Raw genomic sequence first — 114,014 nt, forward strand, 5'->3', positions numbered from 1 at the left:
CGGTGTTGGAGTAGATCCGCCGGGTGCCGGGGCGGGCCTGCACGGTGTCGCTGTCGAAGGCGAGCCCGGAGGTGTGCGAGATCAGGTGCCGGACGGTGCTGCCGGGCGGGCCGGCCGGCTGGTCCCACTCCAGCGCGCCCTCCTCGACGGCGATGAGTACGGCGTAGGCGCTCAGCAGCTTGGTCACCGAGGCCAGTCGGAACGGGTGGTCCTGGGGCCCGTGGGTGGCCAGCACCGTGCCGTCGGCCTTGATCAGCGCCACCGCGACGTGCTCGGCCGGCCACTCGGACACCAGACGCAGGCTCTCCACAATGTGAACGTACAAGACGCCCAGCCAGTAGCGTGAGGCCCGGGCTTCGGGGCCGGGTGGGCCGGCGTTCAGCGCGACGAGGGGGAGTGGGTCATCCATCCCAAGATCAGTGAGTTGCTCCAGCTGGAGCGGATCGAGGAGAACCTCTTCCGCGGTTGGTGCCACCAGACCGGATGGCAGCGGGCGTTCGGTGGCCAGGTCGCGGCGCAGGCACTGACCGCCGCCGGCGCGACGGTGCCCGAGGAGCGGGGCGTGCACTCGCTGCACGGGTACTTCATCCGCGGCGGCCGCACCGACCGGCCGATCGTGTTCGAGGTCGAGCGGACCCGGGACGGCGGCTCCTTCACCACGCGGCGGGTGGTGGCCATCCAGGACGGCGAGACCATTTTCAGCCTCTCCGCCTCTTTCCAGCGGGCCGAGGAGAGCAGCGAGCACCAGGCGCGCATGCCGGAGGTCACCGCACCGGAGGACGGCGACATCGAGCTGTTCGAGCCGCTGCCGATCCGGCAGTCGGCGATCGAGGCGCGCTACATCGGCGACCCGACGAAGGGTCTGCCCGACGTGGGCCGAGGCCCCCGGCAGCAGCTGTGGGTGCGGGCGAAGGACCGGCTCCCCGACGAGCCGCTCGCGCACGTGTGCGCGCTCACCTACATCTCCGACATCCGGTTGGCCGGCACGGCCGGGCTGCCGCACCAGGCCGAACCCGGTGAGCCGCAGCTGGCCTCGCTCGATCACGCCGTGTGGTTCCACCGGCCGTTCCGGGCCGACGAGTGGCTGCTGTTCGACATGGAGAGCCCGAGCTACGCCTCCCACCGCGGGCTGGCGCACGGCGAGTTCTTCACCGTGGACGGCCGGCTGGTCGCCTCGGTGACGCAGGAGGTGCTGATCCGGCGGCGGTGACCGGCGGTGGTGATCCGCGGCAGTGATCCGGGGCGGTGACCTGCCAGGCCGGCCCGCCTACGATGGGCCGATCGGAGACCAGGCTGACGGGGATGTGCGGATCGGCACGTCGGGGTGGGTGTACCCGCCGTGGCGCGGTGAGTTCTACCCGAAGGGCCTGGCGCACCGCCGCGAGCTGGAGTACCTGTCCGGCCAGCTGCGCAGCGTCGAGCTGAACGGGTCGTTCTACTCGCTGCAGCGCCCGACCAGCTACCAGTCGTGGTTCGCGCAGACCCCGGACGACTTCGTCTTCTCGGTCAAGGGGCCCCGCTTCATCACGCACATGAAGAAGCTGCGCGACGCCGACACCCTGCTGGCCAACTTCTTCGCCTCCGGAGTGCTCGCGCTGGGTGCCAAGCTCGGACCCGTGCTGTGGCAGCTGCCGCCGACCATGCGCTACGACCCGGCGGTGCTGGTCGAGTTCTTCGCCGCGCTGCCCCGCGACACCGAGACCGCCGCCGCGCTCGCCGCCAAGCACGACGAGCGCCTCGACGGCCGGGCCTGGACCAGCACCGACGCCCGCCGACCGGTGCGCTACGCGCTGGAGGTGCGGCACCCGAGCTTCCAGGTCGACGCGTTCCCCGAGCTGCTCGCCGAGCACGACATCGCCTGCGTGGTCGCCGACTCCGCCGGCACCTGGCCGTACTTCGAGCAGACCACGGCGAGCGACCTGGTGTACCTGCGGCTGCACGGCGACGCCGAGCTGTACACCAGCGGGTACACCGCCGAGGCGCTGCAGCGGTGGGCGGACAAGATCCGCGGCTGGCGACGGGGCCACGAGGTGTACGTCTACTTCGACAACGACGTGAAGGTGCGCGCACCGGCCGATGCGATGGCGCTGGCCGACCTACTGGGCGTCGGCCGTCAGCGGTCAGGAACGGGGTAGCGCCAGCGCCGCCCGGACCGAGGGGTGCGCCATCAGTCGCCACCGCCCGATCAGCATGGTGACCGCGGCAGCCACCATCGCGGCGGCGGCCACCAGCCAGGCCAGCGGGTAGGAGTGCGCGGCGAGCACGCCGAACAGCAGCGGGCCGAGGCAGCCGCCGACGTACACCCCGGACTGGGTGATCGAGGTCGCCGCCGCCGGGGCTCGCGGGTTCAGCTGCACCACCGCGAAGTTGAGCACCCCCGGCCAGGACCAGCCGAGCCCGAAGCCGACCACGGTACCGATCACCAGCGGCCACATCCCGGGCAGCGCGAGCAGCGCCAGGCCGCCGGCGCCGACGGTCAGCGTGGCCGCCACCACCAGCAGGTGGTTGGTGCCGCCGCGACGGTCGGCCAGCCAGCCGCCGCCGATCCGGGCAGCGGCGCCCACCACGCTGCCGACGGTCAACACGGTGCCGGCGGTCGCGGCGCCGATCTGCTGGGCCACCGCGGAGTCGACCAGGAAGATGCCCAGCGCGCTGGCCGAACCCGCCGAGAGCATCGCGCCGAACGCCACGACGACCAGCGCGACGGTGGCCCGCTCGGTGCTGGGGTCGGCGCCGCCGCGGGGCCGGGGCGTCGGGCGCGGGCCGTTCGGCGCGAGCGGCAGCACCAGCAACGCCAACACGGCGACCACGACGAACGCCCAGCGCCAACCGACGGTCAGCGCGACGGTCGGCACCGCGGCGCCGGCGAGCAGCGTGGCGATCGGGATGGCGGACTGCTTGACCCCGAACGAGAGCCCCTGGCGGTGCCGGGGGACCAGGCGGGCCAGCGAGAGGTTCGACGACAGCTGGCCGAGCGAGTTCGCCGCCGCCCCGATCATCATGATGATCACCAGGCTGAGGTACGAGTTCGCCAACAGTGCCACGGCCAGCATGGACACCGAGGAGAGCAGGACGCCCGCCCGACTGGTCAACCGGTCGCCGTAGCGCTCCACCAGCCATCCGGCCGGCAGCGAGCACACCGCGCCGGCGCCGAAGTACACGGCCACCACCACGCCCAGCCCCGCCGGGGAGAACCGCAGCTCGCCGCTGATCTGCACGGCCAGGCCGCCGATCAAAAACACCGGGATCACCGAGGCGGTCGTGGTCGCCACCGCACCGACCGCGGCACGCACCGCGGCGCGCGAGCTCAGCTGCCGGGAGTCGCCGATGACCACGGCCTCAGCCTGCGACGGGGCAGCCACCCCCCGCAAGACGTGTGGGTGAGGTGTGAGAAATCAGTCGTCGGAGATGGAGATGGCCGCCTTGGGACACATGTCCACCGCCTCCTGGATGTCGCCCCGCCGCACCTCCGGCGGGTTCTCGTCGAGGATGTAGAGGAAGTTGTCGTCCCGAACCTCGAAGATGTCCGGCGCGATACCCATGCACACCGCGTTGCTCTCACAGCGGTCGAAGTCCACCACGATCTTCATGGGGAACAATCGTGCCCCTGATCGGCTCGTCGCAACAGCCAGCGAAGGCTAACCTGACCTGCGAAAACACCTCTATCGGCTCGCACAGACCCAGCACCGCCCGCACAGACCACGCAGGGCCTGTGCCGCCAGCGGCCGGTCTGTGCGGGCCCGAAGAGCTCAGGAGCGGCGCAGGATCGGGCGTAGGGCGTCGAGAACCCCGGCATCGTCGATGGTGGACGGGACCGCCTCGTCCTGGTTGCCGTCCGCGATGCCGCGCATGGTCTTGCGCAGAATCTTGCCGGAGCGGGTCTTGGGCAGCGCCGGCACAACGGCCACGTCCTTGAACGAGGCGACCGCGCCGACCTGGTCGCGGACCATCGCGATCAGCTCCTTGCGCAGCTCCGCCTCGTCCTCCTCGGAGTTGACCTCGACGCCGGCCTTGAGCACCACGAACCCCCGCGGCACCTGGCCCTTCATCTGGTCCGCCACCCCGATCACCGCGCACTCCGCGACGTCCGGGTGCCCGGCCAGCACCTCCTCCATGGAGCCGGTGGACAGTCGGTGGCCGGCCACGTTGATCACGTCGTCGGTGCGGCCCATCACGAACACGTAGCCGTCGGCGTCGATGTGCCCGCCGTCGCCGGTCAGGTAGTAGCCCTCGAACGCGGACAAGTAGGAGGCCACGTACCGCTCGTCGTCCTGCCACAGCGTCGGTAGCGAGCCGGGCGGCAGCGGCAGCTTGATCACGATCGCGCCATCGGTGCCGGGCTCGGCCGGCGCACCGGACGGGTCGAGCACGGCGACGTCCCAGCCCGGAACCGGCACGGTCGGCGACCCGGGTTTGACGGGCATCGGGTCCAGCCCCATCAGGTTCGCCGCGATCGGCCAGCCGGTCTCGGTCTGCCACCAGTGGTCGATCACCGGCACCCGCAGCAGGTCCTGGGCCCAGCGCAGCGTCTCCGGGTCCAGCCGCTCGCCGGCTAGGAACAGATACTTCAGGCAGGCAAGGTCGTAGTCACCGAGCAGCGTGCCCTTCGGGTCCTCCTTCTTGATCGCCCGGAACGCGGTCGGCGCGGTGAACATCGCCTTCACCCCGTGCTCGGAGATCACCCGCCAGAACTGCCCGGCGTCGGGCGTCCCGACCGGTTTGCCCTCGTAGAGCACCGTGGTCGCGCCGGTCAGCAGCGGGGCGTAGACGATGTAGGAGTGGCCGACCACCCAGCCCACGTCGGACGCGGTGAACATGGTCTCGCCGGGGCCGACGTCGTAGAGGTTGGTCATCGACCAGCGCAGCGCCACCGCGTGCCCGCCGTTGTCGCGCACCACGCCCTTGGGCTTCCCGGTGGTGCCGGACGTGTACAGGATGTAGAGCGGGTCGGTGGCGGCGACCGGCACGCAGTCGACCGGCGTGGCGTCGGCGACCGCCTCGGCCCAGTCCACGTCCAGCTCACCCATTGCGGCCTCGGCCTGCGGGCGCTGCAGGATGACCATGTTCGACGGCTTGTGGGTGGCCAGCGCGATGGCCCGGTCCAGCAGCGGCTTGTACTCGATGACCCGGCTGACCTCGACGCCGCAGGACGCGGACACGATCACCTTCGGGGTGGCGTCGTCGATCCGGACCGCCAGCTCCTTGGCCGCGAAGCCGCCGAACACCACCGAGTGCATCGCGCCGATCCGCGCACAGGCGAGCATCGCGATCGCGGCCTCGGGGACCATCGGAAGGTAGATGACCACCCGGTCGCCCTTGCCCACCCCGAGCCCGGCCAGCACGCCGGCGAACGTGGCGACCTCGTCGCGCAGTTCGGTGTAGCTGTAACTGCGCTGCGTCCCGGTCACCGGGCTGTCGTAGATGAGTGCGGTCTGCTCGCCGCGGCCGTCGTCGACGTGCCGGTCCAGCGCGTTGTGGCAGGTGTTCAGCTCCCCGTCGGGGAACCACCGGTAGAAGGGCGGGTTGGCCGAGTCGAGCACCTGGGTGGGCGGCCGGTACCAGTCGATGGCGGTGGCCTGCTCGGCCCAGAACCGCTCGGGGTCGTCAATGCTGGTGCGGAACGTGTCCCGGTAGCCGCTCATCCTGTTGTCTCCCCAGTGCCGCGACGGTGAAGCTCCGTACTGGTAGCTGTACTGGTAGCTCTGTGCCGACTGACCCTAGTGTTGAGCGCGTGGAGCGGCCATGAGGAACGTCGACCGGCGCCCGGGAGGTGCACCGCCGCCCGATGAGCGCGACCTCGGTGGTGATCCGGTGTGCTGGCTGAACCGGGTGTGCCCGGAGTGCGGCCGGTTCGCCTCGGACGAGGATCTCGATTCGACGACCCGCTGCGCCGAGTGCGGTGCCGAGCTGCCCTCCTGACCGCTCAGAAGAACTTGCGCCGGGTCAGCAGGCTGGTGACCGGCTCGGGCGCGCGGTGCCGAGGTCCCCGGCGCTCCCGCGGATCGGGCAGTTCGGTGCCGGCGCGGAAGATCGGGGTGACCTGGTTCGGCTCGGCCCCGGTACTTGAGTCCGCCTTCGAATCCGACTCCGGCTCCCGGTCGTCCGTCGGGCCGGACTCCGCCTTCGGCTCGGGGATCGGTGCGGGGTCGAACGCCCTCGGGTCGAACGCCCTCGGGTCGAGAGCCGGGTCGGCCGACACCGCCGGGATCCGGGTCGCGGTGGCAGTCGGGCCCAGCGGCCCCGCGACCGGCAGACTCAGCGGGCCGACCGATGCGCGCGGCGGGATCATCGGGTTGACCGCTGTGCGCCCGCCCGTCGGGTTGAGCTGCTCGACCGGGTTCACCGGGGTGAGCGGGCCGGGCTGGTGCACCTGGGGCGCGATCGGCGCCCGGGGTACCGCCGAGGGGAAGCCCGGGTCCTCCTGGTCCAGCCGCTCGAGAACCCAGTCGACGACCAGCGAGTTGGGCGGCACACCCTGCGCTCCGGCCAGCCGGCGCAGCTGCTCGATACGCAGTGCGGGGAGCCGTACCTGGAATACCTGAGCCGAGCCGAAGCGGCCGGTCAGGTCGGACTGCGGGTTGTCGACCTCGGGCGAGATCGCCGCCAGGTACGACTCCAGCTCGTCGTCGGGCATGGGGTCGGCCGGGCGTGCGGGCACGGCGCGGTGTCGAGAAGGTCGACGTTCGCGAAACACCATGGGGAGGCACCTTAGGGGGCGGGGTTGCTCGTTTCGCGCCGCATCGCCGTGCCCAGCCGGGGTCCTGCGACGAGGTGACGACTCGGTGCGTCAGTCGGCCATGGAGTAACCCGCGGTGTCGACGGCGCTCGCAATTTCCGCGCCGCTCAGCTCCCGGTCACTCGAGATGGTGACCTTGCCGCTACTGACCGTCACTTCCACCGTGTGAACGCCATTCACCGCGCTGAGCTCCTCGGTGACCGAACGGGCGCAGTGCTCGCAAGTCATCCCGGTCACGGTGACGGTAGTGCGGAACGCGGCCTGCACGGCCATGGAGCAACCTCCAGCAACGTTGGGACATTTCAAACTTCGTCAGCGGCAATCGGGCCGCCCACGGGGCTCTCGGGCACGGTCAGGAGCGGACCAGGCGGGCGATGGCATCGGCGGCTTCACGCACCTTGGCGTCGGCCTCCTCGTCGCCCGCCCTGGCGGCGTCGACCACGCAGCCGGCCATGTGCTCGGTGAGCAGCTCCAGCGCGAACGACTGCAGCGCCCGGGTGGCGGCGGAGACCTGGGTCAGGACGTCGATGCAGTACACATCCTCGGTGACCATGCGTTGCAGGCCGCGAACCTGACCCTCCACCCGGCGCAGGCGCCGCAGGTGAGCGTCCTTTGAATCGGCGTAGCCCGGCATCGCCGTCCTCCTGCTCGTGTCAATGCTTCGAGCATACCTCTCGGGGGTAATTCGCGGCCCCCGGTCCCCTCGACTAATTCTTTCGTCTGAACCGAGTGCATCTTTCGTCACTGAGAGTGCATCAGCTCACCCGGGAAGGGGGGTGCAAGGTGCGCGTACGGTCGGTAACGTGCAGGTCACGGTGACGGGGGTGGCCGATTTGTGCGTCGGCGAGCGCCTCGCGCCGGATGTCGACGGGGAGGCGCTAATGAGTGGACCGGGCAGGGTGCCCACGCAAGTGGCGGATGAGCGTTACGCCAGGGAGGCATCGTCTACGGCGATTCCCACCCAGCGCAGTGCTGCCGACGCGTACCGGGTCTCTGAGGATCAGGTCCATCGCGCTCGGATCGTGGTGGCGCGCAACGCGGACGACTCGGACGACTGCCGGCGGCTGCTGGACATGCTCGGGCTGATCGCCTCGTCGCCGGATCAACTTCCCCCGGTGCGTCGCTGATCGGTGCTGGTCGGGGCCGGTGACGGAGTCTCCGGCGGCGCCGTCCGGGGGGCGAAGGGGGGGCCGGTTTGGAGCCGGGTGGGCCCCTGACATATGCTTCTCCTTGCTCCCAGCGGTAAGCCGTTGGAGGTCACGGTCCTACTCGGGCCTGGGTCCCCATCGTCTAGCGGCCTAGGACTCCGCCCTTTCAAGGCGGCAGCGCGGGTTCGAATCCCGTTGGGGGCACGCACTACAGCACGTCGCACGATGCATGGCCCAGTGGCGCAGTTGGTTAGCGCGTCGCCCTGTCACGGCGAAGGTCGCGGGTTCGAGTCCCGTCTGGGTCGCTTTGTTTTGCGTTCGGCCAACCGGCCGGACGTACCCGGCCAGGTAGCTCAGTTGGTACGAGCGACCGCCTGAAAAGCGGTAGGTCGGCGGTTCGACCCCGCCCCTGGCCACCACATCTCACCAGTGGTTGTCTTGCTCACAAGATCGAGTTGCTGTGCGTAGGCGCTCATTTTGGGGCTCATTTGTCCCTCCAGAGCAGCCCGCTGAGGCGCTCGGCGGTGTCCCGCCGAAGTGGTGCGGTGACGTGTTGGTAGCGCTTGGCCATGCTGGAGCTCGACCAGCCCATGAGTTCCATGGCAACTCGTTCCTTGACTCCGAGGAGCAGCAGCACGGTCGCTGCGGTGTGCCGAGCGTCGTGCAGCCGAGCCTGCCGGACGCCAGCGTCGTCGAGGAGCTGCAGCCACTCCTGGCGATCCTGCTCCGGGCGGATAGGTCGGCCGTTGGGCTGGGCGAACATCCAGTCGCCTTCCTGCCACTCGGTACCCGCGTGTTCGCGTTCGCGCTGCTGCACGGCCTCGTGCTGCTCGAGCAGTGCGTACAGCTCGTCGGGCAGCACGATGGTTCGTCGGCCGGCTCGTGACTTGACCTCGGCGTCGACCAGCCCACCGCTGTGCCGCTGCGGGCACCAGCGGGCGTGGCTCGTGCAGTGGGGCGGACAGGGCGGAGGACACGGCTTGCGGCTGTGCCGCCTGCAGTCCGGCTTACATGGTTCGGTCTTGTGATACTTCGCGCCGCACGCGTGCGCATCCTCGCAACCGTGCTCCCAGCGGCGCCGTTGCAGCCACCACCTGCGTCACCACGGCGCGCGCCGCCACCGGACGGGCCAAGGTGATGGTCGCGCACGGGGCGTACCACGGCGCGGTGCCCTGGTGCGCGCTGCGCGGCGCCGGGCTCGTCGAGCAGGACCAGGCGAACCTGGTGCACTACGAGTACAACGACCTGACCAGCGCGCGCTGGGCCGCCGACGAAGCCGGCTCCGACCTGGCCGCCATCCTGGTCTGCCCGATGCGCCATGACATCCGCCGCGAACAGGAACTGGTCGACCCCGAGTTCGCGCGAGGACTGCGCGCGCTGGCCGACCGCACCGGCGCGGTGCTGATCCTCGACGACGTGCGCTGCGGATTCCGGCTCGACCTCGGTGGCAGCTGGGAGCCCTTGGGTGTGCGGCCGGACCTGACCGCCTGGTCCAAGGCGATCGCCAACGGCCAGGCTCTCGGCGCGGTGACCGGCACCGATGCGCTGCGCGACGCGGCCCGCTCCATCTTGTCACCGGCTCGTTCTGGACGGCGGCCGTCCCGCTCGCCGCCGGCCTGGCGACCCTGACCGAGCTGCGCAAGGGCGAGGCGCTGCCCCGCATTGCCGCCGCCGGGGCACGGCTACGCGACGGACTGGCCAGCCAGGCCATCAGTCACGGCCTCGAGATCCGCCAAACCGGTCCGGCGCAGATGCCCCTGCTCTCCTTCGTCGGCGACGAGGATTTCCGCACTGCGGCCGCCTGGGCCGAGGCCGCCGCCACCCGAGGGGTCTACCTGCACCCCTGGCACAACTGGTTCCTCTCCGCCGCGCATACCGACGATGACATCGATGCAATCCTGCAGCGCACCGATGACGCCTTCACCACGGTGACCCCCGGCTGAGCGGCGCGAGGCGCGCCCGTGGCGCCACGGTGTGCCGCCGATCCGGCGAGTGCCGCCGACTCTGGAGCGAGACGTCGGCAATCTCCGTATAAGCAGCGGTTCCGCATCGTTGACCCCACCGTGACAGACCGGGGCACCCTAGTTGAGGAGGCCTCGGCGGAACCCCGTTGCGACGGCCTCGGCGCGGTCCTTGGCCCCGAGCTTGCGGAACAGTCTTCCACGTGATGTCGACGACCGTCCCGTCCAACCTGACCGGACTCCCGACCCTGTCCATGCGGTTCGGCACGACCCGAGACGGCATGCCGATCGGTGGGGCGACTGGCGGGGAGCTGGCACGCTGAGTCAACAATCCTGCACATTGCCTCGAACGAATTGGTGCCGTTCCTGGACTACGACATGGAGATCAGGAAGGTACTCTGTTCGACCAACGCGATCGAATCACTGACTCGTAGCCTGGCCCCACCGGCACAGGCCGCGCTCGATGGACGATGCGTTGGCAACCCGTGATCAACGCCTTCGCCATCACCTTCAGTGACCGCTGGCCGGCCGCTGAGACCTACTAGCCAAACCGCCGGAAACACCGATCATGGGATAGACCCGCGAGCGACCCGGTGGGAGCCGTACCTCGTCGGCAAGCCCAACCCGAAGATGTTGAACGGCGCCTCGACGAACCGCTCGAACTCGGTCAGTTCAGGTCGGGGCACGCATGATCTGCCAAGCACGGGCAGCGATGTGCAGATTGAGCCGGGTGTCGACAACGCCGAGGTCGTGGCCGGTCAACTCGCGGATCCTGCGCAGCCGGTAGCGCAGCGTGCTTCGGTGGATCAGCAGCGCATGCGCGGTCGCGTCATAGTTGCCCGCGCACTCGTAGTACTGCCAGAGAGTGTGCAACAGGTCGCAATGGTGGGTCTCGTCGTAGTCGATGAGGGCACCGAGCCATTCCCGGACGAACTCGTCCATGGCGCGATTGCTGTCCTCGCTCCCGAGCATGCGGTAGAACCCGAGGCTCTCGAAGGTGGTCACCCCGCGGTGCTGCGTCGACGTCTGTCGCACTCGCAGCGCCCGCGACGCCTCAGAGTGCGAGCGCGGCAGCCCGCTGGGGTCGGCGCACAGGCGACCCACCCCGATCGCTCCCGCGTTCGAGGGCAAGGCGGCGCTGATGAGGCGGTGCAACTCGGTCCAGTCGTACCCGGTCTCCCCACCCTCGCGCGCCGGCGCGACCAGCACGACCTTGCCGTCACGGTGGTTCAGTAGCGCCCGGGCCTGGGTGATTCTGACGACCGTCTGGTCGACGACCCGCGTGAGCCTGTCGATATTGTCGGCGCCCGGCCAGCTGATGACCAGGACCTGGTGGGGTTGGTGCAGGTCGTGGCCCAGTGCGGCGGAGCGTGCAAGCGCACTGACGTCGTCGGTGCCGGTCAGCAGGTCGGCGACGAGATCTCCCCGGACCCGCAGCTCCGTCTCGGCCAGGCTGCGCTGGTGGGCGAGCTCCACGGCCAGCACGACCGCCGCGCTCTCCAGGGCGAACATGTCGGACGGCCCGGCCCGATGGTGGGGGTCGATCAGGGCGAGGACCCCTAGTACCACGCCGCGGGCCTGCGCCAGCGCAAGCACCCGGTCACGGTGACGCAGCGGTCGGCCGTGTCGCTGGACCCGGTTGAGTAGTTCGGTCCGGCTGCACCCCGACGTGCGGGGGGACGTTCTGGGCTCGCGGTCACCGGCCCAGCCAAGACGGTTGCCGAAGGTGTCCTCGACCACGGTCGCCATGCCAGTGAGTTGGTTGAGCGTGGCCGCGATCTGCGCCTCCCCGCCTCCGGCGGCGGCCACGTTGATCAACGCCGTATGCGTCCGCGCCCGCTGGTCGAGGTCCGAGACCACGTTCGTGAGGTCTTGGTTGACCGAGTCGAGCTCGGCGGTCCGATGACTGAGATCCTCCGCCGCGGTCCGCTCGCCGCGGTAGAGCGCGGCGCTGTCCAAAGCAGCACCGGCCTGTTGGGCCAACGTTCTGACAAGGAACTGCTCGTCGGGCGACGGCCGGGCCGCCGCCGAAACGACGAGGTAGCCGCGGTGGCCACCCAGGCCCCGCAGCGGATAGGCCCACGCCCATCCGGTTGCCGGCACTCTGAGCGGCCCGTCCGACCCGGCGAGCGATTCCAGCTGCGATCGCAGTTCGGGATGCAGGTTCGCATCCGGTCGACCCCCACCGTGTCCCAGCCCGTCGCCGGCGACCTGGACACCTTCGGCGCGACACGGTCCGAGCGTGGGCACCGCACTGGTGACGAGCTTGAGGATCTCGTCCTGCTCGACTCGATCGAAGAGCATCATGGAGAGCGCAAGGACACCACAGAGTCTGGACATCCGGTCGCGCGGTGCAGGCATTGTGTCGGCGTCATCCATCGAGCGATCTCCTCGGCGAGAACAAGGGATCAGGTCAAGGTCGGTCCGCACCAGAGCCGGCTGACTGACCGGATCAATCGGGTGCCGCGGCTCAGCGGTCCCCGAAACTATGGCTCCCCAGCGCACCCCACCGGTTGGACCCACCGGGGTGAATCGTGGTGACCTCCCCCGGCCCGGCGGGGCGAGGTCCGTGCGAGGTCTGGGCGAGCGCCCGCCAGTGACCTCGCCTGTCTCGCTTCGGCGGAAGCGCACTTCGGGGTGTTACCCGGTCGTTCGACGCGGCGCCTTCAGCACGATGTCCATCTCCCGTGCCACGTCGTCGGTGATGCGGGCGGTCACCGCGCTCGGATCGAACGGCACGGGTGCCTCGGCGACGATGCTGGCGAAAGCGTCCAGCGCGTCGGACGCGAGCGGGCTCCACTTCTCGATCCAGGAGGCGACCAGCTCGGCGTTCCCGGGGGTGTCGTCGATGAGGTGTCGCAGTAGAGCCGCGGTCCACTCGCGGTGCCAGCGCGCATCCTCGTCGAGTGAGAAGTGGATGCTGGTCAGGATCGGGTCGCCGTTCTCGGTTGCGAGCGCGCCGGCGATCTCCTGGTTGACGAGGCGGTCGATGCGAGGCTTGATCACGGCGTTGGTCACCGTGAACGCCTCGCCCCAGTCGTAAGTGACCAGCGCACGTTCGACGAGCTCGCGCAGCGGCTGGAACGCCGCGGCGTCCTCCCAGGTCGCCTGCTGCCGCCGCGCCGTCTCGGCGTCGAGCGGCGCGCCGCTGAGCTGCACGGTGCGGTAGACGATCCGCTGGAGGCGCCGGATCTCGTCCGCTGATTGGAACGCGGCGCAGTTCGTGATCCGGGAGGCGGGCGCCATTTGCCCGACATAGGCGGCCAGCATCTGCAGAGCGTGCGCGGGAAAGCGCAGCGGGGCGTACCAGCGATCGAGGAACCTCACCCACTCGTCGTCGAGCTGCCGGTCGTAAGCCGTGTCGTCGATCTCCCGCAGGAGGCCGTCGACGACGTCCTCGCGACTGTCTTGCAGCTGGGTGTAGTTCGTGTACGTGGTGCGGCGGGGGTCGGCAAACTGTTCCCAGCCGCGCGCCTGGAGGGCGGAACCTTCGCGGTGGCGGTAGTACCAGTCGACGACCGGGTTACCGGCCGACAGCTCGAACCGCCCCGGCTGGTTGTAGTGGAGATCGGTGCTCACCAGCTCGTACTCGGACGGGATGCGCCGGCCCACCGCGAGCCGCGTGTACGTCTTGCGGCCCGGCGGCCGCGCCATCGGTGCGGTCATCAGCCGGCTGCCAGCGGAGCGGCCGGGCCCACCGTTGACTGACCCGAAAGCCGCCAGACGGCGCCATCCTCGGTCAGCTGCATGACACCCGTGAACGACGACAACACCACCTCGAGGTCACCGGGGAACCGGATCGCGGGACCCGTTGCGGCCTCGAGCCCGGCCCGGGACAGCCGGCAGATCCGCGGGGCCAGCACGCGCAGGTAGGCACCCTCGTCTTGGACGAGCACATGCTCGTTCTCATCCTCGATGACGGAGACGACCGACCGCGCGAACGGTGTTGCGTGCAGCACCGGGCCCACCCCGTGTCCGGCACCATCGGTGGCGCTCATTCGACCTGCCCTCCGCTCACGTAGATCCTGTCCCCGGCGAGCCGTACGGGGTAACGACGCAGGCACGCGCTTGCCGGGTTCACCCCGCGACCCGTCCGTGCGTCGAACACCCACTCGTGCGCGGCACAGGTGAGGAAGCCGTCCCGAAGGACACCCTGCGACAGTGGGTTCGCCAGATGGGGGCACCGGTCCTCGTAGGCGAACACCTCCCCGTCGGGGTTGCACAGCAGGACATCGACGGCCCCGACGTTCACGGTGCGCATCTCGCCCTCCCAGAGGTCGTCCAGCGTCCCGACGTACCGCCACGCCGCCACAGCGCTCTCAACCTCGCTCGACCGTGAAGATGTCGCCAGGTCCGAGCCCCGACTGGGCGATGGTCGAAGCGGGATCGAGGAGGTCGCCGACCTCGTTGCGTACCGTGAGGAAGCCGCCCCGCTCGGGCGCCAAACCCCAGGACACCAGCTGCTCGGCCAGGTGCGCCACGGTGCGCTCGTCCGGGGTGACGACCACGCGTCCCACGAAGTCGTCGCTGGCGTAACCGAAGAGGTAAATGCGCACCGCTGCAGCCTCACGCCGTCGGGATGGGGTCGAGGCGCCACGGGTCGAGGCCGCGGCGCAGGTCCTTGCCGGTCTCCACCGGCGCCTCCAGACCCATCCACTCGTGCAGGTCCGTCAGTTTGCCGGGCGCCTCTCCGGCGACGATGCGATCGACGACGCTCTTGTGCCCGGCGAACCGTGCGGGCTCGTTGCTGAAGATCCAGCGGCACGGCTCGGAGCAGAACAGATAGCGGCGACCGCCCATCTCCAGGGTGCACGCGGTGTTCATCCCGGGCTTGAGGAACAACGTCGGGAGCTGGCAGAGGTTGCACAGCGCGGGCAGCCCGTAGGACAGCGTGCCGCTCTCGCCGCCGGCCTGCCAGCGTCGCTCGAGCTGCTCCCAGAGCGGCCCGTAGGTCTCGTTCCAGTCCGGGTACTTGTCGTTGAGCCACTCTCGCTCGGCGCGGTCGGGACTGGCGACGTCGAACCACAGGGTGGTCCGGTACGTGTACAGCCCGAGCTGGAAGCTGTGGTGGGCGTAGTCAAGCTCTTCGATGAAGAGGTCCCAGAACCAGGGCCGAGCGAGGTCGAACTCGGCGAGGTTCTTCATGAACTGCTCGATCACCCACTCGCTCATGAACTCCTTGAACGAGCGCGCACGCGCGTCGAGCGGGGTGAGGTACTCCATGGCGGTTCCTGTCAGTGCGAGGAACAGCCGCCAGGATCGCCACCACATCTTGTCGACCAGGTACTGAGCCCGCTCGCGGGAGCCGTTCTCCAGCAGCGTCCGCAGGACCGGGTGGCCGATCTGGGCGTGACGGGCCTCGTCGGTCTGGATGCTCGCCAGCGTCTTCTCGAACAGATGGTGGTGGGCGCGGTCCGCCATGGCCGCCATGGCGATGAACTGAAGATTCGAGAAGCCCGTCTCGAACACGAAGTTGAGCTGGATCGCGAGGTCGACCGCGTCGGCGGCGAGGAACATGTCGTCGAACAGATGGCGCGCTGCGATGATCACCCACTGGTTGGTGTGGTAGGCCTTGTGGGTCCAGTCGAAGTTGCCGTCGTAGGCCAGCAAGTCGTGGCCGATCAGCAACGGGATCTGGGTGTGGCGGATCTCGTCGAGCGCTCCCAGGCTCGCCATCATCCGCCAGGCGCTGTCGCGCCCGAAACGAGCCATACGCAGTTCGGCGACCGCGCCCGCGTACTCCGCCAGGGCGATCGCGCCGTTGTGGAACTTGACCAGCTGCACCCAACCTGGGTCGAGTTCCTCGAAGAGGCGCGGTTTGCTGAGCGCGGCGCGCACGCCGAGTACCGCGGCGTCCTTGTCGCGCTGGTTTGCGACGTACTCGCGGTAGGTTGTGCGGTAAACCTCGTTCCAGCCGCGCCACGCGTCGTGCGTCAGCCACGGGTGGCCGCAGATCTCCTCAGGGAAAAGCTCCCGCTCGTCGACGTAGCGGGGGGTCCAGTCGACCTTGCGGGCTAGGTCGAGCCAGTCGTCTCGTCGAAGTACCATTGCGCCGCCTTCTGGATCTCAGAGTTCGCGGTGACACCCCCGCCGCCCTGCGCCGCCTCGGTTAGGAGCTCATCGGGTGCCTGGTAGTAAGGGTTCTCGAGGAGCACCTCGCCCACCAGCACCCGGGGGTGAGACTTGAGCAGATCGATGATGATCCCGCCCCCGAAGCGGTCGATGTCGTACAGGCACACGATGACCTGCGGGAAGAGCGGCAGGTACCGGTTCATCTCGGACTCGAGCACCAGGAGCTCTTTAGCGTCGGGCACGACGTCGCGCCGCGACCACGTCTCCACCGCGCGCACGGCGTCGAACCGCCCGTCGTACATCACGTCCGACATCGCGGCCTTCCACGCGCCGATCACCTCGTCGGCGGAGAATGCGCCCGACCGCAGGTATATGTCGGACGCGCGGATGACCTCGAGCTGCTTGCTGTCGACGACCGCCGAGGCGTCGAGGCGGGCCTCGAGAGTCCTGACGATCTTTGTCGGATCGGTCCCGTCGACGACGCAGAGGCACTTGTCGCCCGCCCTCAGGCCGGCCTCCAGGAACGGGATCAGGACCTGATCTCGTTGCGACTCGCCGCGGTACAGGCCGCAGATGTGATCACCGAGTTCGGCTTCGATGCCGCTGACTCCCAGGGTTATGCCATTGGACACGACACACCACCCGATCAGCAGAAGTTGATTGGAGGAGCATGAGAGGAATGCGGTTCCCGCGCCGATCCCCCTCGCTGACGCGGACACCGCCGATCTTCACAGGCCCACCGCGGGCCGGAGCCGGTTTCCGTGGCTGTCTCACTGATACCGGAAGCCACCCTGGCACAGCGCACAGCCAACTGACCAGCTACTGGGCGCGCGGGTCGTGAGTCTGGGCCCGATGGGCCGGACTAGGTAGCCCGGTTTCAACCCGGGGGGTCCATGCTTGCCCCCGCTGACCGTCGGCCATAGTTCAACTACCACGCGATCCGCGGCGCCAGGCGCCTCACGCTCGCGGGGCGGTCCTCGCATATGGAGCTCGCTCGATGGACGACAGGCAGGTAATCGCCAGATTGCGCGAGCAGCTGACCAACCTGTGTGGGCTCTTCGCCCTCTCGTTGTTACTGCAGGGCCGTGTCGAGGATGACGAGATCCTCGAACTTGTGGCCAGTGCCGTGCCTTCCCTCGGACCGTGCCGTGTCGAGGGCACCTACCTCGTCCGCGATGAAATCCGGCGAAACGGAAACCGGCCCAGCCGGGGCTCCGATCCCGGACTACGAACCCAGCTGGACGCGCTGGCAGGCGCGGACGGGCCGCTCACCCTACCTACAACGGGTTGGGCATGGGCATACCCGCTGCGCGGGCTAGGTCGGCACCGCGGCTACCTCGTCGTATCCGCACCGGCCGCGCCCTCGCCCAACGAGCGGTTCCTGATCGGGACACTGGCCCGACAGGCCGGCGCAGCGCTCAACAGTGCGGCCATCTATCGCACTGAGCGGAGCACGTCCCAGAAACTCAGACAGCAGGTCAGACAGGGCACCAAGCGCGTCCGTGGTGCTGGCCGTGGACCGTATCCACCGACACGGCAGTGAGCAACGCTTCCTTATTGGAGGCGAATAGCGGAAGAAGCTGCTCGGGTGGTTCTCGGCGGCGGTTCGTCCTCCGCTAGGCGATCATCGGCGTCGCGTAGGGGTTCTCGACGATTGCGCCACAGATCCAGACCTTGGGGTGCGAGGTCACCATGGTGGGGACCATCGCACCTCCGAAGGTGTTCAGGTCGTACATCGAGACACAGACCTGCGGTCGGCGCCGGGCCAATTCGGTGACGCCTCCCTCGAAGCGGGCCAGACCATCGATCGACGGTGTGGACGCGTCGGGCGCCGTCCAGGTCATGTCAGCAATCGCGCGAGCAGAGTCGCATCCGTTCTCGTCGAACGCCGTGGCCGACCACCTGTGCATGGCGTCGGTGGCGCTCTCGGGTTCGAAGGAACCGTCCGGTGGACATGCGTCCTCGGGCTCGACAACCTGGAGAAGGGCGCCGTCGAACTGGTGTCGAGACAGCACCGACGTCAGTTGCGAGATGTCGCGGCCGGATCCGATGCACAGGCATTGCTCGCTCTCGTCAAGCCCAGGGTTCATGACGTGCTCCAAGTGCCGGTGCTGAGTCGGTGCCGGCGTCTGCCTGCCCGCGCTGTCGCCGGGTGCTGGTGTCTGCCGGTCATCGCTGGTCGGCAGCCTGGTAGTCCTGGTAGGGCAGCGGTTCGAGCCAGGTGGTGGGGTCACCGCCGTCGGGCAGGTTCTCCAGCATGGCGAGGTGGCTCATGAAGGTGTCGGCGGCGGCGCCGTGCCAGTGTTCCTCGTCGGGTGGGCAGATGACGGTGTCACCGGCTCGCACTCGGACGACGTGGCCGTCTCGGGTGCCGACCAGGCCGACTCCTTCGGTGACGTGCAGGGTCTGGCCGACGCCGTGGCGGTGCCAGTTGGTGTGCGCCCCGGGGGTGAACCGGACCAGGGCGACGGTCATCCGTGACGGCTCGGTGCCGCTGTAGATGGAGGTGACGTAGACGTCGCCGGTGAACCTGTCGGCGGGTGCCTTGGCGGTGGGGTTGACGGTCTTGAGTTCCATGGTGTTCCTTCCGGTGGGAGTGCGGGGTGGGTCAGGGCTGCAGCAGGGTTTTGATGGCGCGGCGTTCGTCCATGGCCTGGTAGCCCTCGGCGGCCTGCTCCAGTGGCAGGGTGAGGTCGAAGACCTTGCCGGGGTCGATGGTGTGGTTGCAGATCAGCTCGATCAGCTCCGGTAGGAAGCGGCGGACCGGGGCCGGGCCACCGTGCAGGTGGATGCCGGAGAAGAACAGCTCGTCGCCGGGCAGCGTCACGTCGTGGGCGACTCCGACGTAGCCGACGTGCCCGCCGGGTCGGGTGGAGCGGATGGCCTGCATCAGCGACTCCTGGGTGCCGACCGCCTCGATCACCGAATGGGCGCCGAGGCCGCCGGTGAGTTCCTTGACCGCGTCGGCGCCCTGATCGCCGCGTTCGGTGACGATGTCGGTGGCCCCGAAATCGCGGGCCAGGTTCTGGCGGGACTCGTGCCGGCTCACCGCGATGATCCGCTCGGCGCCCAACTGGCGGGCGGCGAGCACTCCGAGCAACCCGACCGCGCCGTCGCCGACCACGGCGACGGTCTTACCCGGGCCGGCCTCGGCGGCCACCGCGCCGAACCATCCGGTGCCCAGGACGTCGGAGGCGGCGAGCAGGCTCGGGAGCAGGTCATCCCCAGGTAGGTCGGGGGTGGCGACGAGGGTGCCGTCGGCCAGGGGGATGCGCGCGTACTCGGCCTGGGTGCCGATGGTGCCCATCAGCTCGGCGTGCACACACCGCGATTGGTAGCCGGCCTGGCAGATCGGGCAGGTGTTGTCGGAGGCGAAGAACGACCCGACGACGAACTGGCCCGGTTTCACGGTGGTGACCTCAGCGCCGATCTCCTCGACGATGCCCACGTACTCGTGCCCCATCGGGGCGGGACCCTCGACTTGTTCGATGCCCCGATAGGGCCACAGGTCCGACCCGCACACACAGGTCGCGGTGACGCGGATGATGGCGTCGGTGGATGCGGCGATTGTGGGGTCGTCGCGTTGTTCGACCCGGATGTCGCCGGGGGCGTGCAGGACAGCTCCGCGCATGGTTCGTGTGCCTTCCGTTCTCAGTTGCTGGGACGTGGGTCTTCGCTGAGGACCTGTTTGGCGACGGCCATCGCGGACATGGCTTTGGGCCAGCCGGCGTAGAACGCCAGATGGGTGATGGCCTCGATCAGCTCTTCGGCGGTGGCGCCGTTGTCACGGGCCAGGCCGAGATGGAAGACGAGCTGTTCGGTGTTCCCGCCGGTGATCAGCGCCGCCACGGTGATCAGGCTGCGTTCCTTCGGGGTCAGCTGCGGGCGGGTCCAGGCTTCGCCGAACAGGACGTCGTCGGTGAAGTGCACCAGCGCCGGTGCGAAGTCACCGAACATCTTCTGTGCGCCTGAGGGTTCGGTACCAGCGGTCATGTCTTTCTCCCTGTCTGTTGAGGTTGCAGCGGCCGGGTCGGCTTGTTCGGTCATGTCGCCGCGACCTCGGCGAGTTCGTGGCCGGTCGGTGAGGGCTGAGTGTGAGCGGGTCGGGCGAGCAGCAGTGCGAACCCACCCCCGAGGGCGGCGACGGCGGCGGCGATCAGCAGGCTGGTGCGCATGCCGGTCAAGAACCCGGCGGGTTGGGCGAGCAGCGCACCGAACACCGCCACGGCCAGTGCGCCGCCGACCTGGCGGCTGGTGTTGAACACCCCACTCGCGGTGCCGGCCTGGTGGCCCGGGACGCTGTTGAGCAGTACCGCCATGGTGGGTGGCATGGTCAGCGGGCCGGCCAGCCCGACCAGCACCATCAGCGCGGCCAGCACCCAGAACGGGGTTGCCGGCGGCGCGAACGCCAGCGCCGCCAAGCCGGCGGTCATCGCGGTGAGTCCGCCGACGACCAGCACGCGGGCGCCGACCCGTTCGACGATCCGGGCGCTGAACGGGGTTAGCACCAGACCGGTGAGCATCATCGGCGCGAACACCAGCCCGGTCCCGGCCGGAGTCAGACCGCGTAGCTGCTGCAGGTACAGGCTCATCACGAACGGCAAACCGAAGTAACCGACGACGAACGCGAACCCGACCGCGTTCGAGATCGCCACGTTCCGACTCCGGAACAGCCCCAAAGGCACCATCGGATGCAGGATCCGGGCCTCGGCGAGGACGAACACGGTTAGCGCGACCACGGCGACCACGAACGCCGCGAGCACCCTCGGAGCGCCGATCCCGACCGCGCCCGCCTCGATCGCCCCGAAGGTCAACCCGCCCATGGCCGCCACGGCGGTGATCTGCCCGATCCAGTCGAACCGCGCCCGACGCCGCGGCGATGGCGCTCTGCGGGCCAGCAGCACCAGGGCCACCGCCCCCACCGGCACGTTGATCACGAAGATCAGCCGCCACGACACCAACGTCAGCAGCCCACCCAACAGAGGGCCCGAGGTCGAGGCCACCGCGCCGCCCATCGCCCAAACCGCGACCGCGCGGGCCCGCCGCACCGGATCGGGGTAGGCCTGCCCGATCAAGGCCATCGACGCCGGCGTCATCACCGCCGCCGCCGCGCCCTGCACGAACCGGGCCACCACCAGCGCCGCCAGACCGGGCGCCAACCCGCATGCGGCCGACGCGACCACAAAAACCACGATGCCGGCACCGAACGCCCGCCTCGCACCGATCCGATCCGACAGAGCCCCGCTGGACAGCAACAGGGCAGCGAACATCAACGTGTAGCCGTCGAGGACCCACTGCAACCCGGTCATCCCGCCACCAAGATCGGCCCGGATCGAGGGAAGCGCGACGTTGACCACGACCGCGTCCAACGTGATCACGAAGAACCCGAGCACCGCCGCCGACAGCGTCGCAACACTGTGCCGCGACCTCGCCTGTCGTGACCCCACCTGCTGTGACCGTGCGGGGGTGTGACTCTCGGACATTCGAAGGGCTCCCGGTGCTCATTGACCGGCCGTGCCGGCGGTGACACATCCACGAAACCACCGGTTCGCGTCGTGAGGGAGTGCCTGTTGATGGGTGTACTGGCAGGGCATCCCTACCCGCGCGCGGCGGCCGTAACCTCAGCAAGGTGCACAGCGGGGATGACATCCGGACGCAGATCCGCCAGTTCCTCACCACCCGCCGGGCCCGGATCACCCCGGACCAGGCGGGGCTGCCCAACTACGGCGGCAGACGACGGGTACCGGGGCTACGCCGCGAAGAGGTCGCGCTGTTGGCCGGGATCTCCATCGAGTACTACGCCCGGCTCGAACGCGGAGACGCCAGCGGCGCGTCGGTCGAGGTGCTCGACGGGATCACCCGCGCCCTGCATCTCGACGACGTCGAACGCGCCCACCTGGAGGACCTCGTGCGCACCGCCAACACCGGCAACACCCGTCGATCACCCAGGCGCCGCCCCACTCGGGCGCAGATGCGCCCCAGCGTGCAACGCCTGCTCGACACCATGACCGGCGCCGCCGCATTCGTCCGCAACGGACGCCTCGACATCCTCGCGACCAACCACCTCGGACAGGCCCTCTACGCACCAGCTTTCGAAGACCCCGCCCGGCCGGTCAACCTCGCCAGATTCGTTTTCCTCGACCGCCGCGCCAGCGGGTTCTACCGCGACTGGGACGGCATCGCGCACGCCGCCGTCGGCAGCCTGCGCGCCGAAGCCGGCCGCGACCCCTACGACCGGGCACTGACCGATCTCATCGGCGAGCTATGCACCCGCAGCCAGGAATTCCGCGAACGCTGGGCCGCCCACGACGTCAAGTACTACCAAAGCGGCGCACAACCGCTCACCCACCCACTCGTCGGCGACCTCGACCTCGACTACGAAGCCCTCGAAATCGCCGCCGACCCAGGACTCACGATCGTCGCCTATACCGCCGCACCCGACACACCCTCACAACAAGCACTGAATCTGCTCGCCAGCTGGACCGCGCACCCACAACCTCACGGGAAGGTGAACTAATGCCCGACCAGTTCATGACCTGGCGGTGTGGAGGCGAGGCGCCAGTGCCTTGATCTTTGCCGCATCTGATCAGTCTTCAGGGTTGTCGTCTACAGCCTGACTGGCGTCCAGGGAGAACCCGCCCGGGGGCTCGCTGCCCCGTCGAACCCCCGCGACGAGGTGACAGTCAGGGTGCCGAGTGGGGCGGAATTACCGGCGGCTGCGTCATTTCAGGCACCGCTGTCCGGCAGGCGACACCTGATCATTGCTGGTCAACAAGTCGGCGCGGGGCGAATCGCATGTTTCGGCCAGCGCCGCACCGGTAACGCTAGTGACGCAAACCACACGCCATCAAGTGGTCAGATTCGTACCGAAACCGTCTGGACGGAGGGAGACCGTGGCCGACGACGACACGTCGACGACGATCGACACACTGGCGAAGGACACCAAGCGTTACGAGGCTGACGGGGAATTCACCCGGCAGGCCAACGCACAGCCCGACATCTACGACGCGTCCCTGGAGGATTTCTGGGATGCGCAGGCCAAACAACGACTCGACTGGTTCACTCCGTACGAGCAGGTGCTCGAGTGGGAGCAGCCGTACGCGAAGTGGTTCCTCGGCGGCAAGCTCAACGCCGCCCACAACTGCGTGGACCGCTGGGTGGAGCACGGCCAGGGCGACAAGGTCGCCTACCACTTCGTGCCCGACAGTGGCCCGGACGACCCCGCGTGTCGCGACATCACCTACGCCGACCTGCAGCGCGATGTGGTCAAGTTCGCGAACGGGCTGAAGTCGTTGGGCGTGGGCAAGGGCACCCCGGTCGGGATCTACCTGCAGATGGTGCCGGAGATCGCTGTCGCGATGCTGGCGTGTGCCCGACTCGGGGCCCCGCACACCGTGATTTTCGGCGGTTACAGCGGCACAGCGGCGGCCGAGCGGGTCGGGGACATGGGCTGCACCGTTCTAGTGACCCAGGACGAAGCGATGCGGGCCGGAAAGACCGTCGAGCAGAAGGCCAACGCCGACGAGGGTCTGTCGAGCGTCCGGACCAAGATCGAGCACGTCGTGGTGCTGCAACGCACCGGCGGCGACGTCGCGATGCAGGATGGCCGCGACGTCTTCTGGCAGGACCTCGTGGCGGACCAGAGCGAGGATCCAGAGTCCTGCCCGTGCGAACCGATGGACTCCGAGGATCTGCTGTTCCTGCTCTACACCAGCGGCACCACCGGCAAGCCCAAGGGCGTCGTGCACACCACGGCCGGCTACCTGGCGGGCGTGGCCACTACCCACCACTACGTCTTCGACCTCAAACCCGATTCGGTCTACTGGTGCGCAGCCGACGTCGGCTGGATCACCGGGCACAGCTACATCGTCTACGGCCCACTGGCCAACGGGGCGACGAGTGTGCTCTTCGAGGGCACCCCGGGCCACCCAGACAAGGACGTCTGGTGGTCGATCATCGAGAAGTACGGGGTCGACATCCTGTACACCTCACCGACCGCGATCCGCTCGCACATGAAGTGGGGGCCCGAACATGCCGAGTCCCACGACCTGTCCTCGCTGCGGGTGCTGGGCAGTGTCGGCGAGCCGATCAACCCCGAGGCCTGGGAGTGGTATCGGCGCCATGTCGGAGGCGGCACCTGTCCGGTGGTCGACACGTGGTGGCAGACCGAGACCGGGCACATCCTCATCACGCCGCTACCGGGGATCACGCCGCTGAAACCGGGATCGGCGACGAAACCGTTCCCCGGGGTCGACGCCGCGATCTACGACGACGAGGGCAACACGGTCGGGCCGGGCGGTGGCGGCAATCTGGTGCTGCGCTCGCCGTGGCCGGGCATGATGCGCGGTCTGTTCAACGACGACGAGCGCTACCGCGACAGCTACTGGTCGAAGTACTCCGACGCCTATTTCGCCGGCGACGGCGCCCGCGTGGACGAGGACGGCGACTTCTGGTTGCTGGGCCGCATCGACGACGTCACCAACGTGTCCGGGCACCGCATCTCCACCACCGAGGTGGAGAGCGCGCTGGTCGATCACGACTCCGTCGCGGAAGCGGCGGCGACCGGCCGCAAGGACCCGGATACCGGGCACGCGATCGTGGCCTTCGTCTCGCTCAGGGGGGACCGCGAGGGCACGGACGAACTGGCCGCGGAGCTGCGCGAGCACGTCGCCAAGCAGATCGGCAAGCTCGCCCGCCCGGCCGAGGTGATCTTCACACCGGACATGCCGAAGACCAGGTCCGGCAAGATCATGCGCCGGCTGCTCAAGAACATCGCCGAGGGCGAGCCGTTGGGCGACACCTCCACCCTTCTCGACCCGACAGTGGTGGAGACGATGCAGGAGCAGGTCAAGGCGGGCAAGGGCTGAGCTATGACGGACATGACTGATCAGGTTGCCCTGGTCACCGGAGGCGGGCGCGGGATAGGGGCTGCGATCAGCCGACGCCTGGCCGGGCACGGCATGCGGGTGGCCATCGGCTACTCCAACAGCCCGGACGCGGCGAAGCAGATCGCCGACGAGTACCAGGGCTGCACCGTGCACCAGGGCGACATCGGATCCAAGGAGGACTGCCAACGGGTGGTCGACGAGGTGATGGAACAGCACGAGCGGATCGATGTGCTGGTGAACAACGCCGGCATCACCGCGGACAGGATGATGCACAAGATGGAGCCCGACGACTGGGACCGGGTGATCCAGGTCAACCTCTCGGGCGCCTTCTACCTGTCCAGGCTCGTCTACACGCACATGAGCGAGCGCGGGTCGGGACGCATCGTCAACATCAGCTCGGTGATCGGCGAGCAGGGCAACATGGGCCAGGCGAACTATGCCGCCGCGAAGTCGGGGCTGTTCGGACTGACCATGAGCCTGGCTCAGGAGGCGGCCACCAAGGGCGTCACGGTCAACTGCGTGGCGCCCGGCTACATCGAGACCGACATGGTTGCCGGAGTACCCGAGAAGGTTCTCGACAAGATCATCTCAGGAATACCGATGCGGCGGCTCGGTCAGCCCGATGAGGTCGCGCGGGTGGTGGAGTTCCTCGCCGACCCAGACTCCGCCTACATCACCGGCCAGGTGTATTCGATCAATGGCGGATTGGCCATGTGACCAGCCCTCGGTTGTCCCGGCACAACCTCACACCTGGAGGTACCTGAGGCGCCCGGGCAGCTGACTTGAACAGAAACAGGAGTCAATGTTGACTTCCACCCAAGAGTCGATCAACAGGTTGCAAGAGACAGCTGGCGATTTCGTCGCCGACCTTCGCGAACTGATGGACACGGATGCCGTCACCGCTCAGGTGGACCCGGTGGGCGTCTCCGGCGCGCTGCGCCGGGCGGTCGCATCCCTGGCGGGCCAGCCGCTCGGGGTCACCCAGACCGCGACAAGCTTTTCCGCACGCAGCGCCCAGGCTGCGCTGACAACCCTGTTGCGTGCCGTCGGGTTGGATGTGACAGGGCCCGCTGACCTGGACACGCGTGATCGTCGCTATGCGGATCCTGCCTATACCTCCAACGCCTGGTTCTATCTGGCGCGTCAGCAACACAAGTTGTTCTCCGACTGTGTCCGCGAGTTGGCCGAGCGAGCACGATTGGACCCCCCTAGCCGCGCGAAGCTGGACTTCGCCGTTGGGCAACTCATCGCCGGCACCGCGCCGACGAACTTTCCGCTGACCAACCCGGCTCCGTTGAAGCAGGCGATCGACACCGGCGGGCTCAGCCTGGTCCGCGGGATGCGCAATCTCGTGCGGGACGTGATCACCAACCGCGGCTGGCCGCGCCAGGTCACCCCCGGCCAGTTCCAGGTCGGTCGAGAACTGGCGATCACGCCGGGCAAGGTGGTGTATCGCAACCGGCTGATCGAGCTGATCCAGTACGAGGCGCAGAGCGAGTCCGTCCACGAGGTGCCGATGCTGTTCAGCCCGCCGTGGATCAACAAGTACTACATCATGGACCTGGCGCCAGGGAAGAGTCTCGTCGAATGGGCCGTGCAACACGGTCATACCTGCTTCATGATCAGCTATCGCAACCCCGACGAGAGTCTGAGCGACGTCACGATGAGTGACTACCTGCGGGAGGGCCCGCTGGCCGCACTCGACGTCGTCGAGGAGATCACCGGCGCACCGGAGGTCAACCTGGTGGGGCTGTGTCTGGGTGGCACCCTGGGCGCCGCGACCACGGCATGGCTGGCGGCCCGAGGCGAGAAGCGGATCTCCTCTCTGACGCTTCTGAACACGCTGTTGGACTTTCAGGCACCGGGGCAGCTCGGAGTCTTCACCGACGAGGAGACTGTTGCCCGGCTGGAGCAACGGATAAGTCGGTCCGGCTACCTGCCGGCCGACGACATGAAGACCACGTTCGACCTGCTCCGGGCGACCGATCTAGTCTGGAACTACGTGATCAACGACTGGATGCTGGGCAAGGATCCGGCGCCGTTCGACATGCTCACCTGGAACTCCGACTCGACCCGCATGCCAGCCAGCATGCACCTCGAGTACCTGCGGTCGTGTTACCTGGAGAATCAACTGGCGAAAGGCGAGATGAGTCTTGCCGATGAGCGACTGGATCTGGGCCAGATCCACCAGGACGGATATGTGGTCACCGCCGAGGATGACCACATCGCACCGTGGCCGGCTGTATTCAGTGGGGCCCGCCTACTCGGCGGCACCGTGCGCTTCGTGCTATCGAATTCGGGCCACATTGCCGGTGTGGTCAACCCGCCCAGCCCAAAGTCGAAGCACTGGTACAGCGAGTCCGACACTCTGCCCGAGGAGTCCGACGCATGGCGGTCCCAGGCCACTGAGCAGACCAAGAGCTGGTGGGAAGACTGGACGGAATGGATCGCTCAGCACGCCGGGGAGCGACGCGATCCTCGACCGCTCGGAAACGCGACCCACCCCCCGCGCGAGGACGCACCGGGCAGCTACGTCCGCGGCTAGCATGGTGCGAGGTGATGGCCGCCGCGACCGAGTCGCTGGATCTCACCGAGGTACACCGGACGTTGGAGGCGTGGCGTCGGGTCGCGTGGCTGACCTCCGCACGTGGGCATGACGGCTACCGGCGGCTGCTCGCACGCGGAGCGCCGCACTCGCACCGGTGAGCGAGCCCCTGGCGCGGTCTCCTGGGACGAGTTGCGCGCGCGGCTGCGGGTGTAGTCGCCGTTGAGCTACAGGCGGGATGTCGATCCGGTCGCACAGGCTCAGATCCGCGCGCTGCCCTCGGGCGCGCTCGTTGCGCTCGCGGAAGTGAAGTCCGACCCGCCTGGCCACCGTGTTGACCTGCTGCGATCGTACCGTACATGATCAACTAGCTTGCTGAGGGTCTCAGTTCAACTGAGACCCTTCATTGGTTCGTGCGCTCGCTCATGTTCGGTCTAGTTCGCTCGCGGCCAACCGTATGCGATCGACTGGTCCGCCTGTGGGCTGGGTAGATCCCCCATGGAGATCGCGACGATGTGTGCGTGTCATGCCAGCAGAGGTGACCTGCGCGTGACGCGCGGCCCCGACGCTGGAGGTGCGGATATAGTCAGATCGGCTGCCGCGTGTTCGGAGCTTCGAGTCCGAGAGGTTGACTTTGCTGAACGATGGCGCGAGGGATGACACCCAGTCGATCCGCTCGACCTCCGGTATCCACTCGGTGCAGCGTGCCTTCGAGTTGCTGGAGGCGATGGCGGATGCCGGCGGCAGAGTAGGGCTCTCGGAGCTGGCCGTTCGGGTGAACCTTCCGAAGCCGAGTGTGCATCGGATGATCCGCACGCTCGTGGCTCTGGGGTACGTCCGGCAGGAACCCTCCCGCGGCTACGCCCTCGGCCCCCGCCTCGCGCGGCTGGTAGGCGCCTCCAACAGGCTTCTCGGCCACTGGGCGGCACCTCACCTCCAGCAGATCGCGGACGAACTGGGTGAGAGCGCAAACCTGTCGATGCTCGAAGGCGATCGGATCGTCGATGTGTCGCAGGTGCCGGGCCGCCACGCCATGCGCATGGTGAGCGAGGTCGGCGGGCTGGCACTGCCGCACTGCACGGCGTCGGGGAAGGCGATGCTCGCGCAACTACCCCGTGAGCAGGCGCTGGCGATCGTCCGGCGAACGGGGATGCCTGCCTACACCCCTGCCACCATCACCGACCTTGCTGCCTACTCCGCTGAGCTCGACCAGGTCGTCCGGCAGGGATACGCGACTGACGACGAGGAACAGGAACTGGGCGTGCGCTGCGTCGCGGTGGCCGTGCCAGGCTCACCGGTGCGCGCGGCGGTCTCGCTGTCTGCCCCGTTGACTCGCATGTCCGACGAGTTGGTCCGGCACGCCGTACCCCTGCTTTCTCACGCGGCCGACAAGCTCGCCACTGAGCTGCACCTCGATCGGCCATCCGCGGGCTGAACCTCGCTCGTGCCTCTGGTGTCCGGCGACTCCTCGCCTGATGTGACACCCCATTCACTGCATTACAGCGTCGTAAACCCCTGCGCTCTTCGTTGACGCGGTCCCCTTCAGCCAGGTCTACTGGTCCACACAAGGAACCGAGAGTTTCGCACAGCGGAACTAGATTGCCCTCAGCGCGTTGAAGGGGTCCACCATGAGTAGTGGCACGGTTTCGAAGATCGCGTTCATCGGGCTGGGAATCATGGGCCGCCCGATGGCGGCGAATCTCGTGGGTGCCGGCTTCGACGTGGTCGGCTTCAACCGCGGAACGGAGGCGGTCGCGGCACTGATCGAGGCGGGAGGCCGGGGGGCCGCCAGCATCGCCGAGGCCGTCGACAACGCCGATGTCATTGCCACCATGGTCCCGGACTCGACGGACGTCGAACTCGTGCTTGCCGGTCCGGGCGGGGTGTTCGACAACGCCGCGAAGGGGAGTTTGATCATCGACTTCTCCTCGATCCTGCCCGAGGTTTCGAGGCGAATGGCCGTTCAGGGCGCGGATCGGGGTATGCGGGTGCTCGACGCCCCGGTCTCCGGTGGAGAGGGCGGTGCGATCGAGGGGACTCTGTCGATCATGGTCGGGGGAGCGGCCGAGGACTTCGACGCGGCTTCGGCAGTACTCGAAGCCGTCGGTGCAACCATCGTGCACGTGGGTCCGTCCGGTTCGGGTCAGACGGTTAAGGCGGCGAACCAACTCATCGTCGCCGGCAACATCGAGCTGCTCGCCGAGGCCATCGTCTTTCTCGAGGCGCACGGTGTCGACGCCGAGGCTGGCGTAAGAGTTCTCGGCGGCGGTCTGGCTGGCAGCACGGTCCTGCGGCGCAAAGCCGCGAACATGCTCAATCGCAATTTCGCGCCCGGATTCCGGGTCGCTCTGCACCACAAGGACATGGGCATCGTCACCAAGGCTGCGCGTGAGGCAGGCGTGGCCATCCCGCTCGGCGCCCAGGTCGCCGGGCTGATCGCCTCGTTGAACGCCCAGGGTCACGGCGGGCTCGACCACTCCGCCCTGTTGAGAACAGTCGAAGAACTCTCCGGTCGCGGTGCAGCGTCGAGCACGGTCTGACGAATTCTCTTCCGCACTGGTAGCTCCGGCACGACGTCCCACAGCTCAATCCGCGCGGACGGTTCCGCCGGCGTGCCGAGCCCTCGGTCGCGCCCTGTCTGTTCTGTCCGCGCTGTCTAAGGAGTCAGTAAGCATGCGTCCCCACGATCTGCTCGTCGGCAACGGCGACCTCACAACTGGCCGAATCGGCCACGGACCCAAGCGTCGACGTCATCTTTTCCGCGCGTTCAGCGGCGCTGCTGCCCTGCTGGCCGCGGTTGCTCTGTTGGCAGGGTGCTCCCAACCGGCCACTGACAACGGGGCACCGCAGTCAGCCGGCGGCGGCAAGGCTGCCCTGCAATTAGTGTTCATCAAGAACGTGCAGTTCGCGGGGAGTTTCTTCGCCGACTCGAAGGGCTACTGGCGGGATCGCAACCTGCAGGTCGACCTACTTTCCGGTGGGCCGAACCTGACGGTCGAACCGGTTGTGGAGTCCGGACGCGCGCTGGTCGGAATTACTCACACGGCACAGGCGGTCAAGGCAATCGACAACGGCGCCGATATCAAGATCATTGCTGCTGGCTTCCAGAAGAACCCCTTTGTTCTCATCTCTCGCGCGGCTGCTCCGATCAAGACTCCGCAGGAGCTTGCTGGGAAGAAGATCGGTGTGCAGGCGCTCGACATGCCTGTCTTCACCGCGTTCCTCGCTGCAAACAAGGTGGACCAGTCGACCTTCACCATCGTTCCACTGCAGTCCGACCCGACGCCACTGGTGACCGGTGAGCTCGATGGGATCATGGGCTTCTACAGCAACGAGCCGAATTTCTTGCGCATCAAAGGCGTGGAGCCTTACACGATGCGGCTCGACGACTTCGGCTACCCGCTGATGGAAGAGTCCTACATCGTCAAGCAGTCGAGCCTCGACGACCCTGTCAAACGCGCCCAGATCGTTGCGCTCATGCAGGGTGAGTCGCTGGGGTGGACCGACGCGCTCGCCAACCCCGACGCTGCCGCCGATCTCGCGGTCAACCGGTACGGCAAGGACCTCGGTCTGGACATGAACCAGCAGAAGATGGCGATCAGATCCGAGATCGATGTCGTGCAGACCGACGAGACGAAGGCGCACGGCCTGCTCTGGATGTCCGACGGTCTCATCGCCGGCACGGTCAACTCACTGAAGCTGGGCGGCGTCAACGCGGACCCGTCGATGTTCACGCGGCAGATCCTCGAGGAGGTTTACAAGGGCAGGGCGACGGTATGAGCGGCGGCGAGGTAGGCGTGTTCGTTCGAGGCGTCACCAAGGAATTCGTGCTTCACCGGGAGACTGTCGTCGCGTTGTCGAATGTCGACCTCGACGTGCCCCAGGGCGGTTTCCTGTCGCTGCTCGGGCCGAGCGGTTGTGGCAAGTCGACGATGCTGCGGATCCTCGCTGATCTCGAGCAACCCTCCAGCGGGACCGCGCTCGTGCACGGCGAGAGGCCCTCTGTCGCCAGGCTCAACCACCACCTCGGGATCGCGTTCCAGGACTCGGCGTTGCTTCCCTGGCGCAGCGTGGTGGACAACCTGAAGCTGCCACTGCAGGCCGCGGGCCTACCGGCATCAGAGGCCGCGCTGCACGAGCTGATCGAACTGGTCGGCCTGGCCGGGTTCGAGCGGGCAAAGCCGTCGCAACTGTCCGGCGGTATGCGCCAGCGGGTCGCGATCGCGCGCTCGCTGGTCCATGAGCCGAGGTTCCTACTGCTCGACGAGCCCTTCGGGGCACTCGACGAGATGACTCGCCAGCGCCTGAACCTGGAGCTGCTGCGAGTGTGGGCTGAGCGTCAGACGACGACTCTGATGGTCACCCACTCAGTCCCCGAAGCGGTGTTCCTCTCCGACGCGGTGGCAGTCATGGCCCCACGTCCAGGGCACGTCGTGGAGACCATTCCGATCGAGCTGCCCCGGCCCCGCACGCCGGACATGTTGCGCTCGCCGGAGTTCCACACCTACACCGACCGGCTCAGCGCCGTGCTGTTCGACGGTCGGAGCACGACGCCGAGCGCGGTCGTGTCATGAGCACGGCGGAGGTGTCGGCTCCGACGAGGAGCCTCCCCGGGTGGGGCTTGCGGCTGCGAACGGGAGGTTGGCTGCCACCGCTTGCCGGCGTCCTCGTCCTGCTCGCACTGTGGGAGGTCGTCGCGGTCACGGTGGCCGCGGGCAAGCACATCGTCCCGACGATCAGCCAGGTGGTGACCGCCCTCATCGAGGACGGTTTCTACCTGGTGCACGTCCGGACGACCTTGCTGGAGGCGGCGCAGGGTTATTTTTGGGGCAACCTGGCGGCGTTCGCGGTGGCGAGTGCGTGCCTGGCTGTGCCCGCCTTGGCGAGCATTCTGACCCGCATCGCGATGACTACCTACTCGACGCCGACGATCGCCGTCGCGCCGCTGCTCATCGTTCTGTTCGACCCGGACCAGACCAAGGTGGTGATGGCGGGGCTGTCGGTGTTCTTCCCGACGCTGCTGGGCACCCTCCTCGGATTCGCTAGCGCCCCCCGTGCCGCGGTCGAGTTTGCCCACGTGTGCGGGGCACCTCAGTGGTTCACGCTGCTTCGCGTCCGGTTGCGCGCGGCTGTGCCCTCGATAGCCGGCGCGCTGAGTCTCGCGGCACCGGCCGCGATGGTCGGCGCCATGATCGGGGAGTACCTCGGGGGTGACGCGGGACTGGGTGCCCAGTTGGTGCAGGCACAGCAGGCTCTGGAAGTGGAGCGGGCCTGGGCTGTTGCGATCCTGGCCACGCTGGTTTCGACGGTGGTGTACCTCGGCATCGGTGCGCTGGCGCGGCGCCTCGCATTCAGCGACACGACAACGGAACTGACCGGCGCATCTCCGGACAACGACGGTAAGGGTGGCTTGGGTGGCCTGTCGCGCACGGTCGCGTCGTTCGCCATGGTCATCGTCCTGTGGTACGGGCTGGTCAAAGGCCTCGGCCTGAGCTCCTACATAGCGAAGACGCCGGACCAGGTGTTCTCCTACCTGTTCACCGGACCAGGCGCCGGCGCCCACCTGGGCCACATGTTCGAGCAGCTGGCACAGACTCTGCGCGACGCGGCGATCGGGTACGCCGTCGGCACCGCTGTGGCCATCGCGGCGGCGGCCCTATTCCTGAGCTCGAAGCTGGTCGAGGGCATGTTCCTGCCCATCGTCATGACGCTGCGCGCTGTCCCGTTGGTCGCGATGACACCGCTCATCGCGCTGATCTTCGGCCGCGGCCTGGCCACCGTTGCGGTGCTGGCGGGCGCGGTGACCTTCGTCCCGACGTTGGTGATCGTCCTCGCGGCGCTGCGCGCGGTGCCGAAACCCGCGACTGAACTTGCCCACGTCTACGGGATGGGCCGGATGCGAGCTTTCGGCATCCAGATGGTCTATGCCTCGCCCGCGCTCGCGGCCAGTGCGCGAGTCGCGCTCCCCGGGTCGATCCTGGGAGCGGTCCTCGCCGAAATCCTTGCCACCGGCAACGGCATCGGCAACGTCGTCGCGATCAGTATCGGCAGCTCCGAGTACCTGACGCTCTGGTCGGCGCTCACGGTTCTCACCGCTGTCACGGCGCTTTTGTATGCGCTTTTGTCGCGGCTCGAGTCAGCGACATTTGCGCGGCTTACTCAGTGAACGGGGATGGCATGACAAGCGCACCCACGTGGTGGCGGACGAGTCCGGTCGAGGATGACCGAGCGAACAAATGGGTGCTGAAAGCCCACGAGCTCGCGGCACCGCTGGTAGCTCAGGCCGGCAGTGTCGCGGACCCTGCGCCGGTTGTCCCGCACCGAGTGGCATCGGCGGCCGACGGCGTGTTCGGCAACTTCATGCTCGCCTGGCTGGAGCCGGCGACCGTGCCACGCCAGGTCCGCCACCTGCCCGACGGCGCGTTCTTCCTCCAACTGCTGCGACGGGCCTACGCCCCGGCGCTGAGGCGCCGGCCCGAGCTTGCCGTGCTGCTCGAGGACGAGAGCAGGCTGGAGATGTCGTTGACCAACGATGTCCTGCAGATCCAGCTGCGCCCGCTCGTCGAGGGCTACAGCATGATCCGCCACCACTCGCTCATGCTGTTCTGCGCGGCGCTCTGGCTCGAAGAACCGCGGCGTGGCCAATGGCTCGATCTCTACGACGAGCTGGTCAACCAGGTTGACTCGCTTCCCGGCGGGCGGCCGAGCCTGGCCCGAGTCGCCGAGGTGGAGGCCGCTTGCTTCGCCGCGTTCGTCGACCTCGCGCCGCGCACCCTGGAGCCGGCGGATGCGGCGGCCCTACTCGACAGCCCAGACCGGCTCAACGACGTTCTCGACTACCAGGCATTCGCCGGCGCCGCGATCGGACTCCTCTGGCGGGAGTACCGCGACCTACCCCAATCGCGCCGGCCGGCCTGGCTGGCGCGGCAACTGTCCCACGGCTATGTACAACCCGACTATCTCGAAAAGAACTGGATGGACCAGCAGTGACATCACCCGATAATGGCCTGCAACTCGTCGTCACGAACGCGCGGCTGTCGAGCACGGACACCACCCTGCGCAACATCGCGGTTCGCGACGGGCACATTGTGGCGATCTCCGGCGACGGGGAAGACCTCGGTCCGGCGGCCACCACGCTGGACGCGGAGGGCCGCTGGGTCATCCCCGGCGCGATCGACACACATGCCCACATCAACCAGCGGGCGCCGGAGTTCAACCACGTCCCCGGGCTCGGCCCGGACGACAACTTCGCCGTCGAATCTCGAGGTGCGCTGGCCGGCGGGTGCACAACCGCGCTGAACTACGTCCAGTTCGGACCGCCATCACTGCTCGACTCCTACCGGATGAGTCTCGCCGCCGCCACGTCACAGTCCATGATCAACCTGCTCTTCCACGGTTGCCTCATGGACATGGGACAGGTCGCGGAGATCCCTGAAGCCGTCGCCGGGGGCATCCGAACCTTCAAGCTCTTCATGCCGTACCGAGGTGAGGAGGCCCGCAACCTCGGCGGAATCGGCAGCCTCAACCACGCAGAGATGCGCCTAGCCTTCGCCGAGATCGCGGCACACAACGCGCAAGCCCTCGTGCACGCTGAGGACGGCGACATTGTCGACCATTGCATGCGGCACGAGGCCGCCCTCGGTCTCGACTCGCTGTCAGGCTGGGAGCGCTCCCGACCGACAATCGCCGAGGGCGACGCGGCGTGGACCGCGATGTACCTCGCCGAGGAGGCGCGGTGCCCGGTCACGATCGTGCACGTGTCAAGCCTCGAGGCGATCCGCGCCCGTCAGGCGTCCGGATGGTCGGGGTCCGCCCTGGAGTCCTGCGCGCACTACATGCTGCTCACCACCGACTCCGCGATCGGGCCCGAGGGCAAGGTCGCGCCGCCGCTGCGCGACCCTCAGCTGGCTGAGGCGATCACCGCCGCGGTGCTCGCCGGTGACATCGACTTCTTCGGCTCCGACCACAACGTCTGGCCCAGCGCGGCCAAGAAGGACTGGGACAGCGCCAAACCCGGACTTCCCGGAATCGGCCTCATGCTGCCGCTGCTGCTCACCCACCTCGTCTACGAGCGCGGGATGAGCGTGGAACGGGTCGTCGAACTCACCTCACGCAACGCCGCCGACCGCTTCGGACTGCCAAGTAAGGGGCGCATCGAGATCGGCGCCGACGCCGACCTCGTTGTGCTCGACGAGGGACGCCGATTGATCAGGGCCGATGAACTGCACTCTGCCGTCGACTACTCGCCCTATGAAGGAATGACGCTGCGTGCTTGGCCTTATGCCACCGTGTGCGGCGGAACGCTGGCCTACCTCGACGGCAAGTTCCCGAACCCGGACTTCCGAGGCGAGATGCTGAACCAGCGCTTCACGGACACCAACCTGTCCGAGATCAATCGAGCGGCCGTCACCTCGGAGGTGGGCTGAGCCAATGCAGGACGCCATCTACATCGGCCCGCAACGGGCGAACGATCTCGTTGACGCCGTGCTCTCGGCGGGAGCCAAGATCTCCGACAAGCCCGAGGACGCCTCCGCGCTCGTGTGGTACGGCGGCGGTCCCGCGGAGTTCCCGGCCATCGTCCATCCCGGCGTCCGCTGGGTCCAGCTCCCGAACGCCGGGGTCGAGCCCTGGTTCGAGGCCGGCCTGATCGACGAAGATCGGATCTACACGTCGGCGGCGGGCTGCTACGCGCATGCCGTCGCGGAACACACCCTAGGCGCGCTGCTGAGCGCGGCACGACAGTTCCACCAACTGGCCCGCACGCGCACCTGGACCAGACCCACCCCGACAACACTTCGCGGTGCCAAGGTCGCCGTCATCGGGGCCGGGGGAATCGGCGCCGCACTCATCGCGATGCTCGAACCTCTCGGCGCCGAGATTCTGGCGATCACGCGATCAGGCAGGCAGGTCGCCGGCGCGCGACTCTCGGTCGGACCCGACCAGCTCGAACCGGTCCTCCGCGCGGCGGACTACGTGGTTCTGTCCGCGCCCACGACCCCGGCCACCCGCTCGCTCGTCGGGCGCCGCGAGCTCGCCATGATGAAGCGGACAGCATGGCTGGTGAACGTCGGGCGTGGGGCCCTCGTAGACACGGACGCGCTGGTCGAGGCGCTGCGGACCGAACAGATCGGTGGGGCGGCACTCGACGTCACCCAACCCGAACCACTACCGGACGGGCACCCCCTCTGGTCCGAGCCCAGAGCGTTCATCACTCCCCACTCGGCGAACAGTGAGAGCCTCCTCCTACCCGAGCTCGCCCGACGCGTTCACGACAACACCGAGCGATTTCTCGCAGGCCAACCCCTGAGAGGTGTCATCGACCCAACCACCGGTTACTAGGCGAGCAATGGGCACGATCCGCCCAAACCGAGGACGCGCGGTCGGTATAGATGAGGCGGCCGCGCGGCGTATGCCCACTTTTCGAGGACAGTAGGTCCGATACCCGTGCTGTTCAGAGACTGGTGGGGTCCCGAACCCACGACGCTACTGCTCGAGCGGGTGCAGGAGTGGCCGGCGGCACTCCCGGCATGATCCACCCTTGAGGCTTTGGCGTCACACGCAGTGCTGTGACCTGCGGGAACCCGCCCGGACGTCCGGGCCTACCGGGTCGGGAGCTTGGGGCGTGGCCCGACTCGTAACGAGTCACGTGCGGTATGCCTACGGGACGAACTGGGCGACCGCGGCCGGGCAGGGCGGTGTGCCTGTCGGTGTGGCTGCCACACCGAGTCCGTCAGGTCGAGTTCGTCATCGTCCTGCGGATACTGGGCGGGGGGAGGTGTCGTCGGCAGGTTGTCCGTGCAACGGCGAACAGTCGTACGCCGGCATGCCGACGGGCTACCCGGCGGCCGGGGGCAACGGAGCGGAAAGCCTCGGCGGCCGGAGTTGGTGGTCAGCTCGGGCTGCGCTTGACGATCTAATGCCGTGCATCGTACGGTGACCTTCCTAGTTATCACCGTGCAGCGCACGGTAATCGATGAGACTGAAAGTGCGGGCCCCTCCTATGGCGATCCCCCCACCGCGTCCGAACCATGCCGCACTCGTCACCGGCGCATCCTCGGGGATCGGCGCGGCGCTCGCGCGCAACCTCGCTGCTCGCGGGCATGACCTCGTCCTCGTCGCACGCCGCCGTGACCGCCTCGAGGACCTGGCCGCCGAGCTCACCCAGCGCCACCGGTGTCGCGTCGAGATAGTTCCGGCCGATCTGGCCGAGCCCTGCGATCGTGCACGCCTCCTGCGTGAGGTCTCGGCACTCGGCCTGACGATCGATGTCCTGGTGCTGTGCGCGGGGTTCGGCATGGTGGCCCCGTTCACCGCCTCCGAGCCCGACCGCCTCACTCTGATGATTCGAACCAATGTGGAGGCGACGATCGCACTCGCGCGGGAATTCGTCCCGACGATGGTCGAGCAACGATCCGGCGCGGTGCTGATGGTTTCGTCCATGGCCGGGAATCAGCCGATGCCGTACTTCGCCACCTACGCCGCAACGAAGGCCGCGGTGACCTCGATCGCGGAGTCGCTGCACTGTGAACTCAAGCCTCACGGCGTCACCGTGACGGCGCTGTGTCCCGGCTCGGTGTCGACGGAGTTCGCCGAGGTCGCCAACGCGTCCCGGATCGAGAACCGGCAGCCAGGGCATCTGACGGCGACACCCGAGCTGTGCGCGGAAGTGGGGTTGAAAGCGCTCGCCCGAGGGCGGCGAACCGCGGTCCCGTTGCTTTCGGTGCGCGTGTTCGTCTGGTTTGCCGCGCACCTTCCCCGATTCATCTGGCTACCCACGTGCCGTCGGATGTTCAGCTAAACCTGTTCCGGTTCGGGCATTGTCATGGTTGGTGTCCTCTCGCCGGTCGCCGAGCGCTACTGGATGTCGAGGTCTAGATGTGGGGAAACGGCGAGAGGAGAGCGCGGGTTACGGGAAGGCCGAGGCCCACGCCGGGCACACCACGAGTCGGGTGGTTGATCCAGTTCAGGATCGCGGTCGTGGCAAGCGGTGAGTTGAGTTCCAGCGCCATGTTGTGGCCGGCACCGGGCAGGACGTAGCCGCTCAATCTGGCTGTGTCGGTGAAGTACGGCTGTTCTCGAGCAGCCACCAGCCGACCGTTCGTGCACGGCAGGCTGAGCGTGCAGAAGTACGCGTCGGCGCTACCGACGGCGAACAGCACAGGGGCCGTCACGGTCAGGGCGTCGTATACCGGGCTCAGATAGGCGCCGAAGGTCGCGATCTCGCCTTCGGTTCCCGTCCCCTTGTGGGCCTCGTCGTAGGCGAGCACCCGGGGATCGGTGTCCTTAGGCGAATAGAACTGTGATCGGGTACCCGGCAGCGTGGTGATGTAACCGGGTGGAAGGTGTCGTGAGGAAAACTGTGGATCGAGCTGCGCGGGGTAGGCGCTGCCGATCAGGAGACCAGCGCCCGGCCCCGGTGTATGCAGAAAGGATGTGGCGACGACGGCATCGACGTCATGGAACCGTCCCGCCTCGGTCACGCTGATCGCCGAGCCGAACGAGTGGCCGACTAGAACTACGCGATTAACCGGTGATCCAGTGACCGAACCGTCTCGTACAGCACGAACAACATCGTGCACGGTCTGCACGTTCGAGTCGAGAGTCACCTCCACCGTGGCCGGGGTGCTGCTCCCGCCGACGCCGATCCGGTCGATCGCCAGAGTCGAGTAGCCCTGAGCGATGGCTGCTTTCACGTATGAGTAACGGTCATTGTCCACCGGGAAATCCCAGTAGGTGCGGGTGAGGGTGAACCCGTGGACGAGGATTTGGACAGGTCGACCGCCATCTCCGGGTGCACCGCAAAGCGTTCCTTGAATGCGTTGGTTATGCGGACCGCTTGCGGTCAGCGCTACGGTTACATTGATCGTTCGGCACGATACCCCTCGCGTCTGAGCGAACGCCACACCCTGTGATCCTGGGAATAGCATGACTGTCAGACACATTGCGGCTAATGTGACCGATAGCATTAATGACAAGCTTGATGTGTAGCGCAAGAGCCGCATCGCATGGCGCATGCAGACCTCCGGTGGCCGAAGTTGTCGGGGTAACCATTCACAGCTCCACGTGGCGGGACGTGCGGTCGCCGCTGGTGACTGTCGCCACGCAATACCCGCGCACCGGGCCGCGTGACCGGGCGATTGGCACTGTATGCTGATTAAGTGGCTGGGAATTCAAGTAAAGTTCGACGTCGGCCAGGTCCGCGTCCCAAATATTCACGGAGCGAGGTTCTGGATGCCGCTCTGCGTCTGGTCGATCGGGAGCCGCCGGACAAGTTCAGTATGCGACGGCTTGCCGACGATCTCGGTCTCGGCACGATGACTGTCTACGGCTATTTCCCGAGTCGAGAGGAACTGCTCGAAGCGGTCACCAGCCACGTGTTCAATCAGGGGGATCGGCCTCGCCATTCGGCCGAGGATGCGCCTTGGGACGTGCGGCTTCGTGGGGAGCTGCGGGATCTGCATCGACTGTGCCGCAGGCATCCGAATCTGGTCACGCTCATCCTCGGTCAGCTTTCTCCGGCGCCGGGAATCTTCCGTTTACGCGAGCAAATATTGGGCCTGCTGCTGGATGGTGGCCTCTCTGAGCAGGACGCGGTGCATGCGCTCGGCGTGTTGACGTATTACGTCTTGGGTTTTTCCGGCGCACAGGCCAGGCACGCACCGGTTGATTTACCAGAACGCATCGAAGAGTTGTCCGCTGAGGAATTTCCACGGCTGACGGCGGTCGCATCGATGTACGCATCTCATCTGTCCGATCCGGCATTCGAGTACGGCCTGGACTTGCTGGTTGGCGGGTTAGCGAACTCTGTGAATAAGTGAGCTACTGTGAATGGATCTGGTAGTCCGCGCGAGGTGGAGTGGATCGCTCGCCTGCGCTTTCCCGGGGCCTAGCCCAGAAGGTGGTCGGCCTCGGTCATGGTCACTAGGTCGGCCGCGCCGAGGAACATGCGCGTCCACATGTCGTCTCCACGTTCGGTGCGGGCGATCGTGACTGAGACGGCGATCGAGAGCAGGAACGGGTACAACGACGATGCCCGGTAGCTGCGCCAGCAGTCCTCAAGGTCGAACCCGCAGACCCCGGCCGCCACGAGCCTGGTGTGGTATTCGCGGAGCAGGTCGCGTTCCACCGCTCGTCGCTGCTCGGGGGGGAGGCAGGAGCTGAGGTAGATCGCGGCGTCCAGCAGGGGCGGCCCGATCCGGGCGCCTTGCCAGTCGATCACCGCGATCGGCGAGGCGGTGTCGTGTCTGCCGAACATCATGTTGTCCAGGCGGTAGTCCCCGTGGCAGACGACGAACGGGGACTGCCAGACGAGGCCGGTGACAGTGCCGGCCTTGGGCGCGAGGCGTTCAATGAGGCGGATGTGGTCATCCCCAATGCGCTCGCCGAAGCGCTGCAGGAACGGCTCGACTGACTGCTCGACGTGGTCGAACAGCATCTGGGTGCGGTCTACCCCGAGCCAGGCAGGCCTGGTGACGGCCGGTGCGTTCCACACCGGCGCCTGCAGCGGGACCAACTCGGCGATGGCCAGTGCCGCCTGGTCCGGGGTGCCGCCCCGGACCATGTCCCCGGCGTCCATGGTGCTGGATAGATCCTCCAGCAAGAGGGTGAACCGGCCGCTTGCCCTGTCGAGCCCGGCGGCGTACAGCGCGGGCACGCGAGCTCGGATGGAGGGCGCGATGTCCCGGTAGAACCGGACCTCGGCTTCGTAGACGCCCATGGCGGCGCCCATGGCGCGACTGCCGGGGTCGGTCGAGGGCAACTTCGCTATCACGGAGGATGGCCCGGTGCCTGCGCTGTAAGTGAGCATGGTGCGAGCGACGAAGCCCAGCTGGCCGGTGCCGACGACGGCGCTGTGCGCGGTGGCGACGGCGGCGTTTTCGTTGATGACGGCGTTGGCGCGCAGCGTCGCTGTGAGCCACTCGGGAGTCAGCTCGTCGGTGGAGTCGACGAGCCGGTCCGGGATGGTGGTCGGATCGGTTGCTTCGGCGGGCTCGGCGGGCTTCATGTGCCGCATGCTCCTTTGCACGGGTCGGGTGTCTCGAGATCGCTCAAGCGGCGGGGCTATCGGGCCGTTGCGGCGGCCTCGCCGGTGGTGTCCGGAGCTGTCAGGTTCCACAGGGGTGGCACGATTGCCGGGTCACAGGACTCGTCGACGATCCACTTGACCATGCGGCGCACGGGCTCGATCGCGTCTTGGGGGGTGGCCATGCTGGGGTCGGCGGCGTAGCCGAGCGAGACCAACCGTTGGGCTCCGTAGAGGGGCAGAACGTCACGGAGCCGCTGTTTGAGCGACTCTGGGTAGATCCCGACGGTTTGGGTGTAGCTGTTGATCGCACCGACGACCTCGTCGAGGTCCGAAACCGGTACCAGGTTGGCGACCCGTCCCGACAAGGCGGTGTGGAAGTCGACCGGCTCGTTCAGCTGAGAGACGATCACAGCTCCCTCGCCGTGGCGGCCGCCATAGACGCGATACCAATCCGGACTGGTGCGCAGGCCGTCGATGCGAGCCCGCAGTTCCGGGTCGAACCGTTTGGCCTTTGTGCTCACCGCTGCCGGCAGCCGCTGCAGGTGCCGGTAGATGGCCTCGCCGAGCCGGTTTACCTGCTCCAGCGCTTCCGCGCTGGTCGCGCCCAGGACGTAGATCACCCGCGCGTTCACACAGCCGAGCTGGTTGAGAGCGCCGATGTCCGTCGCGGCGCGCAGCGCGACCTGCTCTCGGGCCTCCGCGGAGTCCAGCGCCTCGGCGCCGATGATCGTCGCGCTGCGTTTCGGGTCGAGCGAGATGAGCTCCAGGCCCGGCTGGATGTAGCGCATAACGTGTGACACCGAGGCGAGCCCACCCCAGGCGATGATCTTCTCCAGGTGCGCGGGCCGGTAGAGCGCCTGCTCGAACTCGTCGTCCCCGCCCTTCCAGTAGGCGACCGACAGGTGCCGGGTGATCGGATGGTCCGGCGCGACGTCAACCATGGTGCGGGCGATCGCCAGTGCCGTGAGCGGGTCGTTCGACGGGGTCTTAATGATCGCGTCGGATCGTGTGATCGCGTTGCGGATGACGCTCAATGCGGCAATCAGCGGGCTGTTGCCCGCGATCACGTGCACCGCGCGTGCGCCGAACGCCCGCACCGCCGCCGTGCGGCCGTCGGTCATCCGGTGCGGAACCCACCCGGTCAGGTACGGGATGCCGACCGTGCCGTCGGCGACCTCGCGCACGGACTCGGCGCTGAACAGAGCCGGCATCTGCTCAAAGGACGAGCGCACCAGCGGCGCGGTCATGTCCGACCAGCCAGCCGAGTACTCCAGCGCCTGTTGCAGATGCTCGTTGCGGTCGAGGACCAGCGCGTCACCCAGGTGCTCGAGGTAGGCAACGATCTCCTCGAAGTCCAGCTGGTGCAGCTCCCCGAGCCCGGATCGCAACGGAAGCGCACGGAGCAGCGAGCGAGGCCGCGGCGCCCGGAATGTGACGCCGCCGCCGCGCCCGTCGAAGGTGACCAGGTCATCGGCGATGACCTTGCCCCGCACCACCGCCGGTGTACTCAGCATGTCGAGCTCTGTTGCTGTGGGCATGACCTCGTCAGTCCAGTCGTTGGGTCAGGAACTCGAGCGCGGCGCGGTGCGCGTCCTCCGCCGCCACGCAGGTGATCTTGTCGTCGCCGCCGCGTTTGTCGGAGTAGCGCTCGATCTGACGGGCCAGGTGAGCGGTGGTGCGCCCGCACGAACACGGGTCGTGGCTGATCGTCACCTCGTCCCCGGAGATGAACCCGCCCCAGTAGGTCTGCGCCATCAGATCAAAGAATGCCGCGCGCCCGGTGTGCTCGCCCCGCCTCGGAGTGGGACGCCCGTCATCGGGATCCAGGACGAAGGGGATCACCCACGGCTCGACGTGGTAGCGCTGGTGCTCGCACATCTTGTTCAGTCCGGTGATCTCGGACATCACGTACATGTGCTGCACGTGTTCGATCCCGGTGAACTCGCCGAGGGTCTGTTCCCAATCATCCGGCACGGACTGGCCCTTGGCTCCGCCGCCGGTCGTCACCAGGGAGTCCGGACCGAACATCTGCGTCATGCCGTTCTCGAGGCCCGCCTTGGCCATCGCATAGAGGACGTTCCAAGTGCCCAGCAGCCACACCCGTTGGCCCTTCAGCTGCCTGGCCACCTCGTCGATAAACCGGGGCAGCGTGCCGGCCATCTCACCCTGCTCGCGCACGAACTCCTCCCGGCGGTCTCGCAGTGCAGGGTTGATATCGAGCTGGTCGACCTCGCCGCGCGCCGCGGCGGCCCGGAGCCGGCCGGCGAGGAACATCGAGTCCGAGCTCATCCGACCCGGGCGCAACGCGTGCACCCGCTCCTCCGAGCCCATCAGGTGGGCCAGGCCCATCTGCGGCAGCCGCATGATGGTGCTGCGTCCGCTCCGGTAGAGCGGCCAGATCAGCTCGAAGTACTCGCCGTCGTGTCGTCCGCCAGCCCCGCTCGGATCCGAGAACTGAAACAGCCCGCACCGGAACGCCTCGAACATCGGGTCCCACTCGCGCATTGACCGGGGGATGAACGACATCGCGCCCGCGGTCCCGGAGCTGTGCGCGACCCGCAACTCGGTGTGCTCGTCCAGCACGTCCAGCCACGAGTCGATTCCCTCGCAGCCGCTGACGTCGACCCCGCTCAGGTCATGCGTGGTCAGCCGTCCCAGCCAGCTGGTCAGGGCGTCGAATCGGTTGTTGACCAGGAGCGAAAGCGGATAGGACTTGTAAACCGAGTGCTGAAACAGCAGCGGCACGACATCCTCGAAGGTGTCGATCGTGCCCACGCCGTACTCGTCTGCCATCGCGGTCAGCGTGGAAATTCGGCCACGCAGCTGTGCGAACCGCAGCCGTAACGCCTCGAGCTGCAGGCGAGTCAACTCCTGGGCCGGCAGGTGGTGCATGGCATGCCAGGAATGACCGAAGTAGTGGGCCGGCGAGGACGCGAACAGCTCAATGTCGGACGCCGTCATCCCCGTACTGCCTCGGGGCGCTCGCGCCAGGCCTCGATCAGCTTCGCGTTCTGCCGTGGGGTCGACCCGTAGGTGGTCACCTCGTCCGCGCCGGCGTCGATGAATCGCTGCAGGGAACGTACGCACTCGCTCGATGTCCCGATCGCGCTGCAGTCGAGCACCCACGACCACGGGATGACCGAACCGGGACCTTCGACCATCTGGTGCCGGTGGAATGTCAGGTCTCCCATCCTGGGCGCCGAGGTCAGCTGCGGATGCTCCCGCATCTTCTGCACCACATCGAGGTCCCACCCGTTGGCCTTGGCCAGCACGTCGCCGTAGTACGGGTACTGCAGATAGGTCACCAGTCGCCCGGTGGAAATCGAGCGGGCCTCGAACTCGTCCATGTCCGGGGCGGTGACCACCGGCTGCACGATCCGGATCGACGCCGGGTCCCGATCAATCCGCTCACAGGCCTGCCGGATCCTCCCGGCAGCCGCGGCGGTCGCGTCCGGTGTGATCATCGGAGGAAGGATCACCCCGTCGAACGCCTCCGCCACCGCGGCCGCGCCCTTGGCGTGACAGAAACCGGCGAACCAGATCGGCGGTTGCGGCCCGTGGTAGGCCTCGTGCGCCTGCAACGCATCGAACTCGCCGAGCTGTCCCGAGTAGGCGACACTCTCGCCTGCCCAGATACGACGGGTGATGCGCGCTGAGTCCACCATCGCCTTGAACTGCGTCATCTCGATGCCCATGCCGCGGAAGGCGCCGTTCTCTCCCCGGCCCAGTCCGAGCACGAAACGCGGGCCGAAACAGGACTGCATCGTGGCCCCCAGCGCCGCGACGTTCCACGGATGCCGGGTCGTCGGCACGATCACCCCGGTGACCAACTCCAGCCGGGTGGTGAGCGCGCCGATACCGGCCAGGATCACATCGGCTTGCTTGAGGTCCCAGCGTTCGGAGATGAAGACGCGGCGGAACCCGAGCCGTTCGGCGTCCACACCGTCGGCGATCCCCTGCGCGGGGGTGCGACCCTCGGTCTCCCGTTGGAACTTGTCCGGATCCGAGCTCACCGCGCCGGCGATGATGTAGGCGCTGAAGTCCGGCGTCACCGGCGCGAGCTCGTCGCGTCCGCTCCGTGCTTCGCCGGGTGCCAGCGTGTCGGTGTCCTGCATTAAGCCTCGATTCCTCAGACATGGGACGGCGGCGAAACCGTGGTCCAGGACGTGCCGCGACCGGTAATGCCGTCATGCGTACGGAGATGGCAGTTACCGTATGGTGCACGGTATTGACTGTCAAGCACTCCGCCGCGGACACGTTCCTCAGCGGCGGGGATCCGCTCGACCCGCTCGCCTTCCCGGTAGTCGGCGGCCGTAAATCGTCTCTGCTGTCGCCCGCAGCGCGTTGACCAGCACAGGAGCGACAGGGGAGAGGTCCTGAACTGTCGGGCTGGTATCTGAAAGCGGTAGGTCGGCGGTTCGACCCCGCCCCTGGCCACCGTGTTGACCTGCACAAACAGCCCCGGCCAGATCTGGTTGCTGCTTGCACCCTGGCTTGCACGGCTGAGTCTTGTGGTAGCGCGCGGCGGGTGTACACGGCTGCCCGGTAGGCGCGGTACGCCTAGTACCTGACGGCTGGCTGGGCGATGTTCTCAACCCAGTGAGTCAGCCACTCCTCGACGGTCCACGCACGGTCGGGCCTTCGCAGGCGCCCGGCGTCTCGTGCGTTCTCGAGGTCGCGGACGCCGGCGATGACGTCCTTCTCAAGCTTTCGCCGACCGGCGCGCAAGCCGTGCGACGGGCCGGTGACCTGCGACCTGACGTCGTGCTCCTGGATGTCCGACTCGGCGCGGAGGTTGGCTTCGATGTCGCGCGTGACCTTCACGCTGTTTGGCCAGGAACGGATCCGTCGCAAGATGATCCCAGGATTATCTTCATCTCGACATATTCCGAGGCGGATTTTGCGCGACTCATCGATGCGAGTCCATCGCTCGGATTTATCACCAAGGAATCCCTCTCGGCGCGCGCCATCCGAGAACTCCTCGAAGGCGGGTCTAGCGAGCCTTGAGCCAGGTGAGGACCGCTAAGACACGGCGGTGATCGTCGGGGCCAGCGGAAAGACTGAGCTTGGTGAGGATGTGTTGGATGTGCTTTTGGATTGTAGTCTCGGTGACCCACAACGCCCGTGCGATTCCGGCGTTGGACCGCCCCTCGGCCATCAAGGCAAGCACCTCACGCTCGCGGTTGCTCAGCGCCGCCAATGGGTCGTTCTTGCGTTGGGCGCCGAGGAGTTCCTTGACCAGCGACGCGTCGACTATTGAGCCACCCCCCATGATCCGCTCAAGGAATTGAATGAACTCATTAACGTCGGTGACCCGGGCCTTGAGTAGGTAGCCAACCCCCTCTCCGCTTGCCAATAGCTCAATCGCGTCCTTGAGCTGAACGTAGGCCGACAGCAGGACGATCCCGACTTTGGGGAACTCCCGTCGGATCCGGTAGGCGGCTGCGAGCCCTTCTGTGGCGTGCGTTGGCGGCATTCGGATGTCGACGATGGCCAGGTCCGGATGGTGGTCGCTGACCTGGTGAAGCAACTCCGTCGCATCGCCCGCCTGACCCACCACTTCGAAGCCGGACCGCTGCAGCAGGCTAGTAACCCCCTCGCGGACCAAAACGTCGTCGTCGGCAACGACGACCCGGCCGCGACCCCGGTGCGCTTGCTCGTCGGCGTCGCTGCCGTCGCGGGCTCGGGTTGTCATGCCCACCACCTCGGCTGGCGCGGGACCGGCGGGCCCGGCATCGGAGAGCTTACCGCCCAAAGCGGCGGCGGCAGCGAATTGCTCGTCTCACCCAGCTCGCGGCACGAGCGTTTCGGCAGGGCGGCAGTGCCCGTCGCAGAGCTAGAGGTCAAGCTCCTTCATTCCTGCCGTTGCTCCCGCGCAAATGCCCCGCCTCGGCGGTGACCGCGGCGAATGCCTCATCTGCCCTAGTGCGACTGCCGTACTAGTTGGTCGTACTAGTTGGTATTGAGCTTACCGGCCAACCGGCAGTGACAGATCCCTGGTCGCGGTGACGACACCGGTGCCTTCCTGCGAGAGCCTGTTAGCGGACCAGCAGATCCGTTGAGCTGCGTCGGGAAGTCGAGTCGCACGAGCGGCAGACATCGCCCAGACCAGACTCGGCCTTGACATCGCGCAGATCAGGGAGACACCCCCCAATGCCACCCGTGATCAGCAAGCGGCGGACACTCGCCCTACTGACCTCCGACACCAAGTCCGGCCGCCGGGCAACCGCCGAATTCGCCACACGCACCTGGCGCTCGCATTCCCACCTCGAGGGCTCGGCACGCTGCACTGTCTGCGGCCTTTGGGTACATACGGTGCGGCGACACGTCGAATACGAGCTGGAGAGCTGGAGCAACGCCCTGGTCGGCGCGATGGTCGAACACCTTGAGGACGAGTGCCCGGTTGCGACGCGTCGTTCCTCGGCTGTTGACGACCGACCGGCGGGAAATGACGAATCAATGTCCCTATGTGCTGACCAAGCTGTTTGGACTCCGATCGCCGCTGAAGACAGGAGCAACGATGCTCAGCGAACATGAGGAACGGCGGTTTAACGGCATCGCCCGCCAGCTCACCGAAAGCGACCCGGAGCTCGCCGCACGGATGAGAGCTCAGCTGGCGAGACGAGTGAGCGTCCCAGAGCGTCGGATGCGGCGGTGGCACACATTGGTGATCGTCCTGTCAGTGGTCTCGGCGCTGGTGTGCCTCACGTGTTCGCACGCCGGTGCGGCCCCATCCGCTGTGCCGGCGCTGACCCTTGCGGGGGCGACCTTCTTGATACGTCGCCGCCGCTTTCCAACTCAGCAATCTCGTCACGGCGTATAGCCCGCTGGGTCATGTAGCGGAATTCGATGCACGGACCCCGGTTCGTCGCACCGCGGTTCTCGCCGCGGTCACCCTCGTGCTTGTGCCGCAGATGGGCAGGTCGGCGCGTCTAGGTGGGGAACGTGGCCCCGCCGTTGGGGGCGGTGAGAGGCAGCTCTAGGCGCAGGGTGGTGCCCGATCCGGGTGGGCTGTGCAGGAGGATTCGCCCGCCGAGGGCCTCGGCGCGGTCTTTGAGGCCGAGCAGCCCGGTGCCCCGGGCCACCGCGGCGCCTCCACGTCCGTCGTCGCGGACCTCGACCCGCAGCAGGTCGGTGCCGTCGCGTTCGACGGTGTCGACCTGGACCTGGACCGCCGAGGCGGCGGCGTGTTTTGCGGCGTTGGTCAGGGCCTCGGATACCGCGTAGTAGGCGGCGATCTCGATCTGTTCGGGCAGTCGCTCCTCGATGGCCACGTTCAGCTCGACGGGGACGGCGCTGCGTAGTGCCAGTGTCTCCAGCGCGGCGGGCAGCCCGCCCTCCACCAGAACGACTGGGTGAATGCCGCGGGCGAGTTCGCGTAGCTCGTCGAGTGCGCTCGTGGCCTCGTTGACCAGCGAGTCCAGCTCGGCCACCAGCTCACCGGAATCGGGCGGTGTCACCGCCTGCGCCGCGCGCAGCCGCAGTGCGAGGGAGACCAGTCGCTGTTGGGCGCCGTCGTGCAGGTCGCGCTCGATTTGTTGCCGGGCGTGGTCGGCGGCGGTGACGATCCGGGTGCGTGAGGTGGTGAGCTGGGCATATAGCTGGGCGTTGTCCAGGGACACGGCGAGTTGGCCGGCGATGAGCGTGACGGCGTCGAGCCGGTCGGCGTTGAACGCGCCTCGGATGAGCCGGTTCTCCAGCAGCAGCATCGCCCGCGGGGTGCCACGGCTGAGGATGGGCAGCGCCAGCAGCGAGCAGCAGGCGACATCGGTGAAGTACGGGTCGCGGGCAAACCGGTCATCACCGGGCACATCGGGCACGATTAGCGGTTCACCGGTGCGCTGGACGTAGCGCAGCACCGATGTCGGCAGGTGGTGTTCGTGGCCGGTGCCGCTGATCGGGGTGGTGCCGCGGGCGGGTGTCGGCCGTAGCCAGTCGTGCCGGTCGTTGTCCCAGAGCAGCAGGTGGACGCCGGTGGCGCCGGTCATCGCGCCGAGTACGTCGACCACTCGGGTGTGTAGCCGGTCGATGCTGGTCTGCGCGCTGAGTGCCTGCGACGCGGCCACGATGCCGAGCAGGTCCAGGGTGCCGGTGCTGACCCCAGCGCGGTCACGCGAACCGTCGGTGGGCTCCTCGCCGCCGACGGTCACCTCGAGGGGGCGTAGGGCGGGGTAGGCCCAGTCGAGTTGGTCCACCTTCGCGCTCGCCCCCCAGGCCAGGTAGTGCTCGCGGGCCTGGGCCAGCAGCTCGAAGCCGGCGTGATCGTAGCTGCGGGCCAGGAGAAAGCGGGCCGCCCGTTCGGTGATCAGCGCTTGATGCCAGGGCCGGGGACGGCCGGCGACCTCGCGGCGCGCGATATCGAAACCCAGTGCGGCGGCGCGGAAGTCGCCGAGCGCCCAGGCGCGTTCGGCTTCGAGTAGCCGCAGCAGGTGTAAGAAGTTGTCCGGGGCGGCCGCGGCGCGGGCGGTCAGCCAGCCCGTCACCTCATCCAGCTCGGACAACATTGGCACGCGCTGGTCGCGGTCGCTGGCGCGGATTTCGCCGGTGAGGGCCAACCCGCGCAGCAGGCGGGCCACGGCGGTCGGGTAGAGGCCGAGGGCCGCCGGCAGCAGCGGCATCGCCGCCGCGGTGTGCCGCAACAGGCCGGCCGGATCGCCGAAGATGGTGGCCGCCAGCGCGCGAGTGTGGTGCGCGTGGAACAGCGCCAGCGGGTTGCCCACGTACCTGTCGGGTGCCACCTCAGAAACCGCAGCGGGGCTTTCACCACGCAGCACACCAGCCAGCCACCGGTAGCCGTCAATCAACTGGCCGGTGTGTTCCGCGCCGGTACGCCGCACGAAGGCCAGGCCGGCCTCCACCTCGGCGACGCAGGCGTCCAGCGATGGCGCGGCGTCCAGCAGGCCCGTGACGGCCGGGTAGTAGGTGTGTCCCGCGCTGGCCAGGTCACCCCCGGCGATCAGCCCTTCCCGGGCCCGCTGAGCATCGTGGACACCGTTTTCGATCGGCTCGACCCAGCAGCTCAGGAGAGAGAACAGCAAGCGCGCCTTCGAGGTGTCGGGCTCGTAGCCGCGGGCTTCGCTCAGCGCAAGGATCCGCCGCCTTCCCCGGTACCCGGCAGGGTAGTCGCCGCGCAGCACCACGGCGTGGAAGGCTGCCCAGCCCGCTGGGCCGACCAGGGCGGGGCCGGGGCCGTGCTCGATCACGATCCGCAACGCTTCTAGGCTCAGCCACCCGTGTAGGGAGAAGTCCAGGCCGTTGCGGGCCGGGGGCAGCGTTGCGTCGATCAGACCGGACGCCGCGAGCAGCGTCGGGTCGGTGATGTCCGGGCGGACCAGATCGTCGGCGGCGTCGGTGTGGTCCAGCCACCGGTACAGACGGTCGGACTGGCGGTCGAGCTCAGCGGGGAGACGGTCGGGCGCCGGCACGTCTATGCCGAGCTCACGCAGCGACTCAACACCCAGCGCGACCGCCTCCGCGAAACGGGTCCGGTGGGTCAGACTGCTCACCTGCACCGCCGTCGGGTCCGCGCGCTGCAGGGCGGTGGGGCACAACGCCTCGATCGCGCGGTACTCCTCGTCCGCCTCGTGTAGGCGCCCGATGCTGTACAGGGCGGCGTGCCGACCGGAGTGCACCTCCATCAGCGTGGCGGTCTGGCCCGGGTCGATCAGGCGCAGCGCACCCGACAGGAGTGTGTTCACCAGGGCGTACTCGCCGGTCAACGCCGCCTGGTCGGCGGCGCGGCGCAGCAGTCGCACCACTTGCGCCCGTTCTGCCGAGTCGTCGAGCGCGTCGGTCACCGGCAGGTACTGCTCGGCCGCGACGGCGAACAACTCCGGCACCTCGCTCAGCCGTCGCGCCATGGCCAGCTGCAGGGCCCGTCGCCGTGGCGAGTCCATCCCGGTCAGGATGGCCTCGCGGATGCGGTCGTGGCGGAACCGCACCGCCTCTGACACCGCGGGCTCGGCCACCAGCAGGGCCTCCGCGAGGGCGGGTGCCAGTGCCTGCTGCATCGCTGCGGTGGGCGTGGCGGTGGCGGTCTGCAGCAGGCTCAGCTCGGCGCGCCCGCCCAGACACGCCATAGCTTCCAGCACCTGCCGCGACGGTGGCGGTAGGGCGGCGAGGCGACCCGCGAGCAGCGCGGCCATTTCGGAGCCGCCGAGGTGCGTGCGCACGGCCGTGGTGTCCCACCGCCACCCGGCCGCGGTCGCCACCACAAGGCCGTCGCGGCGCAGTGCGTTGATCAGCTCCACTGTCTCGTAGGGATTGCCGGAGGTGCGGGGATGGATCAGTTCGGCGAGGCCCGCGGCCGTGGCCGGGTCCACGTGCAGCATCTCGGCCACCACGTCGACCAGCCCCGATAGCGGCAGGTTGTGCAGCGGCAGCTGCCGCACGTCGGCCTGGTCGCGCCATCGGGACAGCGGTACCGCCAGCGGGTGCGCGGCGTCCACGTCGCGGTCCCGGAAGGTGCCCACCAGCAACAGGCCCTCGACCGGCTCCTCGCTGAGCAGTAGGTCGACGAAGCCGAGCGGGGTGCGCCCGGCCCACTGTAGGTCGTCGAGGAACACCACCAAGGGTCGTTTCCGGGAGGCGACCGCGCGCACTACCGCCACACCCGCGCGCTGTATGCGCACCTGTGCGGTCAGCGGGTCCCCCGCATCCGGCGGCACGGCCAGCAGCGCGGCGAACTCCGGCAGCACCGCGACCAGCAGACCCGCGTTGGCGCCCACCGCCCGCAGGATGCGCTCGCGCAGCCGCGCCAGCTCGTCCTCGGGCTCGGCCAGCAGGAGCCGACCCAACGCCCGAAACGCCTGATGTCCCGCGCTGAACTCGCTATCCCGCCGGTACTGGTCGAACTTGCCGGCCACGAACCAGCCATCCCGGCCGGTCACCACCGTCCGCAGCTCATCGACCAGCGCCGTCTTACCCACCCCCGGCGCCCCGCTGATCAGCAGACCACGACATCGGCCGGCGAGCGACTCCTCGAACGCCTCCTTAAGGGTTGCCACCTGCGCCTCGCGGCCCACCAGCCGCGACGGCGGCACCAGCCGCACCGGAAAATCACGCTCGCCGACCCGAACCGCCGCCGCGGCCGGACCTGTCTGGCCGTGCCGGACCCGCTCCAGGTCATAGACCAGGCCGTCGGCGCTCTGGTAGCGGTGGTCCGGTTCCTTCTCCAGCAGGTGCAGGATGATCGTCGACAGCGGGGCCGGGACGGCCGGGTTCAGCTCCGCCGGCGGGGGCGGCACCCGGGCCAGGTGGGCATGGACCAGGCGCAGCGGGTCCCCGGAGCCGAACGGTGGCGCACCGGTCGCCAATTCGTACAGCGTGGCACCCAGCGCGTAGAGGTCGGCGCGATGATCCACCGGCCGGCCGGTCCGCCCGGTCTGCTCCGGTGCCAGGTACGCCAACGTCCCCACGATCTGGGTGTGGTGACTGAACTCCGGGCGCACCTCAGCCAACGGGCTCGCCAACCCGAAATCCACCACACACGGGCCGCCGTCGCCGGAATGTACGACGTTGGCCGGGGTGATGTCCCGATGCATCACGCCCCGCCGATGCATACCCGCCACCGCCCGGGCCAACAGTGTCGCCAGCCCAATCAACTCGTCGACGTTCAGTGGCGTGGGCACCCCCGCCAAGCTGATGCCCCCGACGTCCGCCAACACGATCGAGTCTGGATACGTCGGCGCATCCAGCAGTTGCGCGACCCCCCACACATCGTGCAACTGGCCCAGCATCCCCAGCTCGTGGCGCAGCCGCCGCGGCGCGTCCGCCCCGAGCGGCTGCTTCCGGATCACCGTGCCGCCGGGCAGGAACAGTCGAGTCACCCGCGTGCGTTGGCTCTCGTGCAGCACCTCGACCCCTACCGGGGGATCTGGCTCCGGCCCCACCCCGTGTGTCCCCATCCGACACCCCCAGACACCCCGGACCGCGGCTCACACCGTGCTTACACCCATGCCAGGGCCAAGGCGAGAGCTCAGCGACGCGTGGTGGGCTTCGACGGCGGTCCCGGTCACGGGCCGAGGTGCAGTTACCGGCCGGTGAAGGGTGGAGACGATCTCCTCGTGCTCATGGCCTTACACATAGCCCACAGCCACACTCTTCGCGGACGGAGAGTGGAGCGACCCGTGGAAGTGCCACGGGGGACCACTCCGGGTTACCGGGGGGAGACGCCCGCCCGGGCCAAGGCCATCGCCGAGGGCAAGGAACCGACACCCGGCGCCGGCGCATGGTCGCCCATCCCGAAGGACGCCAGCGAGGCGTACCCACTGCGCTGGACGGCCGGCGATGACGCGGCTGAGCGGATGTTCATCCCTTCGGCGGGCCCAAGGGGGAGGAGTTCGGTCACATGCAATCGCTCGTGGGCGACGTGCCACCGTTCGACGGGTCGCCTCTTGTCTCGCAAGATCGGCCCTTCACTGGTACGGGCAGCACGCCCGGGGGAGTTCCGGAATGGATGGCCACGGGTGCCAGGACGGGTGATGACCCCCAGATCTGGAAGCTTGGCCGGGACGGCAACGCTCAGATCTATGCTCAGTACGACCCGATCACCAAGACCTGGAAGCCAGCTAGATGATCCACCTCTGCCGCACGACGGCGACACGATGGCCCGGGGTGCCGCTGATTTCCCGGCCGGTCACCGAGGACGAGCGTTAAGAGGCCGGAGCTGTGGTCGTGTTCGGGGGTCTCAGTCAAGGTCTCAGCTCCAATCCGTTCAGAATGTCTCCGCAGTCGCTCCCGGTGCGTTGACCAGCACTGGAGCGACGCCGGACCATGTGAACGGTCGGGCGGGTAACTGAAAAGCGGTAGGCCGGCGGTTCGACCCCGCCCCTGGCCACCGTGTTGAACAGCGCAAACAGCCCCGGCCGTCATTGGACCGGGGCTGTTCCGTCTCGGTCATGCCTGGAAGAACTCCAGCAGATCGGCGTTGATCGTCTCCGCCTCCGTGGTGGGCATCCCGTGCGGAAAGCCCTCATAGGACTTCAAGGTCGCGTTCTGCAGGAGCTTCGCCGACAAGGGCCCGGCGTCGTCGTAGGGCACGATCTGGTCGTCCTTGCCGTGCATCACCAGAACCTGCACCGCAATCTTCTTCAGGTCCTCGGTGAAATCGGTCTGGGAGAAGGCGACGATGCCGTCGTAGTGCGCCTTCGCTCCGCCCATCATGCCCTGGCGCCACCAGTTCTGGATGATGGCCTCCGAGGGTTCCACCCCCGGCCGATTGAACCCGTAGAACGGGCCGGCGGGCAGATCGCGGTAGAACTGGGAACGGTTGGCCGCGAGTTGAGCCTGGAGTCCGTCGAAGACGTCCTTCGGCAGCCCACCCGGGTTGGCGTCGGTCTTGACCATGAGCGGCGGAACCGCGCTGATGATCGCCGCCTTGGCCACCCGACTGTCGCCGTGTCTGGCGAGGTAGTGGACCACTTCGCCGCCGCCGGTCGAGTGCCCAACATGAATGGCGTCGGTCAGTTCCAGATGTGCTGTCAACGCCGCGAGATCGTCGGCGTAGTGGTCCATGTCGTGACCGTCGCCGGTCTGGCTCGACCGTCCGTGGCCACGCCGGTCGTGCGCGATGACCCGATAACCGTGCTGCAGGAAGAACAACATCTGGGTGTCCCAGTCGTCGGCCGAGAGCGGCCACCCGTGGCTGAAGACGATCGGTTGCCCCGAACCCCAGTCCTTGTAGTAGATCTCCGTGCCGTCATTCGTGGTGATGGTTCCCATGCCGTGCCTTCCGTGGATCTGGTCACAACCGGATCTCCGGCTGCGATCGCACCCTCGTTCAGGTGCGTGGCGAAAGTCGGTGACGCCACATAGGGCCCAGAGCCTTCCCCTGCCCGCGGAGATCCGGCAGCGTGTGCCCTCCTTGGATGGGCGCCAATCGAGAGTCTGGCCCGGCAGGGCAGTGCGCGGGAGAGGGTTTCCCGAAATTTCATCGACGCCCGGGGCGGACGGCGCTGACTAGGTACGATCCTTGAGGTGTTTTCCGCCCGCTGCGGAAGATGGCGGCGTAGAGCGCCTGACGCCGACGCAGAGGCTGTTCACACCCCGTCGAAGAAGCTGAGCAGCAAGCTGGCGAGCTCTGCTGGCCTCTCTTCCGAGACATAGTGTCCGCAATCCGCGAGGACCTCCTGGCGCACGTCAGACGCACCGTGGCGCAGGTTCTCCGCAACCGCGGCCCCGAAGACCTGCTCGCCGCCGACCGCCATGACCGGCAGGTCGAGTAGCCGGGACAGGTGCCTTGTGTTGTGTTCGATCTCGCGGTCGCGGCCGCGATAGCGGGCGAAGGCCGAGGCCATGGCGCCGGGGCGGGTGTAGCACCGCACGTACTCGTCAACCGCCGCCGGCGTCGGCACCCCGGGATTCGCAGAGAATGCGCGGAAGAACCAGTCGAGGTAGGCGCGCTCCCGTCCGGTGACCATCCGCTCCGGAAGGTCCGGTACCTGATGAAAGCCGACGAACCAGGCACTGCCGCTGCCTGACCCAGTCTCGGTCCACGGGCCGGCGGGCATCGCCTCCAGCACGGCGAGACGACGTACCTCGTCTGGATAGGCCGCCGCGAACGCGAACGCCGTCGACCCGCCCCAGTCCTGTCCAGCGAGCATCACCGGGCCGAGACCGAGCTCGGCGACAAGCCCGTGCAGATCGCCTGCACCAGTGGTGACATCGTTGGGCTGGGTCCCCGGATCAGAGTCCCCGAGTCCGCGCAGGTCCACGGCGATGACGGTGTGGCGCTCGGCGAGCCTCGGCATGACATCTCGCCACGCATACCAGGTGTTCGGGAACCCGTGCAGCAGGACGATCGGCGTCCCGGAACCGCCGATCACGTAATGCATTCGCACGTCATTCACCAGCCGCCGCTCACTGGTGAAACCCGGTGGCGGAGCCGCCGGCGGCGCGAAACCGGGCGTGCCGGGCACGTACGCGGCCGGCAACTCCTCGCGCATCGGTCGCCAGCGGCCGGTCCGCATCGGCGTGGCGGGATCGACGACGAGCTCGCGGACTCGAGCCCTGAACTCCTGTGTATGCGCCTTGGCCTTGTGTTCATCGAGAGCATCCTGGGACGCCCAGATCTCGTACCCCAGCACCCGCGTGTCGTCGTCAGGATCAAGTCCCACCTCGAAGCGCACCACCCCGTTCTCCTGGCGCGTCGCGTCGACCAGCCGGTCGAGAGCCTCGCGCATCTCCCGCTGGGCGCCGGGCCTCGTGGTCAGCTCCACGACGAGCAGTACCTGCGGGGAAGAAGGTTCGATCATGGCGGTCCTTTCCCTGAGGCAATTACATTACGATATACACTCAGAATATAATGAACGATCCGCAGACGAAGCCCGGACGGCCGAGGAACCCGGCCCTGGACCTGGCGATCTTGTCAGCCGCGGCCCGCCAGCTCGGCGAGCTCGGTTACGCCCGCATGTCGCTGGAATCGGTGGCGGCCGCCGCGGGCACCACCGTGCCCAGCCTCCGGCGGCGGTACCGGAACAAGGCGGAGCTGGTCGCCGCGGTGATCGGCTCGCTACGGGTCGAGGACCCGCCCGCCGGCGCCCCGTCCCCGCGCGCCCACGCCCTGGCGATCCTGGAGAACTTCCACAGCAACCTGCGGGCCATCCCCGCGCTGGCCATCCTCGGCTCACTGCTCGCCGAGGAGGAACGCCACCCCGAACTGCTCCACCTCTTCAAGACCCGCATCGTCGAGCCGCGACGGGCGCTGCTCCGGCAAGCACTGGCGGCAGGCGACCTCCCGGACTCCACCGACCTCGACGCGCTCACCAGCATGCTCATCGGCTCCTTCTACGGCCGCTACGTCACCATCGCCGGCATCCCCGACGACTGGCCAGATCGCGTGCTGAGCGCCGTATGGCCACACGACACCGGCACCGCGTCACCGCGCCGTGATCAGCGCCATGAGCACAGCCCGTGACCGAGATAGGCAGGCCGGAACCAGAACCACATCGGGTGGCCACGGCCACCGGCCGGTTCACGCTTAGCGTCTGGCAAGACGGGAACTCCGCCGGCGCAGGGCAACCGAGGATTCGTGACTATGAAGGCAACGATCACCCCCGAAGCCGAAAACACCATCGCCGACATCGCACAACGCTACGAGCTCTCCGGCGAGTCGGTGCTGGCCATGCTTTTTGCCGTGAACGCCGGCGGCGGCACCATGGCCCAGTTCTCCATCCCCGAGCTCGGCGGGTCCGGGCAATGGATGCGGGGCGGGATGACGATGGTCGGCAACATGTTCGACAACGCGCTCAAGGCGCGTGTCGATGCGCTGTGCAGCGAGTTGGCCCAACTGCTAACGACCACCCCGGTGTTTCCCGCCTCGACCACGGACTACCAAGTCGGGTTCACCTCTGCCAACTGGTGGCCTGCCGACCTCGGCGTTCCCAGCGCATCCGGCGGGCAGAACGACGCGCGCTACGCGATCTTCCCGAGCACCCAGCGGCTGGCGATCCAGAACAACGGCGTCACAAAGGTTTTCGACACAGGCAAGCACCACATCGGTGGCGTGCAACAGCAGCAGGACGGCCGACACGGCTCGGCGAGTTTCACCAGCCAGTTCGGCACCTTCGACGTATCGAGCCTGTCCGAGCTCGGTGCGCAGCAGGTGGCCGAAACTCCTACCGCCGCACCCGCCCCGCAGTACCGGCCCGACCCACCGCAGTCCGCACCTCAGGCGCAGGCACCCGAGCCCGCGTCCGGCGCGTCCGGGGATTCCGCGACCATCGTCGCGGACATCGAGTCGCTAGCCGGGTTGCATCAGCGCGGCATCCTCTCCGACGAGGAGTTCGCCACTAAGAAGGCCGAACTGCTCGGCCGGCTCTGAGCCGCTACCGCGGTGCAGCGCGCGACGTGCGCGTGCGGCTACTCCGCGGCGGGGCGGGTGAGGGCGCGGGGGCCGATCCGGTGGGCCAGCTCCAGGGCGAGCTCCAGCGCGAGCCGGCGTTCGCCGGGTGGGCGGCCGAGCAGTTCGGTGGCGCGGGCGACCCGCTGCAGCACGGTGTTGCGGTGGGTGTGCAGGCGCTCGGCGGTGCGCGGCGCGTTGTCGGCCTCGTCCAGGAACACCCGCAGCGTTTCCCGGAGCCGGGCGGCGGAGGCCGTGTCCTCGGCGAGCGGGCCCAGCGTGGCGGCCACGAACTCGGCAGCCCTGGCCCGGTCGTGCGCGGCCAGCGCGGTGACCTCGAGGTCCTGGTGGAACGCCAGCCGCTCGCCACCCGACCGGCCGGCGAGCAGGCCCTGCACCGTCAGCGCGGCCTCGTGCGAGCGGCGGAACCCGGTGATCCCCGCTCGCGTCGGTCCCACCGCGACCCGGACCCGGGGGTGCGCGCTGGCCATCGCGGCGTGCAGCGCGGCCGGCTCGGGATCGGTGCGGGTGCCCAGCCACGCCCAGAGTGCCGTGGTAGCCGCGGGGAAGATCAGCGGCCGGTGCGCCCCGGCGGCGTGCGCCAGCAGTCCCGCAGCCGACTCGAGTGCGCCGTGCGTGCCCTCGTCGGCGCGTTCGCCGGTCTCGGTCCAGAGCACGAGCGCGGTGTGGCGGCGGTCGAGTTCGTAGCCGAGGCGCTCGCCGGCGCGGCGGCGGTCGATCGGGGCGCCGTCCAGGATCAGCCGGACCGTCTCGATCCGCCGGGCCAGCGCACCGCCGAGAACCTCCTCGCGCTCGCGCTGCGCCTCGTCGAGGACCCGCGCGATCACCTCGTCCACGTAGTCGAAGAGGAAGCCCGAGGAGATCTCCAGCACCTTCATCAGCTGGGGACCGGGCGGCACGACCTGGGCGGCCGCCGCCATCCAGCGCTTCCATGCGATGTTCTGTCCGCGCCGGTAGGCCTGGAACACCCCGTCCAGGTCCACCCCGCGCCGCACCACCGTGCGCACGACGTCCAGTGCCTCCGGCGGGACCTCGATCCGAGGGCGCCGGCCGTCGCGGCGGGCCAGGGCGGTGAGGATGCGCTCGGCGTTGGCCCGGTTGCTGGCCGACACCTCCTGCGCGATGGCGATGTCCGCGCCCAGCTCTGGGGTGAGCAGCAGCTCGGCGGTGTCCATCTCGGCGCCGAGGTCGTCCAGGTCGGCCAGCAGCAGGTCGGCCACGTCGGCTATCAGCTCGTCGACCGTGCGATCGGCCATCGGACCAGTGTGCACCCGCACATATGCGCAGGCCAACTATGGCTGCTCGAACATGGTGGTGAGCGCTGTCGGCTCGTAGCGTGAGCCCCATCAGAGCCAGGCCGATCCAACCGGGAGGCACGACGATGAGCAGCCCAACCACCACCACCCAGGTCGATGTCCTCATCGTGGGCGCCGGCATCTCCGGGATCGGCGCGGCCTACCACCTGAAGTCCCGCACGCCGGGTACGACGTTCGCCGTGCTGGAGGGCCGGGACGCGATCGGCGGCACCTGGGACCTGTTCCGCTACCCCGGCATCCGCTCGGACTCGGACATGCCCACCTTCGGCTTCGCGCACAAGCCGTGGACGCACCGCAACTCCATCTCCGAGGCCCGGTTCATCCTGGACTACTTGCACGACACAGTCCGGGAGAACGATCTCGAGCGGCACCTCCACTTCGGTCACCGGGTGCTCAGCGCGGACTTCTCCTCCGCGACCGGCCGCTGGACGGTCACCGCCCGCCGCGGTGACGAGGTGGTCGAGTTCAGCGCGAAGTTCCTGTTCTCGGGTACCGGCTACTACGACTACGCCGCCGGCCACACCCCGGACTTCGCCGGCATCGAGGACTTCACCGGCACCGTGGTGCACCCCCAGCACTGGCCCGAGGACCTCGACTACACCGGCAAGAAGGTCGTGGTGATCGGCAGCGGGGCCACCGCCGTCACCCTGATCCCCTCGATGGCCGGCCGCGCCGAGCACGTCACCATGCTGCAGCGCTCGCCGAGCTACGTGCTGTCGCTGCCGGCCGCCGACCCGATCGCCAACCTGCTCAACCGGGTGCTCGGCGCCGATCGCGCGTACCCGATCATCCGCCGCAAGAACATCCGCCAGCAGCGCGCGATCTACAAGTTCTGCCAGCGCTTCCCGAAGCTGGCGCGCCGGTTGCTGATGGCCGACGTCCGCCGCCGGCTGCCCGAGGGCTACGACGTGGACACGCACTTCGGCCCGCGCTACAACCCGTGGGACCAGCGGCTGTGCATGGTGCCGAACGGTGACCTGTTCACCGCGATCTCCAGCGGCGGCGCGTCCGTGGTGACCGACCGAATCGACCGGTTCACCCCGACCGGCATCCTGCTGGAGTCCGGCGCCGAGCTCGAGGCCGACATCGTGGTCACCGCCACCGGGCTGAACATCATGCCGCTCGGCGGCATCGGCCTCAGCGTCGACGAGGCACCGGTGGAGCTGTCCGAGACCGTGGTCTTCAAGTCGATGATGCTCAGCGGGGTGCCGAACTTCGCGTTCGCCGTCGGCTACACGAACAGCTCCTGGACGCTCAAGGTGGATCTCGTCTGCGAGCACTTCTGCCGGCTGCTCGAGCACATGGCGGCGACCGGGCAGGACACCGTGGTCCCGGTGCTGGACGACGCCGACCAGGCGCGCGGCCCGCTGCTGGACCTCAGCTCCGGCTACGTGCAGCGCCGGATCGCGGCCTTCCCCAAGGCCGGCACCCGCGGCCCGTGGACCGCGGAGCACGCCTACGAGCAGGACGTCGAGCGCCTGCGCCGGGGCCCGGTCGAGGATAACGCGCTGCGGTTCGCCAGCCGCCGTGCCGTCGCGGCGGTCGCCTCCCAGGGCTGAGTGCTCGTACCTCGTGAGTGGCGAGTGGTCCGATAGGACCACTCGCCACTCACGGGGTTGCTCGCGAAGCCAGCGCGCCGGGGCAGTGTCGGAGCTGACCTGCCCGTTCGTATCGACTGCGAGTCGGCGACAATGAGCAGTCATGGGCGATATGGGCGTGAACGGCGAGCAACTGGAAGTTGGGCCGGACGGCCAGGGCCACTTTCGGGTCGCGGTGGCTTCGCTCCCTGAGTTCAAGGCCATCGTCGCCAGGCTCTCCCCTCGCGCAGTGCTGTACGAGAAGGGCAAGCCCCACCAGCTCAGTCTGACCGACCCAAACCCGGCGCCGCCCGCTGCCTTCCCGGCGATGGTGGCGTTCGCCGTGCGCGAGACGCCGATGCCGGCGGGCTCGCCACGCGAGCTGATGATCTTGTCTAGTCCGTCGGTCGAGGGGCCAGCGCCCCGCATCGGCGTGGTCGAGCACACCCCGCCCGCCGAGGTCGGCGCACCTGGCTACCTAGTGGTGCTGTGCGACAGCCAGGACGAGTACCAGGCGATCACCGAGCGCCTGGCCGCGTCGGAAGGCGGCATCCTGATGTCTCAGAACGGCGGTGTCTGGGCTCTGCAGCACCGGTCCGACGACGGCTCCGCCAACGGTCCGTTCCCGCAAAACGGTGCGGTTCGAGGTTACTGGGCTCCCCCCGGGCTGACCCGCGAACCCTGGCCTCCGGCGTTCTCCAGTAGTGCCAGCCACTCGCGGCGGTCTTGAGCCGCACCTGTCTGATCTACGGCCGCTCGGGCGACGAGTTCGTCGTCGTCGCCTCCAAAGGTGGCGCCGACGATGACCGGCATGGTTCAAGAATCTCCTGGCAGACCCTAGCGTCGGGGTGCAGGCCGGCACCCACCGATTCACCGCCTACGCGCAGAAGACCGACCGCACGATCCCGATCGTCCTGCTCACTCCGCGGGCCGAACCTCGCTCGTAACGCCCCGGCGCCCAGTCATCGGCTCGCTCGGCGTACCCCCGTCAGGTATGCCACCGCCGCGCCGCGGCGAGCTGCAGCGCGGCGAGCCCGGTGACGGTCGCCGCCTCAGCCGCGAGCAGGACCGAGCCGAGCGTTGTCGGGTGGGCTAGGACTGTCCCCACCATGAGCAGGCAGTCGATCGCCCACACCAGGTTGACCGCGATCAGCGCGACCATCGCGGCCGGGCGCGGACGGGGGCGGGTCGCGGCAAACCACATCGCGGCTCCGTACACCAGATAGAACACACCGAATCCGACGAGCAGACTCGGCGACAGCCCGGTCGGCGCGTCGAAGGTGCCGGCCAGCGGCAGCAGCAGCGCGCCGCCAGCTACGTTCGCGATGCCGTTCACCGTGAGCAGGGTGCGCAGCTCCCGGGTGGGTCGGATCGTTCGGTGTGACAGCTCGGACGTCGTCATGGCGTGACCTCTCTTTCGAGCGTTGGACGCCTCCAAGCTGCGCCAACGCCCACTGCCAACGCCACGCATTCCGCTGCCAACCGCTGCCACCAACGTGATGACCGGGATTGGTTAGTGCACGGACTCGCCGATTCCCGAGCGCAGCTCACGAGCGATGATCCGGGCGGCAGTGGTCTGCCAGTTGTGCAGCGTCCGCTGCGGGACCTGGTCGGCGAACCAGGACAGCGCGCGCCGGCACACAGGGTCGAGATCGGCGCGTTTGGTCCGGACGCTGTAGGGGCGGATGCCGCGCACGTAGTAGAAGTACAGCGCGTTGTAGTAGCGCCACTCCTCGCTGGTACCGAACTCGTCGTCGGTGTTCGGCTTGAGCTGTGCGATGCACTCACCGAGCACGCTCTTCAGCTCGGTCGCCCGCTCCAGCGGCGCGTCCGTCGCCCGCCTGTCCGCCAGCCGGGTCGCGATCACCGGCAGGTCCACCAGTGGGTTGGACACCAGCTTGCCCAGATCGCCGTAATGACTGAGCGCGCGACGCGTCAGCCGCGCGAACTCCGCCTCGTCCAGCTCGGCCAGCCGGCTCGCGGAGTCTTTGCGGGCCAACGCGTCAGCCACCTCACGCAACTCGCCCCGGGCGCGCCGCAGTCGCCCCGAGCGCAACGCGACCCTGTCCACGCCGGCCTGCAGCGGGGTAGCCAGCACCTGCACCGCGATCGCGGCGGCGACCGTGCCGTAGAGCAACCCGAGGAGTGACTCCCCGCGCAGCGCCATGGCGATCCCGACCTGCCCACCGAACACCACCGCCGCGATCGCTGCCACCAGCGCGGACCGGAGCATGTCCGGCGCAAGCACCTCGCCCTCGTCGAAAGCATCGAAGGCCGCGATCACCCAACCCAACGCCGCGAGATCGGGCGCCATACAGGCCAGCAGCAGCCCGCTCGGGACCACCTCGAAGCCCAGCAACAACAGCCACCCGACGAGCATCACCATCAGCGACGCGACCAATACCAACCCCACCCGGTCACGCCGGCGCACCACCGGCCAGCGCCGGACCAGCGCGACCACCCCACCGGACAACGCCAGCCCGGCAAGCACAGCCAGCGCGATCACAGCCGGCTCGAACCCGGCGAGCACGCCAGCGGCGGACACTGCCCACAACGGCAGCAAACCGAACCGCCACCAGCGATCAACAGCGCCGGAGTCGTCGGCCAGCAGCACGAACACCCCGCTCCACGCCAGCGCCGGCAAGCACACCAGAACAACCTCGACGTGCGCCACGCCGCCCAACCCCAGCTGATCAACGACCACCGCGCCGGCGTAACCGAACAGTCCGAGCCCGGCCCGCCGCAACACCGGCTTACCCGGGTCCCGGGCCAGTAGATACAAACCAAGCCACCAGGCGATCCCAAACGCCGCCGCCGTCAGCCCGATCATGCATCCAGAGCCTAGCCACCGACGCCAGATAGTCCGGGACGTCGTGGGCGCCCTACAGCCGGCGGCGCCGTGGTTGATCACGGACACCTAGGCGAGTCGTTCGGAGCCGACATCTGCGCCAGCCTTGAGTGCCGATGATCAGGTCCGGGTGTGGGTTAGCCTGTTCGGGTGCCTGACGATGCCGACGTAGACGCTCTTCAGCAGTCGCTTGGTCAGGCTGTTCGTGACCGTCGGACGACCTTGGGTTTCACGATCACTGAGCTGGGCGCGCTGAGTGGCCTGAGCCGACCTTTCATCAGCCAGGTGGAGCGCGGGCTGGCGCGGCCGAGCATGCGCTCGTTGACGTCGTTGGCCACAGCTCTGGGCACGACCGCGCACATGCTGATGGCTTTGCCCGAGGACGCGGCGGTGGGCGTTGTGCGTCGGGAGGCGCCGGACAACGTCCGGGTCGCACATGGAGACGGCCTGGCGCGCGGGCTGGTTCGGGGTAGCCGGGCGATGCTGCCGGTGGAGTTCCGCGCCGGGCCGACCGAGTTCGAGGAGTACTACGTCCACGACGGCGAAGAGTTCATCTACGTCTTCCAGGGCGAGTTCGAGATGGACGTCGAGGACAGCGGAATCTACAAGCTCGGCGACGGCGACACCCTCTACTACGCGGGTGGTTTGCGACACCGCTGGCGAGTCACGAGCGAAGGCCCGATGTGCATGTTGTTGGTGCAGCACAATCCTTCTCGCTGACTCCGGTCCATTTACGTAGCAGTTACACACCAACACTTGCCGCGACATAAAAGTGCCTAACGTTGATGGGGTGAACGCTCTAGGGCGCCGGAGGCAGGTCCCAGGGACCGCTCCGCAGGCGTTTCCGGGGTGATCGCCGGGATGTGATCGATCCCGAGGTGCTGTCACCGCCGTGTTCCGCGACGGGATGGCGCAGGTAGCCCATCAGCCCGGTCGTCCCGCAGCCGAGCCGCCTCCCACAGCGGTGTATTTCTGCTGCCCTCGACCGGTCCGTCCGGACGGGGATCGCCATGCTGGAGCTGGTAGTACGCCGGGCCCGACTACCGGGTGCCGGCCCGGGACCGGTCGACATCGGTATCGAGGCCGGTCGGATTGTCGCCGTCGCCACCCGAATCGACGCCGACTGCCCGGAGCTCCACGCGCGGGATCGCCTGGTCCTGCCCGGGCTGGTCGATACCCACCTGCACCTGGACAAGTCGCGTACCGCGGACCGGTGCGTGCAGGTCGAGGGCACCCTTGCCGAGGCGATCCGGGAGACCGCGCGGATCAAGGCCGCGTTCACCGAGCAGGACGTGTACGAGCGGGCCCGGGAGACGCTGGAAGCCTGCGTCCTGCAGGGCACCACCCGGATCCGGACCCACGTGGAGGTCGATCCGGCGGTCGGCACTCGGGGTCTGGACGCGGTGCGGCGCCTCGCCGCCGACCTGGCCTGGGCCGTCGACGTGCAGGTCTGTGTCTTCGCCCAGGAGGGACTCACGAACTGCCCGGGTACCGATGCGCTGCTCGTCGATGCGCTCGAGCGGGGAGCCCCGGTTGTCGGCGGTGCGCCCTACGCGGATGTCGACCCGCCGGGTCAGCTGGACCGGGTGTTCGAGCTGGCCCGCCGCTTCGACGTCGACGTCGATCTGCACCTCGACCTGGCCGAGACCACTGACGCGATGCAGCTGGCGGACGTCTGCAAGAGGACCGTCGCGCAGGGTTGGGAGGGGCGGGTCACGGTCGGGCACGTCACGCAGCTGTCGTTGCTGCCGCCTGACGAGTACGACGCCCTGTGCGATCTCGTGGCCGGGTCCGGGGTGGCGATGACGGTATTGCCCGCGACCGACCTGTTCCTGATGGGCCGTGCGGTCCGCGCCGCCAAACCACGCGGTGTGGTGCCGCTCGCCCCGCTGCTGGCCCGCGGCGCGGCCTGCTCGGTGGCCACCAACAACGTCCTCAACGCGTTCACGCCCTACGGCGACGGCTCGCTCATCCGGATGGCGAACCTCTACGCCAACGTCACCCACGCCGGCAGCCGCACCGAACTCGACCAGTGCCTCGGCCTGGTCACCGCCAACGCTGCCCGGGTCATGCGGACGCCCGACTACGGCATCGCGCCGGGAGCCCCCGCCGACCTGGTCTGTCTGGACGCCGCGGACGGTGCGGACGCCGTCGCACGGATCGCGCCCGCCCGCTGGGGCCTCAAGCGAGGCCGCCTCACCTTCACCCGAGAACTACCCGTCCTTCACCAGCCAGGAGCCCTCGCATGACTCTGCTGTCCGTACCTGTGATCGATATCGGGCCGTTCCGGGAGGGCGGAGCGTCCGGCCGGGCCGAGGTAGCCGCCGCGGTCGACGCCGCGTGCCGCGACATCGGGTTCCTCGTCGTCTCCGGCCACGGCATCCCCGAGCGGATGCTGGCCGAGGTCGGCGACGTGACTCGCCGGTTCTTCGACCGTCCCCTCGAGGAGAAGGCGCGGGTGCAGCGCCCGGCACCCGACGTGTCCCGCGGCTACGTGGGCATCGAGGGCGAATCGGTCGGGCGATCCCGCGACGCCACGGCCACCGCCGGCGATCTCAACGAGAGCTTCATGATCGGCCCGGTCGACGCCCCGGACTCGGGGTACGCCTCCACCCCCGAAGCCGGCCGGCACTTCGCCCCCAACCTGTGGCCGGACGCCCCGGCGGGACTGCGGGAGACCTACTCCGCCTACTACCGGGCCATGGGTGATCTCGCGGCCCTGCTGATGAGGATCTTCGCCGCGGCTCTGGAGCTGCCGGAGGACTACTTCGCCGACAAGATCGACAAACACATCAGTCGGCTGCGGGTGCGCAACTATCCCGAGCCGGAGGTGGCGCCGCTCCCCGGGCAGCTGCGCGCGGGTGCCCACTCCGACTACGGCAGTCTCACGATCCTGGCCACCGAGGATCGCCCCGGCGGGCTGCAGGTGTGCAACGCGGCCGGCGAATGGGTCGACGTCCCGATCGTCGGCGGCGCTTTCATCATCAACATCGGCGACCTGCTGGCCCGCTGGACCAACGACCGGTGGGTCTCCACGCTGCACCGCGTCGTCAACCCCGACGCCGACCACGTCGCGGGGAGCAGGCGGCAGTCGCTGATCTTCTTCCACAACCCGAACTACGACGCGGAGATCCGCTGCATCCCGACCTGTCTCGAGCCTGGAGCCGAGCCGCGCTACGAGCCGATCACCTCCGGGGCGCATCTGCGCCGGCTGTTCGTCACGACCCAGAACGTCACCTGAGCCGCATCCACACCGACAGAAGGGATCCGCTATGACTCTCCTATCCGTCCCCGTCATCGACATCGCGCCGTTCCGATCCGGCACTCCGACCGAGCGTGCCGCTGTCGCCGCGGAGGTCGCCCAAGCGTGCACTGATATCGGCTTCCTGGTGATCTCAGGGCACGGCGTCCCCGAGGACCTGGTCGAGGAGATGTACCGCACGAGCACGACATTCTTCGAGTCGCCGCTGGAGACCAAGCTCGCCGTTGCCCGCCCGGAAGCCGGCCAGATCCGCGGCTACAGCGGAGTGGAGCAGGAAGGGCTCGGGCTCTTGGAGGACGAGCCGGTGCCAGCTGATCTCAAGGAGTCGTTCGACATCGGCCCGCTCGACGTCCCCACCGGGGACCCGTACTACACGTGCGACGCCGCCGGTGCGCATTTCGCGCCGAACCTGTGGCCAGCTGAGCACCCGGACTTCGAGCGGATCTACCGCCGCTACTACCGGGCCATGGAGGGGCTGACCCTGGAGATGTTCCAGATCTTCGCGACCGCTCTGGACCTGCCGCAGGACTTCTTCGTCGACAAGGTCGACCGCCACATCAGCCTGCTGCGCTCGAACCACTACCCGACCCAGCCGAACGAGCCCAAGCCGAACCAGCTGCGCGGCGGAGCCCACAGCGACTACACCGCGATGACCATCCTCTGGCAGGAGGACGTGCCCGGCGGAGGGCTCCAGGTGCAGAACAAGGCGGGTGATTGGGTCGACGTCCCCGCCGTGGCAGGCACATTCGTGGTCAACCTCGGTGACTCACTGGAGCGCTGGACCAACGACAAATGGGTCTCCACCATGCACCGGGTAGTGAACCCGCCCCGCGAGGTGGCCGCGACCCAGACCCGGGTTTCGATCCCCTACTTCGTCCAGCCCAACTACGACGCCGTCATCGAGTGCATCGACAGCTGCGTCGACGCCGAACACCCCGCCAAGTACGGACCCGTCCGCAACGGCGAATACCTCTACCTGAAGTTCACCCAGCAGAACACCCTGGCGAGCGTCGACTGATGCACCCCGCGACCCTCACCTACGTCAACCTGTTCGTCCGAGACCTCGACACCCTCCCGGACTTCTACGCGCGGCTGTTCGGATTCACCGAGATACCGGAGATGCGCAACCCCGTGTCCGCGGCTTCGACACCGGGGCCAGCTCCATCGGATTCATGGCACCGGAGGTCTACGGAGTGCTCGAACTACAGGAGCACCGGGCCGACTCCGGGGTCCGCGGGCTGCTCAACATCGACGTCACCGACACCGCCGAGGTCAACCGGCTCACCGACGTCGCCGTCGAGATGGGAGCCGAACTGGTCAAGAAGCCCGCCACAACCAGCTACGGCTGGTACCAGTCTGTTCTGCTGGATCCGGAACGCAACGTGTTCCGGATCAACACCGTTCTCGCACCCTGATCAGACGCGCGTCCCGGGCGATGGCTGGAGCCGACGCTCTTCGGTTCGGCGTCAGGACGCCTCGACGAGGGCCGCGAGTCGATCGAGCGAGATCTGAAGCTTGGCGGATGGGCGGAGCCGGCCGCCGCGCCCGCCCGGGTTCGGCTCGGGGCGGGCGTGGCGGTCCGGACCTCGGCGTCAGGCCGCGTTCGCCGCCTCGACCAGTTGTCTGACGATGTCCGCGAGCGCCTTGTGCAGGTCCGGGTCCGCCAGTCGGCCGTCATCGGCGAAGGCGTCGTGGGCTTGACCGACCGGCAGCTCGGCATCGACTACCGTGGCGCCGATTGTGCTGAGCACCTTGCGCAGATCGGCCTGCGCCCACACCGCGCCGAACAGCCCGGTCGATGCGCCGATCACCGCGACCGGCTTGTTGCTCAGCGAGTTGTCCGGAAACGGCCGTGATGCCCAGTCCAGTGCGTTCTTCAGCAGCCCGGGTATCGAGCCGTTGTACTCCGGCGTGGCCAGCAACACGGCGTCGGCGGCGTTCAGCGCATCCCGTAGCGCGCCGACGGACTCGGGTGTCGAGCCGCCTTCCTCCTCCTCGCGGTACGGGGGGATGTCGCCGAGCCCGGAGTAGATCTCGAAACTCACCTCAGGGGGCAGCTCCGTGGCGGCCACCTCGAGCAGCCGCCGGTTGTGCGACGCCTCGCGCAGGCTGCCGCTGACGCCCAGGATCTTCACCACGGCCCTCAGGCCTGCTTGACCAGCTCGGCGTGTGCGGTCAGGGTGACCTCCCAGCCGAGCGCGTCGCCGCCCTTGGGCAGCGGGGCCTGCCAGCCGAAGTTCCAGTCGCGCCGGTCCACGGTGGCCTCGAAGTCCACGCCGCTACGCAGGCCGCCGAAGGCGTCCTCGGTCACCGGCTGGTGGGTGCCGGTGGCGCTGAACGGCTTGGTGATGCCCTTGATCGTCAGCTCGCCGTCGACCTGGGCGGTGCCGTCGTCGTCCAGTACGACCTTGGTGGAGCGGAACGTCAGCTCGGGGTAGTTGGACCCGTCGAAGAAGTCGGCACCAGACACCACGTGGGCCCGCAAGTCCGGCTGCTTGATCGAGACGGAGTCCACGCGGACGCTGCCTGCCAGGCGGACGCCCTGGTCGTCGGCCACCACGGTGGCGTCGAAGTCGTCGAACGAGGCGCTGAACTTGCCGATGCCCATGTGTCGGACGGTGAACCGGAACGACGAGTGGACGGTGTCGGCGACGAACGTGCCGACCAGGGACTGCGTGCTGAGAGTCATCTCGGTACCTCCAAGTAGAAACAACCGGAATTTTCTCCGTTTTGCTAGACTAAGCGGAGAAAGTTCCGGATGCAACCCGGGTTTAGGGTGGATGGGTGATGGCGGCAAGGCGAGGCGCGGGGTCGGGCGGGACCGACCTGCCCGTCGTCGGGCAGCCGCCCGCCGAGCGAGCCGACGCGGCGCGCAGCCGGCGCAAGCTGCTCGCGGCGGCCCGCGCGCTGATGGCCGAGCACGGCGGGGTCGGTTGCCTGTCCATGGACGGGCTCGCGGCCAGGGCGGGCGTCGGGGTGGGCACCGTGTACCGCCGGTTCGGGGATCGCGGCGGGCTGGCCGAGGCGCTGCTGGACGACGACGAGCAGTTGTTCCAGGAGGCGTTCATCTTCGGCCCACCACCGCTGGGCCCTGGCGCGCCGCCCCTAGCGCGGGCTCGCGCGTTCCTGCACGGTGTTCTTGATCAGATGGAGCGGCACGCCGACCTGGCCGCGCTGTCGGAGACTCGGAGCCCCACCGCCCGCTACAACGTCCCCGCCTACCGGGTCTACCGGGTCCACCTGGGGCAGCTGCTGCGTGAAGCCGACCTCGAGATCGACCCGGAGTACCTGGTGGATGCGCTGATCGCCATGGTCGGGGCCAGCTTGTTCCTCTACCAGCGCCGTGAGCGGAGGCAGTCCCTGGCGCAGCTGAAAGCCGGAATCGACCAGGTCCTGAGCCGACTCGGCCCACGGTGTGCGCCCGGGAGTGACGAACCGGCAACCGAACAGGAGACATCATGACGACGGCTCGGGCTCGCGCTGTTCGTTTCGACCGCTACGGCGGCAGAGACGTTCTCTACGTCGCCGATGTGCCGATGCCCGTACCGGCGGCCGGTGAGGTGCTTGTCGAGGTCCGCGCGGCCGGGATCAACCCGGGCGAGGCCGCGATCCGGTCCGGGATGATGCACGAGCGCCTTCCGGCGACCTTTCCCTCGGGTCAGGGCAGCGACCTGGCCGGGGTGGTCACCGCGACCGGGGAGGGCGTGACCGACCTCGCGCTCGGCGACGAGGTGCTCGGCTACTCCTGGCAGCGCTCCAGCCACGCCACCCACGTGGCCGTGCCGACCACCCAGCTGGTGACCAAACCACCCGGGCTCGACTGGCCGGCGGCCGGTTCGCTCTACGTTGTCGGGTGTACCGGGTACGCCGCCGTGCGGGCGGTAGACCCGAAGCCGGGCGAGACGGTCGCCGTCTCCGCCGCTGCCGGTGGCGTCGGCACCGTCGTTGTGCAGTTGCTGGCGGCACGGGGCGTGCGGGTCCTGGGCATCGCATCCGCGGCCAACGCCGAGTGGCTCGCGGCGCACGGCGCGGAGCAGGTGGACTACGGCGACCGGCTCGGCGAGCGGCTGAGCCAAGCCGCGCCGGACGGGATCGATGCCTTCATCGACCTGTTCGGCCCCGACTACGTCCAACTGGCGCTCGACCTGGGGCTCCCGCCCGACCGCGTGGAGACCATCATCTCCTTCCAGAAGGCACAGGAACTGGGCACCAAGGCGGAAGGCAGCCAGGACGCCTCCACTCCGGAGGTCCTCACCGAGATGGCCGACCTCGTCGCAGCCGGAACGGTGGAGATCCCGATCGCCGCGACATACCCGCTCGATCGGGTCGCCGACGCGTTCGCCGAGCTGGAACGGCGGCACACCCGGGGCAAGATCGTGCTCATCCCGAGCTGACGCCGGCAGCAGTCCTGGCGTCGCTCCAGCCAAGCAATACCTCCCGCCGGACCCGGCCAACCACCCACGCGGCAGCCTCGTGGGGCTGATGCGCTACCGAGCGGCCTCAGGCTTGCGCTGGCCCGCGGGATGTGTGAGCGTTGCGCCCGGCACTGCGGCCTATGGCCATATCTGGGCGTCGCGGCGACGACCGGTATGACTACGATCCGTACGACGACGAGCGCTACTACGACCGGCGCGAGTGGCGCAGTGGTCGACCCCGGCACACTGGAACGAGAATCACCGGCGTGGAGGGGAACATCGCATGATCGTCCTGGGGCTCAGTGGCCTGCCCCGATCGCAGGCCCGTCACCTCGAGGACCACCCCGGCATCGGTCCGCTGGACGCGCGGATCTGCCAGGGGCTCGACAGCGCCGCGGCGCTGCTGGTCGACGGCGAGCTGGTCGCCGCGGCGTCCGAGGAACGCTTCACGGGGGAGAAGGGCACCGGCAAGCTGCCGCACCACGCGATCGCGTGGTGCCTGGACTCGGCCGGCATCGCCCCCGAGGCGGTCGACGTGGTCGCGCACGGCTTCGACTACGACCGGCACCGCCGGGCGTTCGTCCTGTCGCAGCAGCACTTCGACGACGTCCTCACCTCGCGGTCCGTCGCCGACGCCCTCACCGAGCACGGGTGGGACGTCCTCGCCGAGCGGCTGCGGCCGGTGGAGCACCACCGCGCCCACGCGCTGTCGGCCGTCGTCCCGAGCGGGTTCGACCAAGGCCTCGCGGTGGTCTCCGACGGCATGGGCGAGGTCGAGTCGCTCTCGGTCTGGCGCTTCCGCGGCACCGAGCTGGAGAAGCTGCACAGCCAGCCGATCGCGGCGTCGCTGGGAGTCCTGTACGGGATCGGCACCCGGTTCCTCGGGTTCCAGTTCAACTCCGACGAGTACAAGGTCATGGGGCTTGCCCCCTACGGCGACCCGGAGCGGTTCCGCTCGGTCTTCCGCAAGCTCGCCCGCTTCGACGCCGAACGCGGCTCGGTCGTCATCGACTGGCCGAAGGGCGCGCTCGCCGACGCCCCGCAGGGCTACCCGCACGCCCGCGCGCTGCTCGCGGAGCAGACCTTCACCCCGAACCCGCCCGACGGGTCGATCCAGCGCGACGAGGCCGACTTCGCCGCTGCGCTGCAGGACTGCCTGACCGAGCTGCTCGTCGCGCTCGTCGGGCACTGGCTGGAGCGCACGGGGGAGCGGTCGCTGTGTCTGGCCGGCGGCACCTTCCTCAACTGCAAGTCCAACCAGGCCCTCGCGGCGCTGGCGGGCGTAGACCGGATGTTCGTCCAGCCGGCCTCCGGCGACGACGGCACCGCCCCCGGCGCGGCCTGGGCGGCCGCCGTCGAGCAGGGCCCGCTGAACCCCGCGAAGGGCCCGTTCGACCCGTACCTGGGGCCGGGCTACTCGCGTGACGAGGTCCGCGCGGCCCTCGAGGCCCGGCCCGACCTGACGTGGCGCGAGATGGGCCTCGGCGAGGACTACGTGGCCGCCGCGGCGGAGGACATCGCCGCCGACCGGATCGTCGCCTGGTTCCAGGGCCGGATGGAGTTCGGCCCGCGCGCGTTGGGCAACCGCTCGATCCTCGCCCGCCCCGACGGCGACCGGATCAAGGACCGCATCAACAGCGCGGTGAAGTTCCGCGAGGCGTTCCGCCCGTTCGCCCCGGCCGTGCACGTCGACGACCGCGACCGGCTGTTCGTCACGCGTGGGTTCGCCCCCGACCTCTACATGCTGGCGACCGCGCAGGTGCGCCCGGAGGCCCGGGCGACGCTGTCGGGCATCGTCCACGAGGACGACTCGGCGCGGATCCAGACGGTGACGCCGGAGCTGAACCCGGCGTTCGCCGAGCTGCTGGCCGGGGTGCGCGAGCGCACCGGCACCGGCTGCGTCGTCAACACCTCGTTCAACGTCAAGGGCCAGCCACTGATCATGGATCCGGCGACGGCCATCGACACCTTCTCGCGCATCGCGCTCGACCGGCTCTACATCGAGGGCTTCGTCGTCGAGCCCACCACGATGATCGACCCGCCGGCCCCCGTCCCCGGGTCGGCAGGGTGAGGCACGGCCAGTCGAGCCGCCGTGCCCCGCGACGAGCCGCCCAGGACCAACCCAGAGGCAAACCATGAACGTGCTCAGGTGGATCGTCGACCGCTTCCCGCTAGGCGGGGAGGACGACGACGACCAGGCCAATGCGGCCCGCGAAGAAGACCGGTCCCGACACCCTCGCCGCGGCCGGGTCGGCAGGGTGAGGCACAGCCAGGGGGGACCGACCCGGTGACCTTGCAGATCTACTCGACCTGCCCGCAGTCCAAGGACGTGCCGGCCGAGCGCTACGCGGCGGCGGTGGCCGAGACGGCTCGCTGGAGCGAGGCGGCCGGCTGCACCGGCATGCTCGTCTACACCGACAACGGCATCGCCGACCCGTGGCTGGTCGCCCAGACCGTGCTGACCGCGACCGAGCGGCTCGCGCCGCTGGTGGCCGTGCAGCCGGTGTACATGCACCCGTACACCGCGGCGTCGATGGTGTCGTCGCTGGCCTACCTGCACGGCCGCGCGGTGCACCTGAACATGCTGGCCGGCGGCTTCCGCAACGACCTCATCGCGCTCGGCGACCAGACCGAGCACGACGACCGCTACGCCCGCACCGTCGAGTACACGCAGATTCTCCTGGGCCTGCTGCGCGGCGAGACGGTGACCCACGAGGGCCGGTGGCACCAGGTGCGCAACCTGCGCCTCGGGCCGGCGCTGCCGGCTGCGCTGATGCCCGAGGTGCTCATCTCCGGGTCGTCGCCGGCCGGGCGCGCGGCCGCGGCCGAGATCGGGGCGGTGCCGATCCGCTACCCCGAGCCGCTCGACCAGGACGTCCCCGACGCCGCGCCGGGCGGGGGCGTGCGGGTGGGCATCATCGCCCGCGAGGACGCCGCCGAGGCCTGGCGGGTGGCCGAGGAGCGCTTCCCCGGCGACCGGGCCGGCCAGGTCGCGCACGCGATGGCCATGCGGACCAGCGACTCGCACTGGCACCAGCAGCTGGCCCGGGCCAGTGCTGCCGCCGGCCCCGCGACCCCGTCGGGCTCCGGGGACGCCGCGGACTCCGGGGAGCCGGACCCCTACTGGCTGGGTCCGTTCAAGAACTACCAGACGTTCTGCCCGTATCTGGTCGGCTCGTACGATCGGGTCGGCGCGGCCGTCTCACACTACGTCGACCAGGGGACGCGCGTGTTCGTACTCGACATCCCGCCCTCGGCAGAGGAGCTGGAGCACACCGGGACGGTGCTCTCCCGCGTGGGGGCCCGGGCGTGAACGCTCCCGAGATCGACCGGCTGCAGGACTACCTCACCCGCTCCGCCGAGCGTTCGCCCGAGGCGACCGCCCTGGTGCTCGGCGACGAGGTGATGACGTACGGCGAGCTGGAGGCGGCCGCCAACCGGCTCGCGCACGCCCTCGTCGAGCAGGGCTGCAAGCCCGGCGACCGGGTGGGCGTGCTCGCGGCGAAGACCCCGTGGACGATCGCCGCGCTGATCGCCGTGCTGAGGGCGGGCGGCGCGTACGTCCCGGTGGACAGCGCCAGCCCGCCCGCCCGGGTTGCGCGCATCGTGCGGGCCGCCGAGCCCGCGCTGCTGCTCGCCGACGCGACCGCCACCGCCCTGGTCGACGGCCTGGTCGAGGAGGGGATCGGCGACCTGGCCGTCGGCGCCCTCGCGGAGCCGCTCGCCGGTCAGCGGTTCGCGTCGGTGTTCGCCCGCGACGACCTCGCGTCGTTGCCCGCCCAGGCGCCCACTGAGTCGATCCAGCGCGAGACGGACCTCGCCCACCTCCTGTTCACCTCGGGCTCCACCGGGGTGCCGAAGGGGGTGATGATCGAGCACTCCAACGTGGTGGCGTTCGTCGAGTGGGCGCTGCGCCACTTCGGGACCCGCGCCGGCGACCGCATCTCCGGGCACCCGCCGCTGCACTTCGACCTCTCGACGTTCGACATCTACGCGACCCTCGCCGCCGGCGCGGCGCTGCACCTCGTGCCGGCGTCGCTCGGGCTCGACCCGAAGGGCACGGCGCGCTTCATCCGCGACCGCGAGCTGACCCAGTGGTTCTCGGTGCCCAGCGTGCTGACCTACCTGGCGCGCTTCGACGCCGTGGCGCAGGACGAGTTCCCAGCGCTGGAGCGCCTGCTGTGGTGCGGCGAGGTGCTGCCGACCCCGGTGCTCGCGCACTGGATGCGGCGGCTCCCGCACGTGCGGTTCACCAACCTCTACGGCCCGACCGAGGCCACCATCGCGTCGAGCTTCTACGACGTGCAAGAGGTGCCGCCCGACGAGTCGGTGCCCGTGCCGATCGGCCTGCCCTGCGACGGCGAGCGCCTGGTGGTCCTCGACGGCGACACCCCGGCGCCGGTCGGCGGGATCGGCGAGCTGTACATCGGCGGCGTCGGCCTCTCGCCCGGCTACTGGCGCGACGAGGAGAAGACGGCGGCGGCGTTCCGCGCCGACCCGCAGGACCCGACCCAGCGGATCTATCGCACCGGCGACCTGGCCCGGGTCGACGAGGACGGCATCGTGCACTTCCTCGGCCGGACCGACTCGCAGATCAAGAGCCGCGGCTACCGCATCGAGCTCGGCGAGATCGAGGCCGCGGTCAACACCGTGGTCGGCGTGCGGGAGTGCGCCGTCGTCGGCGTCGACACCGGCGGGTTCGAGGGGATCACGATCTGCTGCGCGTACTCGGTGGCAGACGGTGCCGAGCTCCCGGTCGCCTACATGCGCAAGCACGTCACCGCGCTGATCCCGCGCTACATGCTCCCCGCGCGTTGGGAGGTCCTCGACGCGCTCCCCAAGAACATCAACGGCAAGATCGATCGTCCGGCACTGCGCGAGCGGTTCGCCGCGGCCGCGGCGACCAAGTCGACTCGGCCGACGACGAGACGATCACCCGGAGGTCGCCCCGATGCACGCTGACGTCCACGATGAACTGCGGGACCAGGTGGCCGCGGTCATGTCCGACCAGGCCGGCATCGACGTTCCCGACGCCGAGGCCGACCTCCTCGGCGCCGGCCTGATCGACTCGATGGCCCTCGTCACGCTCATCGTTGCGTTCGAGGACACTTTCGCGGTCCAGCTGCCGCTCGAGGAGTTCGACATCGACCGGTTCCGCAGCGTCGCCTCCATCGCCGACTTCCTCGCCTCGCTCGGCGCGGAACCGGTGCGATGAGCCGCATTCGGAGCCTGCGTCAAGATGATCTATCTCAGGTCGTCCCGCTGTACCGCTCCTATCTGGCAGTGCCCAATGTTGCTGCCGTCGACGAGTTGCGCATGGCCTTCGAGCAGGTGTTCCTCGGCCAGCCATTGTCGGACCCGTCCATTCCCTCGCTGGTGTTCGAAGGCTCCGATGGAGAGATCCTCGGCTTCATCGGGTCGCTGGTGCATCGGATGCGGTTCGAGCAGCGGTCCGTGCGTCTGGCGTGCAGCAGTTCGCTGGTTGTCTCACCGAAAGCGAGACAATTCGGAGCCGGCGGCCTGCTACTGCGAAAGTACCTGGCCGGACCGCAAGACCTCACCATGACCGATACCGCCGGGAGTGCCACCGAGCAAATGTGGAAACGCCTCGGCGGTTCCATGTACCACCTCGGTTCGGTGACCTGGCTACATCTCTTGCACCCGGTGCGGGCGGCGGTCGGCCTCAAGCTCTGGCACCTTGGCAGGCAGCAGCGGCTGCCACTGGCCCGGCCCTTGTGTCGGCCACTGGATGCCGTGTACTCCCGCTTCGACAAAACCGACGGGACCAGTGATCTAGAGAAGCACACCGAGGAGCAGCTGTCACCCCAACTCTTGATCGACAACCTCCGTCTCGGACCTCAGCAGTTCGACCTCTGGCCGGACTACGACGCCGAGTCGCTCGGTTGGCTTTTCGATCAGATCGGCCGGTCTCGGTCCAACGGCCAGCTCGTCAAGAGCTTCGTTCGAGACGCCCGAGGGCAGCCCTTGGGCTGGTACATCGCCTCTCTGCTGCCGAGCGACATCTATCGCGTCCTAGGTCTCGCGGCAACGCCTGGCAACGAGGAGCTGCTGTTCCGCCATGTGCTGCGTAGGGCGAAGGATGTTAATGCCGCGGCTGTGGTGGGCAGGCTTGAGCCATGGTTGTTCGAGGTTCTCCCACGGCGCGCGATGATGTTTTCGCGTGTGCGGTTTCTCGTCCATTCGCGCAATGAGGCCCTCTGTGATGCGGTCCGTTCGAGCAAGGCGCTGCTGACAGGGCTCGAGAGCGACGTCTGGCTGCCCAGGTAGCGCGCATTCGTGTCCGTCGCCGGCCTCGGCGGTGCCGGCGTGCACGATCACGGTCCATCCCGCCGCGGCCAGCTGTCCTGCAAGCGCTAGGCCAGCGCTAGGCCAACGCCTCCGCCGGCTCCAGTGACCAGAACGGCGCGGGACCGCAACGAGTCAACGAACATGGTCCATCCATGGGGGTTGCACGGGGCCGGGAGAGTGAGCGGACCGGGACCCGGGATCGCCCTCGGCCCACCCGTGGCGGTCAGCCAGGTACTGAATCGCGCGCACGACCAGAGCTAGACCCACGAACACCCCGATCATCATGATCGTGTAGCCGAGGCTGTCCATCCCGACCCTCCTCGTGACCGGCGGATTTCACGACCCAGCCAGCGTGGAACGAGGGTCACCACCTCGATCCGGGCCCTGGCGCAACCTTGACGCGACACACGCAATGATTGATGCGCACCAGCCTTGGCCCAGGGCCAGCCTTCTTGGTCGTTGAGTAGGTCTCGGATGCGGCGGCGCAGTGCTTCGCGGACGTCATCGGGGGACACGGTCAGGCCGGGAGCGTGTTGCCAGGGACGGGGTCGACGCCGTGGGCGGGTCGGCGGGCGCCGATGACGGCCGCGGCGAGGCATGCGAGTGCACCGAGTAGCAACGCGTACCGGGGCCCGACCCTGTCGGAGATCAACCCGACGATGGGGGAGCCGATCGGGGTACTGCCGACCAGCGCCGTCGACCACAGGGCGGTGACCCGGCCGCGGTAGCTGGGGTCGGCGGCGAGCTGGATGGTGGAGTTCCCGGTGGTGAGGAACGTGATGGTGGCCGCGCCGACCAGGACGCAGGCGGCAACCGCGGTGGGCAGTGTCGGGGCGACGGCGGCCAGGCCGACCGCGACCGCGAATGCGACGGCGGCTCTGGTGAGTCGGGTGACGCCGGTGCGGGCGCTGCGGGCGGCGTAGAGGCCGCCGGCGATCGCGCCGGCACCGAGCGCGCCGATCAGCCAGCTGTAGGTGGTGTCGGTGCCGTGGAAGGTGTCGCGGGCCAGCAGCGGCAGGCTGACCTCGAACTCGAAGGTGAATGTGCCGACCAGGGCCATCATCAGCAGCGGCCGGGCGATCGCCGGCACTCCGGCGGCGTAGCGTAGCCCGGCTCGTAACTGGCCGCGGGCACGTGCGATCGGTGCGACCGGATGCAGCTGCCTGACGTCCAGACCGAGCAGGGAGGCGATGACAAAGCCGAAGCTGACGGCGTTGCCGATGAAGCACCAGCCGATGCCGACCGTTGTGACGAGCACGGCGGCGACGGCCGGACCGATGACGCGGGCAACGTTGACAGTGGTGCTGTTGAGGGTGACTGCGTTGCGGACCAGCTCCCGGCCAACGACCTCGGCGACGAAGGCTTGCCGGGCCGGGTTGTCGACCGCGCTCAGCGTGCCGAACAGCAGGGCAAGGGCGACGACCTGCCACAGGGCGACGTGTCCGCTGAGCACGCTCACCCCGAGGGTCGCCGACACCAGCCCGAGCCCGATCTGGGTGGCCAGCAGCACGTGCCGTTTGGAGTAGCGGTCGACCAGGAGCCCCGCGTAGGGGGACAGCAGCAGGATGGGGGCGAACCGGGCCGCGGTGGTCAGACCGAGGATGGTGCCCGAGTGGGTCAGGTGCAGCACAAGAAGGGCTTGGGCAACGGTCTCGACCCAGGTGCCGATCAGGCTCAGCGCCTGCCCGAAGACGTAGCGGCGGAAGTTCGGCACCGCGAGCGCGGCGAACATCGAGGGGGTTGTGGTGGTCACGCGGTTCCCCGACGACTGCCTGACATTTTTCGGCCGACTGCACACCTCATCACCATCGCTGGTAGGTGGAGGCATGTCTGCGCGGCCAGCGCCCAAAATTCATTACCTGCCAGCGGGAAATGTCTGTATGAAGATCGGGTATAGGGCGGCGGGCTCAGCCCGGCAGCGTGGCTATGTCTGGCTTGTCATACCGTCGCTAGGTCATCCGGGGAGGGCATGGGGCCCGGGTGCAGCGGCAGCTCGGCGCGCAGGGTGGTGCCCGCGCCGGGGGCGGTCGTAACCGAGAGCCTGCCGCTGAGTGCCTCGACCCGGTCTTTGAGCCCGACGAGGCCGGTTCCGCCGGACAGGTCCGCGCCGCCGCGGCCGTCGTCGCGGACCAGGACTCGCAGCACGGTATCGCCCTCGCCGGTGTCGACCTCGACTCGGACCTTGGTGGCGTGGGCATGCTTGGCCGTGTTGGTGAGCGCCTCGGAGACCAGGTAGTAGGCGGCGATCTCGATCTGCTCGGGTAGTCGCCCGGCGATTGATACGTGGAGGTCGACCGGGATCGCGGAGCGGCGGGCGAGCGTGGTGAGCGCCGGGTGTAGCCCGCCGTTGGCCAGGACCGACGGGTGGATGCCGCGGGCGAGCTCGCGCAGCTCGTCGAGGGTGCTGACCACCTCGGCGGCCACCTCGTCCAGGTGTGCCTTGAGCTCGTGGGCCTCGGGTGGCACGGCCGCCTGCACGGTGCCGCGCAGGTGCAGCGCCAGGGTCACCAGCCGTTGCTGGGCTCCGTCGTGCAGATCGCGCTCGATGCGGCGGCGGGCGGTGTCGGCGGCGGCCACGATCCGGGCCCGTGATGCGGTGAGCGCGGCCTGGGCCTCGGCGTTGGCCAGTGCGGTGGCGACCAGTTCGGTGAACCCGGTCAGCCGCGCCTCGGTGTCGGCCGCCAGCGGTTCCTCGCTGGCGGAACCTACGCTGACGACGCCCCACAGCCGGTCCTCGACATTGATCGGCACACCCACGGCAGAGCGGAACCCCCACTTACGGGCAACGTCGGCGGCAGGCCCGGCGGCCTCGGCGTAGTCGATCCTGGCTGTCCGGCGGGTCTGGAACACCACGGTGTACAGGTTGTGGCCGCCGAGTTCCAGGCGCAGACCAATGGGCTGAGGCCGGCCCACATTCACCCTGCCCCAGGCGCCGACGACGGTCACCGCGCCGTCCGGCTCGTAGCGGCTCAGGACGGTGAAGTCGGCCTTCAGCAGCCGCCCGACCTCGGCGGTGACCGCGGCGAACACCTCGTGCGGCGGAGCCGCCCTGGCGACCAGGGTCGCCACCCGCCGCAGCGCGGCCTGCTCCTCGGCAAACCCACGCAGCTCCACCCGGGCCTGGGCATTGGCGATGGCGGTGGCGACCAACTCGGTGAACCCGGCCAGCCGGGCCTCGGTATCCGCCGGCAGCGGCTCATCGTGCGTGTTCGCCGCCGCCACCGCGCCCCAGAGTCGGCCGGCGACGCTGATCGGCACCGCGACCGCCGAACGCAGCCCCCAGCCGCGTGCGGCATCGGCGGCCGGGCCCGAGGCGAGGCTGTAGTCGTCGATCCGCGCCGGCCGGCCCGTCTTGAACACCGTCGACATCGCGTCCCGCCCGCCGAGCCCGGCCCGGGTGCCGACCGGGAACGGCTCGCCGACGCCGACGCCGCTCCACCACGTGCCGACCGATACCTGCTCGCCGTCCCCGAACCGCCTCAGGATCGTGAAGTCGACCTCGAGCAGCCGCCCGGCCTCCTCCGCGACCGCTGCGAACACTTCCTCCGGCGGCGCGGCCCTGGCGACCAGGGTGGCCACCCGCCGAAGCGCGGCCTGCTCCTCGGCGAAGCCGCGCAGCTCCAGGCGGGCCTGTGTGTTCGCGATGGCGGTGGCGACCAGCTCGGTGAACCCGGCCAACCGCTCCTCGCTGTCTGCCGGCAGCGGTTCCTCCTGCGTGTACGCCATGTTCACGACGCCCCAGAGCCGGCCCTCGACGCTGACCGGTGCTCCGACGCCCGAGCGGAGCCCCCACTCGCGCGCGAGCTCCCCGGCCGGGCCCGTGGTGTCGGCGTAGTCGTCGATCCGCGCCGGCAGACCGGTCTGCAACACCAGCGTGGCAATGTTCCGCCCGCCGAGTTCTACCCGGGTGCCGACGGAGAAGGGCCCGGTGGCACCGCTGCTCGCCCATGCCCCGACGACGGTCTGTACCCCGTCCGGGTCGTAGCGGCCCAGGATCGTGAGGTCGGCGTGCAGCACCTGCCCGACCTCCGCGGTGACCGCGGCGAACACTTCCTCCGGTGGCGCTGCCCGGGCGACCAGGGTGGCCACCCGTCGCAGCGCGGCCTGCTCCTCGGCGAAGCCGCTCCGCTCCGCCCGGGCCTGCGCGTTGGCGATCGCGGTCGCGACCAGCTCGGTGAACCCCGCGAGTCTGGCCTCGCTGCCCACCGGCAGCCGCTCCGGCGTGGTAGCGCCGGCCACCACCGCGCCCCACAACCGGCCCTCGACGCTGATCGGTGCCCCCACCCCCGCCCGGGCGCCGAACTGGGCGAACCAGCCGGAGGTGGACCCCGGAGGGCCCTCGGACCGCTCGCTGCGCGCCGGCTGGCCGGTTTCCAGCACCGTCACCGTGACGCCCACGCCGTCCACGTGCAGTCGCGCACCGTCCTGGAACAGCGTGTCGGACACGCTCCATCGGCCGGCGACGGTGGCGGTGCGCTCTGGCTCGAAGCGGAACACCGCCGCGGCGTCGGCGCCGAACAGCCCGCCCACCTCGGCGGCCACCGAGGCGAACACCTCTGCCGATGCCGCACCGCGGGCCACCAGTGTCGCGACCCGACGCAGGGCCGCCTGCTCCTCGGCGATCCGCCGAACTTCCCGAGCGAGCGACTCCGCCTCCCTCGCGCGCCGCCGCATCCGCCCAGCCAGCTCGCTGACCACCACCGCGGTCACCGCCGAGATCACCAGGATCGCGGCGATGTGGGGGTCGGCGGGGGTGAGCGCGAACAGCGGGGGGAAGAAGAACAGGTCGAACGCCAACGCCGAGAAGACCGCGGCGATCAGGGCCGGCGACACCCCCCAGAAGACCGCGACCGGCAGTACCGCCAGCACGTACAGACCGGCCAGCGCGGACACCGGAACAACCGGCTGCAGCGCCCAGATCGCTACGGTCACCGCCGCGACGCCGACGGTTCCCACGAGCATGCCGCGCAGCGGGCGTTGCCAACCGAATCCGCAAATCGTCACCGCCCCCCTCCGCCCCCTTCGGCCCCACCGCCCGGGCTCGCATCAATCATTGTCTGCGTCCACTGGTACCGGTGGAAAACATGTGCTGGACCGTTCAGTTGGGCATTCCTAATCTCGGTCGACGACCCGCTCCAGAAGGAGAATCATGATCGAGCCGGCACCCGACAACAACGCACCAGCTCACGCCGCGGGCATCGCGTCCGACGTGGTCGCGCTGCTCTCGGAGCTGGTCGCGGTCGATTCGGTGAACCCCTCGCTGGTCCTGGGCGGTGCCGGCGAGTCCCGGATCGCCGACGTGATCACCAGCTGGGCGCGTAACGCGGGCCTGGACGTCGAACGTCTGGAGGCCACCGCTGGCCGCCCGAGCCTCGTGATCCGTAGTACCGGCAGCGGCGGACGATCCCTTCTGCTGTGTGGGCACCTCGACACGGTCGGTGCCGGTGGAATGACGGCGCCGTTCGTCCCGGTCGTCGACGGTGACCGCTTGTACGGTCGCGGCGCCTACGACATGAAGGCCGGTCTTGCCGCCGCGCTCGTCGCCGCCCGAGAGGCGAACCGGCTTCGACTGCCGGGCCAGGTGATCGTCGCCGCTGTCGCCGATGAGGAGTACTCGAGCCTAGGCGCGTCGGAGATCCTCGATCGGGTCCATGTTGACGCCGCGGTCGTCACCGAACCGACCGAGCTCGAGGTCGCCACCGCGCACCGTGGCTTCGTCTGGACCGAGATCGAGGTCATCGGATTGGCCGCGCACGGGTCCCGGCCCCACCTCGGCCGCGACGCGATCCTCAAAACCGGGCCGCTGCTCGTCGCGGTGTCCGAGCTCAACGACCGGCTCCGCGGCCGCGTACATCCCACGCTGGGCAACGGGTTCGTCCACGCCTCTCTGATCCACGGCGGCCGCGAGGAGTCCTCGATCCCGGACCGCTGCACGCTCACCCTCGAACGGCGGACGCTGCCCGGCGAGACAGTCACCGACGTCGAACGCGACGTCGCCGAGCTGCTCGCGCGATGCCGCGCCACGGATCCCGAGTTCGAGGCGACCGCCCGGACCACGTTCGCCCGCTCGGCGATGGAGGTTTCAGACGACTCACTCATCGCGCGCACGATGTCGCGGGCGGTCGAAGCCGGACTCGACCGGCCCGCTGCCGCGGTGGGACTGAGCTTTTGGGCCGACTCGGCACTGCTCACCGACGCCGGCATCCCGACCGTGCTGTTCGGGCCGCCGGGCGAAGGTGCACACGCCGACGTCGAATGGGTGAGCCTGCGTGGGACCGTGGACTGCACGAGAACCCTGATCCACGCCGCGCGGGACTTCTGCCGATGAGCAAGCGAAGCCGTCGAGAAGTTGGCGAGCAGGCGAGGATTCAGTCGCCTACGTAGGGGTCCGTCGCACCGGCCGCGCGTCTCAATGCGTGCCGTACCGCTCGGATCGCGGGGTGCGCCTCGCTACCGAGTCGGACCACCGTCGACAGCGACCGGGCCTGCCCCGGCAACTGCTGAAACCCCTCCGGGCGCGGGCGTCCCCGCCAGGCGAGCGCCGGGACGAAGGCAGTGGCGTGCCCACCTTGGACCAGCTCCAGATGAACCGACATATCACTGGCCTGGAACCGCACATCCGGCTCGAACCCGGCCTCCCGACACTGCGCCACAGCCCAGTCGCGAGCGACGGTGCCGCACGGCTCCATGACCCAGACGTCGTCCCGGGCATCAGCCAGCGTTGTCCCCCCGTTCGAAACAGGCCGGGCCAGTCCGATCGGATCAGCGCAGAGTGGCTCCCGATCGGTATCGGACAATATCGGACCGCGAAACCCTGGGTACTCCTCGCAGATGACCAGGTCAAAATCGCGCGCGAGAAGCGCCGGCAGCGCCACTTCGGGTTCTGACTGTGCGACCTCCACCCGCAGCCCGCTGTGCACCCGCAGGGCGGCCAACGCGGCGGGGGCGATCGCGACCGTCGCTGTCTGGAACGAGGCGATGCGCACGGTCCCTCGTGGCCGGTCGGTGAACGCAGCGAGCTCGGATTCGGCCCGTTCGAGTTGCGTCAGCACCGCCTTGGCATGGACGACAAGTGCTTTGGCCGCCTCGGTCAGGCGCACGTTCCGGCCGGTGCGCTCGAGCAGCGGCAGGCCTGTCTCCACTTCCAGTTGGGCCAGTTGCTGCGACACCCCCGATGGTGCGAAATGCAGTGCGGCTGCCACAGCCGCGATCGTGCCTCGGCGATCAAGCTCGTAGAGCAGTCGAAGGCGACGCACGTCAAGCATCACTCAAGCTTACGGGTCTGGTCGAAATCAGACAGCAGTACCGAGCAATCCCCGTATATGGCTCACTGTGACTGATGCTCAAAGCTCAGATACGGTACCTTTACCGACTGATTCTTTCCGGTCACGCTGAGGACATGGCGATCTCGACGTCCCTACGGAACGCGCACCAGTGGTACGCACGAGGTGAGGCACAGCGGTGGCGCTGTCCGCCCGCGCCGCAAGAGGTGCAGGCCTTTCACCAAAGTCTGCCCGGCTATGCCCCGACGCCACTGGTTGAGGCGCCGACGCTAGCGAGGGAGCTCGGCGTCGCACGAGTCTTTGTGAAAGACGAGTCCGCACGGCTGGCGCTGCCGTCCTTCAAAGTCCTCGGCGCCTCCTGGGCGATCTTCCGAGCGCTCAGCTCGCTGGCCGAGAACGACACCAGCTCGAACAGGGACGGCACCGGTCCGGTGACGTTCGCCCGACTGCGAACATTGGCGCACTCGCTCGGCCGGATCCAACTCGTCACCGCGACCGAGGGGAACCACGGCCACGCCGTGGCGCGCATCGCCAGCCTGCTCGGCCTTCCCGCCGACATCTGGGTGCCAGATGTAGTCCCACCTGATGCGATCGCCCGCATACGGAGCGAAGGAGCGAAGGTGACGGTCACGGCCGCGTCGTATGACAAGACCGTCATCGAGGCGGCCGCCTACGCGGGGGACACCGGGAGCGTCCTCGTGCAGGACACGTCCTGGTCCGGCTACGAACAGATTCCGGAGTGGATCGTCGAAGGCTATTCCACCCTGTTCCGGGAGATTGATACCCAACTTCACGCCGCACGCGCTTTTCCCGCCGGCCTGGTGGCGATCCCGATCGGAGTCGGGTCCTTGGCCCAGGCAGCGATCACGCACTACCGATCGGCGCTTCGGCCGGCTGAGGTGACCGTGCTAGGAGTGGAACCAGACGCCGCGCCGTGTGTCCTGCGAAGCCTGGTCCTCGGTACTCCCGCATCGGTGCCAGCCGCCACAACGAACATGACGGGACTGAACTGCGGCACGCCTTCCAAGATCGCGTGGCCCTATCTGGAGAAAGGCCTGGATGCGGCGGTCACGGTCACCGATCACGAAGCCGCGCGCGCGGTAGACGACCTCGCGGCGATAGGGCTCGCCTCAGGACCTAGCGGTGCCGCGTCTCTTGCGGGCGTCCGCGCGACTCTGCTGGGCGCCGCCGACCGTCGCACGCTCCTCAACGTAACGGCCGGCACGTCATTGGTGCTGCTCAGCACGGAGGGACGGAGCGGGTCGCCGGGTGACGCTCAGTCGAGTCCGAGCTGGCTGACGTCCTCCTAGGAACTCGGCTCCGCGCCCGACAGTTTTGTCAACGTGCGTCAAGCCGGCGTTAATTCAGCCGACCCCAGCGTCAAGGACGCGCAACGTCCCGTCCGAGCGCGGGTTTGAGGCAGGACTGTTGACAGCTGTGCTGACGGCACCGCTCGGCGGCTCCCTGTCCCTGGCGTGACGATCAGGACCCAGTGGGCCCAGGTTGTGTGGCCAGCTCCGATCCCTCCGACTGTGAGACGGACATGGATGTCACCCGCGAACAGCGTCACGGCTACCGGGTCCTGCGCGTGACCAGGCGGATCCTGCGCGAAGCCAACCCCCGATTCCGCCGACCCATCATCGGTGTCCGATGAACAGGGGTGGGGGCTGGTGGGTGTGGGTTGAGTCGCAGCTGCAGGCTCACCGGGCGCTCGTCGTCGGCGTTGCCGCGCTGCTCCCGCTCCTGGCCTGTGCGGTGCTCACTCTGTTCCGCGACAGCATCGCGAATACCAATGCCGCCCTCGGTCTGGTCCTCCTCATTGTCGCGGCGGCCTCCACCGGCATCCGATCCGCTGGCCTCGTCGCCGCGTTGTCGAGTGCGGCTTGGTTCGACTTCTTCCTCACCGAGCCCTACACGCGGTTCGACATCACCGGCCGCGCCGATATCGAGACCGCGGTGCTGCTCATGCTCGTCGGCGCCGCCGTCACCGAGGTCGCACTCTGGGGCCGGCGCCAACAAGCCCGCGCCAGCCGCCAGCAGGGCTACCTGGACGGCGTGTTGCGGACCGCCGCGTCCGTGGGCGCCGGCCGATCCTCCACTGATTCGCTGCTTGACCACGTGTGCGAACAGATCGTCGAAGTCCTTCAGATTGACCGCTGCCGCTTCGATCCCGGCGCCGGTTCCACACTTGCGACCATCGACAACGACGGGACCGTCACCTACAACGCCCGCCCCTACAACCTCAGTCGTCTGGGCCTGCCCACCGACACGGAGATCGCGCTGGTGGTCCAGAGTCTCGGCGTCGTTCATGGCCGATTCCTTCTGACCTCCACCAGCGGCGTCGTCAGACCAGCACAGGAGCAGCTGCGCGTGGCGGTCGCGCTTGCCAACCAGGTGGGCGCCGCGCTGGCCGACCAACACCGGTGAGGGCCATGAGCCGATCGGGCACGGCTTCGTCAGCGGTCGACCGGCAAACGTTTCGCCCCTGGCGGAAAGAGAGCCGCGGCCCGTTCGAGCTGTCTACGGTGGCTTGGCAGGCCAGGAAACCGTGGGGGACGTGTGGGAACGATCACCGGTACCGCGGCGGGCGTACCGTTCACGGCGCTCCCGCCGACCGGTTCCGCCGAGGGCCCCGCGCCGTTGATCGTGACCTGGCACATGCTGGACGCGCCCCGCACGGACGCGGCCTTCGCGGCCGCGCTGCCCATGACCGGGGTGCCTGCCTGGCGGGTGCACCTCGGCATGCCGATGTGTGGCGCACGGATGGTCGGCGGCCGAGTCGACGCCATCATCGAGCTCGCCCGCAAGGACGCGTTGATGGCTTTCCTGGCCCCGTTCGTCCACCAAGCCGCTGAGGAGTTCCCGGCCGCGCTGGTCGCGCTGCGCGATCAGCTTCCGGTCGACGACGGGCCGATCGGCGTCCTGGGCGGTTCGCTCGGCGGTGCCGTGGCGCTGGAGGTGCTGACCATGCGGCGGGCTCCGATCAAGGCGGTCGCACTGGTCAACCCGGCTGTGCGGATACGGTCCGTCGTCGGGCTCGTCGTGACCGGCATGACTGGCTCCGGAGAGCCGTACCCGTGGACCGCCGAATCCCGCAAGACAGCCGACGAACTGGACTTCGTCGCCCGCGCCGAGGACGTCACGGCACAACCGCCGCTGCTGCTGGTCAGCGGCGAACTGGACCACCCGGCACTACGGACGGACGCGGCTGCCCTCATCGACGCGCTACGCCGGCGGTACGCGCACCCGGACGAGGTCGAACTGAGGACCGTGCCGGACCTGTCGCACCCGCTGGCCGACGAGCCCGGACTGGAACCGGCCCCGCAACGTCCCGCCGCCAAGGTGGTCGACGGGATCCTGACGCAGTGGTTCCTCCGGCAGCTCACAGCGAAGTGAGCGACGGCGCCGGCCTCGGCGACGGGGTATAGACCAGGCACAACCACACCGGCCCAGGGCCGCGTCAGCGTCGGCGCGCCGTGGGATCACGTCGCTTCCTGCCAGCGCGCACTCTGTTGATACCCCTGCGACCTGTCGGGTCGCGCCGAGCAGCTCGGCCTGTCGCCAGCGCTCGGCGCGCACCGGAGATCCAGGCGCTGCCGCTCCCTGGCCCTGAGATAGCGGATATTGAACATCCGGTCGCACGATGTCGTTGACATCGAACATCTTAGATGTGAAACTGCACATCGCAAATGTTTGCTTGTTCGGCGCAGTTCATCTGCTCGCTCGCCCACACCAGCCTCTCGTCCTGGAGGAACCCCGTGGCCGTCGCCGATCCGGCATCGCCGCTACCAGCGGCTTCGCCCCAACCCGACAAGATCGTCCATTCCGACCTGCGCAAGGGTTCGATCGGTCTGGCCGGTGTCCTGATGCAGTCGGTCGCCCAGATCTCGCCGACGCTCGGGATCTTCTACACAATCGCCTTCACCACCGGCCAAGCTGGGCGGGCCGCGCCGCTGACGTACCTGGCGGCATTCGTGGTGTGTCTGATCATTGCGGTCCCGATGACCGGGCTGGCCCGGCATCTGCCGTCGGCCGGTGGCTTCTACACCTACGTGTCACACGGCATCGGGCCGCGCTGGGGTTTCCTCACCGGCTGGCTCTACGCGATCATGGTGACGATCGTGCCGGCGGCTCTGGCCGCATTCACCGGCGCCGTCCTGCAGGACGAACTCAGCGCGAAGATCGGTTTCGGTCTGCCGTGGTGGGTGTATGCGCTGGCGATTCTCGTGGTGTGCTTCGCAAGCGCTTACCGGGGCATCGTCATTTCCATCAGGTTCCTGGTGGTGATGTCGTTGTTCGAGATCGCGGTCGGGCTTGGTCTGGCGCTGACCGGTCTGCTGCACCCCGGCCCCGGCGGGGTGAACCTCACCGGATTCAACCCCGCCAGCATCGGTTCCTCGTCCGGCTTCTTCCTTGCGATCGTGCTCTCGATCTTCGCTTTCACCGGTTTCGAGTCCGCGGCCGCGGTCGGAGAGGAGTCCCGCGATCCCAAACGCCTCGTTCCGAAGGCCCTCTCCGGCTCGCTGGCGCTCATCGGGCTGTTCTACGTGGTCTGTGCCTGGGGTCTGCAGATCGGGTGGGGTACCGACAATCTCGACGCGCTGGCGAACTCCTCGACCGCGCCGGCGTTCGTGCTCGCCGACCGGTTGTGGAGCGGAGGCTCCGTCGTCGTGCTGATCGCGCTGGTCAACTCCGGACTCGGCGTGTGCATCGCCTGCACCACGAGCTCCACCCGCACGATCTTCGGCATGGCGCGGACCGGCTCGCTACCCTCGCCACTGGCCAGGGTCAGCACAACCTTCGCAACTCCGATCACGGCTGTGTACCTGCAGACCGCTGTCGCTATTGCCATCTGCCTCGCGGTCGGCATCCCGCTGGGCCCGTACAACCTGTTCAACCTGCTCGGAACCACCGGCACGTTCGTCTACATCCCGATCTTTATTCTGATGAACATCGCGGCATTCAGGTACTTCCGCACGACCCATCCCGACGAGTTCCGCGTCCTGCCGTTCGTCGTGTGCCCGATCATCTCCACGGTCGCGCTGCTGACCATCGGCTACAACAGCATCGTCCCGTTGCCCGCGGCGCCGGTCGTGTTCGCGCCGGTCATCGCTGCCGCCTACCTCCTTCTCGGTGCCCTGGTCCTGTTCCGCCGTAACCTGCGGCCTGGGCGACGCGGTTGGATGGCAGACGCCGGCGAGCTGCCGGACGTGGCCTGAGCCGTTCGTCGAGGAGAGGAGAACCGGGTGCAAGCCGAGGAACGCCAGCAGACGATCCTGCAGCTGCTCGACGCCCGCGGTCAGATCACGATCGCTGATCTCAGCGACCGGTTCTCCGTCTCGGAGATGACGATCCGTCGGGATCTGGCCCAACTCGAGGGCGAGGGCCTGCTCCGGCGCACGCACGGTGGGGCGGCCCGCACGCGCAGCGGCAGCTTCGAACCGCCGTTCGCGCTGCGCTCCCGGCTCAACCTCGCGGCCAAGAGGGTGATCGCCGGCAGCGTCGCACGTCAGCTGCAGGACGGCCAGACGCTGATCCTCGACGGTGGGAGCACCGGTACCGCCATCGCCGAGGCCCTCGTCGGGCGCAACCTCACCGTCTGCGCCCTCAACATGCGCGTTGCCGACATCCTGGCCTCCTCACCGGAGACCCGGGTCATGATCCCCGGCGGCCTCGTCCGCCACGGCGAGCAGTCTCTCGTCGGTCCCGCCGCCGAACGCACGCTGCAGGACCACCGGTTCGACACGTTCGTCATGACCGTCTCGGCGATCGACGTCAGCGCCGGACTCACCGAATGGAACGTCGACGACGCCGCTGTCAAACGAGCCGCGCTCGCCTCGTCGTCCCGGTGCATCGTGGCGTGCGACTCCTCCAAGTTCGGCCAGACCGCCTTCGCGCGGATCGCCGGTCTCGACGCCGCCGATCTGATCGTGACCGACACCGAGCTCGGCAGCGCCCAGCGAGACGCGCTGTCAGTCCTGGGCACCACCCTCCACATCGCCTGACCAGCCCCGGGCGACGACGCTTCCACGCGAGAAGAGCACAGCCATGCCCTCATCACCCCTGCCCGCCGAGGTCGACACGATCGTTGTCGGCGCGGGCACCGGCGGCTCGGCCTTCGCCGGGATGCTGGCCAACCACAGCTCCGACCCGATCCTGCTGCTCGAGGCAGGGCCCGACTACGGCCCTTACCTCAGCGGCGCCTGGCCGGACGACGTCCTCGACGCGAAGGCGATCCCGCTGTCCCACGACTGGGACCTCACCACCACGAACGCGAACGAAACCCAGCTGGACCTGCCGAGGGCGAAGATCGTGGGCGGGTGCTCGTCGCACAACGGCTGCACGATCTCCCGCGGCGCCCGGGAGGACTACGACGACTGGGCGCGCCGCGGCAACCCCGGGTGGGAGGCCGCCACGGTCGAACCCCTGCTGGACTGGGCCCACGACCGGTTCCGGGTCCGCCGATACCAGATGGCTGAGCTCACCACAGCCCAAGCGGCGTTCGTCGCGGCGGGAGTGCACACCGGGCTGCCCTTCGCCGACGACCTCGACGACATCGACGCCTCGATCGGTATCGGCCCGATGCCGGTCAACATCGTCGACGGCACACGCTGGAACGCCGCGTTCGCGTTCCTGGATCCGGTACGAGCCGCGGCGCACCTCACCATCGCCGGTGACGCGCTCGTGCGCCGGGTCCTGCTCGACGGCGCTCGGGTGGTCGGCGTCGAGGTGGCGTGCGCCGACGGCACCACCACAACTGTGCGTGCGCGCCGGGTCGTCATCGCCGGCGGTGCGTACCACTCGCCGACGCTGCTGCAGCGATCAGGCATCGGCCCGGCCGACCAGCTCGCCGCGGTCGGCACCGACCCGGTCATCGACCTGCCCGGTGTGGGGGAGAACCTGCTCGACCACGCCTGCGTGCAGCTCGACTTCCACGGAAAGGACGGCCTGCTCGACGAACTCGCGCGGACTCCGTGGAACCCCGACGAGCAGACCGTGGGCCGCGCCCGCTCCTCCCGCTGCGACGGCGGACCCTACGACATCCACGTCTTCATGGTCGCCGGGGCGAACAGTGGCCATCCGGGGCTGCCGCCGATCAGCCTCTACGGCGGGGCGATGCGGGCCCGCTCGGCGGGCCGGGTGATGATCCGCGACAGTGGCCCCGGTACCGCACCACTGGTCGAGCACCGCTACGGCACCGATCCGGACGGGCACGACCGGGCCGTGCTCACGGAGGCGCTCGACCTGCTGCGCACGATGACCTCGGAGCCCGACCTCGCCTCGATCATCGGCCGGCCGGCGCACGACGACCGCGACCCGCTCGCCCACATCGCCAGCTACTGCCACCCAGTCGGAACGTGCAGGATGGGCACCGCATCGGACAGCGGAGCCGTCGTCGACGCATCGGGAGCTGTGCACGGTATCGAGGGGCTCTACGTCGCCGACGCGTCGGTCATGCCCTCGATCAGCCGAGGCAACATCAACCTCCCGACGGCGATGATCGGTGCCCGGATCGCGGCCGGCCTACTCGACCTCGCCCCAGTCACCGCCGCGAACGCCGCGGCCGCCACACCATGACCGCCTGTCCCGACGAGCGAAATGAGTACCGCACAGTGAGTCCGACGACCCCCTTCGAGGACGACATCGCCGAGCAGCCGGGAGCGCTGCGTGCCTTCGCGCAGTCGACGACCCCGACCGACCTCGCCGCTCTGCTGGGCGGCCGCTACGACCGGATCGTCCTCAGCGGCATGGGCTCGTCGCACTTCGCGGCACTGCCGACCTGGAGACAGCTCGTCGCGGCGGGACTACCGGCGTGGTGGGTCGACACCGGGCAACTCCTCGACTCACCTCACCTGATCACACCAGCCACACTCGCCATCATCACGTCGCAATCAGGAGCCAGCGGTGAGGTGGCCGCATTGATCGACCGGGATCGCCGAACCCAGACGTCGACGCTGATCAGCGTCACGAATGACCCGAGCAGCCCACTCGGTCGCGGCGGCGACGCGCTGCTGCGGCTGCACAGTGGCGACGAGGCGACCGTCAGCACCAAGAGCTACCTCAACTCCCTCGCCGCCCACCAGCGGATCGTGCAACTGCTCACGGGCGTGCCCGGCCAGGACCCGTGGCACACGGCGAAGGTCCTCGAAGCGCTCAGCCCCGCCGCGGTCCTGGCCGAGATCGCGACGACGTTCGCCACCACCCCCGACGCTCGGATGGTCTTCGTCGGCTTCGGCGACCACGCCGCGACCGCGCTATACGCCGGCCTGATCACCAAGGAAGCATCGAAGATCCCCGCCGAGGGCTACATCGGCGGACAGTTCAGGCACGGACCCCTCGAGCTCGCCGGACCCGGCCTGACCGCCGTTCTGTTCAGCGGCGGCGGCAGCGATCCCGCACGGCCCTCGCTCCAGCAACTGGGCACCGACCTGCTGCGATCCGGTTCGACCGTGCTGGCCGTCGGCGACCTCGGACTCAGCGGGGCGCACGAGATCTCCACCCCTTCGCCCGGTCTGCTCGACCAGCTCGCCCATGGTGCCGTCGTCGCACAGCACCTCACCGTCGAGCTGGCCAGAGCCAGGAACATCACCCCGGGCTCCTTCCTGTTCGGGAGCAAAATCACCAGCGCGCTATGAATGCCCCGCCCCGCCCGCACGAGGCCGGGCCGGTGACCGTGGGAGTCGACCTCGGCGGCACTGGAACACGCATCGTCGTCCTGGACGCCGACGGCACCGTCCGCCGCGAGACGAGCAGCCCGACCGCCGCGGGGATCTCGCCCACCCGGGCCGCAGCCGAGCTCGCCGACAGCATCGCCGCGGCCGCGGCCGGTTTCGCGCTGCGTGCGGTCGGTATCGGCGCCAGCGGCCCGGTCGACCGGCTCGGAGTCATCCGCAACCCCGACACACTGCCTGCCTACTCCGACATCCCCATCACCGACATCATCAGCGACCGACTCGGCATCGGCTGCGTCATCGACAACGACGCCGTCACCGCCGCTATCGGTGAACACAACAACGGGGCCGGCCGCGGGAGCGACACGCTGCTCGTCGTCACGCTGGGGACCGGCATCGGTGTGGCGCTGTTCTGCCACGGCCATGCCGCCCGAGCCGCCGACGGCAGTCACCCCGAAGCCGGACACCTCGCCGTCAACGGCCCATCGGCACCCTGCTACTGCGGGCTCCCGACGTGCTGGGAGCAACTTGCCTCCCGTACCGCGCTCGACCGGCTCACCGGCAACAGATCGGCCGAACTGGCCATCAAGGCGCGCACCGGAGATCCAGACGCTGCCGCCGTGTTCGATGTCTACGGCCGACGAGTCGGGGCCGGACTCGGAACCCTGCTCACTCTGCTCAAGCCGGATCGTGTCGTCATCGGCGGCGGCGCGGCGCGGTATCTCGACCTGGCCGAGACGGGCATGCGGCGCAGCCTCCGCCGGGCCCCCGGTTTCACCGCGGTGCTCGAACTGCGAGCCGCTGAACTCGGCAACCTCGCCGGCGCGATCGGCGCCGCGATCCTGGCGAGAAGGACAGCTTAGGCGAAGGAGATCGTCGCGGTGGCGGTCCTGTCCGAGGTCTCCAGCGACCTCAACTAAGGGACCTCGACCCGTCGGTCGTCGAGGCTGAGTTGCAACGATGACCATGGATCCACATAGGCGGAGACGTCCATTCTGGCGTCGACCGTGGCTGAGAAGTTGAGCGCACCAGAAGTCATCGGCCAGCACCGAACGGTCAGCGTGTGCGGCCCGGCCTCAATCGGCGTCCGGACCTCGCCCCCATTGCCAAGGTCATCGAGCCGATAGCCGTCGAGGAAGAGCCGGAATCTACGCCCGTTGCCCGGAGACGGGAGAACCGGTCGATGAATGATCAACCGCGCCATCGTGGATTTCCCCTCAACCCGCGGTGCTGAGCGCACGACCGCGCCCTCTCAGAACTCACCGCTCGCCCCTCCCCGCCCGCAAACCGCGGTACCTCTCGCCTTCGCATACTCCGTCCTCGCGGTACGGCGGCAGCGGCGCTTTTGCGGAGCCTTGATGGCAATTGGGCAAAGATGGATACGGCCTGAACGGGCGTCCGATATGTCCCCCGCCAGCACGGATGTGACCAGGAAGAACTTGGTACGTTGCGGTTAATTTGGTTCGGAGATTGATCCGTGAGAGGGCTGCGACAGTGCCGATGGTGAACAACGCCATCTACATCGATGGCAAGCGCGCGATCCAGCCCGCCTCGCTGGATCAAACCTACGACGAGCTGCGGCGCTGCCCCGACACCGGACACAGCTTCTGCTGGATCGGGCTGCTGCGGCCCTCCGAAGCGGAGATCCAATCGGTCGCCGAGGAGTTCAACCTGCATCCCCTCGCGGTCGAGGACGCCATCGACGCCCACCAACGGCCGAAGCTGGAACGCTACGGCGAGACGCTGTTCGTCGTACTGCGCCCGGCCTGGTACGTCGACCCGGTCGAAGTCGTCGAGATCGGCGAGCTGCACCTGTTCCTCGGCCCCGATTTCGTCGTGGCGTTGCGCCACGCCGAGAAGCCCGACCTCGCCGAGGTGCGGCGCCGCCTCGAGGAGACCTCCGACCTGCTCCGGCACGGCCCCTACGCGGTGCTCTACGCGGTGCTCTACGCGGTGCTGGACAAGGTCGTGGACGACTACGCACCAGTGCTGGACGGGCTGCGCGGGGACATCGACGAGATCGAGATACAGGTGTTCGACGGCGACCCCGAGGCCTCTCGACGGATCTATCAGCTCAGCCGTGAGGTGATCGAGTTCCAGCGCGCCGTCGAGCCCCTGACCGACGTGCTGATCCAGCTCCGCGAGATGCTCAAGGACCGCGCCGGCGGAGCGGAGGTCGAGCTGCGACGACTGCTGCGCAACGTCGCCGATCACGTGACGCGGGTGATCGAGCGCCTCGACGGATTTCGCCAGCTGCTCACCGACATCCTCTCGGTGCACGCCACGCTGGTCGCGCAGCGACAGAACGCGGAGATGACCAGGCTGACCGAAGCGAGCTATCAGCAGAACGAGCAGGTCAAGCGCATCTCATCGATCGCGGCGATCCTCTTCGCGCCCACCCTCATCGCCGGCGTCTACGGGATGAATTTCACCCACATGCCAGAACTGCACTGGGTGCTCGGCTACCCCATGGCGATCGCGCTCATGCTGGCGCTCCCGCTCGTGCTCTACCTGGTGTTCCGGCGCCGAGGATGGCTCTAGCTACTCTAATGAGACCGTTCGGTGCAAAAAGCCGAGGATCGCGGTCGCCGTCAGGTGGCTCTCACCCAAAAAACGGCGTGTCACGTACCGGTTAAATCCGGGAACCCGCTCTGCGCGTCGACCGGGAGGCACTTGGGGTCGCTCAGGGTAATGCGGTGGGGCGTGCACCTCTGAGGTCTGGGAGGTGAAGGTGCCGGCGCGTAGTCGAGCGGCCGAGCGTTGAGTCTCGAGCGAGCGACGGTCCTATAGTCGCAGTTCACGGCTGCTAGAGACACCTGTGTTCGCTGCCGGGGCGACTCGTGACGAGCGCTGCGGCGTGCCCGTCCGAGCCGGATCGCTGTCGGTCGACGGGCCTCGATGCGAGCGATCTCACAGGTCGCGCAGGGCGGCCGAGAGGTGAATAAAACATCCGGCAATGAGCGCGCAACTTCCAAAATACGCCATTGTAATGCCGGTTCGGGATGGTTTGCCGCGATCGCCGGCCGGCCATCGACCATCCGTCGGTCCTGCAAGTTCCTCGTCAGCACCCTCACATCGGAGCAGCCATGACCATCAACTTCACGATGTCCGACGAGCAGAAGAAGTTGCAGTACGACGTACGGGCGTTCGCGGAGAACGTGCTCAAGCCCGTCGTAGCGGAGGCGGACGCCGAGCCGGATCCACTCAAGGGTTTCCAGATGACCAAGCCGGCGTACATCGAGGCCTACAAAGCCGGGATCGCGATGTGCATGCTGCCCAAGGAGTACGGCGGCGGCGGGGTCTCCTGCGTGGACCTGGTCATCGCGGCCGAGGAGATCTGCGTGGTGGACCCGGGGTTCGCCTGCACCGTGCTGTGTAACGGGCTGGGGCTGATGCCGGTCGCCTGGTACGGCTCCGAGGAGCAGAAGTCGAGGTTCCTCGGCGCCGCCACGTCGGACCCGAGCGGCGAGTACCTGGGTGGCTGGACCGCCAGCGAGCCCCCCGGTAACCCGTCGGGTACGGCGAACTTCGACATCCCGCTGCCCCGGCCGGCCGGCGTCGGCCTGACCGCCACTCTCGACGGTGACGCCTACGTCGTCAACGGTCGCAAGTACTGGCCCTCCTCGGCCGGCTGGGACGAGCGCGGTGTCAACTCAGGCACCCTCATCGTCCGAACCGACTCGGAGAAGGGCGGCACCGAGGGCCTCTCCGCACTGATCCTGGAGCGCGACACCCCGGGCGTCACCTACAAGCACCTCGACAAGACCGGCCACCGGCTCGCGTCCAACGCCGAGATCACCTTCGACAACGCCCGGATCCCCGTGGAGAACCTGATGCCCGGCGCGGTGGGCAACGGCGACCTCGTGATCAACCGGAACTTCGCCTGGTCCGGCCCGGTGGCCGCGATCGCCGCGGTGGGGATGGCCCGGGCGGCCTACGAGATGGCGCTGGACTTCGCCAAGGGCAACACGGCGGGAGCGCTCAAGCCGATCATCGGCTTCCAGAACGTCGGCTACGTGCTTGGCGACGTTGCGTCCAAGATCGAGATGGGTCGGTACTTCTCCTGGCGGGCGGCCGACTACCTGGACAAGCACGACCACCACGCTGAGCTCGTCGGCGCGATGAACAAGATCCAGGTGACCGAGCTGATGTTCGACTGCGTGTTCAAGTGCATGCAGATCGTCGGGGTGAACAGCCTGGAGGTGAAGAACGGGTTCGGCAAGATCCTGCGTGAGGCCTCCGTGCTGCCGATCTACGACGGCGGGAACATGGGCATGCAGCGCCGCCGGGTGCACGGCATTCTGGCCGACCCGATGTTCAACCCGCGCGCGATCATGGAGGACGACTACGTGAAGTTCGAGAAGCACCACGAGTCGATCGACACCATCGCCGGCTGATCCGCCGGGATCCCCGGCCCGATCCGCGCAGCGAGGTCGGGCCGGGGTCTTCCATGTCTGCCCTGGCGTCGCCGCCAGTTCCGGTCGCACGGCCGGCTCGCCGACAGGTACGGTTCGTGCCGGTCCCGATCGAGACGAGCCGAGCATGAAACACACGAGCCACGCGGATTTCGCTCTGCGTGTCCTGATGTATCTACGCGTGGCGCCCGGGCGACGCGGATCCGTCGGTGACATCGCCGTGGCGCACCGGGTATCCCGGCACCACCTGGACAAGGTGGTCCAGCGGTTGGCGGCCGCGGATCTCGTAGAGACCACCCGAGGTCGCGGCGGCGGTGTCGCGCTCGTCCGGGATCCCGCCACGATCACGGTGGGGGAGGTCATGCGGGTGATGGAGACCGACTTCGCCGTCGTGGAGTGTCTGGGACCTGCTCGGTACTGTCGCATCGCCGGCGTCTGTGGCGCCCGCAACGTCTTCTCGCGGGCGTTGGACGCCTACTTCGCGGTTCTCGACGAGGCCACCCTCGAGGAGATCGCGAGCAACGACCAGGGGCTGCGCGGCGCGCTCGGGATGATCCGCGGCGTCGCCGGGCACTAGACACGCTCTGAACCCACCGAATTCGGCCATAACGGTGTGGCCTCGGAACAGCCGGCGAATGACGTCGGTCGAACGCAAAGCCATGCGTGCGGTCGCACCGCGCTCGGGTAGGAGGCTCCACCGTGGGTGTCGATTTCGAACTGACCGCCGAGCAGAAGAAGCTCAAGTACCAGACCCGCGAGTTTGCCCGTGAGGTTCTGCGACCGGCCGCCGAGATGGCAGATGCGCAGCCCGATCCGCAGGAGGCGTTCCGGGCCATGAAGCCGGTCTACGAGCAGGCCGCGGCCATGGGCATGCACACGATGTTCCTGCCGAAGGAATACGGTGGCGGCGGCGCCACGAACGTCAACTTCCTGATCGCGATCGAGGAACTGTGCGCGATCGACCCCGGCTTTCCCACGATTCTGCTCGTGAACGGGCTCGCGCTCATGCCGTTGCTCTGGTTCGGCACGGACCAACAGCGGGAGAAATGGATCGGCCGGGCGACCGCTGACACCCGGGGTGATTTCCTCGCGGGCTGGGCCGTGAGTGAACGCGGCGGAACCGCCAACTTCGATCATCCGAGTCCGCGGGCCGGCATTCAGCTCACCGCCGATCACGACAGGTCACGTGGGCAGTATGTGCTGAACGGGGAGAAGCACTGGCCGTGCAACTCCGGCGGGTGGGATCTCCGCGGCGCCGACGTCAACCTCTGCATCGTCCGGACAGACCGGGCCCAGGGTGGGAAAACGGGTCTGAGTGCGATCCTCGTCGAGCGCGACACCCCCGGGATCGAGTACGAGGTGATCGACAAAATGGCGCACCGCGCCTGTCAGAACGTGACGATGACATTCCACGGGGCACGTGTCCCGGAGGAGAACCTGCTGGCCGAGGGTGACGGTGACCTGGTCATCAACCGCAACTTCACCTGGTCTGCCCCGATCGCCAGCATCGCTGCTGTCGGCGTGGCGCGCGGTGCCTACGAGTTTGCGCTCAAGTGGTCGAAGACCTACACAGGTGGCGGATCGAGCCCGATCATCAACCACCAGGCGGTTGGGAACCTGCTCACCGAGATTGCCGCGAAGATCGAGGCCGGCCGCTACTTCTGCTGGAAAGCTGCTCATTACATGGACAAGTTCGGCGACCAGGGGCACGCGCTCGGAGGGATGAACAAGACGTTCTGCGGCGATCTCATGCAGAGTGTTGTGTTCGATTGCATGCGCGTTGTCGGCGTCAATGCTCTCGATCGCAAGTTCCCCATGGACAAGTTCTATCGAGAGGCCGCGGTCTTCTCGTTGTACGACGCGGGCAATCTCGCGATGCAGCGGCGCAGGGCGTGGGGCGTCATGGCTGATCGGTCCTTCTCGCCAGACACGTTCGTGGACTCGGAGCCACTTGAATTCACCAAGTCGATGGAGGGCTACGGGGTGATCACGGAGATCGGCTAGTTGAGGCGGAACTGGCGACCGGTGGTTCCTTCGTCGTAGGCGGTACCCGGAGAGCCAGGCGCTTGAGGCCTTGGGTCCTGGCGTTTCGCCGCTATCCGCAAATCGGTACGCAGATCTTGTGACCGATGGTCGCTATCTGCGATAGTGGCTCGATGCGACACCGGACGGTCGTCATCACGGAGCTGGACAAGGAGACGGTGCAGGTCGTCTGCGACTGCGGTTGGCAGAGCGGGGTGTTCAGCGCCGACTGCGCCGGCGGCCGGCTGGGCGCGCGTCAGCAGGCCGCCGCGGCCGAGGATCTGCACCGGTGGGACATCGAGCTGACGGACTCCGGGCCAGTGCGGAACCGCTACCCCCGGTCGGTCCAAGGGCGGCGTTGAACGCACGTCTGCATCAGAGCCTGGTGGCGGTGCACTCGATCTCGGTCTGCCCGGCCGAGGCAAGGGTGGCGATGAAGTCCTCGGGGTCGGAGTACACGCGGTCGGCCACGAGGCTGGCCGTGACGGGCATGTCGACGGTGTCGGTGGCGAACGGGTAGGGGTCCAGCGCCAGGGTGAACCGGCCACGGGCCCGGCAACGCAGTTCGCCGCGCCCGTTCGGGGCGGGGAGCGGGGCGATGACTCCGTCCGCGCCGTGGCGGAGCGCGAACTGCAGGGAGATCCGGTCCCAGACCTGCAGGAGAAGGTAGGCCGACATCACCTCGGGCACCTCGTGCGGTGCACCGGGTGCGCGGTGTCCCACAGCCTCGCTGTACAGGTTCGACTGCAGTGCGGCCATGTCGGCGAGGAACTCGTTCACCAGAGCGCGCTCGACGTCGGTGAGCGCCTGCTCGCCGACCTCCTCGAGGCGGTACGAGCCGTAGCGGTCGTTGTAGAGGCCCGCACCGTGCATGCTGACCAGCAGGCCCGTCCACGGGTCGAGTTGGGCGGCGCGTTCGATGCCAGCTCGGTAGGCCGGGATGTGCTCGCGGGGTTTGACCTGGTGAAACTGTATGGGCTGACCGCTTGCCGGGTCGATGTCGGGATGGCGTTCCCAGATCGCCCAGCCGTCGTCGTGATGGGCCGCGGCCAGGCGCTCGGCCGCACGATGTTCCGTCGGCGGGGGCACTTCGTCGTTGCCCCAGGCTTCAGCGATCAGTCCGGTCTGCAGACCGTGGTCGGGTTGCCGGACGACAAGCAACCGCCCGTCGTACCTACTCAGAATCATTCGCCGTCCTGATGCCGGTTGCTGACCACGCTGTGCGAATCATGCCATCGCGGCGCCGTTCACCGGGCGTCATCGTGGTCGAGCGCCCACGGGCCGAGTCGTGACGCGAGGTGCAGCGCCAGCTCGAGGGCGAGGCGCCGGTCGGCCGGCGGACGGGCGAGCACCTGCTCGGCGCGCTCCAGGCGGTAGCGCACGGTGTTGTGGTGGACGCCGAGCCGGGCGGCGGTCGCACGGAAGTTGCTGTTCGCCGCGAAGAACTCCTCGAGTGTCGCGCGGAGCTGGCGCGCCGCGTCGTCGTCGGCCGCGAGCGCGCCGAGCTCCGTGCGGACGAACGTCCGGCACCATTCGGGGTCGACCGAGCAGACCGCGGCGACGGCGACGTTGTCGTAGCGGGTGAGGGTCCCGGGACCGCACTGGGCGAGTTCAGCGACCCGCAACGCCGCGAGCGCTTCGCGGTGACTCTCGCGGAACCCGGCCAAGCCGCGTCGTGGCCGACCCTGTGCCGCGACCAGCGACGCGTCCGGCGCCGGAGCGACCGATGGCGCGGCGGCGTACGGCACCCAGCACCAGGTCGTCTCGAGGTCAACACGGACGATCAGCGGTCGGCCGTTGCTGATCGCGGCGGTGAGCTGCCGCACCGCCGCACCGGCGTCGCCGGCCAAGTGCCGCAGGACGAGCGCGACGTGTCGCCCGGCGAGGTCGTAGCCGAGGCGCGCGCTGGTGGCCGCGATGTCGAGGTCGGGGTCGGTCAGCGCCCTCCGCACGTCCTCGACCTGGGCCAGTGATCGCTCCCGCGCGAGGCGCTCGGCCTCCTCGCGATACTCCTCGGCCAGGCGTTCGCTGACCTCGTCGAGCCACCCGAGTACGAAGCTCGTGCCGGCCTGCGCGACCGCGACGGCGTCCGTGCCTGCCCCGGCGTGCACGGCGACAGCCTCGGCCCACTGCTCGGTCCAGTGCTGGGCGCCGATGCGGTAGGCGCGCATCACCGCCGGGAGAGCCAGCCCGCGCTGGACGAGCGCGCGGGTGAGCTGCCGAACCTCGACGGTGGGCGCTACCGCGTGCATCGGCACGTTGCGGATCAGCCCGTCGAGCAGCGCATTGCTGTTGGCCTGACAGCTGGCGACGACCAGCGCGCTCGCGTTCATCCGCGCGAACTCCGGCAGCCGGGAGTTGATCCGGTCGGCCAACTCCGCCCCGAGTTGGGGCGACTCGGGGAGCAGAGCGGCCGCGACCGTGCGGACGCGGGCGAGGGTCTCCGGGCTGGTCGCCACGCTGGTCACGACAGCGGAGCTTCGCCCAACCGCGCCAAATGGTCAATTCGGGCCGTCGGGCCTGACCGGTTGACCGTAGCCGGGAGCGTCTTCTGGATCTTAGAGTTCATCAACATCCTCAATGTCGGAGGTGCGCGTCATGCGGGCGGACAACGATGTCGTCGTCATCGGTGCGGGGTTCGGCGGCCTGTACGCGGTGCACAAGCTGCGCGACGAGCTCGGGTTGACCGTTCAAGGCTTCGACCTCGCCGGCGGCCCCGGCGGCACCTGGTGGTGGAACCGCTACCCGGGTGCACGGTGCGACATCGAGTCGGTGCACTACTCGTACTCGTTCTCCGACGAGATCCAGCGCGAATGGCAGTGGACCGAACGCTTCCCGGCGCAACCGGAGATCCTGTCCTACCTCGAGTTCGTCGCGGACAAGCTGGACGTCCGCAAGGAGTTCGAGTTCGCCACGAGGGTGACGTCCGTCGTGTGGGACGACGAGGACAAGACGTGGACGGTCACCACCGACTCCGGTGCGAGCACTACCGCCCGGTTCGTCATCGCCGCCACCGGCAACCTCTCCATCCCCAAGGCGCGGTCGGAGTTCCCGGGCCTGGAGGGCTTCGCTGGCGAGGTGTACGCGACCAGCAGCTGGCCGCACGAGGGGGTCGACCTCGCCGGCAAGCGCGTCGGTGTGATCGGAACCGGGTCGACCGGGATCCAGGTCATCCCGGAGATCGCGCGCCAGGCCGACCACCTGACGGTGTTCCAGCGCACCGCCAACTACGCGGTGCCGCTGCGCAACGAGCCGGTCGAGCCGCCGCGGCGTCGCTGGCTGGCCGAGAACTGGCGGCAGGTCCGCGCGAAGTCCCGCGACCGCTTCCTCGGGGCGCCCTACGAACTGCCCGAGCCGAGCGCGCTGGCGGTCACCGAGGAGCAGCGCCGCGCGCGCTACGACCGACTCTGGGCCGAGGGCGGATTCCGGATGGTGACGTCCAGCTACGGCGATGTGCTCTTCGACGAGAAGGCGAACGACACCGTCGCCGAGTACGTCCGGGAGCAGATCCGCGAGCGCGTGCACGACCCGAAGACCGCCGAGCTGCTGTGCCCGACCGACCACCCCTACGGGACCAAGCGCCCGGCACTCGAGACCGACTACTTCCTCACCTTCAACCGGGACAACGTCGACCTGGTGGACGTGCGCACCTCGCCGATCGAGGAGGTGACCGCCACCGGCGTCCGGACCGGCGAGCGGGAGTACGAGCTCGACGTGATCGTCCTGGCCACCGGCTTCGACGCGATCACCGGCCCGCTGCTGAACCTCGGGTTCGTCGGCCGCGACGGGGTCACCCTCGCGCGGCGCTGGGCCGACGGGCCGCGGACCTACCTCGGGATCGCGGTGAGCGGCTTCCCGAACCTGTTCACCATCACCGGGCCGCAGAGCGCCGTCGCGCTCTACAACAACCCCCTGGCGATCGAGGACCACGTCGAGTTCGCCGCGGCGGCGATCAAGCACGTGCTCGACTCGGGAGCGGTGACGATCGAGACGAACGAGGCCGCGGAACGTGCCTGGCAGGCCGAGGTGGAGGGCATCCTCAACCTGACGCTGCTGCCCAGGGCGAACTCCTGGTACATGGGCGCCAACGTGCCCGGCAAGCCCAGGGCGACGTTCGTGTTCGCCGGCGGGGCGCCGCTCTACCGGGCAATCTGCGCCGACGTGGTGAACAACGGCTACGCCGGCTTCGCCATCGGTGCGGAGCCCGCTTCCGCGATTCCGCCGATGGTCCAGCTCGACCCGGGCGTCGCGACGGTCGTCGGGGCGATGCTGATGCAGGACATGAAGCCACTCGAGGAGTGCACGCTCGAGGAGACGCGGGCGGCGATCGAGGGCTTCGCGATGATGCAGACGCCACCCCCGGCCAGCGTGCGCGTCGTGCGGACGACCTACCCCGGGCCCTCCGGCGACCTGCCGGCGCGGATCTACCTACCTGACGCCGAGGGCCCGCTGCCGGTGATCGTCTACTTCCACGGCGGCGGGTTCGTCGCCGGCAGCATCGACGCGTGCGCCAAGCCGTGCGCCACCCTGGCGGACGAGCTGGGCGCGATCGTCGTCACGCCCAGCTACCGGCTCGCCCCCGAGGCGCCGTTCCCGGCCGCGACGGACGACACGTACGCGGCCCTGTGCTGGACCGCCGACACGATCGCTGAGCACGGTGGGGACCCGGAGCACATCGTCGTGATGGGGGAGAGCGCCGGTGGCCAACTCGCCGCGGTGGCCGCACAGCGGGCGCGCGATGAGCACGGGCCGCGCCTGCTGGCGCAGGTGCTGCTCTACCCGACCATCGACGCCGAAGCCGACACCGCCTCACGGATCGAGTACGCCGCCGGGCCGGTACTGAGCGCCGTGGCTGCACAGGGCATGTGGGCGGGTTACCTGGGCGATATGTCCAACGCGACGTCACCCCTCGCCTCCCCGGCCCGCGCCGACTCGCTGGCCGGGCTGCCGCCGGCGCTGATCCTGAGCGCCGAGTGCGACCCGCTGCGCGACGAGGGCGAGGACTACGGGCGTGCGCTCGACGCCGCAGGAGTCCCCACCCGGGTGCGGCGCCTCAGCGGGCTGGTCCACGGCGCGTACAACATGTCCGCGTTCGTCCCGAGGGTCGCGGAGTTCAATGCGGCGGTGGCCGACTTCCTCCAGCCGTTGACGAGCCGCCCCCGGGCCGGCGTCTGACGGCGCCGAGGGGTCAGTCGCGTCGCGCCTCGATCAGCCAGGCCGCCGAGTCGTAGAACACGCCGCGGTCGGTCTGGTGATCGACCATGCTGGCCCGCAGGGTGTCCAGCGCACCGGCCCTGGTGTCGGCGTCGAGGTCGTTCAGCAACCCGGCGAGTTGGCCGGAGATGAACTGGTGGGCGTCGTCGGGGTCACTGCCGACGCACATGGGCTCGTTCAGGCCGCGCAGCTCCACGCCGGCGAACCCGGCCGAGGTCAGCAGTCCCCGCACCCGGTCGGGATCGCTGAGCGAGAACGGGCCGGGCGCGTCCGGCGGTGGGACGGGCAGCTCCCGGCCGGCGGCCAGGATGGTGCGGAAGACCCGCTGCCACTCGTTGACCCGCAGCGGCTGCCAGGTCAACAGGACGAGGCGCCCCCCGGGGCGGACGGCCCGGGCGATGTTCGTGAACGCGGCGAGCGGATCGCCGAAGAACATCGAGCCGTTCCGACTGATCGCGAGGTCGAATCGCCGATCGGGAAAGGGGTGGACCTGGGCGTCGGCCTGCTCGAACGTCGCGTTCGTCACCTGCTCCTCGTCCGCCAACCGGCGCGCGAGCTCGATCATGCGTGAGGACAGGTCCACACCGAGTGCGGACCCTGCGCTGGCCCGCCGCGCGGCGTCCCGGGTTGTCTGTCCGCTGCCGCACCCGATGTCGAGCACGTTCGCGGTCGCGCCGATCGCCGCCGCGTCGAGGAACTGGCCGTGGTAGCGGGCGACGCCGGTATCGAAGCGATCGGCGTTGGCCGCCCAGAACGCACCACCGTCGCCGTCCCAGGAGCCCAGCTGCTCCACATTGGAGGGGTCAACCCCCACCGCGTTGCTGTCCGACATCCAGCACCCTCCCGGCGCGGTCCCGGTTGGGGACAGTAGGAGTCGGCCGGAGGGCGGGCCAACGATTTGGATGCTGTGCGAGCTCCTCAGCCCGGGTAGTTCCTGGACGCGGCCTCGCGCCGGACATGGCAGTGCCCCGGTGACCAGTTGACCTGGTCGCCGGGGCACCGCATGCCCGACCGTTCACTCAGATGGAGAGGAAGCCCAGGAAGTGGCCGGTGTCGATGTTGTGGCTGGCACCGTTGTCGGCGCTGAAGTCCGTGGAGTGGCTGTCGTTGTCGTCGGCGTACGCAACGCCCGCTGCGCCGAGGACGGCGATCGCGGCGGCCACGCCGGCGATGATGGCCTTCTTGAACATGTGCGGTGTCCCTCCGATTGCTCATGGTCCGCGGCTGGTTACCCAGGGTTGCGAAGTCCTGTACTCCTAACGCAACGAGGCAGTGGCCGTCGCGTCACGACCTCGTTCGGGACTTGCCGCGTACAGGTGACGGAGCTTCCACTCGACGGCCGCACGCGGTCGCCGTGCTCGGGCGCGCCCCCGGCGGTTCCCTGGGACTATGGGGCCGACCGCTGGGGGTCACGCACGGACTAACGGGGCAGGGAGGCGGGCTGGCGATGGCCGGGGAGGGTGAGTCGCCGCTGGATCCCCGGGCGGTGGCCGACGGGCTGACGATCTGGGCATCCCCCGGCGTGGTCGCCGACCCCGCGCGCCCGGACCTCGGGCTGGTGGCGGCGTTGACCTGCCTGCCCTCGCGCACCGCGTACACCGGTGACGAGCGTGAGGGCGCCGAACCGGTCGACGTGGTTGCCTCGAGCCTGCTCGGGCAGGGGTTTGCGCTGCTCACCGCATTCGATGCGGCCAGTATGGTCGCGTTGCCGATCCCGAGCGGCTGGGTGGGGGCGCTCACCCCGGATGTGCGGCACCTGACCGTCGTCGCGCCCGGTGGGGTGTTCTACGACGGTGACCTCGCCGCCGAGGTGCCGCCGCGGTGGAGCGAGGCCATCGATCGGCGAGGCCTACTGGTGCTGCTCGTCTCCACCGGCACGGCGCTGCCCCGGCCAGGGCAGGTCACGTCCATGGAGGCCGCCCGCCGCGCAGGCAACATCGTCGCCGCCCAGATCCGGGTCCAGCGCCACCGCTGACGTTCTGCTCCGCTCAGCGAAGTCCGATCAGCGAGGTCCGATCAGCGAAGGTCGCGGGAGTCGTGGCTGTCCCGGTATCTGCTGGTGTTGTGTGAATTGGTGTTGTCGTGGCTGTCGGTGCGTGAGTTGTTCTCGGTGCGGCTGTGTGTGCTGGTGTCGGACCTGGACTGGTTGGCGTACTGATCGGCCGCGGCGTCGCCGGCCGCGTTCACCGAGGTGCCCCCGGGTCCCGAGCTGTGCGCCACGGTCCTGCTGTCGCGGTCGGAGCTCTGTCCGTTCGCGTCACCGCCGACGGAGATGGCGCCGCCGTCACCGGCGTGCGCGGATCTCATCTGTGCGTGCGTCGCGGCATCGGTGGCGCCCTCGGCCGCGCCCGCCGTGCCCATGGTGAAGACCAAGCTGGTGACTGTCAGCGCAGCCAGGGCTGTCGTACGAGCCAGCTGCCCTGCGATGCCGTTCATGTGCATCCTCCACGGTGGGGTCAATGGGACCACTGTGGCAGTTGATGCGGAAGTGTCAATTTTTACGGCCCTTCCGGGTGCATGACGGGTGCGCCATAGCGTGATGCGCAGGTGGGCCGCGTTGTGGGCCACGGGCATCGGCGGGCCGGCGAGGCCGTGCGGCGGGTAGCCCGGCGGGCCTTGATCAGTGCCTGTACGCGGCTCGCGGTCTTGTCGACATATTGTCGTCAGGTGGCAGCGGCATGGTTCCCGGTGGCAGCGAGGGTTGCGATACCCGTCGCGCCGATCCCGGGCAGCGCGACATGAAGATCAAGTTCTGGTCCCGCGCCGACGCCGACAACGACGCGGAGTCGTTCAGCGAGGTGTCGGAGAGCTCGTTGGTGCGGTTCTCCCGGACCGAGGCGGCCAGTGCCTCGGCGCTGCTGTCGGCCGCGGTCGCGGCGGTGCTCTGGGCGAGCCTCGACCCGGCCGGCTACGCCCGCGTCTGGGACACCCGGCTGGCCATCGAGCTGGGTGGCACCGGCGTGGCGATGAGCCTGTCGTCCTGGATCAACAGCGGGCTGATGAGCCTGTTCTTCTTCGTGGTCGGCCTCGAGGCCCGCCAGGAGTTCGACGTCGGCGAGCTGCGCGAGCGGCAGCGGGTGATCCTGCCGATGCTGGCCGGCGTGGGCGCCATGGCCACCGCGGTCGGCGGCTACCTGATCTTCAACGCCGGTGGTCCCGGCGCGGGTGGCTGGGGGGTGGCGATGTCCACCGACACCGCCTTCGCACTCGGCACTCTGGCCCTGGTCGGCCCGCGGTTCCCGCAGCGGCTGCGGGTGTTCCTGCTGACCGTCCTGGTGGTGGACGACATCGTCGCCCTGATCGTCATTGCCACCGCGTACACCCGGGAGCTGTCGCTGGCGCCCTTGCTCGCGGCGGTGCTGCTGTTCGCCGTGGTGGTGCTCGCGCGGCGGATCGGGGTGCCCTACGGCTGGCCGTACTTCGTGCTCGCGGCGGCGGCCTGGGTCGCGCTGTCCCGGTCCGGTGTCGACCCGCTGGTGATCGGGCTGGCGATGGGGCTCTACGCCTACGCCGCGCCGGCCGCCCGGGGTGACCTGGAGCGGGCCACCGACCTGTTCCGGGTCTTCCGCGAGCAGCCGACGCCACAGCTCGCCAGGGCGGCCACCGTCGGTCTGCAGGCGGCCGTCTCGCCGAACGAACGGCTGCAGGAGTTGTTCCACCGGTGGACCAGCTTCGTGATCGTGCCGTTGTTCGCGCTGTCCAACGCCGGCATCCCGATCAGCGGCGAGTTCCTGTCCGCCGCCTTCACCTCTCCGATCACGCTGGGCATCGTGTTCGGCTACGTGGTCGGCAAACCGGTCGGCGTGCTGGCGGTCTCCGCACTGGCCACCTGGCTGAGCCGGGGTCGACTGCGGCCGCCGGTCGGTTGGCTGGCGGTCACCGGCGCCGGCACCCTGGCCGGCATCGGGTTCACCGTGTCCCTGCTGGTGGCGACGCTGGCCTTCAGTGGCGAGCAACTGGAGCAGGCCAAGGTCGGCGTGCTCACCGCCGCGCTGCTGTCCGCGCTGTTGACCTGGGCGGTCTTCCGGGCGGCCCGGCTGCTGCCCGGTCCCATGCGCGGGCGGCTGCTGCTCGGTACCGCCGAGTCCATCTCCGACCTCGTCGTCCCGGTGGACCCGGAGCGCGATCACGTGCGCGGGCCGGAGTCCGCGCTGGTCACCATGGTCGAGTACGGCGACTTCGAGTGCCCGTACTGCGGCCAGGCCGAGCCGGTGGTCCGCGAGCTGCTCGACGAGGGTGACCTGCGGTACGTGTGGCGGCACCTGCCACTGTCCGACGTCCACCCCAACGCCCAGCTCGCGGCGGAGGCTGCCGAGGTGGCGGGGTTGCAGGGTGAGTTCTGGTCCATGCACGACCTGCTGTTCGCGCACCAGGGCGAGCTGCGGCCGCGTGACCTGCACCGCTACGCCGAGCAACTGGGGCTGGACGTGGAGCGGTTCGCCGCCGAGATGCGCGCGCACGTCGGCGCCGCGCACGTGGCCGAGGACCTGGACGGTGCCGACCTCAGCGGCGCGGCCGGCACGCCGTCCTTCTTCATCAACGGCGCCCGTCACCACGGTGCCTACGACCTGGCGACCCTCACCCACCAGATCGAGCTGGCCAGGGTGCGCGCCCTGCTGGATGCCTGACCCGGGTGGCGGCAGCGCGTTCCGTGGCGGCGCGTTCGGCGGCGGCACGGGGCGGCGAGCCTGGACCCAAGGCGGCGTGCGCGGGTTGCCTGCGGTTCGAATTTGAACAATGCGAGGTACCGTCGACGGTATGAACGATCCCCGTTGGCTCGACCAGCGTGAGCTGACCGCCTGGCGTGCCTTCCTGGAGTCCAGTGCCATCCTCAACCGACAGGTCGAGCAGCAGCTCAAGGACGAGGCCGGCCTGTCCCACCCGCAGTACGAGGTGCTGGCCAGGCTGTCCGGCGCGCCGGGCGGCGAGTTGCGGATGACCGAGCTCGCCGGCGCCGCGCTGACCTCCAAGAGTGGGCTGACCTACCAGGTGGGGCAGCTGGAGAAGGCCGGCCTCGTGCGCCGCCGGTCCTGTGACACCGACGTGCGCGGGGTCATCGCCGGCCTCACCGAAGCCGGCTGGGCGAAACTGCGCGCCACGTCCCCCGGGCACGCCGCGCTGGTGCGTGAGCTGTTCGTGGACGGGCTCGACCGCGCCCGGTTCGGCACCCTCGCGGACGGTCTCGAGGCGCTGGCCGCGCATCTGCGGGAGACCGCCGGCCGGCGGGACTGACGCTGGTCTCAGGGTCGGCTTGTCCCGCTGTGGTGGCAGGCGGGGCCGGACAGGTGGGACCGAACCTGGCGCAGTGCGAGCTCGCGGGCGGATACCGCGGCGCACAGCCGCGCGCACGCGCGTTGTGCGGGTTGCGCGGCGGGTTGCCGACAGTGCAGCACCTCGCGGATGAGGCTCAGCGGGATGCCGGCCTGGCGCGCGGACCGGATGAACCCGACGACCGCGACGGCACTGGCCGGGTATCGGCGCTGGTTGCCGCCGGTCCGCTGCGGCGCGAGCAATCCCTGCCGCTCGTAGAAGTGGAGCGCCGATACCGTCGAGGCGGTGCGGGCGGCCAACTCGCCGATCGTGAGGTCGCGGCCCGGCTGTCCGCCGCGGAGCGGCTTGTCCACCTTGTTCCCCCGGCTACCGGGGCCGGTGCGTAGCACGGCATCCACTCCTGGTCTTGAGGGCCGCCGACGTGGTGGCGGCCCTGGCGCCAACCGTGAACTCTGAACTGGACTTGAGGTCAAGCGGGTGTGGCGTGGTTCATCGCCGGGCCTTGACGGCCACCGGGACAGGCGGAGTACATTTCACCGTCAGGCCTGACTGTGAAAGCGGGGAGACGCGGTGACCCGTCGGGACGAACAGCGTGCGGCCACCGCAAGCCGGATCGTCGAGGCCGCCGTCGAGTGCCTGGTGGCGAATGGTTTCGCGGCCACCTCGACGGTCGAGGTGCAGAACCGGGCCGGGGTCAGTCGGGGCGCCCTGCTCCATCACTTCCCCACCCGGGAGCAGCTCTTCGCGGCGGCCGTGCACCGGCTGGTCGAGCTGAACCTCGAGGCCATGCGGGAGGAGCTGGCCGGCGCGCCGCCGGGTCTCGACCCCGTCGCCCGTGGCATCTGGGTCATGCGCCGCGCCAGCACCAGGCCCACCTTCGGCACCGAGCTGGAGCTGTGGGGGGCGTCGCGGGCGGACCCGAACCTGCACGCCGCACTGCGGGTCGCGGAACAGGCCGTCCGCAAGGATCTCTATCAGATGATCGACGAGATCTTCGGCACGGAGATCAGTCAGGCCGCGAACTACCAGGTATTGGTCGAGCTGTCCGTCCAACTCGTGCGCGGCCTTTCCATCACCAGCCTGCTCTACCGGGGCGACCCCGGCCGGGAGCCGTTGATCGAGGAGTGGACGCGCGTCGCACGTCTGCTGTTGGCCCAGGAACCGATGTCCGACCAGCCCGAACGGCCGAGGAGCGCGTCATGAGTGCGACCCACGAAGTGCGGAACCAGGTTCCCGAACTGGTCGGCCACAACCCGGCGGACGACCAGGCACTGCTCGAAGGGCTGCACCGGGAGGGCGCCGGCTGGGCGGAGGGGTCGGTGCGCGCGCTCGGCGAGGCGGTCGGCGATGCCCGGGTGCAGCACTGGGCGCGCCAGGCGAACGACAACCCGCCGGTGCTGCACACCCACGACCGGTATGGACACCGTCTCGACGAGGTCGAGTTCCACCCGGCCTGGCACAACCTGATGCGGCTGTCGGTCGGTGCGGGCCTGACCGGCGAGCCGTGGCGGACCGATCAGCTCGACGGCGCCGTCGCACAGCCCGTCGCGCGGCCGGGCGCGCACGTCGCGCGGGCCGCCAAGCACTACCTGGTGACCCAGGTCGAAGCGGGTCACACCTGCCCGGTCGACATGACCTACTCCGTGGTTCCGGTGCTGCGCAAGGCGCCGGACCTGGCCGAGCTGTACGAGCCGCTGCTCGGTTCCACGCAGTACGACCCCGACCACGCGCCGGCGCTGAGCAAGAAGGGCATCCTCGCCGGGATGTCGCTCACCGAGAAGCAGGGCGGCTCGGACCTGCGCGAGGTGTCCAGCCACGCGCTCCCGTCCGGCGACGGAAACTACCTGCTCACCGGGCACAAGTGGTTCACCTCGGCGCCGATGAACGACATCTTCCTGGTGCTCGCCCAGTCACCCGACGGGCCGACCTGCTTCCTGATGCCGCGCATCCTGCCCGACGGCAGCCGCAACAACGTCCAGCTGATCCGGCTGAAGAACAAGCTGGGCAACCGGTCCAACGCGTCCGCCGAGCTCGAGTACGACCAGGCGGTCGTCCGGCCGATCGGCGAGCCCGGCCACGGCATCGGCGCGATGATGGAGATGGTCGCGGTCACCCGGCTGATCCTGATCAACAGCAGCGCCGCGTCCATGCGCGCCGGGCTGACCCAGGCGATCCACCACGCGAGCCACCGGAGCGCCTTCGGCCGGAGCCTGATCGAGCAGCCGCTGATGCGCAACGTGCTGGCCGACCTGGCCGTGGAGAGTGAGGCGGCGCTGGCCCTGTCACTGCGGATGGCCGCCGCCGAGGACCGCGCCCAGGCCGGTGACCAGCGGGAGGCGGCGCTGCGGCGGATCGGCGTCGCGGTCGGCAAGTACTGGGTCTGCAAGCGCGCCCCGATGCACGCGGCGGAGGCGCTGGAGTGCCTCGGCGGCAACGGTTACGTCGAGGACTCCGGTCTGCCCCGGCTCTACCGGGAGGCGCCGTTGAACTCGGTGTGGGAGGGATCGGGCAACGTCGCCGCGCTCGATGTGCTGCGGGTGCTGCAGCGCGAACCCGAGGCCGTCGAGGTCCTGCTGGCCGAGGTCGATGCGGCCCATGGCGCCGACCACCAGCTGGACAACTTCGTGAAACGGTTGCGCGCGGACCTCGCCGACGGCGCCGAGCTGGAGAGCCGTGCCCGGCACCTCGCGGAGAACCTGGCGCTGGCGCTGCAGGGCGCGCTGCTGGTCCGGCACAGTCATCCCTCGGTCGCTGACGCGTTCTGCGCGTCCCGGCTGGACCACCGGCACGGCCACTCCCTCGGCACCCTGCCGACCGGGTTGGCGCTGTCGGCCGTCGTCGAGCGGGCCCGGATCAAGACGGCCTAGGCGCGGGCCGTCGCGGGCACGATGGCCGGCGCGGGCCGTCGCAGGCACGATGGGCCGAACCCCCTCAGGCGATGGCCCGCCCGGCGTACTCCGGTACCGGCCCGAGGTACTCGCCGAGCCGCGCCGCGACCGTCTCCGGGAACGGGCTGACCCGACCGTCGGTGACGTGCAGGGTGAGCAGCTCCTCGGTGGCCACCAGCGTCCCGTCGACCCGCATCTCGTGGCAGAGTCGCAGCTTCTTGGCACCCAGCGACAGCACGGAGGTGGTCACCACCAGCTTCGCGTCCACCGCGACCTCACGCAGGT

103 protein-coding genes, 3 tRNA genes and 2 pseudogenes (2 of these 108 cut by a window edge) are annotated in these 114,014 nt (G+C 68.8%); 63 read left to right on the forward strand and 45 right to left on the reverse strand.

Annotation, left to right across the window (positions count from 1 at the left end; all coding sequences use genetic code 11):
- Positions 1-310: the start of a serine hydrolase domain-containing protein gene (locus tag ACTXG6_RS10815; protein ID WP_445189970.1), read on the reverse strand. It extends 512 nt beyond the left edge of the window; 310 of the gene's 822 nt are visible here — the first part of the coding sequence; the start codon lies at positions 308-310; its stop codon lies off the left edge, out of view.
- A gap of 114 nt (positions 311-424) precedes the next feature.
- Here ACTXG6_RS10815 and ACTXG6_RS10820 point away from each other — a divergent pair, with 114 nt between their 5' ends.
- A complete protein-coding gene (locus ACTXG6_RS10820; protein WP_445187637.1) occupies positions 425-1,210 on the forward strand; it encodes an acyl-CoA thioesterase in 786 nt (261 codons plus the stop codon).
- 100 nt (positions 1,211-1,310) lie between these two features.
- Complete coding sequence (locus ACTXG6_RS10825) at positions 1,311-2,135, forward strand: DUF72 domain-containing protein (RefSeq protein ID WP_445189971.1); 825 nt, start codon at positions 1,311-1,313, stop codon at positions 2,133-2,135.
- Here ACTXG6_RS10825 and ACTXG6_RS10830 read toward each other — a convergent pair.
- From ACTXG6_RS10830 to ACTXG6_RS10840, 3 genes are all read right to left on the reverse strand, one after another.
- Positions 2,121-3,335 (reverse strand): MFS transporter, encoded by a 1,215-nt coding sequence (locus tag ACTXG6_RS10830; RefSeq protein ID WP_445187638.1) that lies wholly within the window; start codon positions 3,333-3,335, stop codon positions 2,121-2,123. The two genes, ACTXG6_RS10825 and ACTXG6_RS10830, sit on opposite strands and share 15 nt — an antisense overlap.
- A gap of 60 nt (positions 3,336-3,395) precedes the next feature.
- Complete coding sequence (locus ACTXG6_RS10835) at positions 3,396-3,590, reverse strand: ferredoxin (RefSeq protein WP_445187639.1); 195 nt, start codon at positions 3,588-3,590, stop codon at positions 3,396-3,398.
- A gap of 159 nt (positions 3,591-3,749) precedes the next feature.
- Complete coding sequence (locus tag ACTXG6_RS10840; protein WP_445187640.1) at positions 3,750-5,642, reverse strand: propionyl-CoA synthetase; 1,893 nt, start codon at positions 5,640-5,642, stop codon at positions 3,750-3,752.
- Between the two features lie 100 nt (positions 5,643-5,742).
- Here ACTXG6_RS10840 and ACTXG6_RS10845 point away from each other — a divergent pair, with 100 nt between their 5' ends.
- On the forward strand, positions 5,743-5,919 hold the full coding sequence (locus tag ACTXG6_RS10845; protein ID WP_445187641.1) for a hypothetical protein: 177 nt from the start codon (positions 5,743-5,745) through the stop codon (positions 5,917-5,919).
- 4 nt (positions 5,920-5,923) lie between these two features.
- On the opposite strand, the gene ACTXG6_RS10850 is transcribed toward ACTXG6_RS10845, so the two are convergent.
- From ACTXG6_RS10850 to ACTXG6_RS10860, 3 genes are all read right to left on the reverse strand, one after another.
- On the reverse strand, positions 5,924-6,697 hold the full coding sequence (locus tag ACTXG6_RS10850; RefSeq protein WP_445187642.1) for a hypothetical protein: 774 nt from the start codon (positions 6,695-6,697) through the stop codon (positions 5,924-5,926).
- A 90-nt stretch (positions 6,698-6,787) separates the two neighbouring features.
- Positions 6,788-7,009, reverse strand: coding sequence for a heavy-metal-associated domain-containing protein (locus ACTXG6_RS10855; RefSeq protein WP_445187643.1), 222 nt, complete (start codon positions 7,007-7,009; stop codon positions 6,788-6,790).
- A gap of 79 nt (positions 7,010-7,088) precedes the next feature.
- Positions 7,089-7,370: a metal-sensitive transcriptional regulator gene (locus ACTXG6_RS10860; protein ID WP_445187644.1), complete on the reverse strand. Its 282-nt coding sequence runs from the start codon at positions 7,368-7,370 to the stop codon at positions 7,089-7,091.
- Between the two features lie 169 nt (positions 7,371-7,539).
- Between ACTXG6_RS10860 and ACTXG6_RS10865 the strand changes: the two genes are divergently transcribed.
- The 4 genes from ACTXG6_RS10865 (at position 7,540) to ACTXG6_RS10880 (ending at position 8,303) form a co-directional block, all read left to right on the forward strand.
- Positions 7,540-7,863, forward strand: coding sequence for a hypothetical protein (locus ACTXG6_RS10865; RefSeq protein WP_445187645.1), 324 nt, complete (start codon positions 7,540-7,542; stop codon positions 7,861-7,863).
- Positions 7,864-8,015: 152 nt separating this feature from the next.
- Positions 8,016-8,088, forward strand: a tRNA-Glu gene (locus ACTXG6_RS10870).
- 27 nt (positions 8,089-8,115) lie between these two features.
- Positions 8,116-8,189, forward strand: a tRNA-Asp gene (locus ACTXG6_RS10875).
- A 37-nt stretch (positions 8,190-8,226) separates the two neighbouring features.
- A tRNA-Phe gene (locus ACTXG6_RS10880) sits at positions 8,227-8,303 on the forward strand.
- 65 nt (positions 8,304-8,368) lie between these two features.
- Here ACTXG6_RS10880 and ACTXG6_RS10885 read toward each other — a convergent pair.
- Positions 8,369-8,971, reverse strand: a pseudogene (locus ACTXG6_RS10885) (tyrosine-type recombinase/integrase); the annotation flags it as partial.
- Between ACTXG6_RS10885 and ACTXG6_RS10890 the strand changes: the two are divergent.
- The 3 genes and pseudogenes from ACTXG6_RS10890 to ACTXG6_RS10900 form a co-directional block, all read left to right on the forward strand.
- A complete protein-coding gene (locus ACTXG6_RS10890) occupies positions 8,896-9,513 on the forward strand; it encodes an aminotransferase class III-fold pyridoxal phosphate-dependent enzyme (RefSeq protein WP_445187646.1) in 618 nt (205 codons plus the stop codon). The pseudogene ACTXG6_RS10885 and the gene ACTXG6_RS10890 overlap by 76 nt on opposite strands.
- 122 nt (positions 9,514-9,635) lie before the next feature.
- Positions 9,636-9,827 carry a hypothetical protein gene (locus ACTXG6_RS10895; RefSeq protein WP_445187647.1) on the forward strand — a complete coding sequence of 64 codons (192 nt, stop codon included), beginning with the start codon at positions 9,636-9,638 and terminating at the stop codon, positions 9,825-9,827.
- A 360-nt stretch (positions 9,828-10,187) separates the two neighbouring features.
- A pseudogene (locus ACTXG6_RS10900) lies at positions 10,188-10,390 on the forward strand (IS256 family transposase); the annotation flags it as partial.
- A gap of 127 nt (positions 10,391-10,517) precedes the next feature.
- On the opposite strand, the gene ACTXG6_RS10905 reads toward ACTXG6_RS10900, so the two are convergent.
- The 7 genes from ACTXG6_RS10905 to ACTXG6_RS10935 all read right to left on the reverse strand — a co-directional run bounded on the left by ACTXG6_RS10905 (position 10,518) and on the right by ACTXG6_RS10935 (position 16,636).
- Positions 10,518-12,149, reverse strand: coding sequence for a PucR family transcriptional regulator (locus tag ACTXG6_RS10905; RefSeq protein WP_445187648.1), 1,632 nt, complete (start codon positions 12,147-12,149; stop codon positions 10,518-10,520).
- A 336-nt stretch (positions 12,150-12,485) separates the two neighbouring features.
- Positions 12,486-13,511 (reverse strand): toluene hydroxylase, encoded by a 1,026-nt coding sequence (locus ACTXG6_RS10910; RefSeq protein WP_445187649.1) that lies wholly within the window; start codon positions 13,509-13,511, stop codon positions 12,486-12,488.
- Entirely contained in the window at positions 13,511-13,843 is a 333-nt protein-coding gene (locus ACTXG6_RS10915; protein WP_445187650.1) for an MmoB/DmpM family protein, read from the reverse strand. The genes ACTXG6_RS10910 and ACTXG6_RS10915 overlap by 1 nt, the downstream gene beginning before the upstream one ends.
- On the reverse strand, positions 13,840-14,157 hold the full coding sequence (locus tag ACTXG6_RS10920) for a Rieske (2Fe-2S) protein (protein WP_445187651.1): 318 nt from the start codon (positions 14,155-14,157) through the stop codon (positions 13,840-13,842). Before ACTXG6_RS10920 ends, ACTXG6_RS10915 begins: the two co-directional genes overlap by 4 nt.
- A 7-nt stretch (positions 14,158-14,164) precedes the next feature.
- On the reverse strand, positions 14,165-14,401 hold the full coding sequence (locus ACTXG6_RS10925; protein WP_445187652.1) for a hypothetical protein: 237 nt from the start codon (positions 14,399-14,401) through the stop codon (positions 14,165-14,167).
- 10 nt (positions 14,402-14,411) lie between these two features.
- On the reverse strand, positions 14,412-15,893 hold the full coding sequence (locus tag ACTXG6_RS10930; protein WP_445187653.1) for a YHS domain-containing protein: 1,482 nt from the start codon (positions 15,891-15,893) through the stop codon (positions 14,412-14,414).
- Positions 15,860-16,636 carry an MEDS domain-containing protein gene (locus ACTXG6_RS10935; RefSeq protein WP_445187654.1) on the reverse strand — a complete coding sequence of 259 codons (777 nt, stop codon included), beginning with the start codon at positions 16,634-16,636 and terminating at the stop codon, positions 15,860-15,862. The genes ACTXG6_RS10930 and ACTXG6_RS10935 overlap by 34 nt, the downstream gene beginning before the upstream one ends.
- A 278-nt stretch (positions 16,637-16,914) precedes the next feature.
- Here ACTXG6_RS10935 and ACTXG6_RS10940 point away from each other — a divergent pair, with 278 nt between their 5' ends.
- Positions 16,915-17,460, forward strand: coding sequence for a hypothetical protein (locus tag ACTXG6_RS10940; protein WP_445187655.1), 546 nt, complete (start codon positions 16,915-16,917; stop codon positions 17,458-17,460).
- Positions 17,461-17,533: 73 nt separating this feature from the next.
- On the opposite strand, the gene ACTXG6_RS10945 is transcribed toward ACTXG6_RS10940, so the two are convergent.
- From ACTXG6_RS10945 to ACTXG6_RS10965, 5 genes are all read right to left on the reverse strand, one after another.
- Positions 17,534-18,019 carry an MEDS domain-containing protein gene (locus ACTXG6_RS10945; protein ID WP_445187656.1) on the reverse strand — a complete coding sequence of 162 codons (486 nt, stop codon included), beginning with the start codon at positions 18,017-18,019 and terminating at the stop codon, positions 17,534-17,536.
- 67 nt (positions 18,020-18,086) lie between these two features.
- Positions 18,087-18,494, reverse strand: coding sequence for a (R)-mandelonitrile lyase (locus tag ACTXG6_RS10950; RefSeq protein ID WP_445187657.1), 408 nt, complete (start codon positions 18,492-18,494; stop codon positions 18,087-18,089).
- Positions 18,495-18,525: 31 nt separating this feature from the next.
- A complete protein-coding gene (locus ACTXG6_RS10955; protein WP_445187658.1) occupies positions 18,526-19,548 on the reverse strand; it encodes a zinc-dependent alcohol dehydrogenase family protein in 1,023 nt (340 codons plus the stop codon).
- A 20-nt stretch (positions 19,549-19,568) separates the two neighbouring features.
- Entirely contained in the window at positions 19,569-19,910 is a 342-nt protein-coding gene (locus ACTXG6_RS10960; protein ID WP_445187659.1) for a carboxymuconolactone decarboxylase family protein, read from the reverse strand.
- A 50-nt stretch (positions 19,911-19,960) separates the two neighbouring features.
- Positions 19,961-21,364, reverse strand: a complete 1,404-nt coding sequence (locus ACTXG6_RS10965) for a DHA2 family efflux MFS transporter permease subunit (RefSeq protein ID WP_445187660.1) — start codon at positions 21,362-21,364, stop codon at positions 19,961-19,963.
- A gap of 182 nt (positions 21,365-21,546) precedes the next feature.
- On the opposite strand from ACTXG6_RS10965, the gene ACTXG6_RS10970 reads away from it, so the two are divergent.
- The 14 genes from ACTXG6_RS10970 to ACTXG6_RS11035 all read left to right on the forward strand — a co-directional run bounded on the left by ACTXG6_RS10970 (position 21,547) and on the right by ACTXG6_RS11035 (position 38,148).
- Positions 21,547-22,434, forward strand: a complete 888-nt coding sequence (locus ACTXG6_RS10970) for a helix-turn-helix domain-containing protein (protein WP_445189972.1) — start codon at positions 21,547-21,549, stop codon at positions 22,432-22,434.
- Between the two features lie 376 nt (positions 22,435-22,810).
- Positions 22,811-24,784, forward strand: coding sequence for an acetate--CoA ligase (gene acs, locus ACTXG6_RS10975; RefSeq protein WP_445187661.1), 1,974 nt, complete (start codon positions 22,811-22,813; stop codon positions 24,782-24,784).
- Positions 24,785-24,787: 3 nt separating this feature from the next.
- Complete coding sequence (gene phbB, locus ACTXG6_RS10980) at positions 24,788-25,522, forward strand: acetoacetyl-CoA reductase (RefSeq protein WP_445187662.1); 735 nt, start codon at positions 24,788-24,790, stop codon at positions 25,520-25,522.
- 85 nt (positions 25,523-25,607) lie between these two features.
- Positions 25,608-27,350: a PHA/PHB synthase family protein gene (locus ACTXG6_RS10985; RefSeq protein ID WP_445187663.1), complete on the forward strand. Its 1,743-nt coding sequence runs from the start codon at positions 25,608-25,610 to the stop codon at positions 27,348-27,350.
- Entirely contained in the window at positions 27,248-27,511 is a 264-nt protein-coding gene (locus tag ACTXG6_RS10990) for a DUF6247 family protein (RefSeq protein ID WP_445187664.1), read from the forward strand. Before ACTXG6_RS10985 ends, ACTXG6_RS10990 begins: the two co-directional genes overlap by 103 nt.
- 473 nt (positions 27,512-27,984) lie before the next feature.
- Positions 27,985-28,785, forward strand: a complete 801-nt coding sequence (locus ACTXG6_RS10995) for an IclR family transcriptional regulator (protein WP_445187665.1) — start codon at positions 27,985-27,987, stop codon at positions 28,783-28,785.
- Positions 28,786-28,978: 193 nt separating this feature from the next.
- Positions 28,979-29,890, forward strand: coding sequence for a 2-hydroxy-3-oxopropionate reductase (locus ACTXG6_RS11000; protein WP_445187666.1), 912 nt, complete (start codon positions 28,979-28,981; stop codon positions 29,888-29,890).
- Between the two features lie 133 nt (positions 29,891-30,023).
- Entirely contained in the window at positions 30,024-31,130 is a 1,107-nt protein-coding gene (locus tag ACTXG6_RS11005; protein WP_445187667.1) for an ABC transporter substrate-binding protein, read from the forward strand.
- Between the two features lie 17 nt (positions 31,131-31,147).
- Complete coding sequence (locus ACTXG6_RS11010; RefSeq protein WP_445187668.1) at positions 31,148-31,924, forward strand: ABC transporter ATP-binding protein; 777 nt, start codon at positions 31,148-31,150, stop codon at positions 31,922-31,924.
- Between the two features lie 131 nt (positions 31,925-32,055).
- A complete protein-coding gene (locus ACTXG6_RS11015; protein ID WP_445187669.1) occupies positions 32,056-33,516 on the forward strand; it encodes an ABC transporter permease in 1,461 nt (486 codons plus the stop codon).
- A gap of 74 nt (positions 33,517-33,590) precedes the next feature.
- Positions 33,591-34,340, forward strand: coding sequence for a hypothetical protein (locus ACTXG6_RS11020; protein WP_445187670.1), 750 nt, complete (start codon positions 33,591-33,593; stop codon positions 34,338-34,340).
- Positions 34,337-35,776, forward strand: coding sequence for a dihydroorotase (locus ACTXG6_RS11025; RefSeq protein WP_445187671.1), 1,440 nt, complete (start codon positions 34,337-34,339; stop codon positions 35,774-35,776). The genes ACTXG6_RS11020 and ACTXG6_RS11025 overlap by 4 nt, the downstream gene beginning before the upstream one ends.
- 4 nt (positions 35,777-35,780) lie before the next feature.
- Positions 35,781-36,689 (forward strand): D-isomer specific 2-hydroxyacid dehydrogenase family protein, encoded by a 909-nt coding sequence (locus ACTXG6_RS11030; protein ID WP_445187672.1) that lies wholly within the window; start codon positions 35,781-35,783, stop codon positions 36,687-36,689.
- Positions 36,690-37,350: 661 nt separating this feature from the next.
- Entirely contained in the window at positions 37,351-38,148 is a 798-nt protein-coding gene (locus ACTXG6_RS11035) for an SDR family NAD(P)-dependent oxidoreductase (protein WP_445187673.1), read from the forward strand.
- Positions 38,149-38,221: 73 nt separating this feature from the next.
- On the opposite strand, the gene ACTXG6_RS11040 is transcribed toward ACTXG6_RS11035, so the two are convergent.
- A complete protein-coding gene (locus ACTXG6_RS11040) occupies positions 38,222-39,364 on the reverse strand; it encodes an alpha/beta hydrolase (protein ID WP_445187674.1) in 1,143 nt (380 codons plus the stop codon).
- A gap of 144 nt (positions 39,365-39,508) precedes the next feature.
- Here ACTXG6_RS11040 and ACTXG6_RS11045 point away from each other — a divergent pair, with 144 nt between their 5' ends.
- Positions 39,509-40,168, forward strand: coding sequence for a TetR/AcrR family transcriptional regulator (locus ACTXG6_RS11045; RefSeq protein ID WP_445187675.1), 660 nt, complete (start codon positions 39,509-39,511; stop codon positions 40,166-40,168).
- A gap of 68 nt (positions 40,169-40,236) precedes the next feature.
- On the opposite strand, the gene ACTXG6_RS11050 is transcribed toward ACTXG6_RS11045, so the two are convergent.
- The 6 genes from ACTXG6_RS11050 to ACTXG6_RS11075 all read right to left on the reverse strand — a co-directional run bounded on the left by ACTXG6_RS11050 (position 40,237) and on the right by ACTXG6_RS11075 (position 47,071).
- On the reverse strand, positions 40,237-41,355 hold the full coding sequence (locus ACTXG6_RS11050; RefSeq protein ID WP_445187676.1) for a phosphotransferase: 1,119 nt from the start codon (positions 41,353-41,355) through the stop codon (positions 40,237-40,239).
- 56 nt (positions 41,356-41,411) lie between these two features.
- On the reverse strand, positions 41,412-42,914 hold the full coding sequence (locus tag ACTXG6_RS11055) for an acyl-CoA reductase (protein WP_445187677.1): 1,503 nt from the start codon (positions 42,912-42,914) through the stop codon (positions 41,412-41,414).
- 7 nt (positions 42,915-42,921) lie between these two features.
- Entirely contained in the window at positions 42,922-44,337 is a 1,416-nt protein-coding gene (locus ACTXG6_RS11060) for a hypothetical protein (protein ID WP_445187678.1), read from the reverse strand.
- Positions 44,334-45,491, reverse strand: coding sequence for a TIGR03857 family LLM class F420-dependent oxidoreductase (locus ACTXG6_RS11065; protein WP_445187679.1), 1,158 nt, complete (start codon positions 45,489-45,491; stop codon positions 44,334-44,336). The genes ACTXG6_RS11060 and ACTXG6_RS11065 overlap by 4 nt, the downstream gene beginning before the upstream one ends.
- Before the next feature lie 445 nt (positions 45,492-45,936).
- Positions 45,937-46,200 carry a hypothetical protein gene (locus ACTXG6_RS11070; protein ID WP_445187680.1) on the reverse strand — a complete coding sequence of 88 codons (264 nt, stop codon included), beginning with the start codon at positions 46,198-46,200 and terminating at the stop codon, positions 45,937-45,939.
- A gap of 169 nt (positions 46,201-46,369) precedes the next feature.
- Complete coding sequence (locus ACTXG6_RS11075) at positions 46,370-47,071, reverse strand: response regulator (RefSeq protein WP_445187681.1); 702 nt, start codon at positions 47,069-47,071, stop codon at positions 46,370-46,372.
- A gap of 825 nt (positions 47,072-47,896) precedes the next feature.
- On the opposite strand from ACTXG6_RS11075, the gene ACTXG6_RS11080 reads away from it, so the two are divergent.
- Positions 47,897-48,199, forward strand: coding sequence for a DUF3040 domain-containing protein (locus tag ACTXG6_RS11080; RefSeq protein ID WP_445189973.1), 303 nt, complete (start codon positions 47,897-47,899; stop codon positions 48,197-48,199).
- 109 nt (positions 48,200-48,308) lie between these two features.
- Here ACTXG6_RS11080 and ACTXG6_RS11085 read toward each other — a convergent pair whose 3' ends face one another.
- The 3 genes from ACTXG6_RS11085 to ACTXG6_RS11095 all read right to left on the reverse strand — a co-directional run bounded on the left by ACTXG6_RS11085 (position 48,309) and on the right by ACTXG6_RS11095 (position 56,594).
- On the reverse strand, positions 48,309-53,282 hold the full coding sequence (locus ACTXG6_RS11085; protein WP_445187682.1) for an AAA family ATPase: 4,974 nt from the start codon (positions 53,280-53,282) through the stop codon (positions 48,309-48,311).
- 991 nt (positions 53,283-54,273) lie between these two features.
- Positions 54,274-55,098 carry an alpha/beta fold hydrolase gene (locus ACTXG6_RS11090; RefSeq protein ID WP_445187683.1) on the reverse strand — a complete coding sequence of 275 codons (825 nt, stop codon included), beginning with the start codon at positions 55,096-55,098 and terminating at the stop codon, positions 54,274-54,276.
- A gap of 317 nt (positions 55,099-55,415) precedes the next feature.
- A complete protein-coding gene (locus ACTXG6_RS11095; RefSeq protein ID WP_445187684.1) occupies positions 55,416-56,594 on the reverse strand; it encodes an alpha/beta fold hydrolase in 1,179 nt (392 codons plus the stop codon).
- Positions 56,595-56,680: 86 nt separating this feature from the next.
- Between ACTXG6_RS11095 and ACTXG6_RS11100 the strand changes: the two genes are divergently transcribed.
- Entirely contained in the window at positions 56,681-57,292 is a 612-nt protein-coding gene (locus ACTXG6_RS11100) for a TetR/AcrR family transcriptional regulator (RefSeq protein ID WP_445187685.1), read from the forward strand.
- A gap of 120 nt (positions 57,293-57,412) precedes the next feature.
- Positions 57,413-58,198, forward strand: a complete 786-nt coding sequence (locus ACTXG6_RS11105) for an SHOCT domain-containing protein (RefSeq protein WP_445187686.1) — start codon at positions 57,413-57,415, stop codon at positions 58,196-58,198.
- A 38-nt stretch (positions 58,199-58,236) separates the two neighbouring features.
- Here ACTXG6_RS11105 and ACTXG6_RS11110 read toward each other — a convergent pair whose 3' ends face one another.
- On the reverse strand, positions 58,237-59,493 hold the full coding sequence (locus ACTXG6_RS11110) for a PucR family transcriptional regulator (RefSeq protein ID WP_445187687.1): 1,257 nt from the start codon (positions 59,491-59,493) through the stop codon (positions 58,237-58,239).
- A gap of 125 nt (positions 59,494-59,618) precedes the next feature.
- On the opposite strand from ACTXG6_RS11110, the gene ACTXG6_RS11115 reads away from it, so the two are divergent.
- Complete coding sequence (locus ACTXG6_RS11115) at positions 59,619-61,112, forward strand: flavin-containing monooxygenase (RefSeq protein ID WP_445187688.1); 1,494 nt, start codon at positions 59,619-59,621, stop codon at positions 61,110-61,112.
- Between the two features lie 142 nt (positions 61,113-61,254).
- Positions 61,255-61,860: a hypothetical protein gene (locus tag ACTXG6_RS11120; protein WP_445187689.1), complete on the forward strand. Its 606-nt coding sequence runs from the start codon at positions 61,255-61,257 to the stop codon at positions 61,858-61,860.
- A 258-nt stretch (positions 61,861-62,118) separates the two neighbouring features.
- Here ACTXG6_RS11120 and ACTXG6_RS11125 read toward each other — a convergent pair whose 3' ends face one another.
- Together ACTXG6_RS11125 and ACTXG6_RS11130 are read right to left on the reverse strand one after the other, a co-directional pair.
- Positions 62,119-62,532, reverse strand: coding sequence for a hypothetical protein (locus tag ACTXG6_RS11125; protein WP_445187690.1), 414 nt, complete (start codon positions 62,530-62,532; stop codon positions 62,119-62,121).
- A 111-nt stretch (positions 62,533-62,643) separates the two neighbouring features.
- Complete coding sequence (locus ACTXG6_RS11130) at positions 62,644-63,960, reverse strand: hypothetical protein (RefSeq protein WP_445187691.1); 1,317 nt, start codon at positions 63,958-63,960, stop codon at positions 62,644-62,646.
- A 168-nt stretch (positions 63,961-64,128) separates the two neighbouring features.
- Between ACTXG6_RS11130 and ACTXG6_RS11135 the strand changes: the two genes are divergently transcribed.
- The 5 genes from ACTXG6_RS11135 to ACTXG6_RS11155 all read left to right on the forward strand — a co-directional run bounded on the left by ACTXG6_RS11135 (position 64,129) and on the right by ACTXG6_RS11155 (position 68,655).
- Positions 64,129-64,698, forward strand: coding sequence for a helix-turn-helix domain-containing protein (locus tag ACTXG6_RS11135; protein ID WP_445187692.1), 570 nt, complete (start codon positions 64,129-64,131; stop codon positions 64,696-64,698).
- 290 nt (positions 64,699-64,988) lie between these two features.
- Positions 64,989-66,227 carry an amidohydrolase family protein gene (locus ACTXG6_RS11140; RefSeq protein WP_445187693.1) on the forward strand — a complete coding sequence of 413 codons (1,239 nt, stop codon included), beginning with the start codon at positions 64,989-64,991 and terminating at the stop codon, positions 66,225-66,227.
- Complete coding sequence (locus ACTXG6_RS11145) at positions 66,224-67,219, forward strand: isopenicillin N synthase family dioxygenase (protein WP_445187694.1); 996 nt, start codon at positions 66,224-66,226, stop codon at positions 67,217-67,219. The genes ACTXG6_RS11140 and ACTXG6_RS11145 overlap by 4 nt, the downstream gene beginning before the upstream one ends.
- 31 nt (positions 67,220-67,250) lie before the next feature.
- The gene (locus ACTXG6_RS11150) at positions 67,251-68,258 is read left to right on the forward strand and encodes an isopenicillin N synthase family dioxygenase (RefSeq protein ID WP_445187695.1); all 1,008 of its coding nucleotides are present in this window, start codon (positions 67,251-67,253) and stop codon (positions 68,256-68,258) included.
- Between the two features lie 175 nt (positions 68,259-68,433).
- Positions 68,434-68,655 carry a hypothetical protein gene (locus ACTXG6_RS11155; protein ID WP_445187696.1) on the forward strand — a complete coding sequence of 74 codons (222 nt, stop codon included), beginning with the start codon at positions 68,434-68,436 and terminating at the stop codon, positions 68,653-68,655.
- Between the two features lie 177 nt (positions 68,656-68,832).
- On the opposite strand, the gene ACTXG6_RS11160 is transcribed toward ACTXG6_RS11155, so the two are convergent.
- Together ACTXG6_RS11160 and ACTXG6_RS11165 are read right to left on the reverse strand one after the other, a co-directional pair.
- Positions 68,833-69,378, reverse strand: a complete 546-nt coding sequence (locus ACTXG6_RS11160; protein ID WP_445187697.1) for an NADPH-dependent FMN reductase — start codon at positions 69,376-69,378, stop codon at positions 68,833-68,835.
- Between the two features lie 5 nt (positions 69,379-69,383).
- Positions 69,384-69,929, reverse strand: a complete 546-nt coding sequence (locus ACTXG6_RS11165) for a YceI family protein (RefSeq protein ID WP_445187698.1) — start codon at positions 69,927-69,929, stop codon at positions 69,384-69,386.
- 98 nt (positions 69,930-70,027) lie between these two features.
- Between ACTXG6_RS11165 and ACTXG6_RS11170 the strand changes: the two genes are divergently transcribed.
- From ACTXG6_RS11170 to ACTXG6_RS11200, 7 genes are all read left to right on the forward strand, one after another.
- Positions 70,028-70,702: a TetR/AcrR family transcriptional regulator gene (locus tag ACTXG6_RS11170; protein WP_445187699.1), complete on the forward strand. Its 675-nt coding sequence runs from the start codon at positions 70,028-70,030 to the stop codon at positions 70,700-70,702.
- On the forward strand, positions 70,699-71,634 hold the full coding sequence (locus ACTXG6_RS11175; protein ID WP_445187700.1) for an NADP-dependent oxidoreductase: 936 nt from the start codon (positions 70,699-70,701) through the stop codon (positions 71,632-71,634). The genes ACTXG6_RS11170 and ACTXG6_RS11175 overlap by 4 nt, the downstream gene beginning before the upstream one ends.
- A gap of 304 nt (positions 71,635-71,938) precedes the next feature.
- Positions 71,939-73,726, forward strand: a complete 1,788-nt coding sequence (locus ACTXG6_RS11180; RefSeq protein WP_445187701.1) for a carbamoyltransferase family protein — start codon at positions 71,939-71,941, stop codon at positions 73,724-73,726.
- A gap of 216 nt (positions 73,727-73,942) precedes the next feature.
- A complete protein-coding gene (locus ACTXG6_RS11185) occupies positions 73,943-74,968 on the forward strand; it encodes an LLM class flavin-dependent oxidoreductase (protein WP_445187702.1) in 1,026 nt (341 codons plus the stop codon).
- Complete coding sequence (locus tag ACTXG6_RS11190; RefSeq protein WP_445187703.1) at positions 74,965-76,617, forward strand: amino acid adenylation domain-containing protein; 1,653 nt, start codon at positions 74,965-74,967, stop codon at positions 76,615-76,617. The genes ACTXG6_RS11185 and ACTXG6_RS11190 overlap by 4 nt, the downstream gene beginning before the upstream one ends.
- Entirely contained in the window at positions 76,607-76,870 is a 264-nt protein-coding gene (locus tag ACTXG6_RS11195) for an acyl carrier protein (RefSeq protein WP_445187704.1), read from the forward strand. Before ACTXG6_RS11190 ends, ACTXG6_RS11195 begins: the two co-directional genes overlap by 11 nt.
- Positions 76,867-77,943: a GNAT family N-acetyltransferase gene (locus ACTXG6_RS11200; RefSeq protein WP_445187705.1), complete on the forward strand. Its 1,077-nt coding sequence runs from the start codon at positions 76,867-76,869 to the stop codon at positions 77,941-77,943. The genes ACTXG6_RS11195 and ACTXG6_RS11200 overlap by 4 nt, the downstream gene beginning before the upstream one ends.
- A gap of 538 nt (positions 77,944-78,481) precedes the next feature.
- Here ACTXG6_RS11200 and ACTXG6_RS11205 read toward each other — a convergent pair.
- On the reverse strand, positions 78,482-79,717 hold the full coding sequence (locus tag ACTXG6_RS11205) for an MFS transporter (protein WP_445187706.1): 1,236 nt from the start codon (positions 79,715-79,717) through the stop codon (positions 78,482-78,484).
- A 185-nt stretch (positions 79,718-79,902) separates the two neighbouring features.
- Positions 79,903-82,968, reverse strand: coding sequence for a GAF domain-containing protein (locus ACTXG6_RS11210; RefSeq protein WP_445187707.1), 3,066 nt, complete (start codon positions 82,966-82,968; stop codon positions 79,903-79,905).
- 145 nt (positions 82,969-83,113) lie between these two features.
- Between ACTXG6_RS11210 and ACTXG6_RS11215 the strand changes: the two genes are divergently transcribed.
- The gene (locus ACTXG6_RS11215; RefSeq protein WP_445187708.1) at positions 83,114-84,292 is read left to right on the forward strand and encodes a M20/M25/M40 family metallo-hydrolase; all 1,179 of its coding nucleotides are present in this window, start codon (positions 83,114-83,116) and stop codon (positions 84,290-84,292) included.
- Between the two features lie 40 nt (positions 84,293-84,332).
- On the opposite strand, the gene ACTXG6_RS11220 is transcribed toward ACTXG6_RS11215, so the two are convergent.
- Positions 84,333-85,229 (reverse strand): LysR family transcriptional regulator, encoded by an 897-nt coding sequence (locus ACTXG6_RS11220; protein WP_445187709.1) that lies wholly within the window; start codon positions 85,227-85,229, stop codon positions 84,333-84,335.
- 224 nt (positions 85,230-85,453) lie between these two features.
- Here ACTXG6_RS11220 and ACTXG6_RS11225 point away from each other — a divergent pair, with 224 nt between their 5' ends.
- The 13 genes from ACTXG6_RS11225 to ACTXG6_RS11285 all read left to right on the forward strand — a co-directional run bounded on the left by ACTXG6_RS11225 (position 85,454) and on the right by ACTXG6_RS11285 (position 100,718).
- The gene (locus tag ACTXG6_RS11225; RefSeq protein WP_445189974.1) at positions 85,454-86,557 is read left to right on the forward strand and encodes a diaminopropionate ammonia-lyase; all 1,104 of its coding nucleotides are present in this window, start codon (positions 85,454-85,456) and stop codon (positions 86,555-86,557) included.
- 364 nt (positions 86,558-86,921) lie between these two features.
- Entirely contained in the window at positions 86,922-87,674 is a 753-nt protein-coding gene (locus ACTXG6_RS11230; RefSeq protein ID WP_445187710.1) for a DUF4118 domain-containing protein, read from the forward strand.
- 132 nt (positions 87,675-87,806) lie between these two features.
- Positions 87,807-88,643 carry an alpha/beta hydrolase family protein gene (locus ACTXG6_RS11235; RefSeq protein ID WP_445187711.1) on the forward strand — a complete coding sequence of 279 codons (837 nt, stop codon included), beginning with the start codon at positions 87,807-87,809 and terminating at the stop codon, positions 88,641-88,643.
- Between the two features lie 362 nt (positions 88,644-89,005).
- Entirely contained in the window at positions 89,006-90,466 is a 1,461-nt protein-coding gene (locus ACTXG6_RS11240; protein WP_445187712.1) for an APC family permease, read from the forward strand.
- Positions 90,467-90,493: 27 nt separating this feature from the next.
- Positions 90,494-91,252 (forward strand): DeoR/GlpR family DNA-binding transcription regulator, encoded by a 759-nt coding sequence (locus tag ACTXG6_RS11245; protein WP_445187713.1) that lies wholly within the window; start codon positions 90,494-90,496, stop codon positions 91,250-91,252.
- Positions 91,253-91,295: 43 nt separating this feature from the next.
- Entirely contained in the window at positions 91,296-92,825 is a 1,530-nt protein-coding gene (locus ACTXG6_RS11250) for a GMC family oxidoreductase (RefSeq protein ID WP_445187714.1), read from the forward strand.
- 35 nt (positions 92,826-92,860) lie between these two features.
- Complete coding sequence (locus ACTXG6_RS11255; RefSeq protein WP_445187715.1) at positions 92,861-93,883, forward strand: SIS domain-containing protein; 1,023 nt, start codon at positions 92,861-92,863, stop codon at positions 93,881-93,883.
- On the forward strand, positions 93,880-94,782 hold the full coding sequence (locus tag ACTXG6_RS11260; protein ID WP_445187716.1) for an ROK family protein: 903 nt from the start codon (positions 93,880-93,882) through the stop codon (positions 94,780-94,782). Before ACTXG6_RS11255 ends, ACTXG6_RS11260 begins: the two co-directional genes overlap by 4 nt.
- A gap of 637 nt (positions 94,783-95,419) precedes the next feature.
- Positions 95,420-96,460 carry a magnesium and cobalt transport protein CorA gene (locus tag ACTXG6_RS11265; protein ID WP_445187717.1) on the forward strand — a complete coding sequence of 347 codons (1,041 nt, stop codon included), beginning with the start codon at positions 95,420-95,422 and terminating at the stop codon, positions 96,458-96,460.
- Positions 96,461-97,005: 545 nt separating this feature from the next.
- The gene (locus ACTXG6_RS11270; RefSeq protein ID WP_445187718.1) at positions 97,006-98,316 is read left to right on the forward strand and encodes an acyl-CoA dehydrogenase family protein; all 1,311 of its coding nucleotides are present in this window, start codon (positions 97,006-97,008) and stop codon (positions 98,314-98,316) included.
- Positions 98,317-98,461: 145 nt separating this feature from the next.
- The gene (locus ACTXG6_RS11275; RefSeq protein ID WP_445187719.1) at positions 98,462-98,911 is read left to right on the forward strand and encodes an RrF2 family transcriptional regulator; all 450 of its coding nucleotides are present in this window, start codon (positions 98,462-98,464) and stop codon (positions 98,909-98,911) included.
- Between the two features lie 122 nt (positions 98,912-99,033).
- Positions 99,034-100,338: an acyl-CoA dehydrogenase family protein gene (locus ACTXG6_RS11280; protein ID WP_445187720.1), complete on the forward strand. Its 1,305-nt coding sequence runs from the start codon at positions 99,034-99,036 to the stop codon at positions 100,336-100,338.
- 152 nt (positions 100,339-100,490) lie between these two features.
- Entirely contained in the window at positions 100,491-100,718 is a 228-nt protein-coding gene (locus ACTXG6_RS11285) for a hypothetical protein (protein WP_445187721.1), read from the forward strand.
- A 13-nt stretch (positions 100,719-100,731) separates the two neighbouring features.
- On the opposite strand, the gene ACTXG6_RS11290 is transcribed toward ACTXG6_RS11285, so the two are convergent.
- Together ACTXG6_RS11290 and ACTXG6_RS11295 are read right to left on the reverse strand one after the other, a co-directional pair.
- Entirely contained in the window at positions 100,732-101,544 is an 813-nt protein-coding gene (locus tag ACTXG6_RS11290; protein ID WP_445187722.1) for a DUF3891 family protein, read from the reverse strand.
- Between the two features lie 59 nt (positions 101,545-101,603).
- Entirely contained in the window at positions 101,604-102,824 is a 1,221-nt protein-coding gene (locus ACTXG6_RS11295; RefSeq protein ID WP_445187723.1) for a PucR family transcriptional regulator, read from the reverse strand.
- Between the two features lie 130 nt (positions 102,825-102,954).
- Here ACTXG6_RS11295 and ACTXG6_RS11300 point away from each other — a divergent pair, with 130 nt between their 5' ends.
- Positions 102,955-105,531 carry a flavin-containing monooxygenase gene (locus ACTXG6_RS11300; RefSeq protein WP_445187724.1) on the forward strand — a complete coding sequence of 859 codons (2,577 nt, stop codon included), beginning with the start codon at positions 102,955-102,957 and terminating at the stop codon, positions 105,529-105,531.
- Positions 105,532-105,544: 13 nt separating this feature from the next.
- Here ACTXG6_RS11300 and ACTXG6_RS11305 read toward each other — a convergent pair whose 3' ends face one another.
- Both ACTXG6_RS11305 and ACTXG6_RS11310 read right to left on the reverse strand, forming a co-directional pair.
- A complete protein-coding gene (locus tag ACTXG6_RS11305; protein WP_445187725.1) occupies positions 105,545-106,402 on the reverse strand; it encodes a class I SAM-dependent methyltransferase in 858 nt (285 codons plus the stop codon).
- A 187-nt stretch (positions 106,403-106,589) separates the two neighbouring features.
- Positions 106,590-106,760 carry a hypothetical protein gene (locus ACTXG6_RS11310; protein ID WP_445187726.1) on the reverse strand — a complete coding sequence of 57 codons (171 nt, stop codon included), beginning with the start codon at positions 106,758-106,760 and terminating at the stop codon, positions 106,590-106,592.
- Positions 106,761-107,017: 257 nt separating this feature from the next.
- Between ACTXG6_RS11310 and ACTXG6_RS11315 the strand changes: the two genes are divergently transcribed.
- Positions 107,018-107,545: a hypothetical protein gene (locus ACTXG6_RS11315; RefSeq protein WP_445187727.1), complete on the forward strand. Its 528-nt coding sequence runs from the start codon at positions 107,018-107,020 to the stop codon at positions 107,543-107,545.
- Positions 107,546-107,586: 41 nt separating this feature from the next.
- Here ACTXG6_RS11315 and ACTXG6_RS11320 read toward each other — a convergent pair whose 3' ends face one another.
- Complete coding sequence (locus tag ACTXG6_RS11320; RefSeq protein ID WP_445187728.1) at positions 107,587-108,006, reverse strand: hypothetical protein; 420 nt, start codon at positions 108,004-108,006, stop codon at positions 107,587-107,589.
- A gap of 302 nt (positions 108,007-108,308) precedes the next feature.
- On the opposite strand from ACTXG6_RS11320, the gene ACTXG6_RS11325 reads away from it, so the two are divergent.
- Both ACTXG6_RS11325 and ACTXG6_RS11330 read left to right on the forward strand, forming a co-directional pair.
- Complete coding sequence (locus ACTXG6_RS11325; RefSeq protein ID WP_445187729.1) at positions 108,309-110,198, forward strand: Na+/H+ antiporter NhaA; 1,890 nt, start codon at positions 108,309-108,311, stop codon at positions 110,196-110,198.
- Positions 110,199-110,328: 130 nt separating this feature from the next.
- The gene (locus ACTXG6_RS11330; RefSeq protein WP_445187730.1) at positions 110,329-110,802 is read left to right on the forward strand and encodes a MarR family winged helix-turn-helix transcriptional regulator; all 474 of its coding nucleotides are present in this window, start codon (positions 110,329-110,331) and stop codon (positions 110,800-110,802) included.
- 8 nt (positions 110,803-110,810) lie between these two features.
- Here the strand turns inward: ACTXG6_RS11330 and ACTXG6_RS11335 are convergent, their stop codons facing one another.
- A complete protein-coding gene (locus ACTXG6_RS11335; protein ID WP_445187731.1) occupies positions 110,811-111,239 on the reverse strand; it encodes a MerR family transcriptional regulator in 429 nt (142 codons plus the stop codon).
- A 172-nt stretch (positions 111,240-111,411) separates the two neighbouring features.
- Between ACTXG6_RS11335 and ACTXG6_RS11340 the strand changes: the two genes are divergently transcribed.
- Positions 111,412-112,044 (forward strand): TetR/AcrR family transcriptional regulator, encoded by a 633-nt coding sequence (locus ACTXG6_RS11340; protein WP_445187732.1) that lies wholly within the window; start codon positions 111,412-111,414, stop codon positions 112,042-112,044.
- Positions 112,041-113,708, forward strand: a complete 1,668-nt coding sequence (locus ACTXG6_RS11345; RefSeq protein ID WP_445187733.1) for an acyl-CoA dehydrogenase family protein — start codon at positions 112,041-112,043, stop codon at positions 113,706-113,708. The genes ACTXG6_RS11340 and ACTXG6_RS11345 overlap by 4 nt, the downstream gene beginning before the upstream one ends.
- A gap of 64 nt (positions 113,709-113,772) precedes the next feature.
- Here the strand turns inward: ACTXG6_RS11345 and ACTXG6_RS11350 are convergent, their stop codons facing one another.
- A protein-coding gene (locus tag ACTXG6_RS11350; protein ID WP_445187734.1) for a thioesterase family protein crosses the window boundary here: on the reverse strand, positions 113,773-114,014 show its 3' portion. 205 nt of this gene lie beyond the right edge of the window; the window shows 242 of its 447 coding nt (coding positions 206-447); its start codon lies off the right edge, out of view — the gene reads right to left on this strand; the stop codon is at positions 113,773-113,775.

The organism is Pseudonocardia sp. Cha107L01 (genome assembly GCF_052566575.1).

Coding starts and splice junctions, on each gene's coding strand:
- ACTXG6_RS10835 (WP_445187639.1), bottom strand. CDS start 3,590: ATGAAGATCGTGGTGGACTTCGACCGCTGTGAGAGCAACGCGGTGTGC.
- ACTXG6_RS10840 (WP_445187640.1), bottom strand. CDS start 5,642: ATGAGCGGCTACCGGGACACGTTCCGCACCAGCATTGACGACCCCGAG.
- ACTXG6_RS10845 (WP_445187641.1), top strand. CDS start 5,743: ATGAGGAACGTCGACCGGCGCCCGGGAGGTGCACCGCCGCCCGATGAG.
- ACTXG6_RS10850 (WP_445187642.1), bottom strand. CDS start 6,697: ATGGTGTTTCGCGAACGTCGACCTTCTCGACACCGCGCCGTGCCCGCA.
- ACTXG6_RS10855 (WP_445187643.1), bottom strand. CDS start 7,009: ATGGCCGTGCAGGCCGCGTTCCGCACTACCGTCACCGTGACCGGGATG.
- ACTXG6_RS10860 (WP_445187644.1), bottom strand. CDS start 7,370: ATGCCGGGCTACGCCGATTCAAAGGACGCTCACCTGCGGCGCCTGCGC.
- ACTXG6_RS10890 (WP_445187646.1), top strand. CDS start 8,896: ATGGTTCGGTCTTGTGATACTTCGCGCCGCACGCGTGCGCATCCTCGC.
- ACTXG6_RS10895 (WP_445187647.1), top strand. CDS start 9,636: ATGCCCCTGCTCTCCTTCGTCGGCGACGAGGATTTCCGCACTGCGGCC.
- ACTXG6_RS10905 (WP_445187648.1), bottom strand. CDS start 12,149: ATGCTCTTCGATCGAGTCGAGCAGGACGAGATCCTCAAGCTCGTCACC.
- ACTXG6_RS10910 (WP_445187649.1), bottom strand. CDS start 13,511: ATGACCGCACCGATGGCGCGGCCGCCGGGCCGCAAGACGTACACGCGG.
- ACTXG6_RS10915 (WP_445187650.1), bottom strand. CDS start 13,843: ATGAGCGCCACCGATGGTGCCGGACACGGGGTGGGCCCGGTGCTGCAC.
- ACTXG6_RS10930 (WP_445187653.1), bottom strand. CDS start 15,893: ATGGTACTTCGACGAGACGACTGGCTCGACCTAGCCCGCAAGGTCGAC.
- ACTXG6_RS10940 (WP_445187655.1), top strand. CDS start 16,915: ATGGACGACAGGCAGGTAATCGCCAGATTGCGCGAGCAGCTGACCAAC.
- ACTXG6_RS10950 (WP_445187657.1), bottom strand. CDS start 18,494: ATGGAACTCAAGACCGTCAACCCCACCGCCAAGGCACCCGCCGACAGG.
- ACTXG6_RS10955 (WP_445187658.1), bottom strand. CDS start 19,548: ATGCGCGGAGCTGTCCTGCACGCCCCCGGCGACATCCGGGTCGAACAA.
- ACTXG6_RS10960 (WP_445187659.1), bottom strand. CDS start 19,910: ATGACCGCTGGTACCGAACCCTCAGGCGCACAGAAGATGTTCGGTGAC.
- phbB (WP_445187662.1), top strand. CDS start 24,788: ATGACGGACATGACTGATCAGGTTGCCCTGGTCACCGGAGGCGGGCGC.
- ACTXG6_RS10985 (WP_445187663.1), top strand. CDS start 25,608: ATGTTGACTTCCACCCAAGAGTCGATCAACAGGTTGCAAGAGACAGCT.
- ACTXG6_RS10990 (WP_445187664.1), top strand. CDS start 27,248: ATGGATCGCTCAGCACGCCGGGGAGCGACGCGATCCTCGACCGCTCGG.
- ACTXG6_RS11000 (WP_445187666.1), top strand. CDS start 28,979: ATGAGTAGTGGCACGGTTTCGAAGATCGCGTTCATCGGGCTGGGAATC.
- ACTXG6_RS11005 (WP_445187667.1), top strand. CDS start 30,024: ATGCGTCCCCACGATCTGCTCGTCGGCAACGGCGACCTCACAACTGGC.
- ACTXG6_RS11030 (WP_445187672.1), top strand. CDS start 35,781: ATGCAGGACGCCATCTACATCGGCCCGCAACGGGCGAACGATCTCGTT.
- ACTXG6_RS11035 (WP_445187673.1), top strand. CDS start 37,351: ATGGCGATCCCCCCACCGCGTCCGAACCATGCCGCACTCGTCACCGGC.
- ACTXG6_RS11040 (WP_445187674.1), bottom strand. CDS start 39,364: ATGCGCCATGCGATGCGGCTCTTGCGCTACACATCAAGCTTGTCATTA.
- ACTXG6_RS11050 (WP_445187676.1), bottom strand. CDS start 41,355: ATGAAGCCCGCCGAGCCCGCCGAAGCAACCGATCCGACCACCATCCCG.
- ACTXG6_RS11055 (WP_445187677.1), bottom strand. CDS start 42,914: ATGCCCACAGCAACAGAGCTCGACATGCTGAGTACACCGGCGGTGGTG.
- ACTXG6_RS11060 (WP_445187678.1), bottom strand. CDS start 44,337: ATGACGGCGTCCGACATTGAGCTGTTCGCGTCCTCGCCGGCCCACTAC.
- ACTXG6_RS11065 (WP_445187679.1), bottom strand. CDS start 45,491: ATGCAGGACACCGACACGCTGGCACCCGGCGAAGCACGGAGCGGACGC.
- ACTXG6_RS11075 (WP_445187681.1), bottom strand. CDS start 47,071: ATGACAACCCGAGCCCGCGACGGCAGCGACGCCGACGAGCAAGCGCAC.
- ACTXG6_RS11080 (WP_445189973.1), top strand. CDS start 47,897: ATGCTCAGCGAACATGAGGAACGGCGGTTTAACGGCATCGCCCGCCAG.
- ACTXG6_RS11085 (WP_445187682.1), bottom strand. CDS start 53,282: ATGGGGACACACGGGGTGGGGCCGGAGCCAGATCCCCCGGTAGGGGTC.
- ACTXG6_RS11090 (WP_445187683.1), bottom strand. CDS start 55,098: ATGGGAACCATCACCACGAATGACGGCACGGAGATCTACTACAAGGAC.
- ACTXG6_RS11100 (WP_445187685.1), top strand. CDS start 56,681: ATGAACGATCCGCAGACGAAGCCCGGACGGCCGAGGAACCCGGCCCTG.
- ACTXG6_RS11105 (WP_445187686.1), top strand. CDS start 57,413: ATGAAGGCAACGATCACCCCCGAAGCCGAAAACACCATCGCCGACATC.
- ACTXG6_RS11110 (WP_445187687.1), bottom strand. CDS start 59,493: ATGGCCGATCGCACGGTCGACGAGCTGATAGCCGACGTGGCCGACCTG.
- ACTXG6_RS11115 (WP_445187688.1), top strand. CDS start 59,619: ATGAGCAGCCCAACCACCACCACCCAGGTCGATGTCCTCATCGTGGGC.
- ACTXG6_RS11120 (WP_445187689.1), top strand. CDS start 61,255: ATGGGCGATATGGGCGTGAACGGCGAGCAACTGGAAGTTGGGCCGGAC.
- ACTXG6_RS11125 (WP_445187690.1), bottom strand. CDS start 62,532: ATGACGACGTCCGAGCTGTCACACCGAACGATCCGACCCACCCGGGAG.
- ACTXG6_RS11130 (WP_445187691.1), bottom strand. CDS start 63,960: ATGATCGGGCTGACGGCGGCGGCGTTTGGGATCGCCTGGTGGCTTGGT.
- ACTXG6_RS11140 (WP_445187693.1), top strand. CDS start 64,989: ATGCTGGAGCTGGTAGTACGCCGGGCCCGACTACCGGGTGCCGGCCCG.
- ACTXG6_RS11145 (WP_445187694.1), top strand. CDS start 66,224: ATGACTCTGCTGTCCGTACCTGTGATCGATATCGGGCCGTTCCGGGAG.
- ACTXG6_RS11150 (WP_445187695.1), top strand. CDS start 67,251: ATGACTCTCCTATCCGTCCCCGTCATCGACATCGCGCCGTTCCGATCC.
- ACTXG6_RS11165 (WP_445187698.1), bottom strand. CDS start 69,929: ATGACTCTCAGCACGCAGTCCCTGGTCGGCACGTTCGTCGCCGACACC.
- ACTXG6_RS11170 (WP_445187699.1), top strand. CDS start 70,028: ATGGCGGCAAGGCGAGGCGCGGGGTCGGGCGGGACCGACCTGCCCGTC.
- ACTXG6_RS11175 (WP_445187700.1), top strand. CDS start 70,699: ATGACGACGGCTCGGGCTCGCGCTGTTCGTTTCGACCGCTACGGCGGC.
- ACTXG6_RS11180 (WP_445187701.1), top strand. CDS start 71,939: ATGATCGTCCTGGGGCTCAGTGGCCTGCCCCGATCGCAGGCCCGTCAC.
- ACTXG6_RS11195 (WP_445187704.1), top strand. CDS start 76,607: ATGCACGCTGACGTCCACGATGAACTGCGGGACCAGGTGGCCGCGGTC.
- ACTXG6_RS11200 (WP_445187705.1), top strand. CDS start 76,867: ATGAGCCGCATTCGGAGCCTGCGTCAAGATGATCTATCTCAGGTCGTC.
- ACTXG6_RS11215 (WP_445187708.1), top strand. CDS start 83,114: ATGATCGAGCCGGCACCCGACAACAACGCACCAGCTCACGCCGCGGGC.
- ACTXG6_RS11220 (WP_445187709.1), bottom strand. CDS start 85,229: ATGCTTGACGTGCGTCGCCTTCGACTGCTCTACGAGCTTGATCGCCGA.
- ACTXG6_RS11250 (WP_445187714.1), top strand. CDS start 91,296: ATGCCCTCATCACCCCTGCCCGCCGAGGTCGACACGATCGTTGTCGGC.
- ACTXG6_RS11260 (WP_445187716.1), top strand. CDS start 93,880: ATGAATGCCCCGCCCCGCCCGCACGAGGCCGGGCCGGTGACCGTGGGA.
- ACTXG6_RS11265 (WP_445187717.1), top strand. CDS start 95,420: ATGGTGAACAACGCCATCTACATCGATGGCAAGCGCGCGATCCAGCCC.
- ACTXG6_RS11270 (WP_445187718.1), top strand. CDS start 97,006: ATGACCATCAACTTCACGATGTCCGACGAGCAGAAGAAGTTGCAGTAC.
- ACTXG6_RS11275 (WP_445187719.1), top strand. CDS start 98,462: ATGAAACACACGAGCCACGCGGATTTCGCTCTGCGTGTCCTGATGTAT.
- ACTXG6_RS11285 (WP_445187721.1), top strand. CDS start 100,491: ATGCGACACCGGACGGTCGTCATCACGGAGCTGGACAAGGAGACGGTG.
- ACTXG6_RS11290 (WP_445187722.1), bottom strand. CDS start 101,544: ATGATTCTGAGTAGGTACGACGGGCGGTTGCTTGTCGTCCGGCAACCC.
- ACTXG6_RS11300 (WP_445187724.1), top strand. CDS start 102,955: ATGCGGGCGGACAACGATGTCGTCGTCATCGGTGCGGGGTTCGGCGGC.
- ACTXG6_RS11305 (WP_445187725.1), bottom strand. CDS start 106,402: ATGTCGGACAGCAACGCGGTGGGGGTTGACCCCTCCAATGTGGAGCAG.
- ACTXG6_RS11310 (WP_445187726.1), bottom strand. CDS start 106,760: ATGTTCAAGAAGGCCATCATCGCCGGCGTGGCCGCCGCGATCGCCGTC.
- ACTXG6_RS11315 (WP_445187727.1), top strand. CDS start 107,018: ATGGCCGGGGAGGGTGAGTCGCCGCTGGATCCCCGGGCGGTGGCCGAC.
- ACTXG6_RS11320 (WP_445187728.1), bottom strand. CDS start 108,006: ATGAACGGCATCGCAGGGCAGCTGGCTCGTACGACAGCCCTGGCTGCG.
- ACTXG6_RS11325 (WP_445187729.1), top strand. CDS start 108,309: ATGAAGATCAAGTTCTGGTCCCGCGCCGACGCCGACAACGACGCGGAG.
- ACTXG6_RS11330 (WP_445187730.1), top strand. CDS start 110,329: ATGAACGATCCCCGTTGGCTCGACCAGCGTGAGCTGACCGCCTGGCGT.
- ACTXG6_RS11345 (WP_445187733.1), top strand. CDS start 112,041: ATGAGTGCGACCCACGAAGTGCGGAACCAGGTTCCCGAACTGGTCGGC.